Source organism: Nonomuraea harbinensis (genome assembly GCF_019396385.1).
Taxonomy (GTDB): Bacteria; Actinomycetota; Actinomycetes; order Streptosporangiales; family Streptosporangiaceae; genus Nonomuraea; species Nonomuraea ferruginea.
In genome coordinates this window covers 1-101779 of record NZ_JAHKRN010000032.1, presented here as the reverse complement: position 1 = coordinate 101779, position 101779 = coordinate 1, and the positions used below count along the sequence as shown (strand labels likewise).

102 protein-coding genes and 6 pseudogenes are annotated in these 101779 nt (G+C 71.2%); 59 read left to right on the top strand and 49 right to left on the bottom strand.

Features of this window, described 5'->3' with window-relative positions; genetic code table 11:
* On the top strand, window positions 1-240 hold a 240-nt coding region (locus KME79_RS28975), incomplete at its 5' end, for a DNA-directed RNA polymerase subunit beta (RefSeq protein WP_219547494.1).
* Window positions 241-342: 102 nt separating this feature from the next.
* Here KME79_RS28975 and KME79_RS28970 read toward each other — a convergent pair.
* Together KME79_RS28970 and KME79_RS28965 are read right to left on the bottom strand one after the other, a co-directional pair.
* Window positions 343-1254: an RNA polymerase sigma-70 factor gene (locus KME79_RS28970; RefSeq protein ID WP_219547492.1), complete on the bottom strand. Its 912-nt coding sequence runs from the start codon at window positions 1252-1254 to the stop codon at window positions 343-345.
* Between the two features lie 19 nt (window positions 1255-1273).
* Window positions 1274-1657: a DoxX family protein gene (locus tag KME79_RS28965; protein WP_219547490.1), complete on the bottom strand. Its 384-nt coding sequence runs from the start codon at window positions 1655-1657 to the stop codon at window positions 1274-1276.
* Window positions 1658-1806: 149 nt separating this feature from the next.
* Here KME79_RS28965 and KME79_RS28960 point away from each other — a divergent pair, with 149 nt between their 5' ends.
* Entirely contained in the window at window positions 1807-2400 is a 594-nt protein-coding gene (locus KME79_RS28960; protein WP_219547488.1) for a dihydrofolate reductase family protein, read from the top strand.
* 17 nt (window positions 2401-2417) lie between these two features.
* On the opposite strand, the gene KME79_RS28955 is transcribed toward KME79_RS28960, so the two are convergent.
* A complete protein-coding gene (locus KME79_RS28955) occupies window positions 2418-3497 on the bottom strand; it encodes a bifunctional NAD(P)H-dependent oxidoreductase/GNAT family N-acetyltransferase (protein ID WP_246640597.1) in 1080 nt (359 codons plus the stop codon).
* Window positions 3498-3527: 30 nt separating this feature from the next.
* On the opposite strand from KME79_RS28955, the gene KME79_RS28950 reads away from it, so the two are divergent.
* Complete coding sequence (locus tag KME79_RS28950) at window positions 3528-3983, top strand: MarR family winged helix-turn-helix transcriptional regulator (protein ID WP_271276717.1); 456 nt, start codon at window positions 3528-3530, stop codon at window positions 3981-3983.
* Window positions 3984-3995: 12 nt separating this feature from the next.
* Here KME79_RS28950 and KME79_RS28945 read toward each other — a convergent pair whose 3' ends face one another.
* Window positions 3996-4673: a response regulator gene (locus KME79_RS28945; protein ID WP_219547486.1), complete on the bottom strand. Its 678-nt coding sequence runs from the start codon at window positions 4671-4673 to the stop codon at window positions 3996-3998.
* Window positions 4655-5863, bottom strand: coding sequence for a sensor histidine kinase (locus KME79_RS28940; protein ID WP_219547484.1), 1209 nt, complete (start codon window positions 5861-5863; stop codon window positions 4655-4657). The genes KME79_RS28945 and KME79_RS28940 overlap by 19 nt, the downstream gene beginning before the upstream one ends.
* Window positions 5864-6038: 175 nt before the next feature.
* Between KME79_RS28940 and KME79_RS28935 the strand changes: the two genes are divergently transcribed.
* On the top strand, window positions 6039-6446 hold the full coding sequence (locus KME79_RS28935; RefSeq protein ID WP_219547482.1) for a YciI family protein: 408 nt from the start codon (window positions 6039-6041) through the stop codon (window positions 6444-6446).
* A gap of 6 nt (window positions 6447-6452) precedes the next feature.
* Window positions 6453-7598: an RNA polymerase sigma factor gene (locus KME79_RS28930; protein ID WP_219547480.1), complete on the top strand. Its 1146-nt coding sequence runs from the start codon at window positions 6453-6455 to the stop codon at window positions 7596-7598.
* A gap of 15 nt (window positions 7599-7613) precedes the next feature.
* Here the strand turns inward: KME79_RS28930 and KME79_RS28925 are convergent, their stop codons facing one another.
* Both KME79_RS28925 and KME79_RS28920 read right to left on the bottom strand, forming a co-directional pair.
* Window positions 7614-8270, bottom strand: coding sequence for an alpha/beta fold hydrolase (locus tag KME79_RS28925; RefSeq protein WP_219547478.1), 657 nt, complete (start codon window positions 8268-8270; stop codon window positions 7614-7616).
* A gap of 39 nt (window positions 8271-8309) precedes the next feature.
* Window positions 8310-8888, bottom strand: coding sequence for a helix-turn-helix domain-containing protein (locus KME79_RS28920; RefSeq protein ID WP_219547476.1), 579 nt, complete (start codon window positions 8886-8888; stop codon window positions 8310-8312).
* A 96-nt stretch (window positions 8889-8984) separates the two neighbouring features.
* Between KME79_RS28920 and KME79_RS28915 the strand changes: the two genes are divergently transcribed.
* From KME79_RS28915 to KME79_RS28895, 5 genes and pseudogenes are all read left to right on the top strand, one after another.
* A complete protein-coding gene (locus KME79_RS28915; RefSeq protein ID WP_219547474.1) occupies window positions 8985-9455 on the top strand; it encodes a DinB family protein in 471 nt (156 codons plus the stop codon).
* Window positions 9456-9649: 194 nt separating this feature from the next.
* Window positions 9650-10048: a VOC family protein gene (locus KME79_RS28910; RefSeq protein WP_246640596.1), complete on the top strand. Its 399-nt coding sequence runs from the start codon at window positions 9650-9652 to the stop codon at window positions 10046-10048.
* Window positions 10049-10060: 12 nt separating this feature from the next.
* Window positions 10061-10399, top strand: coding sequence for a YciI family protein (locus tag KME79_RS28905; RefSeq protein WP_187281172.1), 339 nt, complete (start codon window positions 10061-10063; stop codon window positions 10397-10399).
* Window positions 10396-11598, top strand: a complete 1203-nt coding sequence (locus KME79_RS28900) for an RNA polymerase sigma factor (RefSeq protein ID WP_219547470.1) — start codon at window positions 10396-10398, stop codon at window positions 11596-11598. Before KME79_RS28905 ends, KME79_RS28900 begins: the two co-directional genes overlap by 4 nt.
* A 368-nt stretch (window positions 11599-11966) precedes the next feature.
* A pseudogene (locus KME79_RS28895) lies at window positions 11967-12689 on the top strand (SulP family inorganic anion transporter); the annotation flags it as partial.
* 263 nt (window positions 12690-12952) lie between these two features.
* Here the strand turns inward: KME79_RS28895 and KME79_RS28890 are convergent.
* Entirely contained in the window at window positions 12953-13669 is a 717-nt protein-coding gene (locus KME79_RS28890) for a TetR/AcrR family transcriptional regulator (protein ID WP_219547468.1), read from the bottom strand.
* A 202-nt stretch (window positions 13670-13871) separates the two neighbouring features.
* On the opposite strand from KME79_RS28890, the gene KME79_RS28885 reads away from it, so the two are divergent.
* Genes KME79_RS28885 through KME79_RS28875 form a run of 3 tightly spaced genes read left to right on the top strand, consistent with a single transcriptional unit; the run spans window position 13872 to window position 16172 of the window.
* Window positions 13872-14615: a siderophore-interacting protein gene (locus KME79_RS28885; RefSeq protein ID WP_219547467.1), complete on the top strand. Its 744-nt coding sequence runs from the start codon at window positions 13872-13874 to the stop codon at window positions 14613-14615.
* Window positions 14616-14634: 19 nt separating this feature from the next.
* The gene (locus tag KME79_RS28880) at window positions 14635-15738 is read left to right on the top strand and encodes an FAD-dependent monooxygenase (protein WP_219547465.1); all 1104 of its coding nucleotides are present in this window, start codon (window positions 14635-14637) and stop codon (window positions 15736-15738) included.
* Window positions 15738-16172 (top strand): DUF6640 family protein, encoded by a 435-nt coding sequence (locus tag KME79_RS28875; protein WP_219547463.1) that lies wholly within the window; start codon window positions 15738-15740, stop codon window positions 16170-16172. The genes KME79_RS28880 and KME79_RS28875 overlap by 1 nt, the downstream gene beginning before the upstream one ends.
* 124 nt (window positions 16173-16296) lie before the next feature.
* On the opposite strand, the gene KME79_RS28870 is transcribed toward KME79_RS28875, so the two are convergent.
* Entirely contained in the window at window positions 16297-17178 is an 882-nt protein-coding gene (locus KME79_RS28870; RefSeq protein ID WP_219547461.1) for a sigma-70 family RNA polymerase sigma factor, read from the bottom strand.
* 204 nt (window positions 17179-17382) lie between these two features.
* On the opposite strand from KME79_RS28870, the gene KME79_RS28865 reads away from it, so the two are divergent.
* From KME79_RS28865 to KME79_RS28850, 4 genes are all read left to right on the top strand, one after another.
* Window positions 17383-17751 (top strand): DoxX family protein, encoded by a 369-nt coding sequence (locus tag KME79_RS28865; protein WP_246640595.1) that lies wholly within the window; start codon window positions 17383-17385, stop codon window positions 17749-17751.
* A 407-nt stretch (window positions 17752-18158) separates the two neighbouring features.
* Entirely contained in the window at window positions 18159-19364 is a 1206-nt protein-coding gene (trpB, locus tag KME79_RS28860) for a tryptophan synthase subunit beta (RefSeq protein ID WP_246640594.1), read from the top strand.
* Window positions 19361-20173: a tryptophan synthase subunit alpha gene (gene trpA, locus KME79_RS28855; RefSeq protein WP_219547457.1), complete on the top strand. Its 813-nt coding sequence runs from the start codon at window positions 19361-19363 to the stop codon at window positions 20171-20173. Before trpB ends, trpA begins: the two co-directional genes overlap by 4 nt.
* The gene (locus KME79_RS28850) at window positions 20170-20925 is read left to right on the top strand and encodes a GntR family transcriptional regulator (RefSeq protein ID WP_219547455.1); all 756 of its coding nucleotides are present in this window, start codon (window positions 20170-20172) and stop codon (window positions 20923-20925) included. The genes trpA and KME79_RS28850 overlap by 4 nt, the downstream gene beginning before the upstream one ends.
* Before the next feature lie 9 nt (window positions 20926-20934).
* On the opposite strand, the pseudogene KME79_RS28845 reads toward KME79_RS28850, so the two are convergent.
* The 3 genes and pseudogenes from KME79_RS28845 to KME79_RS28835 all read right to left on the bottom strand — a co-directional run.
* Window positions 20935-21141 (bottom strand): annotated as a pseudogene (locus KME79_RS28845) (transcriptional regulator); the annotation flags it as partial.
* Between the two features lie 312 nt (window positions 21142-21453).
* A complete protein-coding gene (locus tag KME79_RS28840; protein ID WP_219547451.1) occupies window positions 21454-22326 on the bottom strand; it encodes an aldo/keto reductase family oxidoreductase in 873 nt (290 codons plus the stop codon).
* 85 nt (window positions 22327-22411) lie between these two features.
* Entirely contained in the window at window positions 22412-25690 is a 3279-nt protein-coding gene (locus KME79_RS28835) for an ATP-binding protein (RefSeq protein WP_219547449.1), read from the bottom strand.
* Between the two features lie 100 nt (window positions 25691-25790).
* On the opposite strand from KME79_RS28835, the gene KME79_RS28830 reads away from it, so the two are divergent.
* Window positions 25791-26192 carry a DUF4267 domain-containing protein gene (locus tag KME79_RS28830; RefSeq protein ID WP_148031747.1) on the top strand — a complete coding sequence of 134 codons (402 nt, stop codon included), beginning with the start codon at window positions 25791-25793 and terminating at the stop codon, window positions 26190-26192.
* A gap of 368 nt (window positions 26193-26560) precedes the next feature.
* Here the strand turns inward: KME79_RS28830 and KME79_RS28825 are convergent, their stop codons facing one another.
* Window positions 26561-27283, bottom strand: coding sequence for an ABC transporter permease (locus tag KME79_RS28825; protein WP_219547447.1), 723 nt, complete (start codon window positions 27281-27283; stop codon window positions 26561-26563).
* A gap of 11 nt (window positions 27284-27294) precedes the next feature.
* Window positions 27295-27441: a hypothetical protein gene (locus KME79_RS28820; protein ID WP_219547445.1), complete on the bottom strand. Its 147-nt coding sequence runs from the start codon at window positions 27439-27441 to the stop codon at window positions 27295-27297.
* Here KME79_RS28820 and KME79_RS28815 point away from each other — a divergent pair.
* A complete protein-coding gene (locus KME79_RS28815) occupies window positions 27431-28222 on the top strand; it encodes a GntR family transcriptional regulator (RefSeq protein ID WP_219547443.1) in 792 nt (263 codons plus the stop codon). The genes KME79_RS28820 and KME79_RS28815 overlap by 11 nt on opposite strands.
* An 8-nt stretch (window positions 28223-28230) precedes the next feature.
* Here KME79_RS28815 and KME79_RS28810 read toward each other — a convergent pair whose 3' ends face one another.
* The 6 genes from KME79_RS28810 to KME79_RS28785 all read right to left on the bottom strand — a co-directional run bounded on the left by KME79_RS28810 (window position 28231) and on the right by KME79_RS28785 (window position 34043).
* A complete protein-coding gene (locus tag KME79_RS28810) occupies window positions 28231-28851 on the bottom strand; it encodes a response regulator (protein WP_148031737.1) in 621 nt (206 codons plus the stop codon).
* A complete protein-coding gene (locus tag KME79_RS28805) occupies window positions 28848-30056 on the bottom strand; it encodes a sensor histidine kinase (protein ID WP_219547437.1) in 1209 nt (402 codons plus the stop codon). Before KME79_RS28805 ends, KME79_RS28810 begins: the two co-directional genes overlap by 4 nt.
* A gap of 36 nt (window positions 30057-30092) precedes the next feature.
* Window positions 30093-31913 carry a hypothetical protein gene (locus tag KME79_RS28800; protein WP_219547435.1) on the bottom strand — a complete coding sequence of 607 codons (1821 nt, stop codon included), beginning with the start codon at window positions 31911-31913 and terminating at the stop codon, window positions 30093-30095.
* A complete protein-coding gene (locus KME79_RS28795) occupies window positions 31898-32665 on the bottom strand; it encodes an ABC transporter ATP-binding protein (RefSeq protein WP_148031734.1) in 768 nt (255 codons plus the stop codon). Before KME79_RS28795 ends, KME79_RS28800 begins: the two co-directional genes overlap by 16 nt.
* Before the next feature lie 101 nt (window positions 32666-32766).
* Window positions 32767-33069: a hypothetical protein gene (locus KME79_RS28790; RefSeq protein WP_219547433.1), complete on the bottom strand. Its 303-nt coding sequence runs from the start codon at window positions 33067-33069 to the stop codon at window positions 32767-32769.
* On the bottom strand, window positions 33066-34043 hold the full coding sequence (locus KME79_RS28785; RefSeq protein ID WP_219547430.1) for an alpha/beta hydrolase: 978 nt from the start codon (window positions 34041-34043) through the stop codon (window positions 33066-33068). The genes KME79_RS28790 and KME79_RS28785 overlap by 4 nt, the downstream gene beginning before the upstream one ends.
* A gap of 72 nt (window positions 34044-34115) precedes the next feature.
* Between KME79_RS28785 and KME79_RS28780 the strand changes: the two genes are divergently transcribed.
* Window positions 34116-34673 (top strand): TetR/AcrR family transcriptional regulator, encoded by a 558-nt coding sequence (locus KME79_RS28780; RefSeq protein ID WP_219547428.1) that lies wholly within the window; start codon window positions 34116-34118, stop codon window positions 34671-34673.
* 151 nt (window positions 34674-34824) lie between these two features.
* A complete protein-coding gene (locus KME79_RS28775; RefSeq protein ID WP_219547426.1) occupies window positions 34825-35790 on the top strand; it encodes an S-4TM family putative pore-forming effector in 966 nt (321 codons plus the stop codon).
* Between the two features lie 22 nt (window positions 35791-35812).
* Here KME79_RS28775 and KME79_RS28770 read toward each other — a convergent pair whose 3' ends face one another.
* Complete coding sequence (locus KME79_RS28770) at window positions 35813-36721, bottom strand: hypothetical protein (protein WP_219547424.1); 909 nt, start codon at window positions 36719-36721, stop codon at window positions 35813-35815.
* A gap of 408 nt (window positions 36722-37129) precedes the next feature.
* On the opposite strand from KME79_RS28770, the gene KME79_RS28765 reads away from it, so the two are divergent.
* A complete protein-coding gene (locus tag KME79_RS28765) occupies window positions 37130-43372 on the top strand; it encodes a non-ribosomal peptide synthetase (RefSeq protein ID WP_246640592.1) in 6243 nt (2080 codons plus the stop codon).
* The gene (locus KME79_RS28760; protein WP_219547420.1) at window positions 43363-46440 is read left to right on the top strand and encodes a non-ribosomal peptide synthetase; all 3078 of its coding nucleotides are present in this window, start codon (window positions 43363-43365) and stop codon (window positions 46438-46440) included. The genes KME79_RS28765 and KME79_RS28760 overlap by 10 nt, the downstream gene beginning before the upstream one ends.
* A 12-nt stretch (window positions 46441-46452) precedes the next feature.
* On the opposite strand, the gene KME79_RS28755 is transcribed toward KME79_RS28760, so the two are convergent.
* Entirely contained in the window at window positions 46453-46860 is a 408-nt protein-coding gene (locus tag KME79_RS28755) for a GbsR/MarR family transcriptional regulator (RefSeq protein WP_246640591.1), read from the bottom strand.
* On the opposite strand from KME79_RS28755, the gene KME79_RS28750 reads away from it, so the two are divergent.
* The 4 genes from KME79_RS28750 (at window position 46777) to KME79_RS28735 (ending at window position 50070) form a co-directional block, all read left to right on the top strand.
* Window positions 46777-47517 carry a class I SAM-dependent methyltransferase gene (locus KME79_RS28750; RefSeq protein ID WP_246640606.1) on the top strand — a complete coding sequence of 247 codons (741 nt, stop codon included), beginning with the start codon at window positions 46777-46779 and terminating at the stop codon, window positions 47515-47517. The genes KME79_RS28755 and KME79_RS28750 overlap by 84 nt on opposite strands.
* Before the next feature lie 228 nt (window positions 47518-47745).
* Window positions 47746-48273 (top strand): DUF305 domain-containing protein, encoded by a 528-nt coding sequence (locus tag KME79_RS28745; protein ID WP_219547416.1) that lies wholly within the window; start codon window positions 47746-47748, stop codon window positions 48271-48273.
* Window positions 48274-48408: 135 nt separating this feature from the next.
* Window positions 48409-49392 carry an alpha/beta fold hydrolase gene (locus KME79_RS28740; RefSeq protein WP_308249088.1) on the top strand — a complete coding sequence of 328 codons (984 nt, stop codon included), beginning with the start codon at window positions 48409-48411 and terminating at the stop codon, window positions 49390-49392.
* Window positions 49393-49557: 165 nt separating this feature from the next.
* Window positions 49558-50070, top strand: a complete 513-nt coding sequence (locus KME79_RS28735; protein ID WP_219547414.1) for a GNAT family N-acetyltransferase — start codon at window positions 49558-49560, stop codon at window positions 50068-50070.
* Between the two features lie 246 nt (window positions 50071-50316).
* On the opposite strand, the gene KME79_RS28730 is transcribed toward KME79_RS28735, so the two are convergent.
* Window positions 50317-50925: a TetR/AcrR family transcriptional regulator gene (locus KME79_RS28730; protein ID WP_219547412.1), complete on the bottom strand. Its 609-nt coding sequence runs from the start codon at window positions 50923-50925 to the stop codon at window positions 50317-50319.
* A 94-nt stretch (window positions 50926-51019) separates the two neighbouring features.
* Here KME79_RS28730 and KME79_RS28725 point away from each other — a divergent pair, with 94 nt between their 5' ends.
* On the top strand, window positions 51020-51769 hold the full coding sequence (locus KME79_RS28725) for an SDR family oxidoreductase (RefSeq protein ID WP_219547514.1): 750 nt from the start codon (window positions 51020-51022) through the stop codon (window positions 51767-51769).
* A 261-nt stretch (window positions 51770-52030) separates the two neighbouring features.
* On the top strand, window positions 52031-52207 hold the full coding sequence (locus KME79_RS28720; protein ID WP_219547410.1) for a hypothetical protein: 177 nt from the start codon (window positions 52031-52033) through the stop codon (window positions 52205-52207).
* 72 nt (window positions 52208-52279) lie between these two features.
* Here the strand turns inward: KME79_RS28720 and KME79_RS45430 are convergent, their stop codons facing one another.
* A complete protein-coding gene (locus KME79_RS45430) occupies window positions 52280-53542 on the bottom strand; it encodes a cyclase family protein (RefSeq protein ID WP_246640590.1) in 1263 nt (420 codons plus the stop codon).
* 178 nt (window positions 53543-53720) lie between these two features.
* Between KME79_RS45430 and KME79_RS28705 the strand changes: the two genes are divergently transcribed.
* From KME79_RS28705 to KME79_RS28690, 4 genes are all read left to right on the top strand, one after another.
* The gene (locus KME79_RS28705) at window positions 53721-54626 is read left to right on the top strand and encodes an aminoglycoside phosphotransferase family protein (protein ID WP_219547408.1); all 906 of its coding nucleotides are present in this window, start codon (window positions 53721-53723) and stop codon (window positions 54624-54626) included.
* 58 nt (window positions 54627-54684) lie between these two features.
* Window positions 54685-54972, top strand: coding sequence for a hypothetical protein (locus tag KME79_RS28700; RefSeq protein ID WP_219547406.1), 288 nt, complete (start codon window positions 54685-54687; stop codon window positions 54970-54972).
* A 285-nt stretch (window positions 54973-55257) separates the two neighbouring features.
* The gene (locus KME79_RS28695; RefSeq protein WP_219547404.1) at window positions 55258-56784 is read left to right on the top strand and encodes an MFS transporter; all 1527 of its coding nucleotides are present in this window, start codon (window positions 55258-55260) and stop codon (window positions 56782-56784) included.
* A 42-nt stretch (window positions 56785-56826) separates the two neighbouring features.
* A complete protein-coding gene (locus KME79_RS28690; protein WP_148031715.1) occupies window positions 56827-57393 on the top strand; it encodes a TetR/AcrR family transcriptional regulator in 567 nt (188 codons plus the stop codon).
* A 16-nt stretch (window positions 57394-57409) separates the two neighbouring features.
* Here the strand turns inward: KME79_RS28690 and KME79_RS28685 are convergent, their stop codons facing one another.
* Genes KME79_RS28685 through KME79_RS28675 form a run of 3 tightly spaced genes read right to left on the bottom strand, consistent with a single transcriptional unit; the run spans window position 57410 to window position 58569 of the window.
* On the bottom strand, window positions 57410-57793 hold the full coding sequence (locus KME79_RS28685) for a VOC family protein (RefSeq protein WP_219547402.1): 384 nt from the start codon (window positions 57791-57793) through the stop codon (window positions 57410-57412).
* Window positions 57780-58148, bottom strand: a complete 369-nt coding sequence (locus tag KME79_RS28680) for an ArsR/SmtB family transcription factor (RefSeq protein WP_219547400.1) — start codon at window positions 58146-58148, stop codon at window positions 57780-57782. Before KME79_RS28680 ends, KME79_RS28685 begins: the two co-directional genes overlap by 14 nt.
* On the bottom strand, window positions 58135-58569 hold the full coding sequence (locus KME79_RS28675; RefSeq protein WP_219547398.1) for an SRPBCC domain-containing protein: 435 nt from the start codon (window positions 58567-58569) through the stop codon (window positions 58135-58137). The genes KME79_RS28680 and KME79_RS28675 overlap by 14 nt, the downstream gene beginning before the upstream one ends.
* A 170-nt stretch (window positions 58570-58739) precedes the next feature.
* Between KME79_RS28675 and KME79_RS28670 the strand changes: the two genes are divergently transcribed.
* Window positions 58740-59285 carry a YciI family protein gene (locus tag KME79_RS28670; RefSeq protein ID WP_219547396.1) on the top strand — a complete coding sequence of 182 codons (546 nt, stop codon included), beginning with the start codon at window positions 58740-58742 and terminating at the stop codon, window positions 59283-59285.
* 31 nt (window positions 59286-59316) lie between these two features.
* On the opposite strand, the gene KME79_RS28665 is transcribed toward KME79_RS28670, so the two are convergent.
* The gene (locus KME79_RS28665) at window positions 59317-60150 is read right to left on the bottom strand and encodes a PaaX family transcriptional regulator (RefSeq protein WP_308249087.1); all 834 of its coding nucleotides are present in this window, start codon (window positions 60148-60150) and stop codon (window positions 59317-59319) included.
* Window positions 60151-60254: 104 nt separating this feature from the next.
* Here KME79_RS28665 and KME79_RS28660 point away from each other — a divergent pair, with 104 nt between their 5' ends.
* The 9 genes from KME79_RS28660 (at window position 60255) to KME79_RS28625 (ending at window position 68478) form a co-directional block, all read left to right on the top strand.
* The gene (locus KME79_RS28660; protein WP_219547395.1) at window positions 60255-61181 is read left to right on the top strand and encodes an SDR family NAD(P)-dependent oxidoreductase; all 927 of its coding nucleotides are present in this window, start codon (window positions 60255-60257) and stop codon (window positions 61179-61181) included.
* A gap of 1 nt (window position 61182) precedes the next feature.
* A complete protein-coding gene (locus KME79_RS28655) occupies window positions 61183-62076 on the top strand; it encodes an amidohydrolase family protein (RefSeq protein WP_219547394.1) in 894 nt (297 codons plus the stop codon).
* Window positions 62073-62531, top strand: coding sequence for a MaoC family dehydratase (locus KME79_RS28650; RefSeq protein ID WP_148031709.1), 459 nt, complete (start codon window positions 62073-62075; stop codon window positions 62529-62531). Before KME79_RS28655 ends, KME79_RS28650 begins: the two co-directional genes overlap by 4 nt.
* 157 nt (window positions 62532-62688) lie before the next feature.
* Window positions 62689-64029 (top strand): MFS transporter, encoded by a 1341-nt coding sequence (locus KME79_RS28645; protein ID WP_246640589.1) that lies wholly within the window; start codon window positions 62689-62691, stop codon window positions 64027-64029.
* 12 nt (window positions 64030-64041) lie between these two features.
* The gene (locus KME79_RS28640) at window positions 64042-65622 is read left to right on the top strand and encodes an acyl-CoA synthetase (RefSeq protein WP_219547393.1); all 1581 of its coding nucleotides are present in this window, start codon (window positions 64042-64044) and stop codon (window positions 65620-65622) included.
* Entirely contained in the window at window positions 65600-65893 is a 294-nt protein-coding gene (locus KME79_RS47530) for a helix-turn-helix domain-containing protein (RefSeq protein ID WP_372452484.1), read from the top strand. The genes KME79_RS28640 and KME79_RS47530 overlap by 23 nt, the downstream gene beginning before the upstream one ends.
* A gap of 211 nt (window positions 65894-66104) precedes the next feature.
* Entirely contained in the window at window positions 66105-66419 is a 315-nt protein-coding gene (locus KME79_RS28635; RefSeq protein WP_219547392.1) for a GNAT family N-acetyltransferase, read from the top strand.
* A gap of 770 nt (window positions 66420-67189) precedes the next feature.
* Window positions 67190-67690, top strand: a complete 501-nt coding sequence (locus KME79_RS28630) for a SigE family RNA polymerase sigma factor (protein WP_219547391.1) — start codon at window positions 67190-67192, stop codon at window positions 67688-67690.
* A complete protein-coding gene (locus KME79_RS28625; protein ID WP_219547389.1) occupies window positions 67687-68478 on the top strand; it encodes a hypothetical protein in 792 nt (263 codons plus the stop codon). The genes KME79_RS28630 and KME79_RS28625 overlap by 4 nt, the downstream gene beginning before the upstream one ends.
* A gap of 217 nt (window positions 68479-68695) precedes the next feature.
* On the opposite strand, the pseudogene KME79_RS28620 reads toward KME79_RS28625, so the two are convergent.
* The 4 genes and pseudogenes from KME79_RS28620 to KME79_RS28610 all read right to left on the bottom strand — a co-directional run.
* Window positions 68696-69523, bottom strand: a pseudogene (locus KME79_RS28620) (IS5 family transposase); the annotation flags it as partial.
* 3 nt (window positions 69524-69526) lie between these two features.
* Window positions 69527-69808 (bottom strand): hypothetical protein, encoded by a 282-nt coding sequence (locus KME79_RS28615; protein ID WP_219547385.1) that lies wholly within the window; start codon window positions 69806-69808, stop codon window positions 69527-69529.
* Window positions 69775-69903, bottom strand: coding sequence for a hypothetical protein (locus tag KME79_RS46560; protein ID WP_281429519.1), 129 nt, complete (start codon window positions 69901-69903; stop codon window positions 69775-69777). The genes KME79_RS28615 and KME79_RS46560 overlap by 34 nt, the downstream gene beginning before the upstream one ends.
* A 79-nt stretch (window positions 69904-69982) precedes the next feature.
* Window positions 69983-70696, bottom strand: coding sequence for a DUF6192 family protein (locus tag KME79_RS28610; RefSeq protein WP_219547383.1), 714 nt, complete (start codon window positions 70694-70696; stop codon window positions 69983-69985).
* A 116-nt stretch (window positions 70697-70812) separates the two neighbouring features.
* On the opposite strand from KME79_RS28610, the gene KME79_RS28605 reads away from it, so the two are divergent.
* Window positions 70813-71286: an RNA polymerase sigma factor gene (locus KME79_RS28605; RefSeq protein ID WP_219547382.1), complete on the top strand. Its 474-nt coding sequence runs from the start codon at window positions 70813-70815 to the stop codon at window positions 71284-71286.
* Window positions 71287-72076: 790 nt separating this feature from the next.
* Window positions 72077-72628, top strand: a complete 552-nt coding sequence (locus tag KME79_RS28600) for a dihydrofolate reductase family protein (RefSeq protein WP_219547508.1) — start codon at window positions 72077-72079, stop codon at window positions 72626-72628.
* On the opposite strand, the gene KME79_RS45420 is transcribed toward KME79_RS28600, so the two are convergent.
* Together KME79_RS45420 and KME79_RS47135 are read right to left on the bottom strand one after the other, a co-directional pair.
* Window positions 72629-73246: a sigma factor-like helix-turn-helix DNA-binding protein gene (locus tag KME79_RS45420; RefSeq protein ID WP_308249086.1), complete on the bottom strand. Its 618-nt coding sequence runs from the start codon at window positions 73244-73246 to the stop codon at window positions 72629-72631. It abuts the gene before it with no gap.
* A 149-nt stretch (window positions 73247-73395) separates the two neighbouring features.
* A pseudogene (locus KME79_RS47135) lies at window positions 73396-73506 on the bottom strand (sigma factor); the annotation flags it as partial.
* A 375-nt stretch (window positions 73507-73881) separates the two neighbouring features.
* Between KME79_RS47135 and KME79_RS28590 the strand changes: the two are divergent.
* The 4 genes from KME79_RS28590 to KME79_RS28575 all read left to right on the top strand — a co-directional run bounded on the left by KME79_RS28590 (window position 73882) and on the right by KME79_RS28575 (window position 76386).
* The gene (locus KME79_RS28590; RefSeq protein ID WP_219547381.1) at window positions 73882-74775 is read left to right on the top strand and encodes a hypothetical protein; all 894 of its coding nucleotides are present in this window, start codon (window positions 73882-73884) and stop codon (window positions 74773-74775) included.
* The gene (locus tag KME79_RS28585; protein WP_148031699.1) at window positions 74772-75155 is read left to right on the top strand and encodes a GntR family transcriptional regulator; all 384 of its coding nucleotides are present in this window, start codon (window positions 74772-74774) and stop codon (window positions 75153-75155) included. The genes KME79_RS28590 and KME79_RS28585 overlap by 4 nt, the downstream gene beginning before the upstream one ends.
* A gap of 422 nt (window positions 75156-75577) precedes the next feature.
* Window positions 75578-76003: a VOC family protein gene (locus tag KME79_RS28580; RefSeq protein WP_308249085.1), complete on the top strand. Its 426-nt coding sequence runs from the start codon at window positions 75578-75580 to the stop codon at window positions 76001-76003.
* Window positions 76004-76185: 182 nt separating this feature from the next.
* Complete coding sequence (locus tag KME79_RS28575) at window positions 76186-76386, top strand: hypothetical protein (protein ID WP_219547379.1); 201 nt, start codon at window positions 76186-76188, stop codon at window positions 76384-76386.
* A 140-nt stretch (window positions 76387-76526) separates the two neighbouring features.
* On the opposite strand, the gene KME79_RS28570 is transcribed toward KME79_RS28575, so the two are convergent.
* On the bottom strand, window positions 76527-76961 hold the full coding sequence (locus tag KME79_RS28570; RefSeq protein WP_219547378.1) for a hypothetical protein: 435 nt from the start codon (window positions 76959-76961) through the stop codon (window positions 76527-76529).
* Between the two features lie 176 nt (window positions 76962-77137).
* Here KME79_RS28570 and KME79_RS28565 point away from each other — a divergent pair, with 176 nt between their 5' ends.
* Window positions 77138-77842: a hypothetical protein gene (locus KME79_RS28565; RefSeq protein WP_219547377.1), complete on the top strand. Its 705-nt coding sequence runs from the start codon at window positions 77138-77140 to the stop codon at window positions 77840-77842.
* A 250-nt stretch (window positions 77843-78092) separates the two neighbouring features.
* On the opposite strand, the gene KME79_RS28560 is transcribed toward KME79_RS28565, so the two are convergent.
* Together KME79_RS28560 and KME79_RS28555 are read right to left on the bottom strand one after the other, a co-directional pair.
* Window positions 78093-78851, bottom strand: coding sequence for an ABC transporter ATP-binding protein (locus KME79_RS28560; protein ID WP_219547506.1), 759 nt, complete (start codon window positions 78849-78851; stop codon window positions 78093-78095).
* 6 nt (window positions 78852-78857) lie between these two features.
* Complete coding sequence (locus KME79_RS28555) at window positions 78858-79214, bottom strand: alpha/beta fold hydrolase (RefSeq protein WP_219547376.1); 357 nt, start codon at window positions 79212-79214, stop codon at window positions 78858-78860.
* A gap of 187 nt (window positions 79215-79401) precedes the next feature.
* Here KME79_RS28555 and KME79_RS45405 point away from each other — a divergent pair.
* Window positions 79402-79710 (top strand): annotated as a pseudogene (locus KME79_RS45405) (transposase); the annotation flags it as partial.
* A gap of 19 nt (window positions 79711-79729) precedes the next feature.
* Here KME79_RS45405 and KME79_RS28545 read toward each other — a convergent pair.
* From KME79_RS28545 to KME79_RS28530, 4 genes are read right to left on the bottom strand one after another with little or no spacing between them, the layout of a single operon-like run.
* Complete coding sequence (locus tag KME79_RS28545) at window positions 79730-80503, bottom strand: ABC transporter ATP-binding protein (RefSeq protein ID WP_219547372.1); 774 nt, start codon at window positions 80501-80503, stop codon at window positions 79730-79732.
* The gene (locus KME79_RS28540; protein ID WP_219547370.1) at window positions 80500-81471 is read right to left on the bottom strand and encodes a FecCD family ABC transporter permease; all 972 of its coding nucleotides are present in this window, start codon (window positions 81469-81471) and stop codon (window positions 80500-80502) included. Before KME79_RS28540 ends, KME79_RS28545 begins: the two co-directional genes overlap by 4 nt.
* Complete coding sequence (locus tag KME79_RS28535) at window positions 81468-82454, bottom strand: FecCD family ABC transporter permease (protein ID WP_219547368.1); 987 nt, start codon at window positions 82452-82454, stop codon at window positions 81468-81470. Before KME79_RS28535 ends, KME79_RS28540 begins: the two co-directional genes overlap by 4 nt.
* Complete coding sequence (locus KME79_RS28530) at window positions 82451-83470, bottom strand: ABC transporter substrate-binding protein (protein WP_219547366.1); 1020 nt, start codon at window positions 83468-83470, stop codon at window positions 82451-82453. The genes KME79_RS28535 and KME79_RS28530 overlap by 4 nt, the downstream gene beginning before the upstream one ends.
* A 116-nt stretch (window positions 83471-83586) precedes the next feature.
* Here KME79_RS28530 and KME79_RS28525 point away from each other — a divergent pair, with 116 nt between their 5' ends.
* Both KME79_RS28525 and KME79_RS28520 read left to right on the top strand, forming a co-directional pair.
* The gene (locus KME79_RS28525) at window positions 83587-85215 is read left to right on the top strand and encodes an ABC transporter ATP-binding protein/permease (RefSeq protein WP_219547364.1); all 1629 of its coding nucleotides are present in this window, start codon (window positions 83587-83589) and stop codon (window positions 85213-85215) included.
* Entirely contained in the window at window positions 85212-86870 is a 1659-nt protein-coding gene (locus KME79_RS28520) for an ABC transporter ATP-binding protein (protein ID WP_219547362.1), read from the top strand. The genes KME79_RS28525 and KME79_RS28520 overlap by 4 nt, the downstream gene beginning before the upstream one ends.
* Before the next feature lie 580 nt (window positions 86871-87450).
* Here KME79_RS28520 and KME79_RS28515 read toward each other — a convergent pair.
* The 4 genes and pseudogenes from KME79_RS28515 to KME79_RS46555 form a co-directional block, all read right to left on the bottom strand.
* Window positions 87451-87975: a transposase family protein gene (locus KME79_RS28515; protein WP_219547360.1), complete on the bottom strand. Its 525-nt coding sequence runs from the start codon at window positions 87973-87975 to the stop codon at window positions 87451-87453.
* Window positions 87976-88267: 292 nt separating this feature from the next.
* Window positions 88268-88639, bottom strand: a complete 372-nt coding sequence (locus KME79_RS28510) for a beta/gamma crystallin domain-containing protein (RefSeq protein WP_219547358.1) — start codon at window positions 88637-88639, stop codon at window positions 88268-88270.
* Between the two features lie 164 nt (window positions 88640-88803).
* Window positions 88804-89235: an SDR family oxidoreductase gene (locus KME79_RS28505; RefSeq protein ID WP_308249084.1), complete on the bottom strand. Its 432-nt coding sequence runs from the start codon at window positions 89233-89235 to the stop codon at window positions 88804-88806.
* Window positions 89236-89270: 35 nt separating this feature from the next.
* Window positions 89271-89480: pseudogene (locus KME79_RS46555) on the bottom strand (SDR family NAD(P)-dependent oxidoreductase); the annotation flags it as partial.
* Between the two features lie 248 nt (window positions 89481-89728).
* Between KME79_RS46555 and KME79_RS28500 the strand changes: the two are divergent.
* From KME79_RS28500 to KME79_RS28485, 4 genes are all read left to right on the top strand, one after another.
* Window positions 89729-90628, top strand: coding sequence for a helix-turn-helix domain-containing protein (locus tag KME79_RS28500; protein ID WP_219547356.1), 900 nt, complete (start codon window positions 89729-89731; stop codon window positions 90626-90628).
* A gap of 357 nt (window positions 90629-90985) precedes the next feature.
* Window positions 90986-91534 (top strand): recombinase family protein, encoded by a 549-nt coding sequence (locus KME79_RS47525; protein ID WP_219547504.1) that lies wholly within the window; start codon window positions 90986-90988, stop codon window positions 91532-91534.
* Between the two features lie 361 nt (window positions 91535-91895).
* Window positions 91896-93119 carry a coiled-coil domain-containing protein gene (locus KME79_RS28490; RefSeq protein ID WP_219547354.1) on the top strand — a complete coding sequence of 408 codons (1224 nt, stop codon included), beginning with the start codon at window positions 91896-91898 and terminating at the stop codon, window positions 93117-93119.
* A 54-nt stretch (window positions 93120-93173) separates the two neighbouring features.
* Window positions 93174-93368, top strand: a complete 195-nt coding sequence (locus tag KME79_RS28485; RefSeq protein WP_219547352.1) for a DUF4158 domain-containing protein — start codon at window positions 93174-93176, stop codon at window positions 93366-93368.
* Between the two features lie 20 nt (window positions 93369-93388).
* Here the strand turns inward: KME79_RS28485 and KME79_RS47740 are convergent, their stop codons facing one another.
* Together KME79_RS47740 and KME79_RS28475 are read right to left on the bottom strand one after the other, a co-directional pair.
* A complete protein-coding gene (locus KME79_RS47740) occupies window positions 93389-93901 on the bottom strand; it encodes a tyrosine-type recombinase/integrase (RefSeq protein ID WP_246640587.1) in 513 nt (170 codons plus the stop codon).
* Window positions 93902-94140: 239 nt separating this feature from the next.
* Window positions 94141-95619 carry a SulP family inorganic anion transporter gene (locus tag KME79_RS28475; protein ID WP_219547500.1) on the bottom strand — a complete coding sequence of 493 codons (1479 nt, stop codon included), beginning with the start codon at window positions 95617-95619 and terminating at the stop codon, window positions 94141-94143.
* 601 nt (window positions 95620-96220) lie between these two features.
* Here KME79_RS28475 and KME79_RS28470 point away from each other — a divergent pair.
* Window positions 96221-96622: a MerR family transcriptional regulator gene (locus KME79_RS28470; RefSeq protein WP_219547350.1), complete on the top strand. Its 402-nt coding sequence runs from the start codon at window positions 96221-96223 to the stop codon at window positions 96620-96622.
* A 25-nt stretch (window positions 96623-96647) separates the two neighbouring features.
* Here the strand turns inward: KME79_RS28470 and KME79_RS28465 are convergent, their stop codons facing one another.
* On the bottom strand, window positions 96648-98048 hold the full coding sequence (locus KME79_RS28465; protein WP_372452483.1) for an MFS transporter: 1401 nt from the start codon (window positions 98046-98048) through the stop codon (window positions 96648-96650).
* 105 nt (window positions 98049-98153) lie between these two features.
* Here KME79_RS28465 and KME79_RS28460 point away from each other — a divergent pair, with 105 nt between their 5' ends.
* The gene (locus tag KME79_RS28460) at window positions 98154-98762 is read left to right on the top strand and encodes a TetR/AcrR family transcriptional regulator (protein ID WP_219547349.1); all 609 of its coding nucleotides are present in this window, start codon (window positions 98154-98156) and stop codon (window positions 98760-98762) included.
* A 280-nt stretch (window positions 98763-99042) separates the two neighbouring features.
* On the opposite strand, the gene KME79_RS28455 is transcribed toward KME79_RS28460, so the two are convergent.
* The gene (locus KME79_RS28455; RefSeq protein ID WP_246640586.1) at window positions 99043-101559 is read right to left on the bottom strand and encodes an excinuclease ABC subunit UvrA; all 2517 of its coding nucleotides are present in this window, start codon (window positions 101557-101559) and stop codon (window positions 99043-99045) included.
* Window positions 101560-101779 lie beyond the last annotated feature (220 nt).

The following is a 101779-nucleotide window of genomic DNA, read 5'->3' as shown; positions in this document are numbered from 1 at the left end:
GGCCGGGTGAAGGTCTACGAGGCCATCGTCAAGGGCGAGAACATCCCCGAGCCCGGCATCCCGGAGTCCTTCAAGGTGCTGATCAAGGAGATGCAGTCGCTCTGCCTCAACGTCGAGGTGCTCTCCACCGATGGCATGTCCATCGAGATGCGCGACACCGACGAGGACGTCTTCCGCGCCGCGGAGGAGCTCGGCATCGACCTGTCCCGGCGTGAGCCGAGCAGCGTGGAAGAGGTCTGACCCGGGCTCGGAGCCGGACGGCACGTCCCGGGCGAGGACGAGCGCCATCAGGCGCTCGTCCTCGCCGGACCGCCCCTCATACCCAGGAACCAACCCGGGTTGTCAGCGCGCCCGCCGTGCCTCGCGGTCGATCGCCCAGGCGTCCGCCACCGGGCCCACGTGCCCGAGCTTGTCGGGGTTGATCACCGCGCGGATCGTCTGGATCCGCCCGTCGAGGACGTCCAGCGCCAGGGTGTGGAGCACCTTGCCGTCCCGGTCGCGGAAGATCGCGCCCGGCTCGCCGTTGACGTCGTGCGGCTCGAACGCCACGTCGATCAGGGCCATCCGGGGGAAGACGGAGGCGAGCAGCCTGGCCACGTTCCCGGCGCCGGCGACGGCCCTGGCCAGTTGCGGGGCCTTGCCGCCGCCGTCGCCGACCATCGACACGTCGGCCGCGAGCAACTCCTGGAGGCCGGCGACGTCGCCTTCGCGCAGGGCGTCGAAGAACCGCGACGCCAGCTCCTCCCGCTCCCTGCGATCGGCCTCGAAGCGGGGCCGTCCCTCGGTCATGTGGCGCCGCGCCCGCACGGCGAGCTGGCGGCACGCCGCCTCCGAACGTCCGACGGCCGCCGCGACCTCGGGGAAGCCGAAGCCGAACACCTCCCGCAGGACGAAGACCGCCCGCTCCAGCGGGCTGAGCCGCTCCAGCAGCAGCAGGGCCGCCGTCGACACCGAGTCGGCCAGCTCCGCCGACCGCTCCGGATCCTCGTAGGGGTCGGCGAGCAGCGGCTCCGGAAGCCACGGCCCGACGTACTCCTCCCGCCGGACGCGGGCCGAGCGCAGCACGTCGATCGCGATCCTGGTCACCGTGGCCGACAGGAAAGCCCTGACCGACCTGGGCCGGGCGGGGGAGGCCTGGAAGCGCAGCCAGGTCTCCTGGACCGCGTCCTCGGCCTCGCTCACACTGCCCAGGATCCGGTACGCGATCGAGAACAGCAGCGGCCGCAGCTCCTCGAACTCCTCGGTCCTGCTCATGACGGCTCCTCCCCGCCGGTCAGCCGACGAAGGACTCGGGGCCGAAGCGGCCCCACGCGATGAACGCGGCGATGGCGAGATATACCAGGTTCAGCGCCGAGAGAGAGTACTCGCCGCGTCGGCCGTGCGTGATCATCGCCCCGATCATCAGCAGGACCCAGCACACGGCGGTCACCGGCACCAGAACCGGCGCGATGCCGAGCACGGCGGGCAGGATCAGACCCAGCGCGGCCAGGAGTTCGAGAACGCCCAGGGTCTTGACGAAGCCCGCGCTGACGTCACCGGTCCATCCTCCGCCGTGGGCCGCGGCCAGTTTCTCCCTCGGCACGAAAGTCTTGGTGATGCCGCCGAGCAGGGCAACCGCGGCCAGCAGTCCGGCAGCGATCCACAGCGCGAGATTCATCGTCCATCCCTCAATCGAAGATTGCCTCTACCCCGTAGACGAGACAGCGGCTCCCGCCCGTGACATGCCGGAGAGGGACGCCATGTCGAGAACGGGCGCCCGGCTCCGTCCTCGCGGGTGACAGGCTCCACGACAGCCAGGAGGCCGGAATGCGGAAAGTGATCGCGAACGAGTGGATGACGCTGGACGGGGTGGTGCAGTCACCCAGCTACGCCGACGAGGACGCGGCCGGCGGCTTCACGCACGGCGGCTGGCACGCCCGCTACTTCGACGACCTGTCGATGAAGTGGGTGATCGACAACGTCCGCGGCGCGGGCGGCTACCTGCTGGGGCGCGGCACGTACGAGATCTTCGCCGCCCACTGGCCGGACGCGCCGCAGGACCAGCAGGTGCTCGCCGAGCCCCTGAACGCGTTGCCGAAGTACGTCGCCTCGACCACCCTCGCCGAGCCGCTCGGCTGGCGGAACGCGAGGCTGCTGGGGGGTGATGCCGGCGCGGCCGTGCGAGCGCTGAAGAAGGAGGAAGGCGGCGACCTGCATGTGATCGGCAGCCCGGGGCTCGTCCAGACCCTGCTGGCCCTGGGCCTGCTGGACGAACTCCGGCTCATGATCGACCCGCTGGTGGTGGGCGGCGGCAAGCGTCTCTTCCGTGACGACGGCGCGCTCCGGTCGCTGCGGCTGGCGGACAGCCAGGTAACCAGCACGGGCGCGATCATCGCGACCTATGCCACCACGGGCGGCTGACCGCCGCCGGTGTCCCCTCATCCAGCCGCCGGGACGGGCTCGTGCGCGGGCACCGGCTTGGTGAGGAAGGCCGTCGCGCCGTCGGACGACTCCGTCCGGTAGCCCTGGGCGTGGTAGAGGGCGAGGTTGCGGCGGCTCTCGGCGCCGGTGCGCAGCACGAAGCGGCGGCAGCCGGCCTCGGCCGCGGCTTCGGCCCGGCCCAGCAGCCAGCGCCCCACGCCCCGCCCGCGCAGGTCGGGGACGACGCCGAGCCGGCCCACGTGCCAGTCGTCGTCCACGCGCCGCGCCCGTACCATGCCCAGGAGCCGGCCGTCCTGCCACAGGCCCGTGGTGTGCCAGGTGGCCAGCCATGCGCCCACCCGCTCCAGCGACTCGCCGAGTGCGGGGACGGCCAGCGTGTCGTTGGCCAGCGCCTCCTCCATCCAGCAGCAGCGCTGCAGCACCAGGACCTCCCCGGCGTCGCCGGGGGTCAGCTGTCTCACGTACGAGCCCGGCAGCGGCCCCGGCTGGGACCGGGCCTGCTCGCGCAGCGGCCGGAGGGCGTGGGCGACCCGGACCAGCTCGTCCAGGACCCCCACGGCGATCGCGGCGCGGCCGGCGTCGGGGCGGACCCGCCCGTTCTCCATGGTGTCGCCGATGCGCAGGGCGAGCGTGGCGCCCAGGGGCACCAGCCGCAGCGTGGTCACCACCTGCTTGGCGTGCTGGACCGACCGGGTGCCGGCCGAGGTGTTGCCGTAGCTGACGAATCCCATCGGCTTCCACGCCCACTCACGGCCGAGGTAGTCGAGGGCGTTCTTGAGGATGGCGGGCATGCCGTAGTTGTACTCGGGGGTGACCGCGATGAAGCCGTCGGCCGCGTCCACCGTCGCGCTCCACCGCTTGGTGTGCTCGTGGCGGTAGACGCCGGACGCGGGCTCGTCCTCCTCGTCCAGGAACGGCAGGCCGAGGTCGCGCAGGGCCACCGGCACGAGCTCCACGCCGAGCTCCGCGGCGCGGGGCGCGACCGTCTCGGCCAGCCACTCCGCCACCGCCGGGCCCCGGGCGCCGGGACGGGAGCTGCACATCAGGACGAGGACCCGCACAGTTTTCGTTGACATGGAAACGAACGTAGCTGGTAACTTGTTTACGTGTCAAAGAAACCGCCGGGGACGGTCCGCTGGCTCGACCCGGACGAGGAACGGGCCTGGCGCGCCCTGCGCCGCATGATGATCGCCGTCCAGTCGCGCACCGCGCACGACCTGGCCGCGATCGGCCTGTCCGATCCCGACTACGAAGTGCTGAGCACGCTCTCCGAGCGTCCGGGCCGCACCAGCACGCTGCACGAGCAGGCGGCCAAGATGGGCTGGTCACGCAGCCGCCTGTCCCGGCACGCCACCCGCATGGAGGCCCGGGGACTCCTGCGGCGCGAGCCCGATCCGGCCGACGGCCGGGGCTGCTATCTCGTCCTCACCGAACGCGGCCTGGAGACGCTGGAGGACGCCGCCCCCGCCCACCTGGAGTCGGTCCGCCGCCACGTCATCGACCGGCTCTCACCCGCGGACCTCTCCGCCCTGGAGACCATCGCCCGCAAGCTCGACGGCTGAGGTACGGCCGGATCAGCGCCGCTCCTCCGGCCCGCCCGGCCGGCCCCGGAGGTAGGCGAGGACGGCGAGGACGCGGCGGTGGTCGTCCCCCGCCGGGGGCAGGTCGAGCTTGGCCAGGATGCCGGCGATGTGCTTGGACACCGCCGCCTCGGAGACCACCAGCGCGCGGGCGACGGCGGCGTTGGAGCGGCCCTCCGCGACCAGTCCGAGCACCTCACGCTCCCGCGGGGTCAGCCGGGACAGCGGCGCGCGGCGGCGGCTCAGCAACTGCCGCACCACCTCCGGGTCCACGACCGTGCGCCCCGCGGCGACCCGCTCCACCGCGTCCACGAACTCCCGCACGTCGCCGATCCGGTCCTTCAGCAGGTAGCCGATGCCGGAGCCGCCGTCCGAGTCGAGGAGTTCGGCCGCGTACGTCTGCTCGACGTACTGGCTGAGCACCAGCACGGCGAGCCCCGGGTGGGAGGCGCGCAGCGTGAGCGCGGCGCGGAGCCCCTCGTCGGTGAAGCCGGGCGGCATGCGGACGTCGGCGACGACGATGTCGGGCTCGTACTCGGCCACGGCGGCGATCAGCGCCGCTCCGTCGCCGACCGAGGCGACGACCTCGTGGCCGAACCGGTCGAGGAGCCCGGCGAGCCCCTCACGGAGCAGCACACCGTCCTCGGCGAGGGCTACCCGGAGACGGGGCATGGGATCTCCACACGCAGCGACGTCGGCCCGCCCGGCGGGCTGGACAGGGTCATCAGGCCTTCGGTGACGGCCACGCGGTCCGCGAGCCCGGCCAGCCCGGACCCGGCCGCCGGGTCGGCGCCCCCCACCCCGTCGTCGCCCACCTCCAGCACCAGCGCGCCGTCGCGGAGCCGGGCGCGCACGAAACCGCGCCGTGCCCCGCTGTGCTTGGCGAGGTTGGCCATCGCCTCCGACACGACGTAGTAGGCGGTCACCTCGATCGACGGCGGCAACCGGCCGGGCAGCGAGACGTCGACGTCGACGGGAACGGGGGAGCGGCCCGCCACGTCGCGCACGGCCGCGCCGAGCCCCCGGTCGGTGAGCACCTGGGGGTGGACGCCCCTGATCAGCTCGCGCAGCTCGGCCAGGGCGCGCCCGGCCTCCTCGTGCGCCTCGGCGAGCTGCGCCTCGGCGGGCGAACCCGGAGGCAGGTCGAGCCGGGCCAGCCCGAGCTTCATGCTGAGGGCCACCAGCCGCTGCTGGGCGCCGTCGTGCAGGTCACGCTCGATCCGGCGGCGTTCGACCTCGAACGCGTCGACCAGCCGGGCGCGCGAGCGGATGATCTCCGCGTCGCGCGGCGCCAGGACAGCCCGCACGAGCAACGCGCGGGTGCCGGCCCACGCGGTCATCATGTACGCGAAGAGCGGCGACAGCAGCAGCCCGGCGGCGATCAGCGGCAGGCTCTCCACCAGGTGCAGGCTCGGCTGGAACGGCGCCGACAGCAGCATCAGCGGCAGCCAGATCGCCGACGAGACGAATCCCAGGTCCATCCACCACATCACGGACACCGCGATGACGGTGAACCCCAGCTCCCGCCAGGTCGCCTGCTCGCGCAGGCGGGTGGCGAGCCAGGCGCGCGGACCGGGCCGCGGCGGCCTGACGTGCGGGTCGTCGACGGGCGCGCGGTCCACCAGCCGGAGCCGCCACCGCTCGAACGCCGCCGCCGGCAGGGAGAGCACGGCCAGCGCGAGCAGCGCGCCCCCCGCCGCGACCCCGACGCCGTAGGCGTAGGCCGCGTAGATCGCCACGCACGCCGCCACCGCGTGGATCGCGCTGCCCAGCAGGTAGGCCAGCGACCGCCAGGGCCACGACGAGCGGAGGAACGCCGACGGCCGGCGGGTCACGGCGGCCAGGGCGGTGGGGGCGAGCACCCCACGACGCTAACCGATCCCGGTGCGCGGGCACGGTAGTGCTGGGTCTACCTCTGCCTCACTCACGGCGGAGGCTTCAGGAAAAATGTCGCGGTGGGATGTCGAGAACGCGTGCGCGGCTCCGTCCCAGAGTCGAGCACGGCCACCATGGCCGTACCGCACCAAGGAGGACATCATGGCCAAGTACCTGCTGCTCAAGCACTACCGGGGCGCCCCGGCAGCGGTCAACGACGTGCCCATGGACAAGTGGACGCCGGAGGAGCTCACGGCCCACGTGAAGTACATGGACGACTTCGCCGCCCGGCTCGAAGGCACCGGCGAGTTCGTCGACGCTCAGGCGCTCTCCCCGGAGGGCACGTTCGTCCGCTACGACGGCGAGGGGCGGCCGCCGGTCACCGACGGCCCGTTCGCGGAGACGAAGGACCTGATCGCCGGCTGGATGGTGATCGACGTCGACAGCTACGAGCGGGCGCTCGAACTGGCCGCCGAGCTGTCCGCGGCTCCGGGCGCGGGCGGGGAGCCGATCCACGAGTGGCTCGAACTGCGCCCGTTCCTGACCGCGCACCCGACCATCACGGAGTGACGAACGGTGGAAGAGTCCCTCCTGCGGACCCTCACCCCCACCGTGATCGGCGTTCTCGTCCGCCGCGGAGCGAACTTCGCGGCGGCCGAGGACGCCGTGCAGGACGCCCTGGTCGAGGCCGTACGCGTGTGGCCGGACGACCCGCCACGGGACCCGAAGGGCTGGCTGGTCACCGTGGCGTGGCGCAAGTTCCTCGACGCCGCCCGCGCCGACGCCTCCCGGCGGCACCGCGAGGAGCGCGCCGAGGGTGAGCCCGTGCCCGGGGCGGGGGAGGAGGTGGACGACACGCTCCAGCTGTACTTCCTGTGCGCGCACCCGTCCCTGACACCGGCGTCGGCCGTCGCGCTCACGCTGCGCGCGGTCGGCGGGCTGACCACGCGTCAGATCGCGCAGGCGTACCTCGTGCCGGAGGCGACCATGGCGCAGCGGATCAGCAGGGCCAAGCGGACCGTCGCGGGCGTCCGGTTCAACCAGCCGGGTGACGTCGCCACCGTGCTGCGCGTGCTCTACCTGGTCTTCAACGAGGGCTACTCTGGTGACGTCGACCTCGCCGCCGAGGCGATCAGGCTCACCCGCCAGCTGGCGGCCAGGATCGACCACGAGGAGGTCGCGGGCCTGCTCGCGCTCATGCTGCTGCACCACGCCCGGCGCCCGGCGCGGACCGGCACGGACGGCAGGCTCGTGCCGCTCGCCGAGCAGGACCGCGGCCTGTGGGACACCCGCCTGATCGCCGAGGGCGTCGACGTGCTGCAGGCGGCACTCGCCCGCGACCGCCTGGGCGAGTTCCAGGCCCAGGCCGCCGTCGCCGCGCTCCACGCCGACGCGCGGACGGCCGAGGAGACCGACTGGGTGCAGATCGTCGAGTGGTACGACGAGCTGGTGCGCCTCACCGGCAGCCCGGTGGCCCGGCTCAACCGGGCCGTCGCCGTCGGCGAGGCCGACGGCCCGCGGGCCGGCCTGGCCGCCCTGGCGGAGCTCGACCCCGGCCTGCCCCGCCACACCGCCGTCGCGGCGTACCTGCGCGAGCGTGACGGCGACCTGGTCACCGCGGCACGGCTCTACGCCGAGGCCGCCCGGTCGGCGTCCAGCCTCCCCGAACGCGACCACCTCACGCGACAGGCCGCACGGCTCAACGCGCGGCTGCGCGCCTGACCGGGCCCGGGGCCGTCACGGCAGGAGCCCCACCAGATAGCCGGCCAGCTCGCCCGGCCGCGACAGCATCACCATGTGGCCGCCGGGCATCTCGTCGGGGACGATGCCGAGCCGCTCCCGCACGTGGCGGCGCACGAAGCCGGGGGTGAAGCAGCGGTCGTCGCGGCAGAGCAGGTATCTCGTGGGCACGTCCGGCCAGGCGGCCAGCGGCCAGGGCTCGCGACCGGCCCGGTCCATGCTCACGTCCCCGGCGAGCGCGGCGTCGTGGGCCAGCACCCGCTCGGCCAGCTCACGGGGCACGTCCTGCAGGTAGAGCTCGTACTCGTCGCCGATGCCGGACGGGGGCCGGCCGCTCCGTTCCCACCAGTCGTCCGGCGTCTCGCCGGGGTTCGGGATCATGGCGGTGACCAGCACGAGCGCGGCGGCCTCCACCCGCGCGCAGACGAGCGGGCCCACGAAGCCGCCCCACGAATGCGCGACCACGACGAGGTCGCGGCGCTCGCCGACCGCCCGGACGACGGCGTCGGCGTAATCCCACAGCCCCGCCCTCGGATCGGACATGGGCAGGTCCACCGCGACCGTGTCATGCCCGCGGCCGCGCAGCTCGGCTTCGAGCAGGTGCCAGTCGAAGGCGCTCCCGCCGCCGCCGTGGATGAGCGCGAAGGTCGTCATGACGGTGATGACCGCCGGCGGCGCGGAAACTCATCGGGGTCATGGCGTGGAGACCGAGAGGTGGGCGCGTTCTCCCTGGGCGCCGAAGAGCATGAGCAGCTCCGCGGGCTTGTCGGCGGTGTTGCCGATCCAGTGCGGCAGCCTGGTGTCGAACTCGGCCGCCTCGCCGGGGCCGAGCCGCAGGTCGCGGTCGCCGACGACGAGCCGGACGTGCCCGGACATGACGTAGAACCACTCGTAGCCTTCGTGCCCGCGCGGGCTCGGCGTGAGGTCGGCGCCGGCGGGCGGATGGATCACCTTGAACGCCTGGATGCCGCCGGCGCGCCGGGTCAGCGGTATGAACGTCAGCCCGTACCGATGCACGGGCGGCATGTGGACGCGCGGGTCGCCGGTGGGCGGCGCGTCGACCAGTTCGTCGAGGGTCACGCCGTGCGTCCGGGCCAGCGGGAGCAGCTGCTCCAGGGTCGGGCGGAGCCGCCCGTTCTCCAGGCGCGAGAGCGTGCTCGGCGTCAGGCCGGTCAGCTCCGCCAGCTCGGCCAGCGTCGCCCCGCGCGCCCGGCGCAGCGCCTTCAGCCGCGGCCCGATACCGGCCGGCACGTCGCTCCGAGGTTCGGCCATGCCCCGATTTTGCGGATCCGCAACGTCCTTTGCAAATCCCGCATGGCCGCGCTGATCCTTGCTTGCTCCCGGACCTTTCCAGACTGAGGAGAACAGATGATGTCCGCCAGCGCCGTGCGCGCCCAACTGGACGCCTTCCTGGACGAGTACCGCTCCCGGTTGCGCGACAGCCTCGAAGGGCTCACCGAGGACGAGGCCCGGAGGCGTCTCGTCCCGTCGAAGACGACCCCGCTGGGGCTCGTCAAGCATGTCACCTACGTCGAAGGCGTCTGGTTCGACCAGGCGATCACCGGCCGTTCGTACGAGGAGATCGGGATCGCCTCCACGCCGGATCGTTCCTTCGTCCTGGAGCGGGACGACACGATCGCGTCCGTCCGGGCCGCCTACCGGGACATCTGCGAGACGTCCCGCAGGAACACGGCCTCCCTGGACCTCGACGCCGTCGTCACGGGACGCGGCGAGCGCTTCCTGTGGCAGATCCACCTGCACATGCTGCGCGAGCTCGCCCAGCACCTCGGCCATGCCGACATCCTCCGGGAACAGCTCCTCGCGGCTCGTCCCGGTTGAAAATCTACACTGTAAAGGCGTCTGGTCGGTGAGGTGATCAAGCGGCACCTGTCGTATCGGGGCCTCGGCCGATCGTCTGTGAGATAAGAGCCAGGCTGTCAGCGGGGATGTCGGCTCGCGGACACGTGACGCGAGCGTGGGGCATCGAGCGGACAGCCGGGGAACCTCGCCGACCCAGCCCGAAGGAGCGCATCATGAATCCCACGCTGAACACGATCGACATCGTGGTGTCCGACCTGGACGCCTCGATCGCCTTCTATGCCCGGCTCGGGCTGGAGTTCAAGGTGGACGAGCACTCGCCCGGACACGCCGGCTGCGACCTGCCGAACGGGCTGCATGTGATGCTGGACACCGAGGGTTTCCGTACGCCGTTCCTGCCCGGCTGGAGCGCGCCGACCGGCGGGCCGCGTACTCTGCTGTGTTTCGAGTTCGAGACCCCGGCCGGGGTGGACGCCAGGTACGCCGAGCTCGTCGCGGCGGGCCACCGGGGGATCGCCGAGCCGTTCGACGCGTTCTGGGGGATGCGCTACGCCACGGTGGCCGACCCGGACGGGAACGGTGTCGACCTGTACGCCGCCCTCCCGGTGAGCTGAAGGGGAGTCGTCATGAAGTACGTGCTGATGTTCATCGAGACCGAGGAGTTCGCCCACCAGCTGGAGGCGATGGGGGAGCTGGAGCGCGAAGCCGCCTACGCGGCGGTGGGGCAGTGGTTCGCCGACCACGCTGACAAGATCACTCACCATGCGCATCTGGCGCCGGTGCACACCGCCACCACGGTGCGCCTGGACCAGGGCGAGCCGGTCGTCACCGACGGGCCGTTCGTGGAGGGCAAGGAGGTGGTCAGCGGGTTCGCCGAGCTCGAGGTGGCCGACCTGGACGAGGCGTTGAAGGTCGCCCGCTCGTGGCCGGCCTGCCCGATCGTGGAGATCCGCCCCCTTTCATGAGCGGGCCGGTGCACGAGGAGGTGCTGGCCGGGGTGGTGCGCGAGCACGCGGGCCGGCTGGCCGCGTCCCTGGTGTCGTTGCTGGGCGACTTCTCCGCCGCCGAGGACCTGGTGCAGGACGCGGTCGAGACCGCGCTGCGGCGCTGGCCGGTCGAGGGGGTGCCGGAGCGGCCCGACGCGTGGTTGTTCACCGTGGCCCGGCGGCGCGGCCTGGACGTGCTGCGCCGGGAGTCGAACTACCGGGCCAAGCTCGCCGGGCTCACCAGGCCGGACCCCGCCCCGCGCGACGACCGGCTGCGGCTGGTGTTCACCTGCTGCCATCCGGCGCTGTCACGCGCCGCGCAGATCGCGCTCACGTTGCGGGCGGTGTGCGGGCTGTCGGTGGCGCAGATCGCCGCGGCGTTCGTCGTGCCGGAGGCCACTGTGGCGCAGCGGATCACCCGCGCCAAACGGAAGATCGGCGAGGCCGGCATCCCGTACCGCATCCCCGCCGAGGAGGAGCTGCCGCGGCGCGTCGGCGAGGTGCTGGCGGTCGTCTATCTGCTGTTCAACGAGGGTTACCTGTCGAGCACGGCCGAGCGGGCGCAGGCGCGTGACCTGGTGGAGGAGGCCGAGTGGCTGGCCGCGCTGCTGGTGAACCTGATGCCGAAGGAGCCGGAGGCGGCCGGGCTGCTGGCGCTGATCCGGCTGCACCGGGCCCGGGGCGCGGCCCGCTTCGACCCGGCCGGGCGGCTGGTGCTGCTGGCCGACCAGGACCGCGGCCTCTGGGACCGGCAGGCCATCGAGCGGGCCACGGCGCTGCTGACGCGGACCGCCCGTGCCCACCGCCGGCCGGGGCCGTACCAGGTCCAGGCGGCGATCGTGGCCTGCCACGCGGAGGCCGGGACGTTCGCCGACACGGACTGGGCGCAGATCCTGGTCTTGTACGACATGCTGCTGCATCTGGCGCCCTCGCCCGTCACCCGGCTGCACCGGGCCGTCGCCCTGCGCCATGTCAAAGGCCCCGAGGCGGCGCTGGCCGAGCTGGAGCCACTCGGCCGGGTGCTGGAGCGTTACCCGCTCTTCCACGCCACCCGGGCTGAGCTGCTGCGTGACCTGGACCGCCGTGGGCAGGCGCGGCGGGCCGACGAGCGGGCGCTGGAGCTGACCGCCAACCCGGCCCAGCAGGCCCTGCTGGCCGATCGGCTGAGGTGGACGTGACCTCATGCGGCTGTTCCCCTGGGCGGTGTCTGCTTCCCTCCGGTGTGAACGTGAAGGTGTCCGCGAACGCTCCCCTTCCGAATCGGATGGCCAAGAGAACGGGTTCGTCGTGGATGGGATGCCAGGTCGTTTCCCTCGACCCGGAGGTCCCGTTCCAGAGGTGGAGGAAGATGATCGGTTCGGTCGCCTGTGCGGTCATGTAGGCGAGCGTCTTGCCGGCCAGACCGCGTCGGGGCGTCGCCGTACCGACCGGACATCCCGCCACCCACGCACCGGGCCGCCGAGCGCCGCCCTCACCCGAGGTAAGGAACACCGACGCGCGCACGCCTTGCTGTTCCATCCTTGTCGCGACCGTCATTCTCGGCGGCCTCACCCTCATCGCGCCGTACGCGGTCGGCTTCGCCCTGGTCGGGCTGATGGTGTCGCTGATGACCGCCAAGCTGGTCGACGACCTCACCGACACCCGCTCCTCCAAGACGCGCGAGTCCATCGGCCAGGGCGTCGCCAACATCGTCACCGGCTTCTTCGGCGGCATGGGCGGTTGCGCCATGATCGGCCAGACCATGATCAACGTCAGGAACGGCGCCCGCACCCGGCTGTCCACCTTCACCGCCGGCGTCCTGCTCATGGTCCTGTGCATCGTCTTCGGCCCGCTGGTCTCCCAGATCCCGATGGCCGCGCTGGTGGCCGTGATGATCCTGGTTTCGGCCGGCACCTTCGACTGGCACTCCATCGCCCCGGCCACCCTCAGGCGCATGCCCGCCGGTGAGATCGGCGTCATGGTCATCACGGTCGCGGTCGTGGTCGTCACGCACGACCTGGCCATCGGCGTCGTCGTCGGGTCGCTGACCGGGCTGGTCATCTTCGCCCGCCGGGTGGCGCACCTGGCCGAGGTCTCCGCGGTCATCGATCCCGACGGCGGCCAGGTGGTCTACGCCGTGACCGGCGAGCTGTTCTTCGCCTCCAGCAACGACCTGGTCTCCCAGTTCAAGTACGCCGCCCGCGGCAAGACCGTACGGATCATCGGGCTGAACCAGCCCAGCGCCCGCATGCACGCCACCTTGTCGGGGGAGCTGTCCGGCAGCCGGTGACGGCGGCCTGCGGGCGTGCGCGCGGACCTGAAGTGGGGGAGTGGCCCGTACTCGGTCGGCTCGGCATCCGGGAGAGGGGAGGACCGATCGTGGTTCGCGCAACCGAGAGGCCGGACTGGGTGAGGTCCGCCTGTCATCCCTGGTCCCAGCTCTGCTCTCGGCCGAACTAGTAATCTACATTGTAAAGGCGCTGGCTTCCTGAGCCCACTGCTGGGAAGGGCTCAGGGGGGCCTGCATCAAGATCATGCGGCCGGGGTCGGGCGTCATGCCGGCGCGTGGCTGTCGAGGCCGAGGGTGGCGGCCAGGTCGCGCAGGCACTGTTCGTAGACGGGCTCCATGTCGGTGTAGGCGAAGTCCAGTTGGTGCAGGACTTCCATGCACAGAAGCCCGTACAACCTGGTCCAGCACGACAGGAAGACGTGGGCGGCCTCGGGCGGGAGCCGTCCGTCGAGGGTGGCGGAGTAGGCGGTCAGTTGCTCGCGCAGGGACGCGGGCAGGTCGGCCAGGTCGGGCACCGGGAACGGTCGTGTCCGCCACAGCTCGACCATCAGGTCGAGCAGGACCTGCTCGAACCGCAGGGCGGCCTGGTGGCGCACCGAGTCCGGCCGCCGGTTGTGCGGGGTGATCGGGCTCGCGAATATCCAGCCGAACTCGGCCGGGTGGGCGGTGCTCCAGGCGCGCATGGCGCGGCAGACGGCCAGTATCCGCTCGCCGAGCGACGCGTCGGCGTGGCCGTCGCGGGCCTGTTCCATCGCGGCGGCCAGTTCGCGGAAGAAGTCGGCGGTCACTGCGCCGACCAGTTCGTCGTGGCTGGCGTAGTAGTGGTAGAGGGCCGGGCCGCTCATGCCGACCTGCCGGGCGACCGCGTTGATGGTGACCGCGGCCGATCCCTGCTCGACCAGCAGCTTGCGCGCGGCCGTGTGGATCTCCTCCAGGGTGGCCTGGCGCAACCTCTGCCGTCGGCTGGTGTGTGCGGACATCGTCACCTCTCGCGTCGTTTCCTCGGTCGGCGTTGACATCTTAGAGCAAGTATGTTTCCTTAGTGCCTCTAAGAAATCTAGAAGCACTAAGGAGTAGTTGTGGAGCTTCTGTGGATCCTTCTCGCGGCGCTGGTGTTCGTGGCGGCCGTGTGGTGGCGGATGTCCAGATCCGCCCATGTCCGGCGGCGCAAGGAGTCCTGACATGGCCCGGACGCTGCGCGACCGCTTGTTCGGCAAGTACGCCATGGAGGCGACCATCACCGTCGCCGAACAGGTCAACCCGGCCATGCGCCGGATCCGGCTGGAAACCGACCAGCCCGTCGCCTTCCCGTACACTCCCGGCCAGCACATCAGGATCGAGTTGAAGGATCCGCTGTCGGTGTCGGGCATCCTGCGTCCGTCCGAGACGCTGCGCACGTACACGATCTGGGGCCTCGACGCCGGCAGGACGGCGATCGAACTGCGCGTCCACCTGTATGCGGGCGACGGCATCGGCCTGAGGTGGGCGCGGGCGGCCCGGCCCGGAGAACGGGTGACCTTCTGGTGGCCGCAAGGCGACTTCTTCACCCGCGAGGCGGCCTATCACGTGTTCATCGGGGAGGAGACCGCCAGCGCCGCCTTCGGCCCGATGATCAGAGCGTTGGGAGCCTCAGCCGAGGTGTCCGGCGTCCTGGAGAGCGAGACCCCCGAGTACGACCTGCCCCTGCCCGGGACGCCGCCGCTGCGCCGTGTCCACCGGCACGGCACCCCCGCCGTCGCCTCCCGGGTGCTGCTCGCGGCTGTGGCCGAACTCGATCTGCCGGGCAACGCGGGAGCCGCTTATGTGGCCGGCGAGGCCAGAACCTGCCAGATGGTGCGCGACTTCCTGGTGCGTGAGCGCAACTGGGCACGGGCCTCGATCAAGACCAGGCCGTTCTGGGCCCCGGGCAAGCGTGGCCTGCACTGACCGTCAAGGAGATTCGGACATGAAAGTGATCATCGTGGGAGGCGGCATCGGCGGACTCGCCGCGGCCGTCGCCTTCCACCAGCGTGGCCTGCAGGTGGAGGTCTTCGAACGCGCTGCTGAGTTCACCGAGGTGGGCGCCGGGCTGACCATCCAGCCCAACGGTCTGCGCGCGCTGGACGCCCTCGGCCTGGGCGAGCGTCTGCGCGCCGGCGGGCTGGCCGACCCGCTCGCGGGGATCCGCAGCAGCCGGGGGGACTGGCTGGTCCGCAACGACGTCGACAGCCTCAAGCGTCGTTTCGGCCCGTGGGTGACCGTGCACCGAGCCGCACTGGTCGACCTGCTGAGGGCGGCCGTGCCGCCCGAGGCTCTGCGGCCCGGCATCGACGTACAGCACGTGCAGCCCGACGGCACGGTCCGCCATGGCGGCGGCACCTCCACCGCGGATCTCGTGGTGGGCGCCGACGGCGTGCACAGCGTGACCCGGCGCTCCCTCTGGCCTGGCCTCCCTGGGCCGCGCTACGTCGGCTATACCACCTGGCGCCTCATCGTCCCCCCTCAGCCCGTCGAGGGGAGCGCGGAAACGTGGGGCAGGGGCGAACGGTTCGGGCACGTGCCGATGCCCGACAGCCGCATCTACTGCTACGTCATGGCCAACGCCCCGGCGGGCTCCCACGTCGGCCTGGATGAGCTGCGCGAACGCTTCGCACGCTGGCACCGGCCCATCCCCGCGCTGCTCGACTCCGCGCAAGAGGAGGCGGTGCTGCAACACGACACGTACGAACTGTCGAGGCTGCCCACGTACGTTTCCGGGAACGTCGCCGTCCTCGGCGACGCTGCCCACGCCATGACCCCCAACCTGGGGCAGGGCGCCTGCCAGGCGCTCGAGGACGCGGTCACGCTCGCGCACGCGGTGGACACCCTCGGCGTACGCGCGGGCCTGGAAGCCTATGACCGCGCCCGCAGGCCGCGCACCCAACTGATCGTCCGCCGTTCCCGCCAGGCCGGAGCCGCCGCGCACTGGACCTCCACGCCGATGACCACTCTGCGAGACGCGGTTCTTCCTCTCCTCCCGAAGGTGCTCTTCGACCGCTCACTCACCCCCGCCTATACCTGGACGATCTGATGTCCCTCCCACGAATCCTGATCATCGCCGTCGCAGCGATCACAACGGTCGGCGCCGTGCTCGCCGACCTCGTCATCCCCGACCTGGCGGCACAGCACGCCTACAACCCGGCCTGGCCACCCCATGCCAAGTTCCACGACGCCCAGTACATGGTGATGACCGTGCTCCTCGGCCTCACCGGCCTGGCCCTCGCGCTACGGTCAGGGCGGAACACGCTGCTGCACGCCGCCGCCATCCTGGCCACCCCGTGGCTCGGCATGATCGGTGCGCTCCTGTTCCCCGGCACTGCCACCTACGACCCGGAGTTCGCCGATCGGACTGTCTTCGTCCTCGGCCTGCACGGGCAGGTCTTCATGGCGATCGTCCTGCTCCTGGCGCTGCTGGTCGCGACAGCGGCGACACTGCGCATGCCCGTGGACTCCACCACCCGGTGATGAGTCCGGCCCTTGCTTGTTCAAGGCGCTATACCACCGTTTGCTGCTACATCGCGGTGTTCCTGTTCCTGCTGCGTACGCCGCCCTGGCGCGGCAGCAGCACGCCTGGGGGACGGCCCTTTGATCACCTACTGGTCCGGCGGATGAGGGCGGGACCTCGTGGCTGGTCGCGCAGCGACATCGTGCCGGTCGCGTACGGAGTGATCTCGATCTTCGTGATGAGACCGGCGTCGATGCGGAAGCGGATGAGCGCGTACGCGTGGCCGCCGGGTGCGATGACCGCGCCGGGCCGCCCTGCGATGAGGACCGGAGCCGCGACGGCGATGCGGTCGGCGAAGATCCTCGTCTCTTCCGCGACCGCCGCTGCCCCCCGGACTTCCGTTGCGGAGCCTGCCGGGAGCAGGGAAGGGTCAGCGGTACGGACAACGTCGGGAGCCATCAGGGTGACGAGTCGTGCGATGTCGCCGCCGCGTGCGGCTGCCAGGAACGCCTCGATGATCTCGTTTTCTTCCGCGTCGTGGCGACGTATGACAGGTCGCACGTCGCGCAGCCGTGCGCGCGCACGGCTGGCCAGCTTCTTCGCCGAGACCGCGTTCGTGCCGAGCGTCGCGGCGACCTGATCGAACGGGATGGCGAAGAGGTCGTGCATCACGTACGCCACCCGCTGCCTGGGCGAGAGTTCGTCGAGGAGCACCAGCAGGGCTCTGGACACTTCTTCACGGCGAAGGAACGTCTCGTCGGCGCTGATCCTTGCGCCGGCGATGTCGTCGGAGTGCAAGGGGAGTTCGCCACGTCGCTCACGTGCCCGCAGCAGGTCCAGGCACAGACGCGCGGTCACCGTGGTGAACCAGCCGTCCAGGTTGGCGACGTCGGCCGCCCCGGCCGCCTGGACCCTCGTCCAGGCGGTCTGGACCGCGTCCTCGGCGTCGTGATACGAGCCCACGATCCGGTGGGCCAGCGACATCAGCCGGGGACGGGACGCCTCGAAGTGTTCGACGAGTTTCATGGGTGAGGTCACCTTTCGAGTGTGCTCAACGTCAGGAGGGGTGAGACCAGCTACCTGACGAGCGCACCTCCTTGAGGAGACACACATGAGCGTACAGATTGTCCGATGCGACACCACATCCGGACAGGCTCCGGAAGCGGTCGCGGAGTGGGCCGGCGCGCCGGTACCTCCGCGACCAGTGACGCTGCTGGGGCGGTATGCCCGTTGACCGCGGCACTCGACGTCGGGCTGTTCATCGCGACTCTCGCCTGCATCCTGGCCAACGCCTTCGAGGTGATCGCGAAGGCGGTCTCGGCTCGGTTCGTGGTGCGTAACTCTGCCGAGGTCGGCCTTGATCTGCGGTGGATCCCCTACCTCGCGGTCGTTGAGGGCTCCGGGGTCGCAGGGCTCGTGCTCGGGCTGTTCGGCCGGCCTCTCTTCGGGCTGGCCGCTGCCTTGGGGCTCGTGCTGTTCTTCGTCGGAGCCGTCCTCGCCCATGTCCGTGCGCGCGTGTTTCACACCCTCGGCTTCCCGATGGCCTTTCTCCTCCTGGCGGTGGCGGCCGGCGGGTACTTCGGTCGGTCGCTCGCTTGATCGCACGGGAAGGGGCTCTCGGGCCAGAGGGGCGGATAAGGACTGATACGGGGGCTTTCGGAGTGCGGGCCGCTGACTGGGTCACGGTGCGTGCCGGTGATCGGTGGGCCCGGTTGCGGGTCGCTGTCGGTACGGGCCCGGTGGGGGTGGTCGCGCCGGAGACGCCGGCGACTCGGTGATGGCGGGTGTCCTCGGCACGGTGATCGGTGTCGGGTTCGCCTGGGTGGGGTTACGAGACGTTCGTGGAGCGGGCTCTCGGTGACGCCGCCCGGGTGGCTCCGGTCGTGGGGCTGTCACTCGACTGATGCGGTCGGCTGTGCCCTGGGGCGGTGGCGTGTCCGTGCCGCCTGTGCCACACTCACTGTTATAGAACTCTCAGAAGAGTTATAGAACGATGGGAGGGTGGCATGCGAGACGTGCTGCCGTGGCGTGAGGCGGTCGCGCCGGACGGGACGATGGGCGAGCCCCGGGCGCGGGGCCGGTTCGGCGGGTATGGCGGGCGGTACGCGCCGGAGTCGCTGGTGGAGGCGTGCCGCGAGGTGGAGGAGTCGTTCCGGGAGGCGTGGGCGGATCCGGGGTTCCGCGGCGCGCTGGCGCGGCTGCTGGCCGTGCACGCCGGGCGGCCGACGCCGCTCACGCCGGCCCGCCGGCTGTCGGAGGCGCTGGGCGTGGAGCTGTATCTCAAGCGGGAGGATCTCACCCACACCGGATCCCACAAGATCAACAATGTGCTGGGCCAGGCTCTGCTGGCCATCCGGATGGGGCGGCGCAGGCTGATCGCCGAGACGGGGGCGGGCCAGCACGGGGTGGCCACCGCGACCGCCGCCGCCCTGCTCGGGCTGGAGGCCACGGTGTTCATGGGCGAGCGCGACATCGAGCGGCAGGCGCTGAACGTCTTCCGGATGCGCATGCTGGGCGCCGAGGTGGTCCCGGTGACCACGGGCAGCCGTACGCTCAAGGACGCGACCAGCGAGGCCATGCGGCACTGGGTGGGCGCGACCGGCGATTCCCACTACTGCGTCGGCTCGGTCGTCGGGCCGGATCCGTACCCGTGGATGGTGAGGGAGTTCCAGCGGGTGATCGGCGACGAGGCGCGCGGGCAGTGCGCCGCCGAGCTGCGGACGGGCGTCCCGGACCATGTGGTGGCGTGTGTCGGCGGCGGCTCGAACGCGGCCGGCACGTTCGCGGGATTCGCCGACACCCCGGCGCGTCTGGTCGGTGTGGAGGCGGACGGCGGCGCGGGGGCGGCCCGCGGCCGGCTGGGTGTGCTGCACGGCTGCCGTTCGCTGTTCCTGCAGGACGACGACGGGCAGATCATCCAGGCGCACTCCATCGCGGCCGGGCTCGACTACCCGGGCGTCGGCCCGGAGCACGCCCATCTGCGTGACCTGGGCCGGGCCCGGTACGTCACGGTGACCGACGGCGAGGCGGTCGGCGCGGCGCTGCGGCTGGCGCGCACCGAGGGGATCGTCCCGGCGCTCGAGTCGGCGCACGCCCTGGCCTGGGTGATCCGCGCGGCGGGCGACGGCGATCTGCCCGCGGGGTCGACGGTGCTGATGACGTTGTCCGGCCGGGGCGACAAGGACGTCTCGACCCTGAAGGAGCTGCTGTGACGAACGCCCTGACCGCCGGCGCGGTCGAACGCCACCTGCGTGCCCGCCGGGACGCCGGTCGCGGCCTGCTCATGCCGTACGTCACCGGGGGGATCACGCCCGGCTGGACGGACTATCTGCGGGCGTTCGCCGCCGCCGGGGCGGACGCGATCGAGGTCGGGCTGCCCTTCTCCGATCCCACGCTGGACGGTGTCACCATCCAGCAGGCCAGTGACACGGCGCTGGCCCGGGGGGCGAGCACCCGCCGGATCCTCGCCGACCTGGCCGAGGTCGGTGACCTGGGCGTGCCGCTGGTCGTCAGCACCTACTACAACCTGGTGCTGAACGACGGCCCGGAGGCGTTCTGCGCCGCGCTGCGCCGGGCCGGCGCCGGCGGCCTGATCGTGCCCGACCTGCCGGTGCACGAGGCGGACGAGCTGACGGACGCGGCCGAAGCCGCCGGGATCGAGCCGGCCCTGCTGGCCTCGCCGGCGACGCCGCAGCCGCGGCTGGCGGAGATCGCGGGCCGTAGCCGCGGGTTCGTGTACGCGGTGTCGCTGATGGGCACCACCGGCGAGCGGACCGCCCTCGCCGCTTCGGCGGCGGAGCTCACCGGGCGGATCAGGCGCGTCACCGACCGGCCGGTCTTGCTAGGATTTGGCATTTCCACCCCGGACCAGGCACGCGAAGCCCGCCGGCACGCCGACGGCGTGGTGGTCGGCGCCGCGGTCATGCGGCGGGTGCTCGACGGGGCCGGGCCGGACGACCTGCGGGCCTTCCTGGCGACCCTGCGCCTGGCCCTCGACCAGGAGTGTGACCGACCACGATGACCTCCGACGCCGGGCACGAGGCGAGATACCGCGCCATCGCCGCCGACCTCGCCGCGAAGATCCGGTCGGGGCGCTACGCCCCCGGTGAGGCGCTGCCGCCGCAGCGGGAGCTGAGCGCCTCCTACGGGGTGACGCTCATGACGTTGCGCCAGGCGTTGCGGGAGCTGAGCGACGAGAGGCTGATCGTGCAGCGGCCCGGCAGGGGCACGTTCGTCGCCCCGCCGCACCTGGCGTACCAGCTCGACTCGCTCCGCAGCCTGGCCGACGACCTGCGTGAACAGGGCCACGACGTGCGGACCGCGGTGGCCGGGCGGGCGGTGCGCCGGGCCCCGGCGCGGATCGCCGCGGAGCTGCGGCTGCGTCCCGGTGACACCGCCCTGCGGCTGGAGCGGGTCCGCGAGTTCGCCGGGCGTCCCGCCGTGCACCAGGTGTCCTGGGTCCGGCGGCCGGTGGCCGACCGGATCCGCGAGCGCGACTTCACCGCCGTCTCCCTCTACACGGCTCTGGCCGACGCGGGGGTGACGGTCTCCCGGGCGGCGGAGGTGGTCCGGCCCGGTCTGCTCGACGCCGCCGCGGCCCGTCACCTGCACGAGCCGCAGGGCAGCCCGGTGCTCGTCAGCTCCCGGATCACCTACGCGCTCGACGCCACGCCGGTGGTGTCCGACCATGCCACGATCCTCGGCAGCATGATGGAGATCCGCACCGAACGCGCCGCCACCGGCCTCTCTCTGACCTGGGGGGCCACCAGCTGAGCCGGTCCGTCACCGGTGCGTACGGTCGCCGTGGCGGCGGATGAGCTCCTGGAGTGCGGCGAGTTCGGCCGACAGTGCGGCCCGGCCTTCGCCGGTGATGACGCCCCAGGTCTTCGGGCGCCGCCCGTCGTACCCCTTCTCCAGCACGATCAGGCCGGCTTCTTCCAGGACGGCGAGGTGCCGGTTGAGGTTTCCCCGGGTCAGTTCGAGCACCTGGTGGAGGTAGGTTGAGCTCCACCCTGGCCGCCTCGTCGGCGATGGCGAGGATGCCGAGGCGGTGGCGCTGGTGGACGACGTCGCTCAGGCGTCCGGTGGGGTGGGTCACGGACGGGTCCTTCGCAGGGCGCGCAGGCCGGCGTAGCGCCACACGGTCAGGCCCGTCCCGGCGATCAGCCCGGACATCCACGCCATGTTCACGAACTCCCGCGGAAGCAGGTGGGCGAGGTCTCCTCCCGGCGGGAAACGCAGGGCGTGGTCGACGGTCTGGACGACCGCCGAGCCCTTGATCCATACCGGTCGCGGGCCTGCCTAGCGGCCGATCTTGTCCAGTTCGGCGAGGTCCTCGCCGGAGAGCGGCAGGCCGGCGCCGGCGGCGTTCTCGCGCAGGTGCGCCACCGACGAGGTGCCGGGGATGAGCAGGATGTTCGGCGACCGGCGCAGCAACCAGGCCAGGGCGACGGACATCGGCGTCGCCTCCAGCCGGGCGGCCACCGCCGAGAGCGCCGAGGACTGGAGCGGGCTGAAACCGCCGAGCGGGAAGAAGGGCACGTAGGCGATGCCCTCCCGGGCGAGCTCGTCGATCAGTTCGTCGTCGTGCCGGTGGGCGAGGTTGTACATGTTCTGCACGCACACGATGGGCGCGATGGTCCGCGCCTCGGCGGCCTGTTCCGCCGTCGCGTTGCTCACGCCGAGGTGCCGGATCAGCCCCTGCCGCTGGAGTTCGGCGAGAGCCTCGTACGGTTCGGCGAGTGAGCCGGGCCGAGGTCCGCTGGCGTCGCCGAGCCGGAGGTTGACCAGGTCGAGCACCTCGAGACCGAGGGCTTCGAGGTTGTCGTGGACGGCGCGGCGCACGTCTTCCGGCCGCCGCGCCGGGGGCCAGCCACCCTGCTCGTCGCGGGTCGCGCCGACCTTGGTCACGATGTGCAGCGCCTCAGGGTACGGGTGCAGCGCCTCGCGGATCAGCTGGTTGGTGACGCGCGGCCCGTAGGCGTCGCTGGTGTCGATATGGGTGATCCCGAGGTCGGCGACCTCGCGGAGGACGGCGAGTGCGCTGTCGCGGTCGGCCGGCGGACCCATCACCCCGGGACCGGCGAGCTGCATGGCACCGTAGCCGAACCGGGTGACGGTCAGGTCACCCAGGGTCCAGGTGCCGCCGGGAAGCGAAGCGGGGAACGTCGTCATGCCTGTGCCTTTCAAGGGTGAGCAAGAGTCTTTCGGAAACTTGCTCCAGTCTGGTGAGGTAACTCCCTATTGGGAAGGAGGCACTTCAAGGTGCGTAGGACACCCGCGGGTTCGCTTTCGTGGCGGCCATGTCCCGGCGTGACCGGGCCTCGGCGGCCCAGTGGGGCGCGTTCCACCGGTCGGCGATGACGGCGGCCCGGGCGAAGTGGGCGGCGGCCTCCTCATCGCGGCCGAGGAAGACGGCCAGGTCGCCGAGGGTGTGGGCGACCGGGCGCAGCGCCACCGCCAGGCTCGTGACGCCCGCCGGGGGGCCGTCGCGGTGAGGGAGCAGCGCCGCGTAGATCTCCTCGGCCGCGGCGCGGTCGTCCAGGGCGATGACGGCCATCGCGCGGGCGGTGGTGAGGAAGGTGAAGAAGTAGTCGGGCCGGATCGGGTCCGATGCGCGCACCCGGCGGGCCTCGGCGGTCAGGCCGCTGGCGTGCAGGGCGAGGGCCAGCAGGTCGGCGGCGATCGGGCCGGTCGCCTCGTGGAGGGCGCGCACGTCGTCCAGGTGCTCGGCGAGGGTGCCGTCGTTCACCCAGGTCGCGGCCAGCGCGAGGCCGAGGAAGCCGGGGGCGTGCAGCGATCCGGCGCGCCGCATGCCGCCGGCGGCCTCGGTGTAGAGCCGTTCTGCGTCGGCGAACCGGCCCTCGATGAGGGCCAGGGTCGCCAGGGTCACCTCGGCGACGCCGATCGCCTCGGGCATCCGGTAGGTACGCGCGAGGTCGAGGGCCTCGGCGGTCACCCGGCGCATGGTGGCCGGGTCGCCGGCCCCGGCGGCGACGGCGGCGTGGTTGAGCAGCCCGGTGACGCGGTAGACGGGCAGGTCGTGCTCGGTGCCGAGCGCGACCAGCTCGCGGCAGAGCTCGTCGCTGCCGGCCGATCCGGTGTGGCCGCGGGTCAGGATCCGGAGCGCCGCCGCCCGCAGGCGGGGCCCGGTGGCCAGGCCGAGCGCCTCGCGGGCCGCCGCCGTGACGGTGGGGTCGTCCTCGCCGGCCAGCTCCTCGGCGTAGGAGACGAGGAGGCGGCCGCGTACCTCCGCAGTCAGGTCGGTGCGTGCGAGCAGGCGGCTCAGCCGGTCGACGACGGGCCGGTCCACCGTGCCGTACGGGCGGGACTGCCAGGGCGTCGGCTCGGTCCAGGCGGTGAAGGCGGCGATCATCAGGTCGTCGCGTCCCAGGGACTCCGCGTACTCGACGGCCTGCCGGCGGGTCGTCCGGGCGGCGGCCACGGCGCCGGCCCGGATCTGCGCGCGCAGCAGCCTGCCGTACAGGGCGACGCGTTCCTCCGGACTGGTCGAGTTCGCGACGGCGTCGGCGAGGAGATCGGCCGCGACGTCGTGGGCGTAGCGGGCCTCGGCCAGCTCGGCGGCCCGGACGCAGTAGCCGACGGCCTTGGGGGATCCGGCCCGCGCGTAGTGGTGCGCGAGCGCCGTGATGTCGCCGGTGGGTTCCAGGGCGGCGGCGACGCGGGCGTGCATGCGGGCCGCCCGCAGGCGGCTGACGTCGGCCAGGAGGGTGTCGCGGACGAGGGCGTGGACGAACCGGACCCGTCCGGGCGCGGGCTCGCTCAGCAGTCCGGCGATCACGCCCGCGTCCAGCGCGTCCAGCACGCTGTCGGTGCCGGCGGCGTCGACCAGGACGTCCACGGAGCTTTCCCGGCCCGCGACCGCGGCCAGCCGCAGCACGGCCACGCCTTGCCCGGGCAGCCGTGCCAGGCGGCGCCGCAGCACGTCCCGTACGCCCTGCGGGACCTCCGAAAGGGCGACCAGCGCGCCCTCTCCGTTCAGCAGCCGCGCGCTCTCGCGCACGTAGAACGGGTTGCCGCCGGTGCGCTCGGCGATGCCGGCGACGGTCTTGTCGTCGGCCTCGCACTCGTTCCGTACGAGCTGGGCCACGGCCGCGTCGTCCAGGCCGGGCAGGGCGAGCCGCAGGGGTGCGGCGCGGGCGAGGGCGGCCAGTGTGTCGGTGAGGTGTTCGCTCTCCTCCGCCCGGTAGGCCGCGACGACCAGGATGGGGGCCCGCGTGCCGAGGCCGCCGCCGAGCAGCTCCAGCGTGGCGGCGTCCGCCCAGTGCAGGTCGTCCAGCACGACGGCGACCGGGCGCTTCGCGGCGACCGCCGCGAGCCATCGCCACACGGCCCGGCGCAGGCGGAACCGTCCCGCGGTGGCGTCGGCGTCCACCGGCACGGTGTCGGTGAGCAGCGGCGCGAGGTCGTCCGCGTGCTCGCCCGGCGACGTGGCCGCGGCGACGGCTCCCAGCGCCTCGGTCCAGGCCCACGCGGGCGGCGCGCCGGCGGCCTCGGGGCAGTGGCCGGCGGCGACCAGCCATCCGGTACGTTCCAGCCGCCTGCCGAGGTGTTCCAGGAGCGTCGACTTGCCGAGCCCGGCCTCGCCGGTGACAAGGGCGACGCGGGCTCCGTCGGCGGCGGCCTGTTCGGCGGCCGTGACCAGCGCTGACAGCTCCGCCTCACGCCCGACGAACGACGCCTCGGCGACCGGGACCGTCCCGGGGAGGGTAACCGTCGGCGGAAGCGGAGGCGTCTGCTGTGGCGGGGGTACGGTCGCGCGGAGGACGTCGGTGCGCCCGGTGAGGATGGCCTCCTCCAGTGCCGTCAGGTCAGGGCCGGGGTCGAGCCCGAGCTCCTCGGCGAACAGGCGGCGGGCGCGGCGGAGGGTGGCCAGGGCGTCGGCCTGGCGGCCGCTGCTCCACAGGGCCAGGGCGTGCAGCCGCCAGCCCTCCTCGCGCAGGGGCTCGCCGCGGGTGAGCCGCTCGGCCTCGGGCACCACCGTCGCGGGGTCGCCGGTCCGCAGGCCCGCCGCGACGTGCAGCTCGGCGGCGACCAGGCGCAGCTCGTCCAGCCTGGCCGTCTCGGCGGCGGCCCACGGCTCGTCGGCGACCTCGGCGAACGCCGGTCCCCGCCACAGCTCCAGCGCCTCGGCGAGCCGTGCCCGGGCGGCGCGCGGGTCGGTGACCGTACGGGCCTGGCCGAGCAGGTCCTCGAACCGCCACGCGTCCACCGAGTCCGGCGGCAGCCGCAGCGCGTAGCCGGGCGGCGCGCTCACCAGCAGCCGGGCCGGCGCGCGCGGCGGGCGCCCCGGCTCCAGCAGCCGGCGCAGGTTGGACACGTACGCCTGCAAGGACATCAGCGCCCGCGCGGGCGGCTCGCCGCGCCACAGGTCCTCGATCATCCGGTCGACCGGCACGACCTGCCCGCGCGCCGCGACCAGCAGCGCCAGCACGCCCCGCTGCCGAGGCCCGCCGGGGTGGACGGGCTCACCGTTCACCTCGGTCGCGAACTCGCCCAGCACCCGAATGAACACCATAATCCGTACATCGTACGAGGAGGCTTCCAAACTGGCTCCAAGCACCCTCCAAACACCCGGGAGCAGCCTGGACGCGTCGGCACGTCAAAGGAGAAGAACCATGTCGCTGAAGAACGTCAACACCGTCCTGGCCGCCGCCGGTGCCCTGTTCATCCTCTACATCGGGGTGTCCTACGTCCTGACCCCCGAGACGTCCGCCCCGACCTTCGGCCTGCCGGACTGGCCCTCCGGCGACGGCGGCGGCTTCCTGATCCTGAAGGGCATCCGCGACATCGGGTCGGGCCTGGTCCTGGGCGTCCTGCTGGTGACGGGCCAGCGCCGGGCCCTGGGCTGGGTCCTGCTGACGATGGCCGTCATCCCGTTCGGCGACATGGCCAACGTGCTGGCCCACCACGGCTCGGTGGCCGCCGCGTTCGGCATCCACGGCCTGACGTCGGCGCTGGTGGCCGTCACCGGCCTGCTGATGCTGCGCGAGACGGGCAAGGCGGGCCGGCCCGCCTGACGCCCGCGAGCCCCGGAGGGCTCACCCGTCGCCGAACCGGTCGCGGACCGCGCGGAAGGCGGCCTCGGTGCCGGAGAGCGCCCGGGCCACCATCTCGTCGGTGTGCGACACCGCAGAGCAGGTCGACGAACTCACGGCCGTCGACGTCGCGGATCAGGGCCCCTTCGCCGTGGGAGAGGTACTGCGGGAAGTTCTCGGGGAACAGGCCCGCCCGCTGATGTCCGTACATCCCGCCTGGGATGACCCGGCGCGCCCGTTCGCGGAGCGCGGCATCCGAAGTCCCAGCCATGATCACACTCGTCCTTTCAGAGGTCACACGAGAAGCAGGTCAGCAAGCCCCCTAAAGGGGGAGAACGGGACGATCCTCCTTACGCTCGGGCCGCTCGGACCTGGGAGTAGATGGCCGTCGCGGCCAGCGCCATGAGGCCGAGCATCCAGTACTGCCATGCCTGCGACAGGCCGAGGAACACGGTGGTGTTCTGGATGACCTGCAGGAGTACGACGCCGAACAGGACGCCGATGAAGCTGCCCCGGCCGCCGAAGATGGAGGCTCCGCCGAGGACGACGGCGGTGATGCTGGCCATCGTGTAGCTGACGCCGGCGGTGGGGTCGCCCACGCCGATCTGCGCCATCAGCAGCAGGGCGCCGAGCATGGTGAGCAGCGCGCTGGCGACGTAGACGACGAGGTGGACGCGGGTCACCGGGATTCCCCGGTTGCGCGCGGCGTGCTCCGACGAGCCGGCGCCCCGCAGGCGCAGGCCCATCATCGAACGCCGGGACATCACTTCCAGCGCGATGAGGACGGCCGCGCCGACGATGACCGCGTAGGGGATCGGGCCGATGCGCGCCCCAAGCGCCTCGGTGACGGTGCTGGAGATCGATCCGCCGGGCGAGTCGCGCATGACCAGGGAGAATCCCTGGAGCGCGGTGTAGGTGACCAAGGTGGCGACCACCGGGGTCACCCGGGCGTATCTGACCATCATCCCGTTGCCCAGTCCCACGGCGGCCGCCGCGAGGAACATCAGCACGAATCCGAGGATCCACCACCCGGCTCCGTACCCGTCGAGGACGTAGAACGAGGCGATGACCACGAGGGTCCCGCTCAGGGGGGGCCGACCGACAGGTCGATCCCTCCGGTGAGCATGACGATGAGCTGCCCGGCGGCGAGGAAGAGCATGGGCGCCGCCAGGCCGAGCATGCTGGCGATGTTGAACTCGGACAGGAAGCGCTCGCTCCTGGTGGCGCTCACCAGGGCCAGCAGGACGATCGCGGCCGCCAGGAACAGGCTGGGCGCCTGCTCGCTGGAGAGCAGGCGGCGGAACCTGTCGAGCGGGCCCTTGCGCCGGGCCGGTCCGGCGGCCTCCTCGCTCTGGGCCGAGGTCGCCGCCGTGAGGGACGCCTCGGCACCTGGCTACGCTGCACTCCGTCGTGGAGATCGCCGCCCAGCTGGGGTCTCGCGGACGCCCGTCCGTGAGGCCCTGCTGCAGCTCGCCACGCACGGCGTGGTCCGGTTCGAGCGGAGCCGGGGGGTGCGGATCCTCCAGATAGACACGCGCGACATCGAAGAGATCTACACGCTGCGCTACCTGCTCGAAGTCCCCTCGGCCTACCGCGCCGCGACCATGATGACCGACGACCAGATGGCGTCCTTCTCCAAGGCGCTCGAGCGGATGCGGCAGGCCTGCGAGAGCGGGGACGAGCGGCTCTTCCAGGAAGAGGACGTGGCCTTCCACGAGATGATCCTGGAGGCCGCGGGCAACACGCGGGTGACCCAGTCCGTCGCGATGATGCGGGCGCAGCTGGCCGCGCGCGGCCTGTCCACGACCAAGACGCGGACCCTGTGGGACATCTGGCGGGTTCACGAGCGCATTCTCGAGCGCATCCAGGACCGGGACGAGCAGGGGGCGGCCCAGGCCATGCGCGATCACCTCCTGGGGACGACGCGGCTGCTGCTGACCCAGTCGACCGGCGACCCGGAGGCCGGCGCCCGCTACGCCCCGCCGGTGCTTCCCGTCTTCACCGACGACTGAGCCCGCCGCTAACTGAGCAGACCTCGCCGGTAACCCTCGCCGACGGCGGCCGCGCGGTCGCGGACGCCGAGTTTGTCGTAGATGTGCAGCAGGTGGGTCTTGATGCTCGCCTCGCTGATGAAGAGCTTGGCGGCCGCCTGGCGATTGGAGGCGCCGTCGGCGACGAGGGCGAGGACCTGGAGTTCGCGGTCGGAAAGGGCGGCCTTGACCGGTCTGCGTACCTGGCCCATCAGACGGCCCGCGACGGAGGGCGACAGGACCGGCTCGCCGGCGGCCGTGGCGCGGACGGCGCGCAGGAGCTCGTCGGTGGGGGCGTCCTTGAGGAGATAGCCGGTGGCGCCGGCTTCGATGGCGGGCAGGACGTCGGAGTCGCCGTCGAACGTCGTCAGGACCAGGGTCTTGATGTGCGGGTGGGAACGGCGCAGGGCGGTGATGGCGGTGACGCCGTCCATCTCGGGCATGCGCAGGTCCATGAGGACGATGTCGACACCGAGCGCGGCGGCGCGGTCGATGCCTTCGCGGCCGTTGGCGGCCTCGCCGGCGACCTCGATGTCGGGTTCGGCTTCGAAGGCGGCGCGCAGGCCGTCGCGGACGATGGGGTGGTCGTCGACGATCAGAAGGCGGATCACAGCACGTTTCCTTGGAGCGCGGGGACGGTGGCACTGACGGCGGTGCCCTCGCCGGGCGTGCTCTCGATCTCGAGGGAGCCGCCGACGCCGCGCAGGCGCTGACGCATGCTGCTGAGACCGAACCCTCTGCTGCCGGGGTCGTGGATGCCGGTGCCGTCATCGCGGATGTCGAGCAGGACGACCGGGCCGGTGTAGGAGAGGGTGAGGCCGGCGCGGGTGGCGCCCGCGTGTTTGGCCACGTTGGCGAGGGCTTCCTGGGCGACGCGGAACAGGGTGACCTCGATGGCGGGGCTGAGGGGGACGCGGTCGCCGGTCACCTCGATGTGCAGGTCGACGCCGGTGGTCTGGGTCCAGTTGCGGGCCAGGGTCGTCATGGCCTCGGGGAGGTGGGCTTCCTCCAGCTGGCGGGGCTGGAGGGCGGCGACGGAGCGGCGGGCTTCGGTGAGGCTGTCCTGGGCGAGGTCGAGCGCGAGTTCGAGGTGGGTGCCGGAGTCCTTGACGCGCTGGGCGGCGCGCAGCTGGGTGATGATGCCGGTCAGTCCTTGGGCGAGGGTGTCGTGGATCTCGCGTGCCATGCGCTGGCGTTCGTCGAGGATGCCGGCCTGGTGGGCCTGGGTGAGGAGCTGGGCGTGCAGGTCGGCGTTCTCCTCCAGGGCGGTCTGAAGGTCGCTGACTGCTTTGCGGTATTTACGCTGCCGGTCCTCGATCCTGATGCCGAGGATGTGGCCGCCGCCGATGGCGACGGTCTGCACGGCGACGATCGCCATGTGGAAGGCGATGAGCTGGACGGTGGCCTGGGTCCAGTCGAGCGTCGAACCGTACAGGACGACGGAGGTGGCGGCGACGGCGGCGAAGGTCCACTTCGAGGGGGCGAAGTTGGCCGCCAGGAAGAAGCCGGAGATGCAGTAGATGACGAAGATGGGGTCGTGGAAGGCCAGCAGCGCGGCCGTGGACAGGACGCCGGCGAAGTGAACGGTGACGGCCACCCTCCGTCCGCGCACGGCGGCGGGAAGGAGGGTGCGGACGCCGAGAATCCAGGCGAGGGCCAGGGCGGTGAGCGCGAAGGTGCGGGGGATCCCGCCTTCGGGCTGGTCGGGTGAGGCCAGGCTGATGACGAGGGAGACGGCGAGGGTGACGTAGGGGATGACCTCGACGGCGCGCTCGAAGCGCCGCTCCCACGTGGAGGGCGGGAAGGGGTCGTTCATCCGGGGCGATGCCCTCCTCTCGGGTACGGGTGCGGCTCAGCCGCTGGTGGCCGACGAGGACGAGCTTAGGCGCATGGGGATGAGGATGGCGTAGCCGTACATGAGCAGCCCCAGGGCGATCATGAAGATGATCACGGGCCATTGCCAGATCGGCGGGAGATGCAGGGCCAGGAACCATACGGGGTTGTCGATGCCGAAGATCTTCATGACCATGGGCACGAGTCCCTGGGGGAACAGGGGGAGCCAGCCGATGGTGTAGCAGATCATGACCCCGATGCGGTGCTGGATGGGGAGGTCTGCGGTGGTGGGTTTGTCGGCCTGGGGCGCCGGGCCGTGCTTCATGAGGTTGAGCAGGTCGATCCCGTGGTTCTCGAGTCTGCGGTAGGCGATCCTGCCGAGTCCCCAGGCGCTGAGGGCTCCGGTCAGCACACCGGTGGCGACGCCGGCCCAGGGGTTGAGGAGGATGGCGCCGGCCGCGGGGAGGGCGGTCGCGGGGACCGCGCAGAGCACGAGCCAGGCCAGGCTGGTCTCGGCGGTCTCGTCGGCGCCGGTGCTGAGCGGGTTGCCGCCGCGCTTGTGCGGGTCGGTGCCGGGGACGAGCGAGGTGACGGCGAGCAGGACGATGATCCCGGCGCCGCCGCCGAGGAGGGCGGGAAGCAGGCCCAGCACCCACGGCCAGGCCCAGGTCTCGCCGCTGATGAGAGTGCCGGCCAGGGAGAGGGCGACGGCGGCCGGGCCGACGATGAGCAGCCAGGCCAGCTGGCGGCCGCGTACGTCGGCGCGTTCCGCGCCGGGGGTCATGAGGGTGAGCCACAGGGCCGTCCCGTCGGCGCCGTAGAGGTTGGCCGAGGACGCGGCCGCCATCACGATCGCGATGAGCCCCGCGAAGGGGACCATGACCCAGACGTCGATGGTGATGAGCAGGAGAGGGGTGACGATGGCGTAGGAGAAGGCGGTGGCGAGGAGCTGGATGCGGACGAGGTCGCGCCACCAGGCGCGCAGCTCCTTGGCGGCGACGGCACGGGCGCCGCCGGTGGCCGGGAAGGGGCGGGGCGTGCCGCGGCGGGGCGGCACACCGCCGCGTGCGGCCGAGACGACGCGCCGCGACAGCAGGACCGCCCAGGCGGCCAGGAGGAGGGCGATCACGCCCGCGTTGGCGACCAGGATGGCGATGGCGAAGGGCCAGGAGGCCTCGATGGCGGCCACGCCCCATCCGGAGGGCAGGACGCGGACGAACACCTCGGACCAGGCGTCGGTGTCGGTGACGCCCATGGCTACGACGGGTGCCCAGCCGTTGCTGCACAGGGCGATGGCGGTGCCGGTCACGATGCCGACGGCGGCCGCGGTGGCACGGGATCTGACGAACAGGCCGATGAGCGCCACGACGACGCGGGAGATCATCACCATCGTGACGAGCGTGGTGACGGCCGCCACCAGGCCGACGAGCACTCCGGCCGGGCCGAAGCGCCACCCGTACACGGGCAGCGACAGCAGGGCGATGAGATTGACCGCGGGCACGGGGCCCGCGAAAGCGCCGGCGAGCAGGGCGGCGGCGATACGGCCCGGCTTGGCCGGGAGCATGGAGAAGTACTCGGGGCGCAGGGCCTCGTTGCCGCCCCCGATGAGAATGGGGCCGAAGATCCAGCCGGAGAGCCACACGGCCAGGGCGAGGGGCAGGTAGGCGGGCCACAGCACGGCGACGGTGATCGTGCCGAGGGCCAGGAGCAGCCCGAACGAGACGCCGGCGTACAGGTTGGTGGCGTCGTCGCCGCGCAGGGAGTTGCGCATGAGCGCCAGCCGCATGCGGATCATGTGCTGCGCCATGGCGGCCGGGCCGGGGGTCAGGAGGTGAGCCATGCCAGCCCCTCCGTTCCTCCGGTGCGGGCGCCGACGAGGCCGACGAAGGCGTCTTCCAGGGTCGCGGCGCCGCGCACGTCGGCCAGCGGCCCGGCGGCGACGACCCGGCCGTCGGAGATGACGCCCACGTGGTCGCAGATCTGCTCGACGAGAGCCATCACGTGGCTGGAGATGATCACTGAGCCGCCGTTGCCCGCGAACCTGCGCAGAATGGTCCTGATCGTGGCCGCGGAGATGGGGTCGACGGCCTCGAAGGGCTCGTCCAGGACGAGCAGGCGGGGAGCGTGCAGCAGGGCCACGGCCAGGCCGATCTTCTTGCGCATGCCGGTCGAGTACTCGATGATCAGCGTCCGCTCGGCGGAGTCCAGTTCGAGGACCTGGAGGAGTTCGTCGGTGCGCTCGGCGACCACGGCGGGGGGCAGGCCGCGCAGCAGGCCGAGGTAGGTGAGGGCTTCGCGGCCGGTGAGCCGTTCCGGCATGGCGTTCCCGTCGGGCAGCACACCGATCAGCGCCTTGGCCTGGACGGTGTCACGCCAGACGTCCACGCCGAAGATCTCGGCGCTGCCGGCGTCGGGACGGAGCAGGCCGACGGCCATGGCCAGGGTGGTGGTCTTGCCCGCGCCGTTGGGGCCGACCAGGCCGTAGAAGGAGCCGGCCGGGACGGTGAGGTCGATGTCGTCGACCGCCACGTGGTCGCCGAAGACTTTGCGGAGTCCGGCGGTGCGGAGTGCGGGCTCCTGGTGTGTTGGCATGCATCGAGAATCGCGCGGCGGCCGGGGCGGCGGATCGTCCGGGCGGGAAGCGAGATGGTGGATTCCGGCATCAACCGATCGGTTGATGCCGGGTCCCCGTCCTACGTCGCCGTCCGCTCCTGGTCGACGGGCTCCGGGGGTGACGGTTCGGTGTGGCACGCGCCGGAGGCGAAGCGGCGGGCGTGGTCGTAGGAGAAGGTGCCGAGCAGGTGGTCCCAGACCAGGGTCAACAGCCCGAAGTTGACGTCGCGGATGCCGGCCCCTTCGAGGTGGTGGAAGCGGTGGCCCTCGTTGAGGGCGAGTTGGAGGGCGGCGTGCGCGTGCGGTTCGGTGGTTCCGACGTCGCTGGTGAAGGCCAGCCGGCCCGGCTCCAGCGTGGCCGTCCTCTGCCAAGTGCCGGTCATCGGACGAGGGAGTCCCGGAGGAACCCGGCGATCTCCGCCCGTGCGGCCTTGGCCTGCGGCACCACGCCCGGCATGCTGAGGAACGCGTGTGTCGCCCCGGGATGTTCGGTGAGCCGCACGGGTGTCCCAGCGGCTCGCAGTCTTTCGGCGTAAGCGCGGCCGTGATCGGCCAGTGGGTCAAGGGTCGGCACCACCACGAGCGCTGGGGCCAGTCCGCCCAGATCATCGGCGTACAGCGGCGACAGCGCACGAGGATCGGTTCCCGGCGGAACGGCGAACCGGTGGAGCAACCGCAGTTGCGGCAGGCTGAGGGTCGGGCTGTGCGCATGCCGGGTGATCGAGGCGTGGTCGAACATGGTCGAGGTCAGGTCGACAGCGGGGTTGACCAGAACCTGCGCCCTCAGGACGAGCCCGGACTCCCGGGCCCGGATCGCGGCCAGGGCGGCGACCATCGCGCCGGTGCTCTCCCCGAAGACGGCGGTCCGCGCCGGGTCGACCCCCCATCGGGCGGCGTGCTCCAGCACGTGCCGGAGCACGTCCCAGCCGTCGTCGACGGCTGCCGACAGCGGTGTCCGCGGGTCGAGGAGGCGGTGCTCGACCGAGACGACGATCGCGGGCAGGCGCGCGGCAAGGTGGCTGTTCACCCAGTCGCACTGCGCCGCCGTGCCCACGAACCCGCCTCCGTGCACGTGGAGCACCAGGGGCAGGTCGGCACGGTCGGCGCCCACCGGCCGGTAGATCCGGACCGGGACGTCACGGCCGGGCAGCGCCACCTCCTGCCACCGGATGCCGGCACCACGGTCGGGAAAGCCGGTGATCACCCGTGCCAGGCGGGATGCCCGCTTGCGGTTCTCCGCCTCGCGGTAGGCGACCAGTTCCTCGTCCGTGATGGCCGGCCAGTCCGGCTCCCTCCCCAGCGCACGCAGCAACCGGATGCCCAGCGGCGGCCGCTCCGTCTCGGTGATCTTGCTCAATGTCGTCTCCTTGGCGTTTCGCTACCTGAAGTATCGATACTAACGGTAGCGCAAATGGCTATCCTGGGAGCCATGACCGCCAGACCGCCCGGTCGCCCACGCTCCGGCGTCCACGCCGTGGTCTTCGCCGCCACGCTGAGCACCGTCCACGAACTCGGCTACGCGCGGGCCACCGTCGACCGCATCGCCGCCGCGGCCGGCATCGCCAAGACGACGACCTACCGTCGCTGGCCGACCAAGGGCGCGCTGATCGTGGACTGCCTCCTTGACGCGTTCGGCCCGATTCCACTGGAAGGCGCCGGTCGCGCCGAGCTCATGTCCTCGGCCATCCGCTGGATCGCGGCGAAGATCGCCGAACCCGGGGTGGGCGACGCGTTCGCCGGCGTGTTCAGCGACGCCGTCAGCGATCCGGCCCTGCGCGAAATCCTGTCCACCCGACTGCAGGACCCCTACAGGATCGCCCTCCAAGAGGCGCTCGGCGAGCCGGAGAACCGGGTCCTGTTCTTCATCGACGTCGTCGTCGGGACCCTGCTCCACAGGATGGGCATGACCGGCGAGCCGATGGCCGACGACGACGTCACCACACTGACCGAGCTGGTCCTGCCGCACTTCACCGGATCGCCCCCCTGAGCGATGGATGGGGCGACGCCACGGGCGGCCGGAACGGCTGCGCACCGGCGAGAGCGGCCATGCCCTCGTCACTTGGAAGCGTCTCGCCGGTTGCCGACAATGGGCGCATGCCTGCTCCACACCGCGGCGGATCCGGCGATCGGACGGTCGAATGACGCGCTCTTCCGCCAGCCCCCAGAACCCGCCACGGGGCGTGCCTGCGCGGGCGATCGACCAGCGCCAGCTCGACCAGGACATGGTGCGCCTACAGCGCGCGGCCGCGGCCAGCCACCAGCGCGGGCAGTTGGCTGAGGCGCTGCGCGCGGTGATGGCGGCCGCCATGGCGGCCGGAGGGGTGGTCACCACGCTGACGGGGATCGGCCGTACCCCTGTGGCGATCGTCGGATTCCTGTGGTTTCTCATTTCCGTCATCCCGCTGCGGCTGGTGGTGGCCTCGCTTGCCAACCAGGGGGCGTTGCTGCAGGAGATGTTCGACACCGCCCTGTTCCACCTGCCCTGGCGCGGTGCGGTCGCCGGCGAGCCGATCGCGGATCCCGACGTCTCGCGCCTGGCCCGCAAGCTCAAACCGGGCAGCACGAAGGATCGGCGGGTCACCGATGGCTGGTACGACCCCACGGATCGCGTGCACCATCCGTATGACGTGTTGATCGCCCAGGAGCAGAACCTCGCCTGGGACGCGCGGCTGCGCCGCCGCTACGGCCGCCTCGTGCTCGCGGCGGCGATCGTGTGGTGCGTCATCGGCGTCCTGGCCGGGATCGTCGCCGGGGTCACGATGACGGACGTGGTCGTCAGCTATTTCGTCCCCTCCCTGGCCGCTTACCAACTGGCCCTGGAAACCTGGTACAGCCAGGAACGCCTGGCCACCGAGCGCGAGCGGCTGCTCAAGCTCGTCACCGCGGAACTGCGGAAAGCACGTCCCGGGAAGATCGACGAGGCCGAATGGCGGAGGCTGCGTGAACTGGCCCGCGACATCCAGGACGGGATCCTGCGCACCCGGCAGGACATCAGCCGCGTCCCCGAGTGGTTCTACCGGCACTACCGCGGCAACGACGAACGGGACTTCGCGGATACGGCCGAAGGACATCGGCGCCGCCTGGCCGAACCGGCGAGCCCTTAGCGGGGGATCATCGGCGTGACGCTCACCCGGAACGACCGGGCTCGTCCTCGGAAGCGGAGACGCCACCCTGCCGGAGCAGTTCTCTCCATGCGGACAGCGCGGCCGCCTGGTCGCCACGGTCTGCCGCGGCACGCGCCCGGTGCGCCAGCGTGGCGGCGGCCTCGAACGATCGCGCCGCGCTCACCGCGTGGGTCGCGTCGCAGGCTTCGACGGTCCCTTCCCGCTCCGGGGTGGTCAGGTCGATCATCCGCAGCTGACGGCCCTGCGCGGCCGCACGGCCCAACTGGCCGGCGAGCGCGGACAGCAGCGCCGGGATGTCGTCGATCAGGTGGCCCACCGGAAGTCTGGTGTGCCAGCCGAGGTCGGCCTGCTCGACGATCTGGCTGATGCTCTCGGCGTCGAACGCGTGCGATCCTTCCAGCCACCTCAGCGCGAACAGCTCAAGGAAGTAGGACAGGACGGGGATCGACCGCCGGTACTTGATCAGCTTGATGATGCGGATGGCCTCCCTGCAGGTGTAGTCGACGCCGCCGGGACTGGCGTCGAGCGTGCGCTCGTGCAGTGCCGGTGAGGTGCCCAGCCAGCGATCCTCCGTGGCCGGGAACGCCACCTCGACCAGGCCGGAGCTGGGCGCGGTCACCGGAGAGTCCCACAGGAAGTCGGCCTCGCAACCAGGGACCAGCTCCATGGACGGCTCAGCGGTGAGCGAAGGGAAGTGGACCGCGGGGAAGGCGCGTCTCTGCGGGCCGAAGCCGGACACCGGGCCCATGGCCTCCAGGCGGTCGGCGAACAGGTCGTAGGCTTTCCGCGGCCTGATGGGCCCTGGCGGCGGCCGGTCCGCCGCCATCGCCTTCAGGAGCTGTTTGATCGAGTACGGCAGGACCGTGTCGGCCGCGCCGTGACGGATCGGATCACCGAAGACGGCGAGCATGTCGACGTCGCTGAAGCCCGCGACGCTGGTCGCGCAACTGGCCGAGCCGACAGGCGCCCACCTCGACGTGCCGAGTGCCTTCAGCTGACGCTGAGCCGCCGCGAGCAACCGCTCCCCGCATGGCCCTGGGCGGGGCGGATCGGACACGGCCTCATCGACGTCTCGGAGAAAGGCTCGCACGGCCATGCGGCTCCCGGCAGCACCCATGGCCGGGATTCTGCCAACCGGACGACGCGGCGGCGACCTTTCTGTGGTCGTACAGCTCATGGCGTCACCTGCTTGACCTCACCGGCGCGGTGTGAGCAAATCCCGTTAATGTGACGTTCACCACTGAAAGTGAGGCGGTCGTTGGCGACCTCGACGGAGCCGGCCTCAGGCGGAGCCCACCTCTCAGACACCAAACGAGCTTTGCTGGAGCAACGCCTGCGCCGCAGGTCGAACGGCAAGCCGACCACGATCCCACGCCGCCCCGCCGGCGCGGACATCCCCCTGACCCACGCCCAGGAGGGCCTGTGGTTCATGGAGCAGTTCGCCCCCGGCACGGCCGCCTACACCATCCCCCTCGTGGTGCGCCTGCGCGGGGACCTCGACGCCGCACGGCTGCGCCGAGCACTCGAAGCGGTCGTGGACCGGCACGAGATCCTGCGTACCCGCTTCTGCGCCGACCCCGACGGCCGCCCTCGCGTCGAGGTGGCCGGCACCGGGCAGGTGGAGCTGCGCCGCGTGAGCGCCCCGGACGAGGCGGCGGCCCGTGAGCTTCTGAGCGCCGAGCTGGTCAGGCCCTTCGACCTCGCCGCAGAACCGCCCGTGCGCGCCCTGCTCGTGCGGCTGGCCGGCGACGACCACGTCCTGCTGGTGGCCCTGCACCACATCGCCGGTGACGGCTGGTCGCTGGAGATCCTGGCGGGGGAGCTCCGTGCTCTGTACGCGGGGGAGGAGCCGCCCGCGCTCGCCCTGCAGTACGGCGACTTCGCCGTGTGGCAGCGCGGCCGACCGGCGGACGAGGCGGATCTGGCCTACTGGCGCGAGCGGCTGGCCGGAGTGCCGCCCATCGAGCTGCCCCTGGACGGCAGGCGCGGCGCGGTGGCCACCTTCGAGGGCGACTCCCACACCTTCAGGCTCGGCCCCGACGTGCTGACCGCGGCCAGCAGGCTGGCCCGCGAGCACGACGCGACGCTCTTCATGGTCGTCCTCGCCGTCTACCAGGTGCTGCTCGCCCGCTACAGCGGCCGGTCCGACTTCGCGATCGGCACGCCCGTGGGCGGACGCCCGCGCAGCGAGCTCGAACCGCTCATCGGCATGTTCGTCAACATGCTGGCCATGCGCGCCGACCTGGAAGGCGACCCCACCTTCGCCGAGCTGCTCGCCCGGGTCAGGCGGAGCACGCTGGACGCCTTCGCGCACCAGCGGCTGCCCTTCGAGCAGCTCGTCGGCGAACTCGGCCTGACCCGGGACGTCTCGCGTACCGCGGTGTTCCAGGTCGCGCTGGCGCTGCGCAGCTACGAGGAGGACACCGCCGCCTGGCCGGGCCTCACGGCGGAGCCGTACCCGCTGAGCGCCGGGGCCGCCCCCTTCGAGCTGGAGCTGTTCCTGACCGAACGCGGCGGCGGCCTCGACGGGCTGTTCGTCTACAACCGGAACCTGCTGGCCAAGGCCACGGTCGAGGAGCTCGGCGCCCGGTTCGGGACGCTCCTGCGCGCCGCGCTCGCCGGGCCGGACCGGCGGGTGTCGGACCTGGAACTGCTGACCGGGCCGGAGCGCGAGCGCGTGCTGGCCCTCTCGGCCGGGCCGAGCGTGCCGTACCCGGCGGACCGGACGCTGGGAGAGCTGTTCGAGGAGCAGGCCGCCCGCACGCCCGGCGCCGTCGCCCTGGAGTTCGGCGGGCGGCGGCTCACCTACGCCGAGCTGGAGCGGCGCTCCGGCGAGCTGGCCCGGCGATTACGCGACCTGGGCGCGCGGCCGGGCGTCAGGGTCGCGGTCGCCATGGAGCGCTCCCTCGACCTGGTCGTGAGTCTGCTGGCGGTGGTCCGGTCCGGCGCCGCGTACGTGCCGCTCGACCCCGGCTATCCGCGCGAACGCCTGGACTTCATGCTGCGGGACGCGCGAGCCGCGATCCTGCTGCCCGAGGAGACCGTACTCCAGCGCGAGGACGTGCCGGACACGCCGCTGACCCCCGCCTGTCCCGCGTACATGATCTACACCTCCGGCTCGACCGGACGCCCGAAGGGCGTGCCGAACTCCCACGCCGCCATCGTCAACCGCCTGGACTGGATGCAGCGCCGCTTCGGCCTGACCGGCGCCGACGCGGTGATGCAGAAGACGCCCGCCGGGTTCGACGTGTCGGTCTGGGAGTTCTTCTGGCCCATCATCACCGGCGCCCGCCTGGTCGTCGCCGCGCCCGGCGGCCACCGCGACACCGCCTACCTGCGCGACCTGATCGTCTCCTCCGGCGTGACGACCATGCACTTCGTGCCGTCGATGCTCGCCGCCTTCCTGGAGGAGGAGGACGTCGAGCGCTGCGTGTCGCTGAAGAGGGTGGTCTGCAGCGGGGAGGAGCTGCCGGTCGCCGTCGCCGCCCGGTTCTTCGAACGGCTGCCGGAAGTGGAGCTGCACAACCTCTACGGGCCGACCGAGGCCGCCGTCGACGTGACGGCCTGGCGCTGCGTGCCGGGCGAGAGCCGGATCCCGATCGGCCATCCGGTGCAGAACACCCGCGTCCACGTCCTCGACGCGCGGCTGCGGCCGGTGCCGCCCGGCGTGACCGGCGAGCTGTACATCGGCGGCGTCCAGGTCGCCCTGGGCTACCACGACCGGCCCGGCCTGACCGCCGAACGCTTCCTGGCCGACCCGTACGGGCCCGCGGGGTCACGTCTTTACCGCACCGGCGACCTGGCCCGGACGCACCGCGACGGCGCCGTGGAGTTCCTCGGCCGGGCCGACGACCAGATCAAGATCCGCGGCCAGCGGGTCGAGCCGGGCGAGGTCGAGGCCGTGCTCCGCGAGCAACCGGGCGTGCGTGACGCGCTGGTCGTGGCCGACGCGGACGGCCTGGTGGCCTACGTCGTCACCGATGCCGAAGCGGCCGGGTTGCGCGCCCGGCTCAGGGAACTGCTGCCCGACCACATGGTGCCCACCGCCTACGTGCGGCTCGACGCGCTGCCCCTCAGCCCCAACGGCAAGGTGGACCGGTCCGCGCTGCCCGCCCCCACCCGGTCGAGCGGCGACGGGGCCCTGCCGGCCACCCCCGCCGAGATCGCCGTCGCCGGCATCTGGAGCGAGCTGCTGGGCGTGCCCGGCATCCGGGCCGACGACGACTTCTTCGACCTCGGCGGGCACTCGCTGGTCGCCATCCAGGTGGTGGCCCGGATCCGCAAGCTGCTGGCCCCGGCAGAAGGCCGCTCGGTGGGCGTCATGGACCTGTTCCAGCACCCCACGGTGCGCGGCCTGGCCCAGCTCATCGAGGGGCCGGCCCCGGCCGAGGACAGGCCGCGCGCGCTGCTGCACCGCCTCACCCGCTCGCGCGTCACCCCCGCGCTCACCCTCGTCTGCTTCCCGTACGGCGGCGGCAACGCCCTGGTCTACCAGCCGCTCGCCGACGCCCTGCCCGAGGAGTGCGCGCTGTACTCGATGGCCTTCCCCGGCCACGACCCCGGCCGCCCCGACGAGCCGGTGATGCCACTGGAGGAGGTCATCGAGCAGGCCGTACGCGAGATCATCGACGGCATCGACGGCCCCGTCGCCCTGTACGGTCACTGCGGCATCGGCGGCGCCGTCACCGCAGAGGTCGCCCGCCGGCTGGAGGCCCGGGGCCGCGAACCGGCCGCGGTCTACATCGGCGCGATCTTCCCGTTCGCCCGTCCGGAAGGGCGGATCGCCGGGCCGCTGGGCAGGCTGCTGCGCACCGACCGCCTGCGGGGCGACCGCTCGTACGAGAACCGCATGAAGGCCATGGGCAACGACATCTCCGGCCTGGACGAGGACCAGGTCAAGTTCATGGTCCGCAACCAGCGGCGGGACACGCTGATCGCAGAGGAGGCCTTCACCCGCATGCTGGCGGAGCGGGCCGAGCCCTTGCGCGCCCCGGTCATCGCGGTCGTGGGGGAGCAGGATCCGGCCACCGACTACTACCGCGAGCGCTACCGGGAGTGGCACTTCCTGTCCGAGACCACGGCGCTGGTCGTCCTCGACGAGGCCGGTCACTACTACCTGAAGTACCGCGCCGACGACCTGGCCCAGGTCCTCACCAACACGCACATCGCCATGGAGTACGGCTCGGCCGCCGAGCTGAGCCGCCAGGCCCGCGGCCCCGCCGCCGGATGGTGGGTCGAGGAGACGTCGGCCCCGGACGGGCGGGAGGCCTCGCCGCCCAGGAAGCGGGCGCCCGAGCCCGGCATGCGCCGGTTCCTCGCCGTCTCGGCGTTCCAGCTCCTGTCCATGGTCGGCACCGCGGTGACCGACTTCGCCATCCCGATCTGGGTCTACACCACCACCGGCTCCCTGCTGAACTTCGCCCTGCTGGTCGCGCTCGCGATCATGCCGGGCGTGCTGGCCGCCCCGCTGATCGGCGCGCTCGTCGACCGGCACGGCAAGAGAGCCATGATGGCGCTGGGCAACTGCCTGGCAGGCGGCGTGCAGCTGGTCTTCGGCGTGCTGCTGTGGACCGGCGACCTGGCCACCTGGCACATCTATCCGCTGGTCACCCTGCTCTCGATCACGCTGGTCTTCCAGCGGCTCGCCTACACCGCGGCGCTGCCGCAACTGGTGCCGAAGCGGTATCTCGGGCACGCCGCCGGCGTGGTGCAACTGCTCGCCGGCACCTCGCAGTTCGTCGCCCCGCTGCTGGCCGTCGCGCTGCTGGCCGGGATCGGCCTCGGCGGCATCCTGGTGATCGACGTGGTCAGCTTCGCCGTGGTGCTGGCCGCGCTGGCGCTCATCCGCTTCCCCGCCACGATGGCGCTGGAGCGGCGCGAGACGCTGGCCGCCGAACTGGCCGGCGGGTTCCGCATGTCGCTGGGCAACCGCCACCTGCGGGCCGCGCTGCTCTACTTCGCGGCGCTGAACGTCATGCTGGCCGCGGTGCTGATGTCGATCTCGCCGCTGGTGCTGTCGTTCGCCGACCTGGACACCGCCGGCCGCATCTCGTTCGTCGGGGGCCTGGGCGCCACGTTCGGCGGCGTGATCGTCGCGCTGTGGGGCGGGCCGCGCCGCCGCCGGATGCGCGCCGTGCTGCTCGGCACCCTGCTGCTCAGCCTGTTCGCCGTCGTCACCGGGGTGTACGCCTCGCCGCTGACCGTGGGCCTGGGCGCGTTCGGGCTGTGGTGCAGCCTGTCCGTGGTCAACGGCGTCTTCATGACGATCATCCACGTGAAGGTGCCGCAGCGGTTCCACGGCCGGGTGATGGCGTTCAACCAGATGATCTCCTGGTCGACGCTGCCGGTCGGCATGGCCGTGGTCGCCCCCCTCGGGGAACGCCTGCTGGAGCCGCTGCTCCTGCCCGGCGGCGCGCTGGCCGACACCGTCGGCGTGGTGATCGGCGTGGGCCAGGGGCGCGGCATCGCGTTCATGTACGTCCTGCTGGGCCTGGGCATCGCCGTCCTGGCGCTGGTGGCCATGCGGATCCCGGTGCTGGCCGGGTTCGACGAGGCGGTGCCGGAAGCGGACCCGGACGACCTGGTCGGCGCGCGAGCGCTGCGGGACCGGGCGGGCAACGTCGTCAGCCTCGCCTGGAGTGCTCCCGCCTTCGCCAAGGCGCTCACCATGCCGCTCAGCGCGGCCAAGGCGGCTGAGCTGCTCGGCGAGCCGGTCGAGAAGGTGCTGCCGCGCACCGGCGGCGAGATCAGCGCCGTCTACGAGGTCAGGACCCGCGACCGCGAGCTGATCTTCAAGCTCTACCCGGGGTTGTTCACCGAACGCATGCGCAAGGAACTGCACGTCTACGAACTGCTCAGCCGAACCGGCGCGGCCGCGCCCACCGTGGTCCGGGCCGACGACTCCAGGCGCGACCTGCCCCAGGCGTACCTGGTCATGACCAAAGTGGCGGGCCGGCCGCTGTCCCAGGTCTCCGCCGGCCTCGACCGGACGACCGTCGAGCGGCTCTACCGCGACATGGGCCGCCTGCTGCGCACCGTGCACGGCGTCACGGTGCCCGCCTTCGGCCCGCTCGACGGCGTACAGGAACCCACCAACGACGCCTACGTAGGCGGCCAGTTCGAGCTCAAGGCCGCCCACTTCGCCGAGTTCGGCGGCGACCCCGGCCTGCACGCGGCGCTGCTCGCCCGCCTGCGCGCCGACCGCCACCTGCTGGCCCGCCGCACCACGCCGGTGCTGCTGCACCACGACTTCCACGAACGCAACGTCATGGTCGCCGAACGCGCCGGCCGGTGGGAGCTGACCGGCCTCATCGACGTCGAGAACGCGCTCGGCGGCGACCCGCTCATGGACCTGGCCCGCACCGACTACTTCGCCGTCCGCGACGACCCGCTCCGCCGCCGCGCCCTCTACGAGGGGTACGGCGCCCTGCCCGGAGACCGGGCCGAGCGGCTGGCGTTCTACCGGCTCTACCACGCCCTCGACCAGTGGCACTGGCTGGCCACGATCGGCGAGGTCAGCGCGCTGGAGCCGATCACCCGGGAGATACGCGCATGCCTGTGACCGAAGACGCCTTCGCCGCCTCGTACGCGCAGGAACGCGTCTGGTTCCTCACCAGCCTGCTGCCTGACGTGCCGCTCTACAACATCGCCGGCGTCTCCCGGCTGGAACGGCTCGGCGAGGTCGAGCCCGGCCTGGTCGAGCGGGCGCTGCGGATGCTGGCCGAACGGCACGAGCCGCTGCGGACCCGCCTGGAGCCGCGCGGCGAGGAGGTCGTGCAGCTGATCGCCCCCGAGGCGACGGTGCGGCTGGCCCACACCGACCTGTCCGGCCGCCCCGAGCGGGACCGTCCCGGTGACCTCGCCGCCCTGGCGGCGGCCGACGCCGCCGAGCTGTTCGCCCTCGACGACGCGCCCCTGTGGCGGGCCCGGCTGGTGCGGCTCGGCGGCGGGCAGTGGCGGCTCGTGCTCGTCGCCCACCACGCCGTGTTCGACGCCTGGTCGATGCGGATCTTCACCGAGGACCTCGCCGAGGCGTACCACGCGCTGCGCGAGAACCGGGCGCCCCGGTACGCCGAGCTGGCCGTGCAGTACGCCGACTACGCCGTCTGGCAGCGCGAGCAGGGCTTCGAGGCGTCCCTGGCCTACTGGCGCGAGCGCCTGGCCGGATCGGTGCCGCTGGAACTGCCCCCCGACCGGCCGCGGCCGGCCGAGCTCGGCTACGCGGGCGCCAACCACCCCTTCACCGTCCCCGCCGCGCTGACCGAGCGGGTGACCGCCCTGGCCAGGAGCACCGGCAGCACCTCCTTCATGGTGCTGCTCGCCGCGTTCGCCGCCCTGCTCGCCCGCTGGAGCGGACAGACCGACGTGGTGATCGGCTCGCCCGTCGCCGGACGTGACCAGCCCGAGCTCGGCCCGCTCATCGGCATGTTCGTCAACACCCTCCCGCTCCGCACCGACCTGAGCGGCGACCCGTCCTTCGCCGAGGCGCTGGAACGGGTGCGGACCACCGTCGTGGACGCCCTCGACCACCAGGACGTCCCCTTCGCCCGCATCGTCAGCGAACTCAACCCGCCGCGCGACCCCTCCCGCACCCCGCTCTACCAGGTCGCCTTCAACCAGCTGCCGTACGACGTGCGCGGCCAGATCGGCACCGGCACCACCAAGACCGACCTGACCTTGGAGATCCAGAACGCCGAGGGCGATCTGAGCGGCTGGCTGGAGTACGCCACCGACCTGTACGACCCCGCCACGATCGCGCGGCTGGCCGAGGGGTTCCTCGCCCTGCTCGACGCCGCGACCGGCGACCCCGCCCTCCCGCTGTCGCGGCTGCCGCTGATGCCCGCCGGGAGGCGGGAGGAGACGGTGACCTCCTGGCACGGGCCGCGGCTGCCGTACCCCTCCATGCCGTTGCACGAGCTCGTGGCCGGGCACGCGGCCGCCACGCCGGGCGCGCCCGCCGTCGTCGTCCCGCACGAGGGCCGCACGCTCACCTACGGCGAGCTGGACGAGCGGGCCGCGGCGCTGGCCAGGGTGCTCGTCGCGCGCGGCGTCCGGGTGGAGTCGCCGGTGGCGGTCTGCCTTCCGCCCGGCGGTGACCTGGTGGTCGCGCTGCTCGCGGTGCTCAAGGCGGGCGCCTGCTACGTGCCGCTCGACCCGCGCTACCCCGCCGAACGGCTGCGCTTCATGCTGGCGGACTCGGGGGCCGCGCTCGTACTGACCACGCCGGAGCCGGCTGGACGGCTGCCCGGCGTGCCCGCGCTCACCGACCTGGCCCAGAGCCCGCCGGACGACCGGCCGCTGCCCCGGGTCTCGCCCGGCCATCTGGCGTACGTCATCTACACCTCCGGCTCCACCGGGGTGCCCAAGGGCGTCATGGTGCCGCATCGGGGCGTGGTCAACCTGGTCACGAGCCTGGGCTTCACCGCGGCCGAACGCATGCTCCTGCTCACCCCGATGTCCTTCGACATCGCCGCGCTCGAACTCTTCGGACCGCTGCTGTCGGGCGGCACCGTGGTGGTGGCGCCGCCCGACAGCAAGCTGGGCGCGGTCCTGGCCGAGGCGGACGTGCGCACCGTGCAGGCGCCGCCGTCCGTGCTGGAGGAGCTCGCCGAGGAGCTGCCGGTCGGCCTGCCCCGGGTGCTGAGCGGCGGCGAACCGCTCGGCCCCGCGTTCGCCCGGCGGCTGCGTGAGGTGGCCGGCGAGGTGCACAACATGTACGGCCCGACGGAGACCACCATCTGGTCGCTCACCCACCTGACGCGGCCGGGGGAGCAGACCGTCCCCATCGGCCGCCCGGTCGCCAACACCACCGCCCACGTGCTGAGCGAGGTCCTGGAGCCGGTGCCGCCCGGCGTGGTGGGAGAGCTCTGGCTGGGCGGCGACGGGCTGGCCCGCGGCTACCACCGGCGGCCGTCCCTGACCGCCGAGCGGTTCGTCCCCGACCCCTTCGGCCCGCCCGGCGCCCGCCTCTACCGGACCGGCGACCTGGTGCGGCGCCTGGCCGGCGGCGCCGTGGAGTTCGTCGGCCGGGTGGACGACCAGGTGAAGGTGCGCGGCGTGCGCCTGGAGCTCGGCGAGGTCGAGACCGCCCTGACCGCGCATCCGGGGGTCACCCGCGCCGTCGCCGCCGTCCGCGACGACGCGCCGGGCGGCCGCGCCCTGGTGGCGTACGTGGACGAGCACGCGCCCGTGGCCGAGCTGCGCGCCTACCTGCAGGACCGGCTGCCCTCCACCATGGTCCCCAGCCTCTACCTGGCCGTCGGCTCCTTCCCCAGGCTGCCCAACGGCAAGCTCGACCGCTCCGCCCTGCCCGCCCCCGTCCCCGCGCCCGCCGCCGAAGCCCTCCCGCCGCGGACGGCCGCGGAGGAGCTGGTGTACGAGATCTGGAGCGAGGTGCTGCACCGGGACGGGTTCGGCGTGGAGGAGGACTTCTTCGACCTGGGCGGGCACTCCATGCTCGGCACCCGGGTCGTCGCCAGGATCTGCTCGGAGGTGGAGATCGAGCTGCCGCTCAACATCCTCTTCCTGACCCGTACCGTCCGCGGGCTGGCGGCGGCGGTGGAGGAGCGGCTGGCGGCCGAGATCGACGCGCTGTCGGACGAGGAGGCCGCGGCCCTGATGGAGACCTGACGCCGGGGCCGGTCAGCCGTCCTCGGGCTCGCCCGTCTGCCGCCGCCACTTGGCCATCGACCGCTCGATCTCCTCGCGCATGAACGCGAAGAACCGGCGGGTCTCGTCCAGCCGCTGCCCGGCCGTGGAGTCGAGGCCCAGGAGCGTGACGCCCTGCTCGGCGCCGGTCTGCACCTGGACCAGCACCGGGACGGACTGGCTGATGAAGTGGCTCCAGGTGTGCTCGTGGACGCGGCAGAAGTCGTGCCGGCTGCCGGGCTCGCGCCCACGCTCGACCAGCCGCACCCGCACCAGGTACTTGACCGCCCCGGAGATCGCCGAGGCGCCGACGCCCAGCTGCCCGGCCAGCTCGGCCGCCGACAGCCTGCCGGAGTCGGTGACCAGCAGCGCGGCGTACACCCGTGCGGCCATCCGCGGCATGTCCGCTCCCTCGTCCACGACGACTGGGCCCGGAGCTTCCTCTCCGATCATCCCGACACGGTGGTCCTGCACCTGGGCTGCGGCCTCGACGCCCGGGTCCACCGGATCGACCCGCCCGCCACCGTCGACTGGTACGACGGGGACTACCCCGCCGTCATCGAGCTGCGGCGGCGATTCCTGCCGCCGCGCTGCCACTGCACGCTCGTCGGCGCCGACGTCACCGACCTGACCTGGCTGGACCGCGTCCCTCGCGGCAGGCCGGTGCTGGTGATCGCCAAGGGGCTGGTGCCGTACCTGACCGAGAAGGACGTCCACCGGCTGCTGACGGGCGTCGTCGACGCCTTCCCCACAGGGCAGATCCAGATCGACACGGTGCCGGTCTGGGCCTGGCGCACCTCGAAGTGGGACCCGGCGCTGCGCAAGTACGACGCTCGGTTCCACTGCGGCTTCGACGTCCCCGCCGCGCTGGCCGCGTGGCACCCACGGCTGGAGTACGTCGACGAGGTGCCGATGTACGACGCGCCGATCCTGAGGGCCAAGGCCCCCGCGCGCATCCGCCGTCTGTACCGCGTGATGAACCTGGTGCCGGGCATGAAACGGTCCACCCGCATCGTGCGCTTCCGCTTCCGGGAGACGCCGGCCTGGCCCCGGCCCTGAACACAGGCGGAGCGCCATGGTCAGGGCGGTGACGTTACAGTGGGTGGAGGTGTCGAATCGGCGTTGGGGGGACGCATGAAGCGACGCGCTGTGAGGACCGCTGCCGCCGCCGGGGCACTCCTGGCCACCGTCACCACGGGTTTCGGGACCGCCGCTGCGGCCGCACCGACAGCGTCCCCGAGTCCTTCTCCTGCGGATCCGCGGCCGACGTGCCCGGGTCTGGGGCCGATGTACCCCATCACCAGCGAATACGACTACCTGGCGCAGATGGTGCCCCACCACGAGGAGGCCGTCACCGCTGCGCGGCAACTGCAGCGGTCCGAGCGGCCCGACATGCGGCGGCTCGGGCAGTCGATCGTCACGACGCAGACTGCCGAGATCGGCAGGATGAGAGGGTGGCTGGAACAGTGGTACCCGCGGAGTCCGGCGCCGAGCCCCAGCGTGACCACGATGCCCGACCTGTCGGGGCTTTCGGGAGATCAGCTCGACAGGACGTTCCTGCAGTACATGATCCCGCACCACATGATGGCGATCATGATGTCGCAGCAGGTGCTCATGCACGGTGAGGCGGAGCATGCCGAGGTCGCCGGCTTCGCCCGAACGGTACGCGACGACCAGTGGGCCGAGGTGCGCCTGATGCGGCGACACCTGGTCCAGTGGTTCGGACAGCAGGGCACGCCCTGCTTCCCGGAAGCGCCCGGCATGCCGCCAGGGCGGCATCCGGGAGCACCCGGCCAGCCGACCCGTTCGCGCTGACCGTGCGGCTGCTGCCGCTGCTGGTGCAGGCGCCCGCCGCGCGTGTGGTGACCATGAGCAACCGTCTCGGCGTCGGCGAGTTGCCGACCCGGCAACGAATCTTGGGCCGCCGGAAGCCGCCGACCTATGGTCGACGTGATCACGAAGTCGCAGGTCGGGGAGGGCGCGATGACGGTCCAGCACAGGATCCTGGAAGCGGGCGCGGTACGCATCCACACGGTGGAGCAGGGCAGCGGGCCGCTGGTGCTGCTGGTGCACGGGTTCCCCGAGTCCTGGTATTCGTGGCGGCGGCAGATGCCCGTCCTGGCGCAGGCGGGCTACCGGGCCGTCGCACTTGACGTGCGGGGATACGGACGCTCGTCCAAGCCGCGGGACCCGGCCGCCTACCGGATGCTCGACCTGGTCCAGGACAACGTCGCGGTCGTGCGGGCGCTCGGCGAGACCTCGGCGGCGATCATCGGCCACGACTGGGGGGCGACGATCGCCGCGCGCTCCGCGCTGGTCGCGCCCGAGGTGTTCCACGCGGTCGGCATCTTGAGCGTGCCCTACACGCCGCCGGGCGGACCCCGGCCGAGCGAGGTGTTCGCGCAGATGGGCGGTGAGGAGGAGTTCTACGTCTCCTACTTCCAGGAGCCCGGACGGGCCGAGTCCGAGATCGAGCCCGACGTGCGCGGCTGGCTCGCCGGGTTCTACCGCGCTCTGTCCGGCGACACCATGGCCGGACCCGACCCGCACTTCGTCACCCGCGACGGCGGCACCCTGCGCGAGCGGTTCCCCGCCGGGGCCCTGCCGTCCTGGCTGACGGAGGAGGAACTCGGCTTCTACGCCGCGGAGTTCGAGCGGACCGGCCTGACCGGAGCGCTCAACCGCTACCGCAACATGGACCGCGACTGGGAAGACCTGGCCCCCTACGCCGGAGCCCCGATCAAGCAGCCGTCCCTGTTCATCGGCGGCAGGCGCGACGCCTCCACCATGTGGCTGTCCGACGCCGTCGACGCCTACCCCCACACCCTCCCCGGCCTGACCGGCAGCCACCTTCTGGACTGCGGTCACTGGATCCAGCAGGAACGCCCCGACGACGTCAACCGCCTCCTCCTGGAATTCCTCGGCAGCCTCTGACACCGTGCCCATTCGGCCTGGTGCCGGCCACGTCCGCCGCGCCGCACCCCCCAACGGGGCCGCTGCGCTGTCGTCACCGAATGCGCGAGGCGGTCGCGGCTACCCTTCAAGAGATCGCCATGCGCCGCCGGCCACCCGCGAAAGGACGAGGAGACGCACCCGACCATGACCCCTACTTGGATTACCCGTCCCGAGAGCGCCGGCGACGTCGCCGCCATCCGCGACGTCAACCTTGCCGCCTTCCCCACTCCGCACGAGGCCGACCTCGTCGAGGCGCTGCGGGCCGACGCGCAGGCGTGGCTGCCCGGCCTGTCCTGGCTGGCCGAGGCCCCCGGCGGCGAGCTCATCGGATACGCGCTGCTCACCCGCTGTCACGTCGGCGACTCACCCGCACTCGCCCTGGGCCCGTGCGCCGTCAAGCCCGGACACCAGCGGCGGGGCGCCGGTTCCGCCGCGATCCGCGCCGCCCTGCGCGCCGCCCGCGAGCAGGGCGAGAACCTGGTGGTCGTGCTCGGTCACGCCGAGTACTACCCGCGCTTCGGCTTCACCCCGGCCTCCGGGTACGGCATCCGCCCGCCCTTCGACGTCGAGGACAAGTACATGATGGCGCTCGCCCTCGCCCCTGAACGACCGGTCCCCAGCGGCGTCATCCGCTACCCGGCGGCGTTCGGCGTCTGACCTGCTTCGGCCCCGCCGGCAGCGGGCGGGCGCGGATCACCAGATCCGTGCCTTGCTCAGGCGTGACCCGGCCGCCGCGGTCCCCCTCGGCAACCTCGCGGCCGTGGGGCGCGGACGACCAGGTGATCAGGCCGGCCGTCCGCGCGGATGCCCGCGGCGGGTCTCTTCGACGAGTTCCGAAGAATCGACGAGGTGCGAAGGGGACGGAAGCCCCAGGGCCGCGTGGACGAGGGATGAGCGCGGTTCTCAGGGGAGCGGCCAGTTGCGCAGGGCGGCGTCGGCCATCTCCTGGAGTTCGTCGCGGCCGACGCCGCTCGCGGCCTGCACCGTGATGCCGAAGGCCAAGGTGGTGACGTAGCGGGCCAGCAGCCCCGGATCGGCGTCCGGAGGCAGGTCGCCGTCGTCGACGGCTCGCTGGAATCGCTCTCGTACGCGGGAGCAGCCGTCGTTGCGCCAGGCGGCGAGAAGGTCGCGGACGCCACGCCCGGAGTCGCTGGCGGCCAGGGCGCCCTGGACTCCCAGGCACCCGTGGGGGTGGGCCGGGCGGGTGGTGGTCCGTACGGTGCCGGCCAGGATCGCGGTGGCGACGCCCAGGGCGGTCGGCTGCTCCAGGGCCCGGGCCAGGTATGCGCTGGGGCCTTCGGTGTAGCGCTCCAGGGCCTTGCGGAACAGCTCCTCCTTGTTGCCGAACGCCGCGTACATGCTGGTGGTGGAGATGCCCATCGCATCGGTCAGCCTGGCCAGGCTGGCCCCCTCGTAGCCGTGCTCCCAGAAGACCAGCATGGCGCGCTCGAGAGCTTCGCCGGGGTCGAATCCTCGCGGCCGGCCGATGGGGCCGCTCTGTTTGGTCCGCACGCCCGCAGCCTACCTCTTTCGCATCGATCGATACAGAAGTACTACCGTACGAGTTCCGCATCGATCGATACAGAAATCTGAGGAGGTTGTCCCCATAGGGCTACTCGAAGGCAAGACCGCTCTCGTCACCGGCGGCAGCACCGGAATCGGCCTGGCCGGTGCCGTACGACTGGCGGCCGAGGGCGCGCACGTGTTCATCACCGGCCGGCGCAGGACCGAACTCGACGCGGCCGTCGGAGCGATCGGTTCAGCGGCCACCGCGGTGATCGGCGACATCTCGAACCTGGCCGACCTGGACAGGCTCTACGAGACGATCCGCAGCAGGGGACAGGGCCTGGACGTACTGTTCGCGAACGCCTCCGTCGCCGAGTTCGTGCCGCTTGAGCAGATCTCCGAGGAGCACTTCGACACCCTCTTCGGCATCAACGTCCGGGGCACGCTGTTCACCGTGCAGAAGGCGCTGCCCCTGCTCAACGACGGCGCCTCGGTGATCCTGAACGGCTCCACCAACGCGGACGCCGGCGATGGGGCGTTCGGCGTGTACGCGGCGACGAAGGCCGCCACCCGATCGTTCGCGCGGACCTGGGCCAACGAACTCAAGGGACGCGGCATCCGGGTCAACACCATCACGCCCGGCCCGACCGACACCCCCGGTCTGTCAGGGCTCGCTCCCGACCAGGAGCAGGCCGCCGGCTTCAGGCGGCAACTGGCCGCGCACGTGCCGCTGGGCCGGCTCGGGCGCCCGGAGGAGATCGCCGCCGCCGTGGCCTTCCTCGCCTCCGGGCAGAGCAGCTTCATCACCGGTTCGAGCCTGTACGTCGACGGCGGCCTGAACCAGATCTGAGTGCGAAACCCCGACAGTCTCACCAGAGGTTGAGGTCAAAGACCATGCGAACAACTACATGGTCTGGCGCGACGGCCATATCCTGGTCGTCGACTCGGGTGAGAAGACCGTTCACGAGCTGCGCCAGGAGCACCTTCGGCGATCCAAGGTCGTCAAGGCCTTCACCCACATCCAGGCCCCTCCGCATCACCACCGCGGGCACGGCGGCGGGCACCCCCCGGCCGTCTGGCGCTGTCGTCCTCGAGCGACTTTCCCGAAGCCGTGGAACTCGTGACGCGACTGTACGACCAGTTCGGATTCGACACCGTGGACAACAGCCCGCTCAGCGAGTCGTGGCGCAGCGGTCCCGGTCAACCCGCGTGGGCCGCGCACGAGCACCAGACCCGTGCCGAACTGATCGCCAACCTCGCCAGGGCACGACGGATCGCCTTGAGGTGATTCTGCCCCTGGCGGCGACGCCGCGGCGTGCGAACCCGGGCAGGGTGCGCGACCGGCCACTGATGGTGGCGCCTACGGCCGGTAGGGTTCGGCGAACAGGTGCGCGACGAGCTCACCGCGGCTGGAGATCCCCGCCTTGCCGAAGACGGCCTTGAGGTGACCGCGAACGGTGTGGGGAGAGATGAACAGGGCCGTGGCGATCTCGGCGGTGGACAGGCCCCGTGCCACGAACTGGGCGACCTCGAACTCCCGGGGCGTCAGCCCGTACGCCTGGGCGACGATGACCGCCAGGTCGCCGGGGGACGCGGGCTCGATCACGAGCGCCGTAGGACCCGGCCGTCCGCCGGGACCGCTCAGGCATGAGGCGCGGCAGGTCAGCCACTGCCTGTCGAGAGTCCGGATGCGAATCCTGGCGTTGCCCCGATCGTGGCCCTGGGCTATGGCCCGCGCCTGCAGAGTCGTGCCGATCAGCCAGATGGGCAGCCTCAGCCCGAGCGCCGTGGGCATGGACGGCCCGTCCGGCATCAGCGCGAGATAGCGCCGCGCCTCCTCGTTGATCGACGTGGCCTCGCCGCATGACCGACCATCCTCTTCCGGCGCCGTGCGGGACACCACCGCCCGGCAGGGGTGGAAGTCCCACTGGCCGAGCTCGGCAGCCGTCGTCGCGCACGCCTCCAGGTCGCAGTTGTCGAGCATCCACAGACCCATCGCGACGAGGCTCACGGCGTGGACCGGCATCAGCACGCCTTCGTAACCCGATGGCAGAACGTCCTGCTGGGTGTCGGCGCCGATCAGCGCGACCTCCCGTTCGTGCAGCCACGGCAGGCAGGACGCGTGCCACCCGGCCTGGGTGAAACCGCTGACCGGACCGGTCTCGTGGCGGACGCGGCCGTAGCCGGTCCGCAGGAGCACCGCATCGCCGGATCGCACCCGCACACCCTGGCGACGCTCGGCCTCCTCCAGATCGTCGGGGAACACTCCCTGCCCCGGTTCCAGCCACGGCACATCCCGCGCGCTCGCGACGTCCAGCAGGACACCCCGCGTGACGATCCCGTTCGCCGCCGCCGTGACGGCCGCCCACGCCGAGCCCGTCGCGGTGTCGGCGCACGGGCAGATCGTCGTCGACCGCTCCATGTCCTCCGGTACGGCGACCTCCCATGCGCACGACACGCTCCTGCCGTGACGCACGGCCCGCGCCGCCGCCAGCCGGACGTCGTCGGTGATGTGGTTCAGCGTGCCGAGCTCGTCGTCGTCGCCCCACCGTCCCCAGTTCGACAGCGTGTCGAAGTATCCGAGCACGTCGTCCTGCGTGGGCACCGGCCGCCCTGCCGTCATCCCGGCATCGACTCCTCCGGTCACGCGGTCGAGGCACCGAAGGCAAGGTATCGCGCCCTCTCCTTCGACATGCCAAGGTCCGCTTAGCCGGTGTGCTACCTGGGTCGGCCGCAGTGCTCCGGCCTTCAGGCCGGGGTGGAGAGCCGCTCCGCCCCACGCCTCAGTACCGTGACTTCGCATGACCGACACCGAGATCGAGATCACCGCAGACCTGGTACGCGACCTGCTGCGGGAACAACATCCGGACCTTGCGGGGCTGGCGGTCCGCGAGGTGGCGGGCGGCTGGGGCAACCAGATGTGGCGCCTCGGGGACGAGCTGGCCGTGCGCATGCAGCGCATGGACCCCACCCCGGAGCTCCAGCTCAAGGAGCGCCGGTGGCTCCCTGTGCTGGCTCCGCGCCTGCCGCTTCCGGTGCCGACCCCGGTGCGGTCCGGCGAACCGTCCGAGCGCTTCCCCAAGCACTGGACCGTGATGACGTGGGTTTCCGGCGAGCCGCTGGACCACGGCTCGATCAGCCGCGGCGCCCACGCGGCCGACACGCTGGCGGGCTTCCTCAGGGCGCTGCACGTGGAGGCGCCCGCCGAGGCCCCGGCCAGTTCGGATTTCGGCGCCCACCCCAAGGGGTGCACGGGCGGCTTCGAGCAGTTCTTGCAGGCCGTCGACGCCGTCGGCGATGTCCGCGCCGTCCGCGCCGTCCGGGCCGTCTGGGACGACGCCGTCGCGGCTCCCGAGTGGGAGGGCCCGCCGGTGTGGGTGCACGGCGACCTCCATCCCGCGAATGTCGTCGTCACGGACGGGACGCTCTCGGGCGTCATCGATTTCGGTGCCTTGTTCGCCGGCGATCCCGCGTGGGACCTCGCCGCCGCGTGGGTGCTGCTCCCCACGGGCATGGCCGCACGGTTCTTCGACACGTACGGGCATGCGGACGAGGCGACGATCCGGCGCGCCCGCGGGCTGGCCGCCATGAAGAGCCTCTTCCTGATGCTCATGGGCCAGAACGGAGATCGGGGCCTTCCCGGCGGCAAGCCGAACTGGGGACCTGCGGGCCGGGCCGCACTTGATCGCGTTCTGAAGGGCTCTTGATGTAGTCAGCCCGTATCGTCCCGGTTCTCAATTCTGATGACCAAGGGATCCGGCGGCGATGCCGTCGACGGTTCCGCTGACGATCGCGGGCCGCGATCTCTGCCGCGCCCGGCGGGTCGCCGACGAGTTCGGCGGCGCGACAGCCGCGACCATCGACCTGCGGCGAGGCGACCTCGGCCTCCAGGAGACCGACGGCTACTCGGCGGTCGTGGCAACGGTGTGGGACAGCCACCTGAACGGACTGCGTTTCGCACAGGACCGCGGCCTGCCGTACGTCAGCATCTCCAGCGGCCTGGTCGACATCGGACCCGAGGTGGTCGCCACCCGGAAGGGCAGCGCCCCCTGACGGCGCTCGGTGTCGCCCTCGGCGTCGAACGGCTGCTCGGCCTGCGCGGCGCCCCTGTGCCGCCCCTGTGCCGCCCGGCCTCCATACCCCCGAGGCGTTGATCGACCCCGCCTACGCGGCCGGGCGGATGGCGGAGATCGGCGCCACCTTCACCGGCGCGCACGGCGATCGCTGACTTCGGCGATCGGGAATCGCGGCCGGGCCGCTTCACGCCCGATCCCATTATCTTGAACGATTGTACTAATTGTACTAACGTTCAAACATGATGAGAGCGAAAGGGACGTGATGACGCGGCAACAGTTCATGCGGGCGGGGGCGCGCCAGTGGGCGGGCCTGGGCCTGCTGGCCATGCCGACGGTGCTGCTGGGACTGGACGTGACCGTCCTGTACCTGGTGGCGCCGAGCATGGCGGCCGACCTGTCCCCGTCGGCTGCCCAGCTGCTGTGGATCATGGACGCGTACGGGTTCCTCGTCGCCGGGTTCCTCGTGACCATGGGCACGCTGGGCGACCGGATCGGGCGGCGCAGGTTGCTGGAGATCGGGATGGTCGCCTTCGCGGCGGCCTCGGTGTTCGCCGCGTTCGCCCCCACGGCCGAGCTGTTGATCCTCGCGCGAGCCCTCCTGGGGGTGGCCGGGGCGACGCTCATGCCCTCCACGCTGTCGCTGATCTCGAACATGTTCCCCGACGCGCGTCAGCGCGCGGTCGCCATCGGGGTCTGGGCCACGATGTTCGCGCTCGGGATGGCCGCCGGGCCGATCGTGGGCGGAGCCCTGGTGGACTCCTTCTGGTGGGGAGCGCCGTTCCTGACGGCGGTGCCCATCGCCCTCGCCGTCCTGGCCGGGGCGCGTGCCCTGCTTCCGGAGTACGCGGCCCCGTCCACCGGCCGGCTGGACCTGATCAGCGTGGGTCTGTCCCTGGCGGCGATCCTTCCGGTCGTCTACGCCGTCAAGCGCATCGCCTCCGACGGCCCCGGCGGCGCAACCCTCGTCTATGCCCTGGCGGGCGTTCTGGCCGGGATCGTGTTCGTACGCCGCCAACGCCGCCTCCCCGACCCGCTGCTGGACGTGTCGCTGTTCGGCAACCGGGCCTTCACCGTGGCCTTGAGCGTGCTGCTCATCGGCCTGGTCGGAGTCGGGGGCTCGATGTACCTGGTCACGCAGTACCTCCAGCTCGTCCAAGGGCTCACGCCCTTCGACGCGGGGCTCTGGATGGGACCACCGGCGCTGGCGATGTTCGCCGCCGCCATCGGCGCTCCTCTGGTCGCCCGGCGTTTCCGCCCCGGCTCGGTCATGGGCGCCGCCCTCGGGGCGTCCCTCGCCGGCTACGCGCTGCTCGCCGGCGCGGGGCTCGACGACGAGGTCCCTGTGGCGGCCGGCTTCACGTTCGTCTATCTCGGGCTGGGCGCCCTCGCCGCCCTGGGCACCGACATGGTGGTGGGCGCGGTGCCGGCAGCGCGATCCGGGTCGGCGGCGTCGATCTCCGAGACGGTCCAGGAACTCGGCATCGCCGTCGGCGTCGCCCTGCTCGGCAGTCTCACCACCGCCGTCTACCGCACTCGGGTGACGGTGCCCGGAGATCTGACGTCCGAGACCTCCGGCGCCCTCACCGACAGCCTGAACGCGACCCTGGCGATCAGCGAGAGTCTTCCGCCCGGGACCGTCGAGGCGGCCCGGCAGGCCTTCACCAGCGGACTCAACGTCGCTTCCCTGGTCGCGGGGATCGCCATCGCCGTTGCCGCGGTGCTGTGCCTCGGGATGCTGCGTCACGTGCCCACCCTCGGGGAGGCGCGGAGCCGCGACACCGACGTTTGAACGATGGTCCGACTATCCTTTCGGGTCGGACCGAGGAGTGGCATGGGCGACACCACCGACGACAGCGAGCACATCGACGGCCGCCGCGCGCGTGGCGAGAGACGACGCGCGGAGATCATCGAGGCCACCCTCGCCGTGGTCACGCGCGACGGCGCGGCAGGCGTCACCCATCGCACGGTCGCCAAGCAGGCCGGCACCACGACGTCCCTGAGCACCTACTATTTCGCGACCCTCGACGACCTGCTCGTCGCCGCCCTCACGAGTGTCGCCGACGCCTACACCGCCCGCATCCGGGACATCATCGACAGCCCCGGCGACAAACTCACCGGCCTGGCCCACCTCATCGCCGAGTCCGGCGGTCCCGGACGTGAACGCGCCCTGGCCGAACGCGAGCTGGCGACCCTGGCCGCCCGCCGCCCCGCACTACGACCCGTGGCACGACGCTGGCGGGAGAACATCGCCGAACTCGCCACCACGCTGACCGACGACCCTGCGGCGATCGCCGCCCTCGTCGCGGCCTCCGACGGACTGTGCACCGCGATCCTCCTCGACAACGCCCCCGCCGACCCTGATCACATCCAGGCCGTCCTGCGACGAGCCGTCCGGTGACGGTACGGCCGCGGGATCAGCGGGACTCCGCGAGCAGGTGCACGACACCGGCCGGGTTCTTGATCCAGTGGGTCCTGGAGTCGAGGCCCTCCAGGGGCTCGACCTCGTCACACGGGTGGATGCCGCAGCCGGCCAGTCTGGCCGCTGCCGCGTCCAGGTCATCGGTGTGCAGCTGCAGCCACAGGTCGGGCCGGCTGTAGTTGTCGACGCAGTCGAGCCACAGCGTATTGGGTCCGAACCGTACCGAATGAGTTCTCGAGACGGTCGGAGCGTACGAGACATCCTCCTCTTTGACCTCGAAGCCCAGGGTGTCGCGGTAGAAGGCCACGGTGGCTTCGTACTGGGCCTTGGGGATCTTCATGGCGATGTTCAGGCCGGCGGTGAATTCAGGCTTGTTCATTGTCGCTCGACTCCTTCGTGTCGGTGGCGTCCAGTGCGAGCTCCAGCGCGGTCAGCCGGTCGTCCCACCGGTTGGCGAGCATGGCCAGCCACACCTGCGCCGTGCGAATGGGGGCTGATTCCAGCCGGTAGGGATGGCGACGGCCGGCCGGTTCTCCTGGGCTGATCAGGCCCGCTTCGGCGAGCTGGCCGAGGTGCTTGGCGATCGCCTGGCGGCTGATCGGCAGCCGTCGTGCCAGGTCGGTGACGGTGGCGGGCCCGGCGCGGGCGAGTTCCTCCAACAGTGCGCGCCGCGTCGGATCGGTGAGCGCCGCGAACACCGCGACGGCCTGCCGTTCTGGATCAGGCGGCCGCATCGAGGTAGGTCTCCAGGTCGGCGAGCTCGGCGTCCCATCCCTGACTGTTGGCCTGGTGGGCAGCGCGGGCCACGTCGGCGGCGGCCTGGGCGAACCCGCTCTCCACCAGGCGCAGCCGGGTGCCGTCCGGTATCGGTTCCAGGGTGAAGTCCACAAGCGTCCGGGGTGCGTCGTCCTCCGGCAGGCCCTCGATCGCCCACCTGAACGCGAAACGGCGTGGTGGGTCGACCACCACGATGGTGGCGACGGATTCGTCGCCGAGATCGTCCCAGCGGAAGAACGCGCGCCCACCGGGCCGCAGATCTATCTCCGCCACCGAGCCGAACCACCGCGAGAGCCCTTCCGCGGTGGTCAGCGCGGCCCACACCCGCTCGACGGGGTGCCGCAGCACCAGCACCCGTTCGATCGCGTCCGAACCCATGTCACCCTCTTTCGCAACCTGTAGGTTGCCATCAATGGCAACCTACAGGTTGCGATCGTCACCCACAAGCCGCCATCGAGCGCTGTCAGGGCCTGCTCGGCCACGGCGGCCTGGACGGTCCGCGAAATCGGCACCGGGTCCTGCCGCAACCCGTGATAGACAGGCTCGACATGGAATTCTTCTGTTACCACCGTGACCGGCCCGGCTCCGCGGCGCTGCGCGAGAAGCTCACCGAGGAGCACTGGTCCTACATGGACCGCTTCGACGCGCGGCTGATCGCCCGCGGCCCCACCCTCGACGGCGACACGGCCACAGGCAGCGTGCACATCGTCGACCTGCCGGACCCCGCCGCCGCGCGGGCGTTCGCCTTCGACGAGCCCAGCTACCAGGCCGGGGTGTACCGTGACGTGCTGTTGCGCCGCTGGCGCAACGTCCTGGGTCGCACCATGTGGGACTTCCCCGGTGGCCGCGAAGGCGGCAGCCGCTATCTGGTTCTCGGCCTCGGCACGGGCCAGGCCGCCGACCTCCTTCCACCGCCCGACCGGCAGGACGACCTGATCGCCTACGGGTCACTGCTGTCCGACGACGGCGCCACCTGGCTGGGCACGGCAGCCTTGATCCGGGCGGGGGATCGGGACACGGCCCGCACCGTCCTGACCTCGGACCGCTATGCCGACATCGAAGTCCACCACTGGGAGTTCGGCGGACGACGATGATCAACGGCCATGGCGCCGGCGGTGCCTGCCGTCACACGGGAAGCTCGTCCAGGATGGCGGCGGCCCGCTCGGCAGCGCGTCTTTCGTACTCCCGCGCGAGCACCTGGAAGAGCTGCTCGGCCCGGATGGCCGGCCAGTCCGGGGGCAGGTGCTCGGCCGGCAGGTGGGGATCCTTACGGACGAGTTGCAGCCAGTCGGTGTGCAGCAGCAACTGGCGGGCGAGGTCGTCCGGCGCGCCGGGGAGCGGCCGGGGGACGTCCCACTGGGCGAGAAACGCCCGGTAGCGTCCGGCGATCCGCTCGATGTCGAAGGCCTTCCTGACGAGGTCGGCGGCCTCGGTCGGCTTGAAGGCGCGGGCGGTCAGCACGGTGACGTGGTCGCCCAGCTCCAGCGAGGCGATGATGTCCGTGACGTCCTTCTCGCCCGGCGCTATCCACAGCCCGTTCTGCAGCAGGCCGAAGCCGTTCCAGATCAGCTGAGAACGCAGGTCGTTCCGGGTGCTGCGCCGGCTGTCCGGCAGCGAGAACCCGACGACCGTCCAGGTGCCGTCCCAGTCGCGGTTCACCGCGCCGGTCTCCCACACCCGTCTGCGCCCATCTTTCAGCACCTCCGCGGCGTGCGGGGCGAGCCCGAAGTACACCTTTCGTCCCCGTCGGTGTCGGATGAGCAGGTTGCGCTTGACCATGCGCGCGAGCGTCGACCGTACGGCCTCCTCGGAGACGTTGAGGCGGGCGAACACGTCTATGACGCTGCCGGAGTAGACGGCCACGCCGCGGTCCAGCACGTAGATGCCGAGAAAGCTGAACATCAGGGACTGCGGGCGCCGGAACTGCGCTGTCAGGTCGTCTTCGCCACCGAAGGTCACAGCCAAAGGGTAGACGGTTCTCGACGTCAGGCAAATCTTTGACGGCAGTCACATAAGTGCCATAAATTCGGCGATGTCAGGCTTCCCGGCGAAAGGTGAGGTGCATGGATCTGTCGGGCAAGGTGGCCGTCGTCACGGGCGCGGGTCGTGGCCTCGGGCGGGCCTACGCCGAGGCGCTGGCGGCGGCCGGGGCGGCGGTCATCGTGAACGACCTGGACGGCGACACGGCGGCCGGAGTCGCCGGCGGGATCATCGCGGCGGGGGGCAGGGCCGCGGCCGTCGTCGCCCCGGTCGGCTCCGCCGAGGCCGCCGAGCGGCTGGTCGCCACGGCCGTCAAGGAGTTCGGCCGGCTGGACGTGATGGTCACGAACGCGGGCATTCTGCGGGACCGGGTCCTGTGGAAGATGTCCGACGAGGACTTCGACGCGGTGATCGACGTGCACCTGCGGGGCACGTTCACCTGCGCCCGGGCGGCGGCGGTGCGGATGCGCGAGCAGGGGACGGGCGGACGGCTGATCCTCGTCTCGTCGCCCGCCGGTCAGCGCGGGAACTTCGGCCAGACCAACTACGCCGCCGCCAAGGCGGGCGTCGTCGCCATGGCCCGGACCTGGGCGATGGAGCTGGCCAGGGCGAACATCACGGTGAACGCGATCGTCCCGGTCGCGGCGACGGAGATGACCAAGACGATCCCGGCCTTCGCCCCGGTCATCGAGGAGTCGGAGCGGACCGGGCGGCCGTTCCCGGAATGGCTGCGCAGGGGCGAGGGCCTGGGCACGGTCGGGGACGTCGCCCCGCTCGTCGTCTTCCTCGCGTCCGACGCCTCCGCGGAGGTGACGGGCCAGGCCATCGGCATCGGCGGCGACCGGCTGGCGCTCTGGTCCCACCCCGGCGAGAAGGCGGTGGCCTACGCCGACGGCGGCTGGACGGCCGACGCGATCGCCGCCTCATGGCGGACGGGCGTCGGCGCCGATCCCGAGACGTACGGCGTGCCCGCGCCCAAGGTCCCCGGACAGAAGACGGCGGAGAGCTGAGATGCCGCGGTTGAACGTCGGCGAACTGGTCGCGATCGACGTGCACACGCACGCCGAGGTCTCCGCCGGCGGGCACGTCTCGCTGAGCGCGGAGCTGTTCGGCGCCTCGGAGAAGTACTTCAAGGAGCACCCCACGCCGACCATCCCCGAGATGGCCGCCTACTACCGAGAGCGCAAGATGGCCGCGGTGGTGTTCACCGTCGACGCGGAGCACGCCACCGGCCACCCTCGCATCTCGAACGAGGAGGTCGCCGAGAGCTGTGCCGAGCATGCCGATGTGCTGATCCCGTTCGCCAGTGTCGATCCGTGGAAGGGCCGGGCGGGCGTCCGCGAGGCGCGCCGGCTAGTCGAGGAGCACGGCGTGCGCGGCTTCAAGTTTCACCCCAGCATCCAGGGCTTCGCGCCCGACGACCGCATGGCCTATCCCCTCTACGAGGTGATCCAGGAGTCCGGCGCGATCGCCCTGTTCCACACGGGCCAGACGGGTATCGGCGCGGGCGTCCGGGGCGGGGGCGGGATCCGGTTGAAGTACTCCAACCCCATGCTGGTGGACGACGTCGCCGTGGACTTCCCCGACCTGAAGATCGTGCTGGCCCATCCGTCGTTCCCCTGGCAGGACGAGGCGCTGGCCGTCGCCACGCACAAGCCCCAGGTCTACATCGACCTGTCCGGATGGTCGCCCAAGTACTTCCCGCCGCAGCTCGTCCGGTACGCGAACACGCTGCTGAAGGACAAGGTGCTCTTCGGATCCGACTATCCGGTGATCACCCCGGACCGCTGGCTCGCCGACTTCGGCAAGCTCGAGATCAAGCCGGAGGTCCGCTCCCGCATCCTCAAGGACAATGCCGCGCGCCTGCTCGGGCTGGGTGCGCAGGAAGGGACGACACGGTCATGACCACGACGGTGCACGGACTCGGCGAGATCAAGGCGCTCGCCGGGGCGGACCTCGGCCACAGCGAATGGCTGGAGATCACCCAGGAGCGGGTGAACACCTTCGCCGACGCCACCGACGACCACCAGTGGATCCACGTCGATCCCGAGCGGGCGAAGGAGGGGCCGTTCGGCGGTCCGATCGCCCACGGCTATCTGACCCTGTCCCTGGTCATCCCGCTTTTCACCGAGTTGCTCGACATCCGGGGCGTGACGATGAGCGTCAACTATGGACTGGAGAAGGCCCGCTTCCCCAGTCCCGTCAAGGTCGGCGCCAAGATCCGCCTCGCCGCCGCCGTGGCGTCGGTGGACGACGTCCCCGGTGACGGCGTCCAGATGCTCCTCGACTTCACCGTAGAGATCGACGGCTCCGCCAAGCCCGCCTGCGTCGCGCGCGTGATCTACCGTCACTACGCCTGACCGGGCGAAACGTACGGCCCGCGCCCGGCGCGGCGAGCGCGGCGCACCCCACCCCCCGCCCATATTGGGCAAAGTATTGACGTCCGTTATGGATCTGCCTAACCTCCGGGACAAGCAAGCGAGAGTCTTAGCTCGCTCCCGGACGAGGAGCTCGGTCATGCCGAACCTGCCAGTCACATCCCCCAACCGGATCCAACTCCGACGCGCGGTCGCCTCAAGCTTCCTGGGCAGCGTCATCGAGTACTACGACTTCCTGCTGTACGCCACCGCCTCGGCCGTGGTCTTCAGCAAGGTCTTCTTCTCCTCTCTCGACCCGCTCACGGCGACGGTCGCCAGCTTCGGCACCTTCGCCACGGGCTACCTCGCCAGGCCGCTCGGCGGAGCGATCTTCGGCCACTTCGGCGACCGGCTGGGCCGCAAGCGCATGCTGGTGCTGAGCATGACCCTGATGGGCGTCGCCAGCTTCCTCATCGGCCTGCTCCCCACCTACGCGCAGATCGGCGTCCTCGCGCCCATCGCACTCGTCGTACTCCGGATCCTGCAGGGCGTCGCGGTCGGCGGTGAATGGGGCGGAGCCGTGCTGATGTCCGCCGAGCACGCGACCAGCCGTCGCGGACTGTGGGCGAGCTTCACCAACGCCGGAGCCCCCTTCGGCATGGTGCTGTCCACCGCGGCGCTCGGCGGCACGGCCGCCGTCCTGGGCGAGGAGGAGTTCCTCAGCTGGGGCTGGCGGGTGCCGTTCCTGATCAGCGTCGTCCTGCTGGCGGTCGGCCTGTTCGTCCGGCTGCGGGTCGAGGAGACCCCGGTGTTCAAGGCCGCCGCGGACCATGGCTCCCGAGCGCCGCTGCTGGACGTGCTCCGCCATCACCCGAGGACTCTCCTGCTCGGTGTGGGCGTCGGTCTGTCCGCCTTCGTGGCGCAGGGCACGCTGACCACCTATCTCATCGCCTACGGCGTGCGGGCCGGCTTCCCCCGGCCGGACGTGCTGAACGGGCTCACGCTCTCCTCGGCGCTGGCCGTCCTGAGCATCATCGGGTGGTCGGCGCTGTCGGACAGGGTGGGACGCCGCCCGGTCGTGCTGGCCGGCGCACTGCTCATGGCCATGTTCGGCTTCGTCCTCTTCCCGATGGTGGACGCCGGCAGCGTCGCCTTGCTCACCGTCGCGCTCGTGCTGGGTCAGGCGGTCATCCACCCGATGATGTACGGCCCGCTCGCGGCGCTGTACACCGAAGTCTTCGCCACCAGGAGCCGCTACACCGGAGCCTCGATGGGCTACCAGCTCGCCGGGCTCGGCGCCGGCCTGGCCCCGCTGCTGTTCGCCCAGCTCGACGCGTCCACCGGCGGGGGAGGGACGATGATGATCTCGGTGATCATCGCCGCCTCCTGCCTGCTGACGGTGGTCTGCCTCCTGGCCCTGGGCGAGACCAGCCGCCGCGACCTGACCGCCGTCGCCCCGGCGGCGCGCGCGACCGACCCGGCCGAACCGTCCTCCACCTGACAGGAGTCGCCGATGCGTAACGCCGGACTGGGCGGCTGGCCGGCCCGCCGGGCGCGGATGAGCCCGAACCGCACCGCCTTCGTCTTCGACGGCCGGGCGGTCACTTACGCCTGGGTGCACGAGCGGACGACAAGGCTCGCATCGAGTCTGCGCGGCGCCGGGGTTCGGACCGGGGACCGGGTCGCCTACCTCGGCCCCAACCACGTCGCCTTCGCCGAGACCATGTTCGCCACGCACCTGCTCGGAGGGATCTTCGTCCCGCTGAACTTCCGGCTGACTGCATCGGAGATCGCCTACATGGTGGAGGACTCCGGCGCCTCCGTCCTCGTCTACGCGCCGGAGTGCGCCACGGTCGTGCGCGATCTTCCGGGACTCCCGGGACTGCGCACGACCGTGGCGCTGGAGTCGCCGGCACCGGGGGAGCGGGAGTACGAGACCTTTCTGTCGGGAGGCGATGCCACGCCGATCGACACCCCGGTCGCACTCGACGACATCGCTCTCATCCTCTACACCTCGGGCACGACCGGGCGTCCCAAGGGGGCGATGCTCAGTCACACCAACCTGGTGTGGAACTGCTTCAACATCATGGTCGGGGTCGACGTGGCGAGCACCGAGGTGACGCTGATCAGTGCGCCGCTCTTCCACGTCGCGGCGCTGAACCAGACGTTGCTGCCGACCTTCCTCAAGGGCGGCACCTCGCTGATCATGCCGTTCTGGGACGTGGACTCCTGCTACGACCTCATCGAGAAGCACCGCGTCACCTGGATGTTCGGGGTCACCGCGATGTTCGCCGCCCTCGCGCGGTCGCCGCGGTGGGCCGACGCCGACCTGTCCTCGCTGCGGACCCTGATGTCAGGGGGAGCGGCGATCCCGGTCGCGTTGATCCGCACATACCAGCAGCGGGGCTTGGTCTTCTGTCAGGGCTACGGACTGACGGAGACCTCGCCGGGCGCCACCTTCCTTGAGGCGGGTGAAAGCGTGCGCAAGGTGGGGTCGGCCGGCGTGCCGGTGTTCTTCGCCAACATACGCGTGGTCCGGCCCGACGGCAGTGAGGCCGAGGCCGGCGAGGCGGGCGAAGTGCACATCCAGGGGCCCAACGTCACCCCCGGCTACTGGCGGAACCCGGAGGCGACCGCCGCCGCGCTGACCGAAGGAGGCTGGTTCCGCTCCGGGGACATCGCCACCCTCGACGACGAGGGGCACCTTCACATCGTCGACCGGCTGAAGGACATGTACATCTCCGGCGGGGAGAATGTCTATCCGGCCGAGGTGGAGGGTGTGCTCTTCGGGCATCCGGCCGTGGCGGAGGCCGCCGTGGTCGGGGTGCCCGACGAGAAATGGGGCGAGGTCGGCCGGGCCTTCGTCGTCCCCCGAGACGGCGTCGCCCTCACCGCGGCAGAGCTGACGGACTTCCTCCGTTCCCGGCTCGCAAAGTACAAGATCCCCGTCTATTTCGACATCGTGGACACGCTGCCGAGAACCGGCTCAGGCAAGATCCTCAAACCGGAGCTTCGAACACGGCTCCTGCCGCCCGGCGCGGCACCGCCCCGATCGCCGTCCTCCGCGTCTCCTGACCGTCAGGAGCACAGATGATCAGAGGCGGCTATCCGCCCGAGGGCAGCGCGCCGCCCGCGAGTCGCGCGCCACCGGTGAGCATCCCCGCAAACGGACCGCCCAGCCAACCGACTCCCTGACCGCCCACGAGCCGCACATCGCACGGCTGGTGGCCACCGCAGCGACCTCCCGGGAGGTCGCTGCGCACCTGTTCCTCAGTCCACGCACCGTTGAAGCCCACCTCCGCGACATCTTCCGGAAGCTGGGCATCGCCTCCCGCCGGCAGCTCAGAGAACTGCCGCTTCCCTGACCAGACAGGCAGACCACGGTCAGGAACCGGGTTCGGGTCGACCGGGTTAGGCAATTCTCCCTGACGCGAAGTAGCGTCTGCTGCGCGAATCCGACCTTCCACGCGGCGAGCGGGGAGCGCTACCGATCTGATTCGTCTGGCCGCCGGGCAACCCCCGGCGGACCCGAGATGACGACCTGTCACAGCACCGAAACAGGAGGCTCAACGAACAATGTCCATCGACGTGAACGTGACCAGGAATCCGGACCGGCGGCGCTACGAAGCCTCCGTCGGCGAGACGACGGTCGCCGGATTCATCGACTACCAGGAGACCAGCGAGATGATCGTCCTGGCTCACACCGAGGTCGACCCGACCTTCGAGGGTCGAGGAATCGGCGGCGCCCTGGCCCGCGCCGCGCTCGACGACATCGGCGAACGAGGACTGAAAGCGCTGGTGATCTGCCCCTTCATCCTCAGTTGGCTGCGCGATCACCCCGAGTACCGCGACCTGCTCTACAACTCGGCACCGTCCAGGGCCGGTGACTAGGTGGCATGACCGACCTGACCCTCGACCCGGTGACCGTGCCGCCGGGATTCGACGGCCGGCAGCGAAGCTCCTCGATCGTGCCGGCGTCACCCCCCGTCTCGTCGTGAGTACGACCGAGAGTTCGTACGCCGCGGCCGCCCGGGCGACGGCGCCATCCAGGCCGCGATCGCGTCGTCGCAGGCCCGCGGGCGGACGGCTACCTCTACTTCCCCGCCCCCCGCGGCGGCGGTTCCTGACCCGCTGGCTCGAACAGCTCTGAATTCCCTGGGGTTCGAGGTGTCCCCCGGGAGGCCGCCTATTCGTCGCCTGGATGTGAGCGACAACTTGTCCCTTCCGCGCGGCATCGACGTCGGTCCCCAGATCGACAGCCGATGGTGAGGCACCCAGGGCACATCCGCCGCAAGGAGCCGTCCGGGCTGCTGGTCACCGTCATCCTCTTCGCGCTCGCCGCGCTCGTCGCCTGGGGCCGGTTCGGCCCCTACGCCGGGTGACCGCCCTCGGCAGGCGTGGCCGTCCGGTACTTGGGTGACCGCTCCAACGCGCGCGGACGTACGAGCCGGGATCCGTGCCTTCCGTAAGAGGTTGTTGCTGAACTCTCCGATGCCGGGTGGATGATCTAGGTTCGCCGTAGCACGGCCGCGGTCTGTAACCGCTGCAGGGGTAGGTGTGAGGCTCTTCGAGGTGCCGAGGCTTTCTGCGGACCTTCGGTAAACCGTTCGCCGTTCCCAGGTTGTAGTCATCGTCAGAGACGATCGAGACGGAGATGGTGGATGGACGACGGGTTCGCCGAATATGTGGCGCAACGCCACTTGCGGCTGTGCCGGATGGCGTATCTCCTCGCCCGGGACTGGGGCACGGCTGAGGATCTGGTGCAGTCCGCGCTGGCCAAGGCATGGGTTGCCTGGCGGCGGATCGAGGGCAACCCCGATCCGTACGTCTATCGGATCATCGTGAATACCCACGCGTCCTGGTGGCGCAGGCGCTGGCGTGGGGAGGTCCCGGCGGAGAGCCTGCCCGAGAGGGCCGATCCGCGCGACCGGGCCGGTGAGGTGGACGAGCAGGACGCTCTGTGGAGCGCGATCGGCACGCTGTCTTCACGCCAGCGCGCGGTGATCGTTCTGCACTACTTCGAGGGGCGGACGCTCACCCAGGTCGCCGACATTGTCGGCTGCTCGTTGGGCGCGGTGAAGAGCCAGCTCAGCCGGGCTCTCACCCGCCTTCGGGTCGATCCGGACATTCAGACGATGCAGGTGGAGAGGGCCCAGCGATGACGCACAGCACGAGCGACTTGGAACGGCTACTGAACGAACGTGGCCAGGAACGGGCGGGCGGCGGACCCACCGCTCATCTCGACAGGATCATCCGGCGGGGACGCCGCATCCGCCGTGCGCGGCGGGCGGTGGCAGCTGGGGGCACGCTGGCCATCGCCGTCGTCGCCGCAGGACTGGTGAACGGCCTGCTGGCCGGAGCGTCCCGGCCGGACAGGTCGACAGTGGCCCAGTCTCCTGCAGACTCGGCCCAGGTCAAGCCCGCTGTGAAGCTTCCCGAGAGCTTCCACGTGGTGTTGGGGGGCAAGAACTTCTACCTGCCCCTCCTGCGCTCCGAGCGCTTCACGACCACGGGCGCCGCCAAGACGGTGACGTTCACCCCGGCCAGCTACTACACCGGGTACAAGGTGGTCTGTGATGATCCCCGAGCGTGGGTAGTCATACAGACCAAGCTCAAGAGCGGCGAAATAGGTGGAACCTCCGGGCGGTGCGACCCCCCAAGCGGCGGACATCACGATAAGTTGTCCGCACCCGCCGACTGGCTGAAGCGCCCGCAGTCGCTGAAGGTCTGGGTCTTCCCTGCCGACGCCCCCGTCCGGGAGGTGGCGCAAGCCGTCGCCGGCTGCCCCCTCACTCCGAAGTCCAAGGAGTGTGACGACGAAGCCGCCGCCCACGCTCTTATGCGCCCCGAAGTGCTCGAACGCCTGTCCTCCGAGGTCGGTGAACGGCCAGGCAGCTGGGCCGTCGGGGTCTATGACCGCCCGTCCCCAACCCCCTCGGCGGGTTCATGAGGGTTCTGGCCGCGAGCACGCCTCGGCCGGCCGCGCCGCCGCGCCGCGCGCCGCCGGCGGCCGGCGGCAGCTGTGCCTCGCAGTTCAGGCACTGCGCAGTTCGAGGTCCCATGACGGCGCTCACCAAGGGAGTTTCGTGGTCGTATGGCTGCGGATCGGCCTGTCTCGTTTGCTGGGTTGTGAGACAGGCTAGCCCGCAGCGGCGCGGTCACGAAACTCTTCCCCAGGAGGTCCTGGCGTGGGAGCTGCGGGTGAGGCGGCGCGTCATCTGGATGATCGCCGACCACGTGATCATGATTTCGCTGTGCTGCGGCAGTCGTTCATGGTCGCGGATGTTGCGGCGGGCGCGCAGCACCCATGACAGGCTGCGCTCCACCACCCAGCGTTTAGCCAGCACGACAAAGCCCTGGGCGCCGCGCGGCCGGGAGACCACCTTGACGGTGAGGTCCAAGAAGGTGCGCGCCCACTCGATCAGTGATCCCGCATATGCGGAGTCGGCCCAGACCAGGGTGATCTCGGGATGGGTCAGGCGCAGCCGGAACAGCAGCTCGCGGGCGCAGTCCCGGTCGGCCATGTCGGCCGGGGTGACCATGACCATCACCTGAAGCCCATCCGGATCGACCACAAGATGTCGCTTCCTTCCATTAATGCGTTTTGCCGGGTCAAAGCCGAGAGTGGCCTTGCTGACCGTTTCCGATCCCTTCACCGACTGAGAATCGACGATGAGGGTGACCGCGCCAGGACAGCGGCCCTTGCGCAGCCGGATCGCGCGGCGCAGCTGATCCCGGATCTGGCTGACCACGCCCTGCCGCGCCCAGCGCGCGAAGTGCCCGTAAATCGTGGCCCACGGCGGGAAATCCGACGGGATCGCTCGCCAGGTGCACCCGTTGGCCACCAGATAGCGAATCGCGTCCACCACATCACGGCGATGATGCTTTTCCGGCCTGCCGCCGGCGGGCGTGCGACAGGCCTGGACCGGCAGAAGCCGCTCCAGCAGAGCCCACTCGGCGGCGGTGGTGTCGGAGGGGTAGCGGCGCGGGCGCATCGCTCAGCCTCCGACCGGCGCATGGCCGTTGGTCAGCATGTCCAGCGTGGACTGCAGGCTGGTGGCCTGGGCCAGGACGAAGCGGGCCCACTTGTCGTCGGGGTACTTCATGGCGTGCGGAGTGATCGTGCCGTCCAGGAGCCGGCTGATCCGGGTCAGCGCGGCGGCGAACTGCGCTTTCTCGTAGGCCACCCAGTCGGCGGAGTCGGCGGGAAACCGGTAGCCGCCCTTCGCGGTATAGACGAGCGGGGTCAGGTGCTCGCGCGCGCGACTTCCTTGATCCACAAGATGCCCTTGCGGACCTGGTAAGGGCTCATCCCGGTCGCGGCGACCAGCTGCCGGGTGGTCAGGCCGGCCGGACGCGCTTCCATCAGCGCCATCCGGACTCGCTCACCACACACGTTCGTCGGCAGTCTGCCCCGCTGCCCCCGTCCTGGCGTGGAGGAGGCCATCGCGGGCTCACTCGCCCCGCAACAGCGCGGCCAGGCCCTCATCCAAGGACAGGTCGCCGGTATCGATCGCCTGGCCGATCCATTCGGTCGCGCCGCGCACCCGTGCCAGGTTGGCGTGCACCCGCTCACGCTCCTCTTCGGTGAAGGAGTGCCCGCGCAGCGTCGGCATGATCTGCCCGGCCGCCGCCACGAACGTGGCGCACGCGCCGACCAGGTCGATGTACTCCCGGTTGTGGCGCACCTGCTCGCGCGCCCGCTGGATGGCCTGCTTGGTTGGCTGGGGAACGGCCTCCAGCCGCTGCGCCGCGATCCGGTGAGAGCGGTCGACCTGAGCCCGGTTGACCAGGTGCATGGCGGTCTGGTCCTCGACGACCTCTGACACCACCTGCGGCTGGCGCAGCAGATCGGTCGCCACCCGGGCTGCGACCTTCTCATCCTCCAGCAGGTCGTGGACCTTGTTGATCTTCTCCTGGACGGTGGTGGGGTGGTTGACCCGCTGCCCGACCTCCCGCTTGGCGGCGTCCTGCGTCCACCGGTGGGTCTTGGACTTCTCGTGCCAGGGTGGGTGGAGGATCTTGGCGAAGCGCGCGTCCTCGTCCGCGATCCCGGCCAGCGCCTTGTGCACGGTGTTGTGCACGGTGTAGGACACGCCGTCCTGACGGCGTTCCTTGGGCCAGCGCGAGGCCACCCATCGGTTGTCGAGCAGGGTGGTCAGCGGCATGTCCAGGTCATCGGCGTACTGGGCCAGCGACTGCCGGACACCGAACGGTTCCTCGCCGGGGCCGGCGTGCGACCCGCCGCGCTGGTTGATCGGCTCAATCTCCAGGGCGAGATCGGTTGTGGGACCTGCGACAGATCGCGGCGGGCCGGGCGGCGCTGGATCGGGCGATGGCGCTGGGCGGGCGCGGCCCGTACGTCGTGCAGGCCGCCATCGCCTCGCTCCAGGCGCGTGAGCGGATCGACTGGCCGCAGGTCGCCGAGCTGTACCGGCGGCTGGCCGACCTGACCGGCTCGGCGGTGGTCGAGCTCAACCGTGCCGTGGCGGTCGCCCAGGCAGGCGATCCCGCCGCGGCCTTGCGTGCCGTCGATGGCCTCGACCTGGACGGCTACCTGTATTTCCACTCGACGCGCGGGGAGTTGCTGCGGCGTCTGGGCCGTGACGCCGAGGCCCGGACGGCCTACCGGCGCGCCCTTGAGCTGGCCGCCTCGACCCCGCGACGGCAGGTCGGTCGTCATGTACGGCCTGTTCCACGACCGTTACCAGCGCACCCCGGATGGCTGGAAGTTCACCGAGCGCGTCCTCGAACCTAAATACCTCGACACCACTGCGCTGACGGGCTCGCCTCACGTGACCTGGGACTCCGCCGGCCCAGAGGCCGTGATCGCCTCCTCTGTGGAAGAAGCCCGATAACCGCGCGACCATCCGAACGCCGTATGTGCTAGGCGGATCTGCAGGGAGCAGCGCGCTGGGGTCGGCCGCAGGTGTAGGTGCGGTCGGGGAGGTCGTCCGCCTGCGCCGATGCGGCGGCCGAAGTTGGGCCGCCACGCGAGTCGTGTGCAGGGTGGGGGAGCGGGACCGTATTGCTGCTGCACGACGAGGGACAGGGGAGCGATGCAAGGTGCTGGTTTACGCGGATTGTGCACTGGGTGTCGAGGACAACAGCACGTGATCATCGATGTGGTTGTGGAGCGGAGCCAGCTTAGAAATCTACATTGTAAAGGGCCTGGGTTGGTGAAGATCCTGCTCTCAGACCTGACAACCACAACAGCAAAACCGCACCAGATGGCGAGCCCGCCGCGGATCAGAGAGAACGCCACTGTTACCGGGCCAGGCAACAGTGGCGGTGCTCGCTCCTCATCGCGCCGACCCGGGGCACCGGGAATTGCTTGGCGATCTCCAGCGCGGTGACAGGGCCCGGCGCTGTAGCTGTGTGACCGGGCGTTTGTGAGGGTGGAATCGAGATCTGGTCGGTAGCGCCCGAGTGCGCCGTGCTGAGTTCGGAACGCCAGAGCTACCTGCGGACGCGGATCGCGCACCGATTAGGTTTCCGCGTCGTGCCCGTCTGTACGTGTGAGATCGACTCACGGGAAGGCTGACATGATGCGGAAACTGACCTACGGCATGAACCTGAGCCTGGACGGCTACGTCGCCGCGCCCGGTGAGGACCTCGGCTGGAGCGTGCCGAGCGACGAGCTGTTCCAGTGGTGGTCCGACCGGGTGGGGGCGACCGGCCTGGCGCTGTACGGGCGCAAACTGTGGGAGGCGATGAGCTCCCACTGGCCGACCGCCGACCAGCAGCCCGGCGCCACACCGGCGCACATCGAGTACGCCCGCCGCTGGCGGGACATGCCCAAGGTGGTGTTCTCGTCGACGATCGACAAGGTCGACTGGAACACCCGCCTGGTCACCGGCGACGCGGTCACCGAGATCACCCGGCTCAAGTCCGAGGACGGCGGCCCCATGGACATCGTTGGCGCCACACTTGCCGCAGCGGCTATCCGGGCCGGGCTGATCGACCAGTATGTGCTGGTCACCGCACCGGTCTTGCTGGGCGGTGGCACGCCTTTCTTCACGGCCCTGGACAGTTGGGTGAACCTGAACCTGGTGGAGACGCGGACGTTTTCCGGCGGCCCGTGCGCTGGGCTCGTCTGATCACAGTGTCGGGGGCAGGTCCAGCCATGGTTTGTCGGTGGCGTCGAATCCGGTGAGCTCGGCTATCTTCCCGTCGACGATGTGCAGGACCGCGATGTTGAACAGCCGGTATTCCGGGTCGTCGGGGGTGCGGAGGTACAGCGCGGCGGCGGGCATGCGGTTGACCGTGGTGGCGGTGCAGCGCCAGTCGTCGTAGCCGCGCTGGAAGAGCCCACTGGAGACCCAGCCGTCCACCGCGTCCTTGGCCGTGACGATCAGGGTGCCCGGATCGGGCAGCATCGTGAAGCGCAGGTCGTCGCGCAGCAGGGCCATCAGCCGGTCGAGGTCGTTGCGTTCATGGGCGTCCATGTACGACTTCACCACGCCGCGCTCGTCATCCGACAGCTCGTGGGTGGCGGGGCTTCGCCAGTCGAGGCGGCGGTCGGGCAGTTGCTCGCGCATCGTCACACGGGCCCGCTGCAGTGCGCTGGTCACCGATGCGACGGTCAGTTCGAGGGCGTCGGCGGCTTTCGACGCCGGCCAGCCGAGGACGTCGCGCAGGATGAACACCGCCCGTTGCCGCGGCGGCAGGTGCTGGACGGCGACGATGAACGCCAGTTCGATCGTCTCCCGCGCCACCACCGATTCCTGTGGGTCCTCGGGAGCATCTGGTCGGGGTACGGCTGCAGGTACAGCATCTCGGAGCCGGGGTTCGGGAGCTCGGACGGTACGGGTGTGCGGTCGTTGCGCTTCTCCAGGAAGTCGAGGCAGGCGTTCGTCGCGATCCGGTACAGCCAGGTCCGCAGGGCCGCGTGGCCCTTGAACGACTCCCGCTTGTTCCACGCTCGCAGGAATGTCTCCTGCGTCATGTCCTGGGCGTCCTCGTAGTTTGCGAGCATCCGGTAGCAGTGCACCTGCAATTCACGCCGGTGGCGCTCCGTGATGAGTGCGAACCGTGCCGTGTCGCCTGAGCGGGCCGCCGCGATGAACGTGGCCTCGTCGGCGCCTAGCAGTGTGGCGTCGGTCATGGTCGTCAATCCTTCCACCGGTACGAGAGGGCTTACAGAACTGACGACGTGGCGGAGGATTTCTGATCGGTGAAGCCGCTTACACCGGGCCTGGATCCAGGACACGCGTTCATCATCGTCGACCGTGTGAACGGCGGGCGCTGATTCTCCGGGTCTGCAACGAAACACCGAAGTCACCGTCCCGACACCCCTGAGGTTCCGAGTTGCGTGCTAATGTGCTGCATCATTAGTACAATTGGAGTGGCCATGGTCGGCTGGAGTCTGTGGATCGCGATCTTCCTGGCCATCGTGGCGCTGTTGCTGTACCGGGCCTTCCGCCCCCACCGCCGCGCCCAAGTGGTCGAGTGGGCCGCCGGCCATGGCCTGCCCGCCACCGGCCTCGACTGGGACCAGGCGAGCCGTTACCTCGACCGCAGCCGGTGTCTGCGCACTGTCGGGTTCGTCATCCCCCTTTTCTTGGGAGGTACGACGAGCATCGTCTGGGCGCTGGTCTACATCCAGCCGTCCCCGCCCTTCCCGTTCGACCTGCTGGGCTCGCCGTCCTGGCTGGTGGGGTACCTGCTCGGGGCGGTCCTGGCCGAGGTGACCTGGACCCGTCCACGTACCCAGAAGGCGGCCGCCCTCGTGCCCAGGCGGGTGGCCGACTACATCGGGCGCCCGGCGCTGGTCCTCATCCGTGTCGTCGGCCTGGCCACCATCGCCGTGGGCGTGATCGGGCACTGGTTCCTCGCCGGCCACCTCCGCGCCGGGTTCGGGTTCGGACCCGTACCGGCGGTGACGGCGGCGGTCGTGCTGGTGTTGATGGAGGCTTCGCTCTGGTTCATCGTGCACCGGCGTCAGCCCGTGGGATCCGAGTCACAGATGAGGCTGGACGATGCCCTGCGTTCCACGACGATCCACCGGATGGCCGGTGCCGGTCTCGGCATGATGTTCCTGTTCCTCGGATACGAGCTCTTCTCCATCGGGGGCGGCATCGAGGGCCAGGCCCTGCGGATCATCCTGCCGTGGGCTGGGGTGGCGTGCGTGTTCGTGGGCGCCCCTCTGAGCTGGCAGCGCGTCGGGCATCCGCGCGTGTGGCCGGTCAGGCGCCACACGTCAGGCGAGGCGGCCTCCAACACAGCCGACCGGACGGCGACATGATCCTCCATCTCGACCCCGCCTCACCGCTTCCTCCGTACGAGCAGTTGCGGGCGCAGATCGCCACTATGGCCGCCACCGGCGTGCTGCCGCCGCTGACCCGCCTGCCCAGCATCCGGCAGCTCGCCCGGGACCTGGGACTGGCCACGGCGACGGTCGCGCGAGCCTTCCGCGAGCTCGAGCGTGACGGCGTGATCGAGACTCGCGGGCGGCACGGGACCTACGTCCGCGAAACTCCCGGTTCCGCCCTCGGCGTGGACGCTGAGCAGCGCCTGGCGGAGGCGGCGCAGGTGTTCGCCGTCCAGGCGCGGCAGCTTGGCGTCGACGCCGCCCGCGCGTTGCAGCAGGCCAAGTCGGCCCTGGATGCGGTCACGGGCCGCTGAAGGATCATTGGTTCGGGCTTGTCTCCACGTTGTGGTCGCCGGGCATTCTCAAGGTGGAAGGCGATGTCGAAGGCCGACACCTGCAGTGCGGCTTGGGAGAGGATGTCCCACACGCACACCTCGCCGCCGGCGCGGCTGGCCACGATCGACAGGATGCGCAGCCGCACCGGATCCCCCAGCGCTTTGAACACCCGCGCCACCCTGGCCGCCTTGCGGCGTCCAGCGGCTCGCGGGTCAGCGGCGGGCTGCACTGCAAAAGCTCCAGCGGTTCACACGCCCTCCATATCGATGCTCCACGCAAGCGCGATCAAGGACAGTCGCTCTTGATCAGACCTGGCTCTCGCGTGGTCCCCCCGATCATCTGAGTGGGTGATCGCGGGACGTATGGCAACCCATGGGAGGATTGGTCCGTGGGAGCATCAGTGAGGCAGATTCAAGTCACCTTCGACTGCGCATCACCTGAGCGCGTTGCTCGTTTCTGGTGTGAGGTGCTGGGGTACGTCCCGCCGCCGCCACCGGAGGGGTCTGCCAGTTGGGACGACTTCAATCGCACGCTGCCTCCTGAGCAGCGGGATTCATGGTTCGCATGCAGTGACCCCTCGGGTGTGGGGCCGCGGCTGTACTTTCAGCGCGTTCCCGAAGGCAAGGTCGTCAAGAACCGGCTGCACCTTGACGTGCGGGTCGGCACCGGGCTGGTGGGGGAGGAGCGCCTGGCGGCCCTTGAGGCCGAATGCGCTCGGCTGATCCCGCTCGGCGCGGTACGCGTGCGGCTCCTGCCTGCCGATGAGGAGAACGAGTCCTGCCTGGTCATGCAAGACGTCGAGGGCAACGAGTTCTGCCTCGGCTGAGTGACAGGCAGGAGCGAAGAGTCCGGCCGGCTATACCCATTCCCTTCTGGTGGTGGTGTCGTGCTGCCGGACGGCCCCTCGATGTCGATCTGATCAGCTGCGCGTCGGGTGTGCTGGTCGCGCAGGAGCGCCTGCGCGACGGCGGTCGATGCGATAGCCGTCGCCGAGCAGAGCGGGACTTCATGCGAGAGGAGGTGCTGAACCACTACCGCCAGGCGAAGATCGAGGACCCCGACGGAGACCTCGGCGACTACGAGCTGGTCGCCTACACACCATTCGACGTGTCCGGCACCCCCGTGGATGGCACCTCCGCCACGAACTCCATGATTCTCCACCTGGACGGCATGTACGACGGCACCTGGTTGGACATGCGTTGCTATTGACGCCGCAGCGCCGCTCAGTGCTGACGATGTCTCGAACTCAACGGCCGGTTCCGGCTGGACATGGAAACCCGGCCTGGACGTCTGCGTGGCCTGAGCGGACGCCGGTGATCGGTAAAGGGATGATGGAGCGGCCGGGTGGGTCAGCTCTTCGTGCGGGCGGCTGCGCGCAGGAGCCCGGTGTCGCGGGTGGTCATCGCCTCCAGCAGGCCGGTGCCGCGCCGCTGGAGCAGGCGCACGGTGAGCGCGGGTGTCGCGCCCAGAACGGTGGCCACCAGGACGGCGACGAGGACGTTCCCCCACCACGAACCGCCGATGACGCCGGGCAGGATGGCGGCCGGCAGGACCACGGGGAAGATCGTCATCTGTCCGCCCGTCGGATCGCCCGCTCGCTGTCCCGGGTAGATGCGATCGCGGGCGTCGGTGCCCACGGCCGGCATCACGAGCGCGAGCAACGGCGCCCCGGCGCAACCCGCCGCGGCCGCGGTGATGGCGCCGCCGAGGGCGGCACCTCCCAAGGGTGAGCCGGTCGCGGCCCACAGCACGGCCGCCAGCGCGATGGCCGGCAGGCCGAACAAGCAGGGCCCACGCGGCCATCCGTCCGTGCACGTCGGCCTTGAGGGCGCCCGGTGTGGTGAGGAGCTGCCACAGGGCCGTGCCGTCCAGGGCATAGGTGTTGATCGCGACCATCGCGCCGAACACGGCGGCTGCTGGGCCTACCAGGGGCAGTGCCCAGCTCCAGTCGGTGAAGGCGATGATGAGCGCCATCAGCAGGGGTGTCAGCCAGGCGCTGCGCAGCTCGACGCCGCGCGCCGGGTCACGGAGCCAGGTGACCAGCTCTCGCGAGACGACCGCGGCCACCTGCGGTGTCGCGTACGGCAAGGACAGCCCACGTGCCGGTACGGCCGGCCGCCGCAGGGCGCGAGCCGTCAGCGCGATCCAGCACAGGTGCAACAGGGCGCCCGAGGTCAGCAGCGCCGCCAGTGGCAGCAGGACCGCTCCCGTCCCGGCGCCGTCGCGGGCGGCGAGCGCCGCGCTATACCCCCAGCCGGTGGGCAAGGTGGCGAGGACGTCGATCACCGGCTCGGGCAGTTGCCCGGCCGTGGGGGTGACCAGGGAGGTGTCCCCCTCGCCGAGACGCGGCAGCAGCCAGGCCGCGATCGGCACCCATCCGGCGAACGACAGCGCGAGCATGATCGCGGTCTGTACGGCGGCCAGCGTCATCCCGGCCCGGGTCTGCAGCAGCCAGGACGCCAGCGCCGCCACCGTCTTGCCCGCCCAGGTGAGGAGATACAGCTGGGCCGCGACCGCGGCGATGGCGGTCGCGACCGCCGCCGTGCCACCCGGCGCGGCGAGCACCGCCAGCGACGACAGGCACGCCACCGTGATCAGCGGGCCGACGCCCAGCAGTTCGGTCCACGACAGGGCCCGCGCCAGCCGCCACGACCGCAGCGGATAACCGCGCAACCACTCGCGGGAGATGACCGACGGATCATGGCGAGGCTGGGCCAGCGGCCCGAACAGCCACATGCCGCCCCATACTGTGAGCGCCACGGCGATCCAGCCCTCGTGGATCACGCCATCGGCGGTCGATGACGTGCCCGCGATCACCAGGGCGGCCAGGACGAGCCCGGCGACCAGGCTGAAGGCGCGCTCGTTGTGCGGGCCGTTGCGCAACAGGCGCAGCTTGAGCGCGAGCAAGGCCCGGGTCATGACAGCCACTCCAGCGGCCGCACCGGATCGGCGCCCACCAGCTCGACGAACCGTTCGTTCAGCGTCGAGCCCGCGGCCACCTCCGCCACCGGCCCTTCAACCAGCACCCGGCCGCCGGCCACCACCGCCACCCGACGGCAGTTACGCTCGACGAAGTCCATGATGTGGCTCGACAGGACCACCGTGCCGCCGGCGTCGACGTACTGCTTGAGCACCTGCTCGATGGAGCGGGCCGAGACCGGGTCGATCGCCTCGAACGGCTCGTCCAGCACGAGCACCCGGGGCCGGTGCAGCAGCGCCAGCGCAAGATTGATCTTCTTGCGCATGCCGGTGGAGTACTCCACGATCAGTGTGCGCGGAACCGCGTCGAGTCCGAGGATCTCCAGCAGATCGCCGGCCCGTGCCCGCCAGCCGCCGTCCAGGCCGCGCAGTCCGGCGCTGTAGCGCAGGACCTCGGCGGCGGTCAGCCGCTCGGGCAGGGACAATCCGTCCATCATGACGCCGAGCTGCGCGAGCGCGGCCTCCCGCGCGGTGCGCAGGTCATGACCGGCGACCCGGATCGTGCCCGCGGTCGGCTCCCGCAACCCGCACATGGCCGTCAACGTGGTGGTCTTGCCGGCCCCGTTGGGGCCCACGATGCCGTAGAACATCCCCGCCGGGATGCTGAGGCTGAGCCGGTCGACGGCGAGCACGGCGCCGAAGCGCTGAGTCAGGTCCAGTACTTCGATAGCGGGGGCGCAGGGATCGTTCAACAGACTTCCTCACTCGGCCGTGTGGGCGAGGATCGCGTCGGCCAGTTCCTGGTGGGTCTCCGGTGGCAGCGTGTGCCCCATGCCCGCAACGATCATCAGCCGTGCCCCTGGGATCCGCTCGGCGATGATCGCGCCGTGACCTGGCTTGACCGGCTCGTGGCTGCCCTCGATGACCAGCGTGGGCGCTTTCACCTGGTCCAGTACGCCAGCTGGCTCGAAGCCGGGGTCGGCCGCCGCGGCCAGCCGGTGGTTGGCCACAGCCGACAGGTCGCGAGCCCGGTCGTGGACGCGCTCCTGCAACCGGCGGGCCTCGTCCTCGTCGAACGGCAGTCCGGTGCCGTGCAGGATCCGCTGCTCGGCGATCATGCCGTCGATGAGCGTCCGGCGGTCCTGCGATCGAACCCATGATCAGCAGGATCGGCGTGTCCGTCGCGGCGCCGAACTCTTCACTCCAGATGTCCACGTTCTGCATGTCTCAGAGCATGCCGTCCCCGGCTACGGGCGCCTTCTGTAGAACTACTGGCCGTGCCAGATCCGTACGGGAGCCGATACGTGGAAGATCCGTACCGGTGTGGCATGGCGGGACGTTCCGCCCCGGTACGGGTCCTGGCAGAGCCTGTACACGCGGTTCCGGCGCTGGGCCAGGGACAGCAACGTTCCCCGCGATGCCGCATGCGGTGCAGGGCCGGGCGGATGCGCACGGTGACGTCGATGGGCTGGTGGCGGTGGACTCGACCATCGTGCGTGCGCACCAGCACGCCGCCGGTGCCCGTAAAGGGGGCTCGTCACAGGCTCGCCGGCAGATCACGCCCTCGGCCGATCCCGCGGCGGGCTGACCAGCAAGATCCACCTGGTCTGCGAATACGCGGTCTCGGCAGCGGCTACAGGGCGGCGTCGAGCAGGCAGCGGGGTGACCCGTGCAGTTCGTCTGTGACCACCCGTCCGGCCACGCCGAACACGTCAGCCAGGAGTTCCGGTGTGATCACGTGCTTCGGTGGGCCGTCGGCCCAGACCCGTCCCTCGTGGAGAGCGACGATGCGTTCGGCGAAGCGAGCCGCATGGTCCAGCTCGTGCAGGACGGTCACGACCGTGAGTCCGCGGATCTCACGCAGGGCGCGCACCAGTTCCAGGACCTCGAGCTGATGGCGGATGTCCAGATGGGCGGTCGGCTCGTCCAGGAGCAGGATGCGGGTGTTCTGGGCCACGGCGAGCGCCAGCCGGACGCGCTGACGCTCACCGCCGGACAGCGTGTCGAGGACGCGGTCGGCGAGATGGGCGACCCCGGCCAGCTCCAGCGCCTCGTCCATGGAGTCCGACTCCCGCAGCAGGCCGAACGGTCCCTGGTGGGGATAGCGGCCCTGGCGGACGAGTTGGCGCACGGTCATCGCGGGGACGGGGGGCAGGCTCTGGTGCAGGACCGCCAGCCGCCGCGCCACCTGCCGCCGCGACAGCGACGTCAGCTCCGCCCCGCCGAGCAGGATCCTGCCGGACGACGGTCTGAGCAGGCCGGCGATGAGGCGCAGCAGCGTGCTTTTGCCGCAGCCGTTGACGCCGACCAGGGCGACGAACTCGCCGGGCTCGACGGTGAGGTCGATGCGGGTCAGGACGGGGCGGGTGGGGTACGAGAAGTGCAGGTCCTCGACCTTGACGCTCATTGTGATCTTCCCAGTCTGATGAGGACGGCGGCGCCGGCCAGTGCGGTGATCACGCCGGTCGGGATGCCGAGCCGGTGCGTGCCGTCGAGGAGTTGCCCGGCGAGCTGGGCGAGGCTGTCAGCGCCCGCGAGCGCGATGGCGCCGACGACGGCGACGGTGCGGACGCGGCCGCCCAGTCTGCGCGCGACATGCGGGGCGGCCAGGCCGACGAAGGCGATCGCCCCCGCCAGGCTGGCCGCGCCGGCGGTAAGCATGATCGCCACGGTCAGTGCGACGGCCCGGCCGAGGCCGGGGTGCACACCGAGCGAGGCGGCGTGGTCGTCGCTGGGCGACAGGACGGCCAGCATGCCCGCGCACGCCCAGGCCACGGCGATGCCGCCGGCGATCCACCAGGAGGTGAGGGCCAGGTGCTCCCACACCCTTCCCTCCACCGAGCCGATCAGCCAGCGCAGCGCGTTGCCGAACCTGCTCGGCTGGTAGGCGAGCAGCATCGTGGTCAGCCCGGCCAGCAGCGCGCTGCCGAGCAGGCCGTGCACCACCAGGCCGGCCGGGTCTCGGCCCGCCGACAGCAGCCAGGTGAGCCCGCCGCCCAGCGCGCCCCCGGCGAGGGCGGCGAGCAGCGCCCCCGCCGCGGAGCCGGCGGGGAACAGGCCGAGGGTGAGCCCGCCGAGGATGCCGAGCACCGCGCCGGGGTTCACTCCGGAGAACTCGGGCGCGGCCAGCGTGTTGCGCAGCGTGGCCTGCAGCACGTATCCGGCGACGCCCAGGGCGGCGCCGGTGAGCAGGGCGGTGAGCAGCCTCGGCACGCTCAGCTCCCACACGATCTTCTCCGCCTGGCCGTCCGCGGCGCCGTCGAGCAGGCCGGTGATCGCGCCGAGCGGCTGACCGGAGGCGAGCAGGTGCACAGCCGCGACCGCCAGGAGCAGGGCCGCCGCCGCGACACCCCGAGCGGGCCTCGCCGACGTCATGAGGTCGCCCGCCGGCGCAGCAGTACGGCCCCCACCAGCACGCCGGTCAGCGCCGTCCACGCCCCGAGAGGCGTCTCCACCGGATCGAAGGCCAGCCGGGCGGCCAGGTCGGCCGTCACGGTGACCAGAGCCCCGAGCGCGGCCGACCATGGAAGCCAGCCCCGGGCTCCCGCGTGCGGGCGCAACCGCCTGGCCAGCACCGGCGCCAGGAAACCCACCCACGCGATCGGGCCGCACGGCCCGGTCACGGCGCCGATCAGCAGGGTGGCCACCGCGAGCACCCCGAGACGGGCGAGGTTCACCCGGCTGCCGAGCGAGGCGGCCGCGTCGTCACCGAGGCGCAGCAGGCTGAGCGCGGGGACGCACAGCACGACGAGGGGGAGCGCGACGGCGAACCACGGCAGTGTCTCCGAGGCCTGCTCCCACATCAGACCGGACAGGCTGCCGACGAGATAGCGGAAGAGCATGTCGTACTGAAGGCGGTCGGCGGTAGCCATCACGGCCAGCAGCAGCGCCTGGATGCCGGTCGAGACGGCGGCGCCGATCAGCAGGACGCCTCCGGCGCTGCGGCCCGAACGGGCCGCGGCCAGCGTGACGAGCCCGCCGAGGGCGGCGCCGGACAGGCCCGCCAGCGGGTAGAGCGAGGGCGGCACGGGCAGCGTCCAGATCACGCATACGCTCACCGCTAGTGCGGCCCCGGTCGAGACGCCGAGCATCTCAGGCACGGCCAGCCGATTCCTGAGGGACTCCTGCAGCAGGAGCCCGGCCGTGCCGATCGCCGCGCCGCCCGCCAGGCCGATCAGCACGCGGGGCACGCGCAGTTCCCAGACCACGAGGTGCGCGATCGACTCGGGAGCCATCGCGAGGAGGTCCTGCGGAGCCACGAACGGCGTGCCGAGGCAGAGGCCGGCCAGTGCCGCGACGGCGAGGCCGAGGCCGGTCGCCCAAGGCGCGACCGGACGCGCGCCGAGCGCAGCGCTCACCCGGCGGCCTTGGCGAGCGCTTCGTCCAGGATGATGCCGAACGCCCTGGTGCCCCGGCCGGACGCCCACAGTTCGGTCGGCACCTCGAACACCTTGCCGGCCGATACGGCGGGAACGCGCTTCCACACCGGGTTGTCCTTGTAGTGGTCGCTGACCTTGGTGCCGAAAGACTGGATGAAGATGATCTGAGGGGCCTTGGCCAGGATCTCCTCGATGCTGTAGGCCTGCGCGGTCTCGAAGCCGCCGCCCTTGCTGGGCCAGGGGTAGGCGAAGAACTGCGACATGAAGTGGCCCAGCACGTCTTCGGTCGTGTTGACGCCCAGGGAGGTACCCCCGTACATCGCCAGGACCGGCGTCTTGTCCAGCCCGGCAGCCTTGGACCGGGTCGTTCCGTCGGCGAGCTTGGCGCGGAAGCGGGTCTCGGCCTCGGCCTGCTGTTGCCCGCGGTCGGTGAGCTGGGCGAGCGCGCGCAGGTACCCGATGGAGTCGTCGTACGACTTGACCTGGACCACCCACAGCGGCGCGAACTTCTCCACGGCGGTCCTGAGCTGGTCGTGCACACCGGCGAGGCCGATCACCAGGTCCGGTTTCGCCTCGGCGATCCTGGCGACGTCCTCGCCGCCGAAGCTGCCGGGGATGACCGGGACGTCGGAGCCCTTCGCGCCCAGGTAGGCGGAGTGGGAGAGCAGGCCGGGCGTGGTCGTGGCCACAGGGGTCAGGCCCAGCTCGACGAGGGCGTCGTCGCACAGGCCGGTCAGGCAGACGACGCGTTCGGGCTTCTTCTTCAGTGTGAACCTCTTGCCGTGCGGGTCGGTGATGGTCAAGGCCGCGCGGACCGGGGAGACCGGGGCAGCGGTCGCGGTGGCGGCCGGTGGAGGTGCCGTGGCCGTGGTGCCGGCTTGGGGGGCGCTCTGACCACAGGACGCCACCAGGACGAGCGGTATCAGGGCGAGGAGGCATCGCCTCAGCGCAGGCCGGGCGTGGTATCCGCCGATGGAGAAAGCGCCGTAGCGCATGGGGCCTCCAGTAGTGAAAATCATTGTCGAAATGGACAATGAAAATAGTTATCATTTACTCTCGCTTCGCATCAAGTCGGCACATCGTGTGCTTCAGGGACTCGGAGGACAGCGCGTTGATCATTCATCGCCGGCTGCTGCAGCTGGCCGGGAGCGTGCGGGGGCCGTGCGCGGCCTGTGTGGCGCTTGGCCTGGCGGTCAGCGCCGCGTACGTCACCCAGGCGGTTCTGCTCACCGCGGCCCTGGCAGCCCTGATCCGCGGTGACACCCCGGCCGCGGTGCGCCTGCTGGCCTGGGTCTTCGCGGTGATCGCGGTGCGGGCGGCGCTCTTGTGGGCCAGAGAGGCGGTGACCGTGTGGGCGGGCGGGCTGATCAAAGCCAGGTTGCGCGACCGGCTGATCGTCCACCTGGGACGGCTGGGCCCCGCCCACCTGACCGGCACCCGCACGGGAAATGTGCAGACCACGCTGGTGGATGGCGTGGAAGGGCTCGACCCGTACTTCAGCCGCTACCTTCCGCAGGTCGTGGTCACCTTCTGCGTGCCGGTGGCGCTGGCCGGCTGGCTGTTCACGGTCAACGCGGCAGCGGCCGCCGTCCTGGCCGCCGCCGTGGCCGGTGTCCTGACCATCCCCAGGTTCTGGGACGCGACCCTGCTGCGGCGGGGACGTGGCCGCTGGGCCGCGTTCGCCGCGCTGGCCTCGGACTACCTGGAGGCGATGCAGGGCGTGGCGACGCTGCGGGCCTTCGGCGCGGTCGGCACCCTGGGGACGCGGCTGGCCGGGCGAGCCCATGATCTCTATCTGACCACGATGCGTCAGCTCAGGGTCTCCCTTGTCGAGACCGGGGTCAGCGCGTTCTTCGTGCAGGCGGGCACTGCCGGGGCCGTTCTCGCCGCGACGACCTCGGGCAGCGCGTGGGAGGTGTTCGCGGTCCTGGTGATCGCCGTCGAGTGCTTCCGTCCTGTGAAGAATCTCTCCAACGCCTGGCATGCCGGATATCTCGGGATAACGGCGGTCGACGGCATCGAGGTCCTGCTGGCGGCCTCCCCTGCCGTCGCGGATCGGGGAACGCGGCACGACTTCCCCACGCCACCTGCCATCACGTTCGAGGGCGTCACCTTCGCCTATCCGGGCTCCGAGCGGCCCGCCGTCCGCGAGGTCAGCTTCACCGTCGAGCCGGGCCGCACCGTCGCCCTGGTCGGCCCGTCGGGCGCGGGCAAGAGCACGCTGGCAGCTCTCCTGCAGCGCCACCACGACCCTGACGAGGGGCGGGTCAGCATCGGCGGCGTCGACGTACGCGACCTTTCCCTGGACGCCCTGCGCGGCGGCGTCGCGATCGTCGCCCAGGACACCTACCTCTTCCACGGCACCGTGGCCGAGAACCTGCGCCTGGCCAGGCCGGACGCCGGCGACGAGCAACTGATCGCCGCCGCCCGCCTGGCCGCCGCCCACGACTTCATCACCGAGCTGCCCGGCGGCTACGACACGCCTCTGGGGGAGCGCGGCGCGACGCTTTCGGGCGGGCAGCGGCAGCGCCTGGCCATCGCGCGGGCGCTGCTGGCAGACGCGCCCGTCCTGGTGCTCGACGAGGCCACCTCGCACGTGGACCCGCGCACCGAGCAGGCCCTTTCGCAGGTGCGGCGGGGCCGTACCTGCCTGATGATCGCCCACCGCCCCGACACCATTCGGCAGGCCGACCACGTGGTGACCCTGGAGAACGGAACCGTCCTGGAGGCAGTGGCATGAACCCGTCCATCCGCTGGCTCGCGGGAGCCGTCGGCGCGCATCGCCGGGCCTTCGTCTCCACCCTGGCCGCGAACCTGCTCGGCCAGCTGGCCGCGCTCGGGGCGGCCGTGACCGGCGCCTGGCTGGCCGGCCGGGCGATCGCCGGCCACATCGCGCCCCTCGACCTGGCCGGCGCCTTGCTCGGCTCGCTGGTCGTGGTGGCCACGCTGGCCGCCTGGTGGGAGACCTACGTCGCGCACGACCTGGCGTACCTGGTGCTGGCCAGACTCAGGGGGCAGGTGTACGACGCGGTCGCCAGGATCACCCCGGCCCGCCTGCTGGGCCGCCGCAGCGGCGACCTGTCGGCGGCCGCGCTGTCGGACATCGAAACCCTGGAATGGCTGTTCGCGCACACCCTTGCACAGCTCATCACGGCGGGCACGGTGCTGACGGCCGGAAGCGTGGCCGCGGCGATGATCGACCCCCTGTTGCTGACCGTCTCGCTCCCGCTGGCCGCATGTGTGCTGGCCGTTCCCCTGTGGCTGCGCAAGGCGTCGCGGCGGCACGGTGACGAACTGCGTGCCGCCACCGCCGAACTGACCGCCGACGTGGTCGACACCGTCCAGGGCATGCGCGAGCTCACCGCCTTCCGCGCGCTCGAAAGCCGGCGGGACCTGCTCGCGCGCAAGACCCGCAGGCTGGCCCGCGCCCACGCGGCGAACGCCGCCCGCGGCGGGCTGGAGGCGGCCCTCACCGACCTGCTTCTCGCCGTCGCGGCGGCGGGGACGTTGCTCCTGGTCGTCACGGTCATCCGGACCCCTGCCGACGCCCCCGTGGCCATGGTGCTGGCCGCCGGCTCTCTTGGCCCGGCGGCCCAGGTGGCGCTGCTGCTCAAGGAGTACGGCACACTGCGCGCCGCCGCCGACCGGGTGCGCACGCTGGTCACCGCGCCCGCGAACGTGCCCCCGCCACGAGACGCCCGCGAGGTGGCCACCCAGCCGGACGTGATCTTCGAGGATGTACGTTTCCGCTACACCCAGGACGGGCCGGACGTGCTGTGCGGGGTGTCCTTCCGCATCCCGTACGGCAGGACCGTCGCCCTGGTCGGCGCCTCAGGAGCGGGCAAGTCCACCTGCGTGTCACTGCTGCTGCGCCACTGGGATCCGGATGACGGCCGCATCCTGGTGGGCGGCGTGCCACTGCCGAACATCGCCGAGCCGCACCGGCACGTCACCGTGGTGCCACAGGACGTACACCTGTTCGCCGGCACGATCGGGCAGAACGTACGACTCGGCGCGCCCGACGCTGACGTGGCCGGTGCCCTACGTACCGCCCAGCTCACCGTCGACCCGGAGCTTCCCGTCGGGGAACGAGGCGTCACCCTGTCCGGCGGCCAGCGAGCCAGGGTGGCAGTCGCCCGGGCGCTGGCCACGCGGGCGCCGGTGCTCGTCCTGGACGAGGCGGTGGCCAACCTCGACCCCGACAACGAGGCCCGCCTCACCGAGGAGCTCCAGCGAGCAGCCGCGGGCCGGGCCACGCTGGTCATCGCGCACCGGCTGTCCACCATCCGGCAGGCCGACCACATCGTGCTGCTGGAGGAGGGACGCGTCGCCGCCGAAGGCCCTTACGACCAGCTCAGCGAGAGGTTGTCGCAGCTGTTCGCAGCGCAATCGTGAATGATGCTGTCCCTTCTCAATCGAGTTGGCGTGCGCGACAAGGTGTGACCTGGTGGACGCCAAGTCGACTGAGACATCCGGAGTCATGGCGGTCCCAGAATCATGGCGTGGCAGGTCGAATGTCTCAGATCACCTGGCGCATGATCATGGAAAGCTGCGGTGCCTGACGCGGTTGTTGGCGGTGGCCGAAGCGCCGTCCGGTCCTGTCTGGAGCACCAGGCGGTGAACGCGGCCATGTCCTCTTGCCGGACGTCGGGGACGTCCAGAGGGACGTTCTGACCGGCGGCCTGGCGGTCGAGGGCGGCCTGCAGGCGGGCGTGGCGGCGCTGGCCCGCCCGGCGCAACAGGCATCAGCACAGGGAGAGGCTTTTTCGGGCCTGGCCACATAGGGGCCCTGCCGACCGGGACGATCGCGACCTGACAGTACGAACGGTGACGATTCCGGCGAGCTGATCCCGCTCACCGTCAACGAGATCCGGCGTCTGCACGCCCACCTCGCCCAGCCCCGGCACCCTGCCAGCCGCCGGATCCGCTGCTCACGGTGGCGACGTCGGCATCAGACCCGCGCCCGCCGCTGCCATTACCAGAAGTCGTCGACGCCCAGCACTGTGACCTTCCCTATCTCGGGATCGGGCAACGCCCGCAGTGTCCGTAGCAGCGTGGATGGGCTGGCCGGCACGCCGACCAGGTAGGCCATGCGGGCACCGGCTCGCCCGGCAAGTGCTATCGCGATCGAGGTGAGAAGAGTGCGTAGGGCGGTGCTGCGACGGGCATGCCGCCGGGTCAGCCCGCCGACCTGCTCGGCGAAGATCTCTCGGTCGCAAGAGGGTTCGCCGCAGAAGCGGCGCACCTCCAGCTCGACCTTGACCGCCCGCCCGCCCGTCGCCAGATCCCATACGGTCCGGCGATACCGGCTGTGCACCCGGGTCGAGGGCAGCCCACACTTCGGGCATGGGGCTTCACTCGCCACGGTGCGCGCCGCGATCAGCATGGTGTCACCGAGGTCCTCAACATTGAGGACATCCATCTCCCGCAGCGCGGGGCAGAACAAACGAAGGCAGCAGGCGTTCTCGCCTGCCGAAGCATGCAGCACAATGATCCCCACGGCCGCTCGTCGGTGATCAGGTTCTCGACAAACCAGATCGTTGACGAGCGGCCATCTCCGTGTGGGGTCCGTTACAAGATCGCGATAACGAGAAACAGCACCGGGATCCTCTCGCCGAGCTCACCCTGAGTAGCTGATCATCGTGAGTGAGCCAGAGCCAGTTGATGTCAGTGGCGGTGACGCGAACTCGCGACCTCAATGTGGGAGCCCGGCTTTCCCGGGGCTGTGCCCCGGGGCCTTGCCGGCCGGAACGGCGATCGGGCAGGATCGCCGCCCCGATATCGCCGGCAGTTCAGAGGATCCTGATCCCCTGGATGCGGACCCCACCGGGATGGTTCGGCCACGTGAACACGGTCCACTTCGGGATCGGCTGAGCCGGCTGCCACCTTCCGTCCCCGTACCACTGGACGCGGTTGTTACCGGTCGAGATCCGGGTGACCCACCAGATGTTCAGGGCGTACATGTCCTCACCGGCGTTGGCGTAACAGTAGTCGACTGACGAGCTGCTGGTTGCGTGGATTGTGGCGCGCACGAGGTCGGTCCGGTCGCCGCACGGGACCTCATCGATCGCGTACGCCGCCGTCGGGAGGACGACGGCAAGTGAGGCCGTCACCGCGACGGACGCCAGAGTGGCCAGGGCCGCGCGCTTGGCGATGCGTTTCATGGACTTCTCCTTTGCAGGTGAGATTCATGCGGTGGAAATGGAGCCGGACTATCCGCAGACTTGACCAGGAGATCTCTGGCCACCTGCCGGGGTGGCTGTCTCGCTTCCGATAGGAACACCACGGCTCACGACCGGCTGCGATGCCACAGGGTGTCAGATCTGCCTCAGACGGGCTGGCCGACCGGCCGGATGGTCAGGGTGTTGAGGTCGACGTCGGCCGGCTGGCCGAGGGCGAAGCAGATGGCCTTGGCGATGGGCTCGGGGGACAGGGCGAAGGGCGGGACGCCGCCTTGCCAGAAGGCGGTGTCGGTCATGCCGGAGTTGACGAGCGTGACGCCGACGCCGCGGCTGGTGGCGTACATCCGCAGGTTCTCGGCCATGCCGGTGACGGCCCATTTGGTGGCGGAGTAGAGGTTGGCGGGGCTGTTCTTCAGGCCGGCGACGCTGCCGATGAGCACCAGCCGCCCGCCCGTGGTCTCGAGGTGAGGCAGGGCGGGGCCGAGGACGTTGGTGAGGACCATGGGCGCCCACAGTTCCGGGTCGCCGTCGGCGATGGTGCGTGGGTGGTCGGCGGGGATGAAGCCGACGTTGGCCACCGCGGGTGCAGGGCGCCGAAGTGTGCCACGGTGCGGGTCACGGCGGCTTGGGTGGCCGGCCAGTCGGCGGCGGCGATGATGCCGAGCAGCCGGTCGGGGTGGCCGGTCTCATCGAGGAAGTACTTGAGTTTGGTCTCGTCGCGGCCGGTGACGGCCACGCGGTGGCCGCGGTCGAGGAGCAATCGTGCGGTGTGGGCGCCGATGCCGCTGGTCGCGCCAGTGATCAGTACGGTCTTGCCCGTCATGGTCATACTCCCGGGTGCTGGAGGTCCTGGTGGTGCATCACAGGAGGGCGTCGACGGTGATGGGCGGCCCGATCACCACTACAAAAGCTGGTCGGACAGGGTCCATCTCCGTGTCGCAGGTCGCGTTCGATTCGCTGATCCCAGGAAACCCTCCTGGCCGGACGCGAGACAGAGCGCATTTATGGGGGGGATAAGCTCAACCCCCTTACCGTCGGCGCCTGCGCGAACCCTGCGGTTACCGTGGGAGCATGGACGACCGGCCCGACAACCGCGACCAGATCCGGGATTTCCTCGCCATCCGGCGCGCGAAGCTCACTCCGGAGCAGGTCGGGCTGCCCACCGGCGGTCGGCGCCGGGTCCCCGGGCTGCGCCGCGAGGAGGTCGCGCTGCTGGCCGGTGTGAGCACCGAGTGGTACACCCGGCTGGAGAAGGGCCACATCAGCGGCGTATCGCAAGAGGTACTCGACGCGGTCGCCCAGGCCCTTCGCCTGGACCAGGACGAACGCACCTACTTGTTCGACCTGGCCCAGGCCGCCCGGCCCGCCCGCCGCGCACCTTCGCGCCGCAAGGACGTCCAGGTCCCGCCGCGCGTCCAGTGGCTGCTGGACTCCATGACGATGTCGGCGGCGTTCGTACGCAACGGCCGCCAGGACATCGTCGCCCACAATGCGCTGGCTCGGGCCCTGCTCGCGCCGGTCTTCGACAGCCCTGCCACCACCCGGCACGGCCGCGCCAACCTCGCCCGCTACATCTTCCTCGACCCGGGCTCCCAGCGGTTCTTCGCCGACTGGGACACGGCCACCGGCATCAGCGCCGCGCTGCTGCGCGCCGAGGCCGGACGCGAGCCCCACGACCGGGCGCTACGCGACCTCGTCGGCGAGCTGTCCACGCTCAGCACCGCGTTTCGCGGCCAGTGGGCCGCCCACGACGTGCGCATCCGCCACGCTGGCGGCAAGCGGCTGTGGCACCCGCAGGTCGGCGACCTGGAGCTGACCTACCAGTCCCTTGACCTGCCCATCTCCAGCCGGACAGTGTACGACCTCACCATCTACACCACGGAACCGGGCAGCACCTCCGAAGAGCGGCTCAAGCTCCTGACCAGCCTGGCAGCCACCCAGCCGGCACACCCCACCAGCCAGCCGCGTTGAAGCGCGCCGACTTGCTCACGGCCTGCAGCTCGGGCACCTTCAGCTATGGCGAGCCGCTGCGCTGACCGGGCCCCGCGGACAGGCATCGAACGAACATCACCACGACCTGAACACGCGTTCACCCCAGCATGCCAGTCAACGTGCCTTTACGTGCCTGGCAAGATCACATCTCCCTGCCCTGCGAAAAGATGCGAACAACCCCAGATAGCCACGGCGACGCCTGTCATCATCGAGGTCCAGGTGTGCTTCGAGAAACGATCTCCCAGGGGGCGGCACGACGAGAGCGTGATCCCCGCCGTGCCAAGCCGATGGCGAGCGGGGGCGCAATCGACCGACTACGCCCCCTAGCTTGATCCAATCAGGACCCAGCGTCCGACCTGCCGAAACCGGACGCCGATCCAATCAGATCCGATACCCACTTCCGCCCCTCCTTTTCGCCCCCCAAAGTGGCATCAGAGCCCGCCGGACACCTCCCGGGCCACCCTGCGGGGAAGGAACCTGATCGGACAGGCCGACCGCGTCTACCTGCGACACTCCACCGACAAGCAGACCGACGCCCGCCAGCGGCACGCCCTGGCCGCGCTGATCGCCTCCGGCGCCCCCGTCTACGAGGACCCGGCCACCTCCAGCCGCCAGCTCTCCCTGGACCGGGCGGGGTTCACCAAGCTGCTGCACGAGGCCGCAGTCGGCGACACCATCCGCATCGCCGACGCCGCCCGCCTGTTTCGCTCGGTCGCCGACATCCGGGCAGCCGCAGGTCGGTCAGCACCTTGCCCTTGGCCGCGGTGTAGGCGTCCCCGGCCAGCAGCTCGGCGCGCGGATCGCGCCAGCGCGCCGAGGCTTGCGAGTAGATGTCGCAATCTGCACCTCCCCCTCTCCTGGCAGTCAACTGTGACGGATCCATAGTGAGCCCGATAGGGGTTGCGGTTGAGGGCATCGAACGTGTCGACTGCCTCGTACTCGCGAGCCGCGTCACAGCTCAGCGTTTCCGCTGACATTCAGCCTGCGCGTCACAGCTGCAATCAGCTGACCGACCCACTGAAGGGGTGTGGCGAACGTCCATGAAATTTAAGTGGCTGGTCCCACAGACCTCGTGAGACAAGACAGTGAAGATCACATGATGAGGAGATTGGCCATGGAGGGAGTCTCGGATAGTTACTTGCGGGAATGTTGCCTTCTCGCAAGTAACCTGTGCTCGTCTCGTACGCAACAGAACTGATTTTCTGAATACTGTTTTCCAGAAAATCAATAATGCTAGGATCCTGGCGTGACGGAAACCGACGTGGTGGTGACGCCGTGCAAGCACTGCGGGGCGCCGATCGAGCAGAGGCGGGGGAGAGGGAGGCCGAAGGAATACTGTCCCGACGGTGACTGCCAGGCCGCCGCCAAACGGGAGCGGGAGTTGCGGCGGGCCACGCCCGGGCTGGAAGGGGCGCTGGCCAGGGCCGAGCAGTTGTACGAGCGTATGGAGAGCGGTCTGTCGGCGGCCATCGAGCCGCTGGCCAGGGCACTGGCCGACGAGCTGAGCCCGGCGGGGGTCGAGGCGCGGATCAGTGCCGTTCAGGCCGAGGCGCACACCCGGGTGGCCATCGCGCGTACCGAGCGGGAGCAGGCGTTCGAGCAGGTGCGGCTGGCCCGTGAGGCGGCCGAGCACGCGCGGCGGCAGGCCCAGGAGATGCGGGCGCGCACGGAGGAGGCCGAGGCCGAGCGCGACACCGCGCTCGCCGACGCCGAGCGGGCGCGCGAGCAGGCGCTGGCCGCGTTGCGGGAAGCGGCGAGCACCGAACGCCAGGCGCTCCAGGCGGCCGAGGAGGCGGGCCGGCGCGCGGAGGCGGCCGATCAGCGGGCCGAGGAGGCGCTCCGCCGGGTCGAGATGACCGAGCGGGCCCGCGACCAGGCCGTTCAGGAGCTGGCCGAGCGGGTGGAGGCGGCCGAGGTCAGGGCTGAGGAGGCGCGGGCGCAGACCGTACGGGCCGGTCAGGACGTCGAGCGGGCGGTGGCGGAGCGTGATCGCGCCCGTGAGGAGACGGCGGCGGCCGTGCGTGCCCGTGAGCAGGCCGAACGGGACGTCGCGGGGGCGCTGGCCCGGGCGGAGGCGGCGGGGCAGGAGCGTGACCGGGCCGTCGCGCGTGCCGAGAGCGCCGAGCGCTCGGCCGCGGCGGCCGAGCGGGAGCGGGCCATCGCCCTGAACGAGGCCGCCGCGGCCAGGCAGGCGGCTGAGCAGGCGCGCGCGACGGCGGACGTCGAGGTGGCGCGGGCGCGCAAGGCCGCGGAGACGGAGACGGCCAAGGTCGAGAAGAGTGTGCGGCGGGAGCGGGAGCGGGTCGAGAAGGAGGCCGCCGCCGCGGTGCGGCAGCGTGACCAGGCGCTGCTGGAGCTGCGGGTGGAGCGGTCGAGGCTGGAGGACGTGCGTGCCGAGCTGGAGGCGGCCCGCGCCGAGGCCGCGCAGCTGCGGGAACGGGCGGTCGCGGCGGAGCTGCGGCTCGGCTGAGAGCGTCTTCGCCGCCAGGATCCGGGCCACTGCCATGAGCACGAGCGGCTCGGCGTGATCGCCGAATCGCGCCAGGACTCCCATCGCCTGGGCGTGGCCGTCCAGATCTGGACGATCCGGTACATAGGACTTCCGCCAGCGGTGCCGTGGCCGGTGGTGGACTATCTGGCCGAGCAGCTGAGGTCGCAGGTCGGCCTGTCGGTAAGGCTGGCCCCACCAGCCGCCATCTGGCAACATTCCCGCAGGTAGCTAGGGGCGTGAGTGGTTGTTTACACGGGGAACTGGTCGATGACGCCGCCGTAGGTTTCCTGGGCGGGTCCGAGCGCGATCTTGGAGTAGATCTCCAGCGAGGTGCGGCTGGCATGGCCGGAGTAGGGCTGGATGAGGGCGTCGTCGATGCCTTGGGACTTGAGCCAGGTGAACAGGAAGTGCCGCAGGCGGTGGGGTGGCATGTTGTGCGTCAGGCCGGCTTTGGCGGCGTAGCGGGCGAGCATGGCGCGGACGCCGCGGGTGGCCGAAGTCCAGGAACGTGCGGATCTGCGCCCGGTGGCGCTCGGCGGTGCGGCCTTCCCAGTCGAACAGACCCAGCTCGGCGGCGGGGACCTTGACCTGGCCGGCGACGAAGGCGACCGCCTCGTCCGGTAGTTCGGAGCGGCCTCGGGGAAGCGGCCGTGCTGGGCGAAGAACTTCAGCCATAACGCCAGCGCCAGCTTGGACGGGCCGGTCCGGCCGGTCAGCAGCCAGTGCTCGATCAGTTCGTCTTCGTCCAGGGTGCGCGCCATCGGGGTTCAGGTCTCTCTTCTACGCTCAGAGGGCGGCCTGCCGGCCGCCGCGGGCCTGACTGCGTGGAAGGTGCCGAGAACACGCGGAGGCGGCACTTCCTTCCCCGAAGCAGGTCCCATCTGGACGTACCGGCACCGGCATGTCCCCGAAACCGGCGAAGTGCCGATGCCAGTTGGCAACTCGGCACTTCGGTCTCCCCAGCAAGGCGGCCCGGCTGGTGGGGTCGGCACGGGCGGCGTCAGTGGCTGCCGGACAGTTCCCCGGACAGGGCGCCGTGCATACGGGCGCTGGGCGGGTTGAGCCCGATGATGCGCACGGTTTTGCCGCGGGCGGCGTACTTGGCTTCGACGGCGTCCAGGGCGGCCACGGTGGTGGCGTCCCAGATGTGGGCGTCGGTCAGGTCGATGACGACGTCGTCCGGATCGCTGGCGTAGTTGAACTGGGAGACCAGGTCGTTGCTGGAGGCGAAGAACAGTTCGCCGGTGACGGCGTAGACGACCTGGTGGCCGTCGGGGTCGACGACGGCGCTCACCTGGGCGAGGTGGGCGATGCGGCGGGCGAAGATGACCAGGCCGGTCAGCGAGCCGACGACGACGCCGATGGCCAGGTTGTGGGTGGCGACCACGACGGCGACGGTGATGACCATGACGCCGATCTCCCCGGCGGGCATGCGCTTGAGCGTGGCCGGGGCGACGGAGTGCCAGTCGAAGGTGCCGAAGGAGACCAGGATCATGACGGCGACGAGGGCGGCCATCGGGATCTGGGAGACCAGCGGGCCGAAGACGATACACAGCACCATGAGCATGGCGCCTGCGGTGAAGGTGGACAGGCGAGTGCGGGCGCCGTTCTTCACGTTGATCATGGTCTGGCCGATCATGGCGCAGCCGCCCATACCGCCGAAGAAGCCGGTGACGATGTTGGCGATGCCCTGCCCGATGGACTCGCGGGTCTTGGAGGAGCGGGTGTCGGTCAGCTCGTCGACGAGTTTGGCGGTCATCAGCGATTCCATGAGCCCGACCAGGGCGAAAGCGAGCGCGTAGGGGGCGATGAGGGTGAGGGTGCCGAGCGTGAACGGCACGTCCGGCAGGCCCGGCACCGGCAACGAGGAGGGCAGGGCGCCGCGGTCACCGACGGTCGGCACGGCCAGATGGGCGCCGATGGTCAGCGCGGTCAGCGCGATGATCGAGATCAGCGGGGCCGGGATCGCCTTGGTCAGCCGCGGCAGGACCACCATGAGGGCGAGCGCGCCGGCGACCAGCGGGTAGACGATCCACGGCACGTCGGTGAGTTCGGGCACCTGGGCCATGAAGATCAGGATTGCCAGGGCGTTGACGAAGCCGACCATGACGCTGCGCGGCACGAAGCGCATCAGCTTGGCCACACCGAGCGCACCGAGCGCGACCTGGATGAGGCCGCCGAGGATGACGGTGGCGATCAGGTAGCCCAGCCCGTGCTCGCGCGCCAGCGGCGCGACGACCAGGGCGATGGCGCCGGTGGCGGCGGAGATCATCGCGGGGCGGCCGCCGACGATGGCGATGACCACGGCCATGGTGAAGGAGGCGAACAGGCCGACGCTGGGGTCGACCCCGGCGATGATCGAGAACGAGATCGCCTCGGGGATAAGGGCGAGGGCGACGACCAGCCCGGCCAGGATCTCGGTGCGGGCCACCTTCGGGCTCAGCCAGGCGGGGCGGCGGGGGCGTAGCAGGGCCGACAGCCGGGAGGGCGCGGCCGGCGGATGGGCGGGCAGGGAGGAACGAGACAACGCGCAGCTTCCTTCAACGTGAGCGAACACCCCTTGCCGGAGGTCGGGCGCGGGCGTCGACAGCGGCGACGGCAGCGACCGACCCCAACGGGCCCGGGCGAGGAAAAGAGAAAAGAGGGGGAGGGCCGCCGGAAGTACAGCCCAGCTCCCGGCAAGGGGGCAGGCCGGCCGGCGGTGCCGGGCTAGGACGAGGTCATGGCGGGCAGCATGCGGCGGTGATCAGGGGCGTGCGCGCGTCGATGATGCGTACCTCGTGGTCGTAGAGTCCCGGTAAGGGTTCGCGGCCGGGGCCACTGCTCAGCGGCCTGGGCTCGGGCGCAGGCTCTGGTGTGAAGGGACGGCCGCGGCGCTGGTGGCGCGCACCTCGTTGTCCGCGTCCCAACCAGCGCAACTCTACCCTAACGTTAGAGTAGAGATCTGTTGGGGGGTTCGGGTCGTCTGCCCGTCCCGCCCGGATCAGGCGAGCGGTGAGGTTGTAGCAAACATGGACACAGCGGCGCTTTCCGCCCCTCGGGAGGGGGCCGTGCCCTCCTTGCAACGTGGTGCGGATCACATGCACATCGGGCAGGTGGCGGCGCTGACCGAGCTGTCGCTGCGCACCATCCGGCATTACGAGGAGGTCGGCCTGGTCCGACCCTCGGCGCGCAGCCAGGGCGGTTTCCGCCTCTACACCGAGGCGGACGTGGCCCGGCTGATGGTGATCCGCCGGATGAAGCCGCTCGGCTTCACGCTGGAGGAGATGGGCGAGCTGCTGGCCATCACCGACCGGCTCGACGACGGCGGCGCGGCGGCCCTGCAGGCGGCCGAGCGCGAGCAGTTGCTGGCGAGGTTGGGCCGCTTCGAGCAGGCCACTCGTGAACGCTGCGAGGTGCTGCGCACGCAGCTGAGCCGGGCCGAGGAGTTCGCCGCCGACCTGCGGCGGCACGCCGGTCAGTTGGCCGGCGGTGCTGCCTGACCCGCCGGCGCGCGGGAACGCCCGATCAGCGGGCGGGCTGCTGATCCGCCGGCTCGCCAGGGGCGCTGGGTGCGTCGGGGGCGTCGGGGGCGCTGTCGCGCCGTCGCGGCAGCGCGGCCGCCAGGAGGGCGACGGCGACCAGCACCACGGCCAGAACGGCGAACGCCCGCCCGTAACCGGCCGCCAGAACGTGCGCCGGTGCCGGACCGCCGCCTACGCCGGTCGGCCCCGCCGTCAGCGTGACCAGGACGGCCAGGCCGAGCGCGCCGCCGATCTGCTTGGCGGTGTTCATCAGTCCGGAGGCCGCCCCCGCATCGGCCGGGGCCACGCCTGAGGTGACCGTGACGGTCAGCGGCGTGTTCAGCAGGCCCGCGCCGAGCGAGATCAGCACGGCTGGGCCGCCGATGGCCGTCAGGTAGTCCTGCCCGGGGGCGATGCGGCTCTGCCACCAAAAGCCGGCCGCGCCGATCAGCGCCCCGGCGGCGATGAGCACGCGATCGTCGGCGCGGCGCATCAGCCACGGCGCCACCCGCAGGCCGACCAGCATGGTCAGCACAGTGTGCGGCAGGAAGGCCAGCCCGGCCTGCAACGGCCCGTAGCCCAGCACGTTCTGCAGGGACAGGGTCAGGAAGTACCACATCGGGTTCAGGCACGCCCCGGCCAGCAGCATCACCGTGTTACCCAGCCAGACCTGCCGCGGCCGCAGCAGCGCCGGGGGAATCAGCGGCGCCCGCGCCACGCGCACCTCGACCAGCGCGAACAGGGCCAGCACCACGGCCCCGGCGAGCACGGCGGCGGGCGCGCCGGACAGGCCATAGGCCAGCGCGCCCAGCCCGGCGCTGGCCAGCACCGCGCCGAGCACGTCCAGCCGCCGCCGGCCATCGCGCCCCCGGCCGGGGCCCAGCAGGCGGGCTGCGGCCAGGCAGGCCAGCCCGATCGGCACGTTGATCAGCAAAATCCAGCGCCAGGACAGGTATTCGGTCAGCGCGCCGCCGATCAGGTTGCCCGCCGTGCCGCCGGCCAGGCTCACCGCCGTCCAGATGGCGATCGCCCGGGTACGGCGCGGCCCCTCGGGGAAGGCCGACGTCAAGATCGTGAGCGTGGCCGGGGCCAGGATCGCCGCCCCCACCCCCTGACCGGCGCGAGCGGCGATCAGAGCGCCGGGCGCATCGGCCAGCCCGCCGGCCAGACTCGCGGTGGTGAACAGCGCCAGGCCCGCGACAAAGACGCGCCGGTGCCCGTACAGGTCGGCCAGCCGACCGCCGAGCAGCAACAGAGCGCCGAAGCTCAGCGCGTAGGCGTTGCCGACCCACGCCAGATGCCGGGCGTCGAAGCCGAGCGCGTGCTGGATGGACGGCAGAGCGACGTTCACCACCGACACGTCCAGGACCACCATGAATTGCGCGGCGCACAGCAGCGCCAACACGACGGGCACTGGCCCTCCCCTCCCGTATAGCGATGTGTTCACATCGCAGTACTGCGGCCCAGCATATAATCCGATGTGAGCACATCGAGAAACTGGGAGGGGTCCATGGGCAGGGGGCCAGGTGCGCAGCACGTGCAGCGGCGCAACGAGATCGCCGACGCGGTGCTCGCCATCGTCGCCGACCGCGGCCTGGCCGCGGTCTCGCTGACCGAGGCGGCCGCCCGAGCGGGCGTCTCACCCGGACGCGTGCAGCACTACTTCCCCGCCAAGCAGCAACTCCTGGAAGCCGCCTTCGAGCGCGGCAACGAGCTGTCCAGCGCCCGCATCCGGGCCAAAGCCGGCGCCGACCTGCAAGCCGCCGAGCCCCGCCTGGTGCTCACCACGGTGCTGAACGAGCTCATCCCCTACGACGCCGCCAGCCAGGCCCACATGCGCGTACGGCAGTCCTTCCACGCCCTGGCGCTGGCCGACGGGCAGATCGCCGCCCGGCTCCGCCAGCTGTATGACGCCTTCCACCGGGACATGACCGACCTGCTGCACGCCGACCAGAACGCCGGCCACCTGGCCCGCGACACCGACCCGCACCGGCACGCGGTCAGCCTGGTAGCACTCGCCGAAGGCCTGGCCACCAACGTGCTCATCGGCGTCACCACCAGCCAGGCCGCGCAACAACACCTGCTGGCGGCCATCGCCGACCTGTACAGCCGGGCTTAACGATGGGAGTCGATCGCGCCTATCGCGGGTCCTGAGCTGCGAGAACACAACAGGTGGCGGCTGGTGGGGCCAGCCTTACCGACAGGCCAGGTCAAGAGGTACGGCGAGCGGCTGGATACGGCGTATGGGCACGCGTGGACGGGACGCCTACGGCTATCGGCAGCGGCAGGACGTGCATCGGCGGATCAAGGAGCTGGGTGAGGCCCAGGTGCACGCCGCCGGACGGGAAACCCCCTTGGGGTGCCGCTCCACCACCAGCGGCCGCACCGCGCCCCGCCCCTCAGCAGCGCGCGCCTTCTTGCATTTCCAGGAGCGGCAGGCCCGCAGCGTACCGACGGAAGAAACCGGCTGTCGGGGTGTCCGCGGACGCGACGGCGTCCGGGGTGCCCTCCGCGATCACCGCGCCCCCATCCGGACCGGCTCCCGGCCCCAGGTCGATCACCCAGTCCGCGGACGCGGCGACGGGGATGTCGTGTTCGGCCACGACGACGGTGTTGCCCGAGTCGAGCAGCACGTCGAGCGCGTCCACCACCCGCTGGATGTCGGACGGGTGCAGGCCCGAGACGGGTTCGTCGAGGACGACGAGGCCCGCCTTGCGGCCTGCGGCGCCGCGCTGGATAGCGGAGGCCAGCCTCAGCCGCTGCGCCTCACCGCCGGACAGCTCTGTGGCGCTCTGGCCGAGCTGGAGATAGCCGAGTCCGACCTGGTTCAAGGCTCCCAGGGTCTCCGCGAGTTGCCGGGGTCGGGAGAACCGCTCCACAGCCTCGGCGACGGTCAGCTCCAGCACCTGATCGATGGCCAGCCCTTGGTACCTGATCTCCAGAGCCTCCGGCTTGTAGCGTCGGCCCTCGCACGCGTCGCAGACCACCCACACATCCGGCAGGAAGTGCATGTCGACAAGCTTGCGGCCATAACCGGTGCAGGTTTCGCAACGGCCGCCGCCCGCGGTGTTGAAGCTGAACCAGGAGGCATTGACGCCGCGTCCGCGCGCCACGTCGGTTTCGGCGAACAGCTTGCGGACCAGGTCGAACGCCTTGCTGTAGGTGGCCGGGTTGGAGCGCGGCGTCCGCCCGAGTGGTGCCTGATCGACGACGGCGACCCAGTCGAACCCTTCCAGGCCGATCACCTGCTGCACCGTGTCGGTCATCGTCCCGTTCAGGGCGGCCTCCACACTCCCCGCGAGCGCGCCGAGCAGGCTGCTCTTGCCGCTGCCGCTCACCCCGGTCAGGCAGGTGAGCCGACCGGCGGGGAAACGCACCAGGTCGGCGGTCAGGTTGTGGGCGCGCAGGCCGTGCAGCTCCACCCAGCGGGTTCCGTCACCGATCGGACGGCGGGTCCGACGCAGCCGCGGCCCCTCACCGGCCAGATAGCGTCCGGTCAGCGACACCGGGTGGGCGGCCACGTCGGCGGGAGGTCCCGACACCAGGATCTCACCGCCGAGGCGGCCGGCACCGGGCCCCATATCGATCACCCAGTCGGTCCGGGCGATCAGTTCGGGGTCGTGCTCGACCAGGAGCACCGTGTTGCCCGCCTTGCGCAGCTCCAGGGCGATGTCGAGCAGGTGCGCCTTGTCCGCCGGATGCAGCCCGGTCCCGGGCTCGTCCAGGACGAAGACGAGGCCGCTCAGCTCGGTACTGAGCTGAGCGGCGAGCCGGGTTCGCTGCAACTCGCCCCCGGACAGCGTCGCCGCACTCCGCGACAGCTGGAGATGGGACAGGCCGAGCCGGTCGAGGATCCCCAGCCTGCGGCCCAGGTCCTGCAGCAGCGGCTCACCCACCTCGCGCCGCCGGGCGTCCAGGTCGTCCGCCACGCGCTTCGCCCAGCTGCGCACCTCCCGGACTTCTACCTCGATCAGGTCGGGATAGGTGAACCCCCCGAGCCGCACGGACCGGGCCACCTGGTCGTACCCGCTGCCGCCGCAGGTGCCGCACGGCTGCTTGCGCATGTACGGCAGGTAGCGCTCCTTGGCGCTGGAGGTCTGGGCGTTCACGAACACCCGCTCCACCTCGGCGAGCGCGCCCCGCAGCGGCTGGCTCGAGGTGTACGTCACCGAGACCGTCTCCTTCTTGTTCGACATGTCGACGGTGGCCTCGACCTTCTCCTCTCCCGTGCCGTACAGCACACAGCGACGGAACTCCTCAGGCAGCGACTGCCACGGCCGGCCGAGGTCCACTCCCCGCTTCTCGGCGAGGGCGGGCACGAACGCGTGCTCACCCGACCGCCACTTCGCGTACCAAGGGGAGGCCCCCTCGAAGAGCGGAAGCTCCGGATGGGTGATGACCAGGTCCTCCTGCGCCTGCCAGCGCCCGCCCACCCCATGGCAGTCCGAACAGCTCCCTTCCGGCGTATTGCGGTCGAAATGAGCGGTCGTCAGAGGCCCGTTCCCGTGTTCCGCCGGGTCGGCGCCGATCGCGGGAAGGCGCGAGTACAGCAGTCCCAGATGCCCGTCGATGCCGGTGATCGTGGCGACCGTGGACCGTGGGTTGCGGTTCAGACGGCGCTGGTCGACCGCGAGCGTCGCGCCGAGTCCCAGGATGCGGTCGACCTTCGGCCGATTGCGCTGGGTGATGTACTGCCGCACGAACGGCGAAAGTCCCTCCAGATACCGCAGCTGGGCCTCGTTGTGCAGGGTGTCGATGGCCAGCGAGGTCTTGCCGCTGCCGCTCACTCCGGTGAAGGCGATGAGCCGCCCCTTGGGTATGCTCACCGACACGTCCCGCAGGTTGTTGGTACGAGCCCCCACCACCTTGATGGCCTCGCCGTCCACACTCACGACGTCCCGTACGAACGCAGTCAACCTTCGTCCATCCTCTCGCGACACAGCAGAGCATGGGCGGATAGGCACCCCACCCATGCCGAACAAACCGATCACGCCACTGCATGGCGGCGCTGTATGCGGCCATCTAAAACTCCAGGTCGGCGGACAGGTGACTCCAGGTAGATGGCCAGAAGGGTCCCGGTAGACGGACATCGGAAATCCTGGTCGATGGCCACGTAATCTCTTGATCTTGCTCGTG

Coding starts and splice junctions, on each gene's coding strand:
- KME79_RS28575 (WP_219547379.1), top strand. CDS start 76,186: ATGCGAGAGGAGGTGCTGAACCACTACCGCCAGGCGAAGATCGAGGAC.
- KME79_RS28945 (WP_219547486.1), bottom strand. CDS start 4,673: ATGCCCCGTCTCCGGGTAGCCCTCGCCGAGGACGGTGTGCTGCTCCGT.
- KME79_RS28625 (WP_219547389.1), top strand. CDS start 67,687: ATGACGCACAGCACGAGCGACTTGGAACGGCTACTGAACGAACGTGGC.
- KME79_RS28900 (WP_219547470.1), top strand. CDS start 10,396: ATGAGCGGGCCGGTGCACGAGGAGGTGCTGGCCGGGGTGGTGCGCGAG.
- KME79_RS28520 (WP_219547362.1), top strand. CDS start 85,212: ATGAACCCGTCCATCCGCTGGCTCGCGGGAGCCGTCGGCGCGCATCGC.
- KME79_RS28910 (WP_246640596.1), top strand. CDS start 9,650: ATGAATCCCACGCTGAACACGATCGACATCGTGGTGTCCGACCTGGAC.
- KME79_RS28955 (WP_246640597.1), bottom strand. CDS start 3,497: ATGTCAACGAAAACTGTGCGGGTCCTCGTCCTGATGTGCAGCTCCCGT.
- KME79_RS28755 (WP_246640591.1), bottom strand. CDS start 46,860: ATGCCGCGGATGGCCGCACGGGTGTACGCCGCGCTGCTGGTCACCGAC.
- KME79_RS28915 (WP_219547474.1), top strand. CDS start 8,985: ATGATGTCCGCCAGCGCCGTGCGCGCCCAACTGGACGCCTTCCTGGAC.
- KME79_RS28675 (WP_219547398.1), bottom strand. CDS start 58,569: ATGGGTTCGGACGCGATCGAACGGGTGCTGGTGCTGCGGCACCCCGTC.
- KME79_RS47740 (WP_246640587.1), bottom strand. CDS start 93,901: ATGGCGCGCACCCTGGACGAAGACGAACTGATCGAGCACTGGCTGCTG.
- KME79_RS28770 (WP_219547424.1), bottom strand. CDS start 36,721: ATGCTCGCCGTCTTCGGTGATCCGATCCGTCACGGCGCGGCCGACACG.
- KME79_RS28460 (WP_219547349.1), top strand. CDS start 98,154: ATGGGCAGGGGGCCAGGTGCGCAGCACGTGCAGCGGCGCAACGAGATC.
- KME79_RS28705 (WP_219547408.1), top strand. CDS start 53,721: ATGACCGACACCGAGATCGAGATCACCGCAGACCTGGTACGCGACCTG.
- KME79_RS28590 (WP_219547381.1), top strand. CDS start 73,882: ATGGTCGGCTGGAGTCTGTGGATCGCGATCTTCCTGGCCATCGTGGCG.
- KME79_RS28960 (WP_219547488.1), top strand. CDS start 1,807: ATGCGGAAAGTGATCGCGAACGAGTGGATGACGCTGGACGGGGTGGTG.
- KME79_RS28885 (WP_219547467.1), top strand. CDS start 13,872: ATGGCCCGGACGCTGCGCGACCGCTTGTTCGGCAAGTACGCCATGGAG.
- KME79_RS28670 (WP_219547396.1), top strand. CDS start 58,740: ATGGAATTCTTCTGTTACCACCGTGACCGGCCCGGCTCCGCGGCGCTG.
- KME79_RS28510 (WP_219547358.1), bottom strand. CDS start 88,639: ATGAAACGCATCGCCAAGCGCGCGGCCCTGGCCACTCTGGCGTCCGTC.
- KME79_RS28500 (WP_219547356.1), top strand. CDS start 89,729: ATGGACGACCGGCCCGACAACCGCGACCAGATCCGGGATTTCCTCGCC.
- KME79_RS28650 (WP_148031709.1), top strand. CDS start 62,073: ATGACCACGACGGTGCACGGACTCGGCGAGATCAAGGCGCTCGCCGGG.
- KME79_RS28735 (WP_219547414.1), top strand. CDS start 49,558: ATGACCCCTACTTGGATTACCCGTCCCGAGAGCGCCGGCGACGTCGCC.
- KME79_RS28790 (WP_219547433.1), bottom strand. CDS start 33,069: ATGACCGGCACTTGGCAGAGGACGGCCACGCTGGAGCCGGGCCGGCTG.
- KME79_RS28840 (WP_219547451.1), bottom strand. CDS start 22,326: ATGACGACGTTCCCCGCTTCGCTTCCCGGCGGCACCTGGACCCTGGGT.
- KME79_RS28850 (WP_219547455.1), top strand. CDS start 20,170: ATGACCTCCGACGCCGGGCACGAGGCGAGATACCGCGCCATCGCCGCC.
- KME79_RS28685 (WP_219547402.1), bottom strand. CDS start 57,793: ATGAACAAGCCTGAATTCACCGCCGGCCTGAACATCGCCATGAAGATC.
- KME79_RS28935 (WP_219547482.1), top strand. CDS start 6,039: ATGGCCAAGTACCTGCTGCTCAAGCACTACCGGGGCGCCCCGGCAGCG.
- KME79_RS46560 (WP_281429519.1), bottom strand. CDS start 69,903: ATGGCGCTGATGGAAGCGCGTCCGGCCGGCCTGACCACCCGGCAGCTG.
- KME79_RS28630 (WP_219547391.1), top strand. CDS start 67,190: ATGGACGACGGGTTCGCCGAATATGTGGCGCAACGCCACTTGCGGCTG.
- KME79_RS28690 (WP_148031715.1), top strand. CDS start 56,827: ATGGGCGACACCACCGACGACAGCGAGCACATCGACGGCCGCCGCGCG.
- KME79_RS28835 (WP_219547449.1), bottom strand. CDS start 25,690: ATGGTGTTCATTCGGGTGCTGGGCGAGTTCGCGACCGAGGTGAACGGT.
- KME79_RS28470 (WP_219547350.1), top strand. CDS start 96,221: ATGCACATCGGGCAGGTGGCGGCGCTGACCGAGCTGTCGCTGCGCACC.
- KME79_RS28830 (WP_148031747.1), top strand. CDS start 25,791: ATGTCGCTGAAGAACGTCAACACCGTCCTGGCCGCCGCCGGTGCCCTG.
- KME79_RS28640 (WP_219547393.1), top strand. CDS start 64,042: ATGCGTAACGCCGGACTGGGCGGCTGGCCGGCCCGCCGGGCGCGGATG.
- KME79_RS28805 (WP_219547437.1), bottom strand. CDS start 30,056: ATGAACGACCCCTTCCCGCCCTCCACGTGGGAGCGGCGCTTCGAGCGC.
- KME79_RS28800 (WP_219547435.1), bottom strand. CDS start 31,913: ATGGCTCACCTCCTGACCCCCGGCCCGGCCGCCATGGCGCAGCACATG.
- KME79_RS28775 (WP_219547426.1), top strand. CDS start 34,825: ATGACGCGCTCTTCCGCCAGCCCCCAGAACCCGCCACGGGGCGTGCCT.
- KME79_RS28645 (WP_246640589.1), top strand. CDS start 62,689: ATGCCGAACCTGCCAGTCACATCCCCCAACCGGATCCAACTCCGACGC.
- KME79_RS28905 (WP_187281172.1), top strand. CDS start 10,061: ATGAAGTACGTGCTGATGTTCATCGAGACCGAGGAGTTCGCCCACCAG.
- KME79_RS28795 (WP_148031734.1), bottom strand. CDS start 32,665: ATGCCAACACACCAGGAGCCCGCACTCCGCACCGCCGGACTCCGCAAA.
- KME79_RS28970 (WP_219547492.1), bottom strand. CDS start 1,254: ATGAGCAGGACCGAGGAGTTCGAGGAGCTGCGGCCGCTGCTGTTCTCG.
- KME79_RS28695 (WP_219547404.1), top strand. CDS start 55,258: ATGACGCGGCAACAGTTCATGCGGGCGGGGGCGCGCCAGTGGGCGGGC.
- KME79_RS28890 (WP_219547468.1), bottom strand. CDS start 13,669: ATGTCCGCACACACCAGCCGACGGCAGAGGTTGCGCCAGGCCACCCTG.
- KME79_RS28555 (WP_219547376.1), bottom strand. CDS start 79,214: ATGATCGCCGAGCAGCGGATCCTGCACGGCACCGGACTGCCGTTCGAC.
- KME79_RS28700 (WP_219547406.1), top strand. CDS start 54,685: ATGCCGTCGACGGTTCCGCTGACGATCGCGGGCCGCGATCTCTGCCGC.
- KME79_RS28880 (WP_219547465.1), top strand. CDS start 14,635: ATGAAAGTGATCATCGTGGGAGGCGGCATCGGCGGACTCGCCGCGGCC.
- KME79_RS28760 (WP_219547420.1), top strand. CDS start 43,363: ATGCCTGTGACCGAAGACGCCTTCGCCGCCTCGTACGCGCAGGAACGC.
- KME79_RS28655 (WP_219547394.1), top strand. CDS start 61,183: ATGCCGCGGTTGAACGTCGGCGAACTGGTCGCGATCGACGTGCACACG.
- KME79_RS28540 (WP_219547370.1), bottom strand. CDS start 81,471: ATGACGTCGGCGAGGCCCGCTCGGGGTGTCGCGGCGGCGGCCCTGCTC.
- KME79_RS28545 (WP_219547372.1), bottom strand. CDS start 80,503: ATGAGCGTCAAGGTCGAGGACCTGCACTTCTCGTACCCCACCCGCCCC.
- KME79_RS28585 (WP_148031699.1), top strand. CDS start 74,772: ATGATCCTCCATCTCGACCCCGCCTCACCGCTTCCTCCGTACGAGCAG.
- KME79_RS28925 (WP_219547478.1), bottom strand. CDS start 8,270: ATGACGACCTTCGCGCTCATCCACGGCGGCGGCGGGAGCGCCTTCGAC.
- KME79_RS28660 (WP_219547395.1), top strand. CDS start 60,255: ATGGATCTGTCGGGCAAGGTGGCCGTCGTCACGGGCGCGGGTCGTGGC.
- KME79_RS28745 (WP_219547416.1), top strand. CDS start 47,746: ATGTACCCCATCACCAGCGAATACGACTACCTGGCGCAGATGGTGCCC.
- KME79_RS28680 (WP_219547400.1), bottom strand. CDS start 58,148: ATGCGGCCGCCTGATCCAGAACGGCAGGCCGTCGCGGTGTTCGCGGCG.
- KME79_RS28875 (WP_219547463.1), top strand. CDS start 15,738: ATGTCCCTCCCACGAATCCTGATCATCGCCGTCGCAGCGATCACAACG.
- KME79_RS45430 (WP_246640590.1), bottom strand. CDS start 53,542: ATGACGGCAGGGCGGCCGGTGCCCACGCAGGACGACGTGCTCGGATAC.
- KME79_RS28965 (WP_219547490.1), bottom strand. CDS start 1,657: ATGAATCTCGCGCTGTGGATCGCTGCCGGACTGCTGGCCGCGGTTGCC.
- KME79_RS28870 (WP_219547461.1), bottom strand. CDS start 17,178: ATGAAACTCGTCGAACACTTCGAGGCGTCCCGTCCCCGGCTGATGTCG.
- KME79_RS28635 (WP_219547392.1), top strand. CDS start 66,105: ATGTCCATCGACGTGAACGTGACCAGGAATCCGGACCGGCGGCGCTAC.
- KME79_RS28920 (WP_219547476.1), bottom strand. CDS start 8,888: ATGGCCGAACCTCGGAGCGACGTGCCGGCCGGTATCGGGCCGCGGCTG.
- KME79_RS28780 (WP_219547428.1), top strand. CDS start 34,116: ATGACCGCCAGACCGCCCGGTCGCCCACGCTCCGGCGTCCACGCCGTG.
- KME79_RS28530 (WP_219547366.1), bottom strand. CDS start 83,470: ATGCGCTACGGCGCTTTCTCCATCGGCGGATACCACGCCCGGCCTGCG.
- KME79_RS28565 (WP_219547377.1), top strand. CDS start 77,138: ATGATGAGCGCCATCAGCAGGGGTGTCAGCCAGGCGCTGCGCAGCTCG.
- trpB (WP_246640594.1), top strand. CDS start 18,159: ATGCGAGACGTGCTGCCGTGGCGTGAGGCGGTCGCGCCGGACGGGACG.
- KME79_RS28610 (WP_219547383.1), bottom strand. CDS start 70,696: ATGCCGCTGACCACCCTGCTCGACAACCGATGGGTGGCCTCGCGCTGG.
- KME79_RS28600 (WP_219547508.1), top strand. CDS start 72,077: ATGCGGAAACTGACCTACGGCATGAACCTGAGCCTGGACGGCTACGTC.